This window comes from Mucilaginibacter sp. 21P, assembly GCF_019331605.1.
Classification (GTDB): domain Bacteria; phylum Bacteroidota; class Bacteroidia; order Sphingobacteriales; family Sphingobacteriaceae; genus Mucilaginibacter; species Mucilaginibacter achroorhodeus.
In genome coordinates, this window is the sequence record NZ_CP063061.1 from 3,919,832 (window position 1) to 4,035,174 (window position 115,343).

Here is a 115,343-nt window from a genome sequence, read left to right on the forward strand (position 1 = left end):
GTTTGTGCCGGTAAGTTTAATGATCTCTTCCCCAAATTCCTTGATGGTTATCTCATCCGGGTTACCAATGTTCATGGGCTGTGCATAGTCGCTTAGCAATAAACGGTAAATGCCTTCTATCAGGTCATCAACGTAACAGAACGAACGCGTTTGCGAACCATCGCCGAACATGGTCAGCGGCTCGCCACGCAAAGCCTGGCCGATGAAGGCAGGTAAAACACGGCCATCATTAAGGCGCATACGCGGGCCATAGGTATTAAAAATGCGCACAATGCGGGTTTCCAAACCATGAAAGGTGTGGTAAGCCATGGTGATGGATTCCTGGAAACGTTTTGCCTCATCATACACACCACGCGGACCAACCGTATTTACGTTACCCCAGTATTCTTCAGGCTGTGGGTTAACGGTTGGGTCGCCATAGATCTCTGATGTTGAAGCAATAAGCATACGTGCATTTTTAGCACGAGCCAAACCCAGCAGGTTGTGCGTACCCAATGATCCTACCTTTAAAGTTTGGATGGGTATCTTCAAATAATCGATAGGACTGGCCGGCGAGGCAAAATGCAGGATGTAATGCAGTTCGCCGGGCACATGCACAAATTTGGAAACATCGTGGTTGTAAAACTCAAAGTTCTCGAATTTGAACAGATGCTCAATGTTGCGCAGGTCGCCGGTTATCAAATTATCCATGCCAATAACATGGAAATCCTCTTTTATAAATCTATCGCAAAGATGCGAGCCGAGAAACCCGGCTGCACCTGTTATCAGTACTCTTTTACGCTCGGCAACTGCCATATTGAGGCGGTGAGATATGGAAAGTTTTGACATGCTTATACCTTTTTGCTTAATTCATGTTCAGATTTAAAATACGCGCGTTGTTCCGCTCTAAGTCTGTCAATTGTACGCCCCTCCGGTAGGATAACATCGTCATAGGTCAAAACTGTGTCTTTACTAACATCTCGTTTTAGGATGCAATCTTCGGCTACGCCTATTGGTAACAGGTTTTCCATTTCTGCGGTATCGGCATTTTCGCACAGGCCATAGGTCATGTAATGGCCAATTCCATCAATAACATCTCCTGCCTTAAGATCGATTTTGGCAGCGGCAACAACTTCAACATAAGGCTTGCCCAAAGGGGTTAATGCAGCATCGTGAAACAGAACCGCACGCGCAATGGTCATTGGTACTTCAAAATGGCACAAGTGATAAGGCGTATAAAAAAGATAAAGCGGCCCCTCTCCTAACTTATATAAATTAAGATAATGTTTTTGCCGAGGATGGTCATGCGTACCAATTACAAACACGCCGGGCCCTGGTTCAGCAGCCACCACATAATCAACAATACCAGGACCATTGTTGATCAATTCTTCTATGGGATATAGCGCAATGGCTTCTTTAAGCGGCGTACCGGGTGCTGCTGTTGGGCCAAGCATTCCCCGCTTTGCTACCTGCATACCGGTACCATTTGCAACAATAGCTTGCTCAAACGATATTTTGCTTCCGTCTGCAAATGAAGAGACCATTGCAGGCTTTTGTCCCCATTTTTTTGCAAACGCCTCTTGTGTGGTTGGATTACGATACGGGTCGTGGAGGCCTTTAATGTTACCTATAAGCACCGGCTTTACCCCAAGCGCTTTTACAAAACGATACAAATTCATTTGAACGCCGGGTTGGTCACCATCAACATTGGTATACACTACACCCGCTTCATCGGCATAAGTTTTCAGTATCGGTCCAACCGTTCCATCAACTTCAGCGTTCATTAAAATGATGTGCTTTTGGTTTTCAATAGCTGCAAGTATAAGGTTAGCTCCAAATTCAACAGCGCCGGTAACCTCAACTATTGCGTCTATCCCATTGGCTTTACAAAGCAAAAAGGCATCATCAGTAACACTAACAACGCCTTTTTTAATGTTTATCTCCAGTTGGGCAACGGTATCAACCATGTTTGTATCAAAAATATCTGCTTCGTTATAAGCAACTTTAGCATGTTCAATATTGCGGTTAGCAATTGCAACAAGCTCTATGCCGGGCACATAGTTACATATTTGTATGGCTATGCCCTTGGCCATAAAGCCGGCACCTACCATTGCAACCTTTACAGGATTATTTAGGGCCGCGCGTTTGGCCAAGGCGGTATCAACTATGATCATTTTGTTTAAATTAAGAGTGAAGTATAAATAACTATTACGCCATGATATGCGGCTCAAATGGTGCGTGCGACCGGTCTTTGTCTGAAACTACAACTGGGTCTATGGGCCATTTTATATCAAATGTAGGATCGTCCCACCTGTAGGCTTTTTCAGCTATGGGAACATACATTTGGGTTACCTGGTAGGTAACATCTGTATTATCCTGCATGGTAATAAAGCCATGGGCAAAACCCTCGGGTACATATAGCATCCGGTAAGTAGCGGCAGAAAGTGCTACACCTACCCATTGTGTATAGGTTTCTGAGTTTGGCCTCAGATCGACTATAACATCATATATAGATCCACGGGTACAGCGTACCAGTTTAGTTTCTCCATAAGGCGCAATCTGCATATGCATGCCGCGCAACGTCCCTTTTTTTTTGTTGAAACTAACATTAGACTGCATTACATTTATGTTTAGTCCCTGTATATCAAACTCTTCCATACAGTATGAGCGGCCAAAAAAGCCACGATCGTCCTCAAGGCGCTTTACATCAATTGTAAATGCTCCCTTTAATTTTGTTTCGGTAAATATCATGATGATGGATTATACGGTTTCAAAAGGAGATGAACGTTCGGCAATATATGCTACCTTATCCGTCCACTCCAGGTCGTCATTTATTAAGCAAGTATCCTGTAAACCGGTTAAAACTTTCAAACGCATCATCTTAGAATTTCTAAAATCTGAATCAGTAAAGTTTACAGCGTTTAAACCTTCGGCAAGTTCTTTTATAGTTCCCTCAAGTTTGTAACGGGGCTGATGAGCTGGTGCCAGTTTGGCGAACAGATCAAAGTTTACACAGTAAGATCGTTTATCCGGCGGCGCATCTGTATACAAGGTTATTTGTGTACCGGATATTTCTTTTGCAACGGCAGTTGCCAGTTGGTGTACCTGATAGTTCCAGGAGTTACTACCGGCGTTAACAGCCAAATACTGCCCTCCGTTTTTGCTATCGCGGTTCACAGCCCACTCAATGGCAAGCGCCATATCTTTAACATGAATAAGCGGACGCCATGGGCTGCCATCACTTAAGATACTGATATGACCGGCCGAAACTGCACACGCTACAAAATCGTTTAATACAAGATCTAACCGCAAACGATCGCTCATGCCGCAAGCCGTTGCGAAACGCAGGCATGTGACGGTAAAATTTTCATCTGCAAGCGGTTTAATATCCGCCTCAGTGAAAACCTTTGATCGCGCATAGGCAGTAAGGGGATTCAGCGTAGAATCTTCAGTTTTCGGTGCCCCTTCTGCAGCCCCGTACATGCTGCAGCTTGAAGCAAATACAAATGATCTAACCCCTGCATCTTTAGCCATCTCAGCCAGTCTCACGCTCGATCGGTAATTTACGTCAAGCGTAATATCTTCAAACCGGCTTCCCATAGGGTCGTTAGAAATGGCGGCCAAATGTACAACTGCATCAACACCCTGTAATAACTCTGCAGGAAGATTACGTATATCGCCAAATAATTGTACATCAAGTTTACGCTCCGGCAAAATAGCTGCATTGGTGAGGCACGATCCAAAATAAGCCATATCAAAACCAATAAGCTTAGCATCCGGCAGTACGGCACGCAATTGCGCTACAACGCCCGGGCCAACATAGCCCATGTTTCCTGTGATTAAAATTTTCATGAAATGATAAGTTATTAAGTGTTTTATAGTGCGGTAGTTGTAGCTTTAGGGTACCAAGCAGCTTTGCCCGCCGCCCAAAGCTCTTCGAGGTACATTTTATCGCGCAGTGTATCCATAGGCTGCCAAAAGCCGGTGTGTTTGTAAGCAGAAAGTTCGCCTTGTTTGGCAAGGTACTCCATCGGCTCGCGCTCCCAGGTGGTCTCGTCGTCGGTTATGTAATCTAAAACTTCAGGTTCAAGCACAAAATATCCGCCATTTATCCATGGCATATCACCGCCCGATGGCTTTTCATGAAAATGGTTAATACGGGTATCTTGTTCAGCTAAATTGAACGCTCCAAACCTTCCGGGTTGCTGTACAGCAGTAAGCGTTGCCAATGTACCTTGTGTGCGATGAAAACTAATTAAATCTGTGATGTTCACATCGCTTACACCATCACCGTAGGTCATGCAAAATGTTTCGGAGCCCAGGTATTCTTTTACGCGTTTTATTCGGCCGCCCGTCATCGTATTATAACCGGTATCAACCAGCGTAACCTTCCAGGGTTCGGCGTTTTGCTTGTGCACATCTATGCTATTAGTTGTCATATCAAACGTTACATCTGAATTGTTAAGACAGTAACGGGAGAAATATTCCTTTATAACGTAAGATTTATAGCCACAACAAATCACAAAATCGTTTATGCCGTATGATGAATAGTACTTCATGATATGCCAAAGAATAGGCTTACCGGCAATTTCAACCATTGGCTTAGGGCGTACCCCGCTTTCTTCACTAATACGCGTACCCAGCCCGCCGGCAAGTATTACTGCTTTCATTTCAATTATTTTAATGTGATGACCAATTATTAGGATGAAGAATATGCAGAGGGGATTGCGCTATATTTAATAAGCGATCAAAGCCTTTAGTGGCTGAATAAATACAACCCTGAAAACATACCTCGCATAAGGTATAACGTGCCTTGCCTTTAACGAAAAGGTAATTTCTGACTGGGTTTTGGGTAATCTGAAAATACTTTCAAGCAGATAGGTAAAGATGATTTCCGGAGCGAAAAAATTTTCCCAGGCCTGCCGGCTCAACGCAGCCCGTTCTTCCCATTCATGTTCAGCTTTTTCTAATATGAGGGGAATATTAAATACATCGCGTTCGGCTACAAAAAGTGCAAAATCTTTCCACACTGGGCCTTGAGGCGCAACCCAATCATCCGAGATAATAACCGGCACCCTGCCTGCCTGCATGGTTTCAAATATCCTGAAAGATGATGTACCGGCGCCACGTGGGCACAATACAAACTTACTTTGCCCAATTAGTTCAGCATAATCGATCTTATCACGCCTGTGATCTTTATCGCCAAACATATTTTTTAAGGATGCCTGCAATATCCCTCTCGGATGCTGAAGTCTTAATATCTTACGCCGCGGGGGCGAATTTGAACTACCCACAAAAGTGAACAGATATTTTGGGGCGATGCCTAACTCGTGTTTTATGTAGGGATTTATATTTTCGATATAAGGAGAGGCCGCTATAAAGTTTTTGTTAAAGAAGCGTTTAGGCATTGATGCATACAAACCAGGCAGAACCAGCCAGGGCTTGTCATGAGGGTTATACATAAATACCTTTTGAGGATATTTTTTTACCAGGTGATGCTGTTTAAGTTTTTTGTAAAACCTATCTGCTACATGCCTGGAGTTTTCTACAAATAGAATAATGTCTGCTATATCTGCATTTTTTACAACCTTATATTTCTTAAGCTTATCTAATGCTGCGTATTTAAAAATAGAGGATATTGGCTCATCATCGGTATACGCTGATGTTATGAATACATTTATCCATGCCGAATCTGTTTGTTGGCTGATCATCATTAGGGGTATAGTATTGATCTTGCTTTGTAATTATTTTATATATTGAAGCTGCACATCCGTTCGCTCCATCAGGTTCACCCCTTTTAAAATCTGGTAGCACACGTCCTCATTTCCGTTTTTGTTTTGATTTGCCCGCTGTTTTCCTGCTGCAGTGATAGTGTTACGCATTGTGTGGTTTGCCAGTAATTGCTTGCAAACCAGTATGCATTCGTTGGCATCGCTCCAGAAAATTGCTTCAGCATATTCTTTGTAGAGTTCGGTATGCTCTGAAGTACGCTCGGCGCATAGCAAACCACCCGCGTAAGGCACTTCCATCGAGCGCTGTGTATGCAAATCCCGGTTACCTTTTGATAACAGACCGAGGCAAATCTTTGCACCTTGTATGGCAGCAACATAATCCCTTCCACTTAAACCTTTGCCCCGGTAGTAGTGCTTTAGCTCCTTAAAATACGGCGACTTTTCCCATCGCTCGCCATAAATAGCCAATGGCAAGCCGCTATTGATCAGTTTAAGAATAAACTCGTCCCTTTTTTCGTGGCGCATCCAGGTGCCTATAAACACAACCTCCGATCTGAACGACTGTGGAATATCTGCTGGATCAATAAAAGGCTTATGAATGATCTCGTCATAAGACATCATTACGCGTAGCACTTTTTTTGCTCCTTTTTCTTTAAACTCTTCAACATTTACCTCGCGCATCACAACACATAGGTCATAAAAAGGCAGGGATGCCAGCAGTGAATTGAAGCGGCCGCCGTCTCTGCCGCCTGTAGGATCGTCGTTATTATACAATATAATCGGCACACCTCTTTTCTTAAATTCAGCCATGCATTCAGGGCCAAACTTATCGCCACTGTTTACCCAGATGAGATCAGTCTCAGGGTTTTCTGCTACAACCCTACGGGCCCATTTAACAACTTTTGTTTGCAAAAAGCGGTAACCTGTACGAAAATGTATTGGTTCAAGAAATTTTGAAAACGCAAGCCGACCGGCCATTTCATCTACATCATAAATTTTTACGGTATGCCCTAACCGGCGTAACGCGTTAGCCCGGTGACATGATGTGGTTGACGGGTGGCTATTACCCAAATAAAGTATATTGGCCATAGATCGATACTAAAAATTTAAAGAAATGGGCGGGTGAGTCTTACTGTTGTTGTCAATCATGTCCAACTGCCTTCGGGTTAACGCTTTTGGCTTTGGACTTAGGATATTAAAAACCTTTGTAAGGTGGTAAACAACAAGATAAAGCACCACCAATTGCAGAAAATCGCGTATCAAAAATGTAGCTGTGGCTGTTGCGCTCTCCGCTGGCAAAAACCTAAAAATAGAGTCGAGCAACAACATCCCGCATAAACTAAAACTCAGTTTTGTAGTTGATGAGCCTAGTCTGCTCCCGGGAATGATCTGTTTAGTAAAAAGCAAGTCGAACAAGTAAAATACCGGCATTATACCTATACCTAAAATAGCCAGGTACCACCACCCAAATGTTGCCATACCGATACCTGCCATGCTGCCAGTACGATATCCGCCCAGAGAGGCTTTAGGCCCGCCAGCCCGGTAGTATAAATAATCGCCTATGGAAACGCCGCGGAGCATTTTCTTATCCACATTTATCTTAAGGACATCAAGCAATGGCTGAGGTAAAATAGACAACACATAATCGATATTGAACTTACGCATCAACGGATCCTGCCGGCCTATTCGCTTTGCCTCTATGAGGCTGGCATCATTAAACTTAATATTTGAGAAACGCGCCAAAAAAATATTATTCAAATAATTCTCATCCCAATCCGGCTTGCCGGTTATATCAGATTGGCGGTACTGTTCAATGGTTCTTTTATCCTGATAAGCTTCAAAAGTGAGGCTTATCAATCTGTCATATGGTATATCCATACGCTGCCCGCGCACCAGCACCATGGCTGTTCCTATGTCTGCTATGGGGCCCGTAAATAATAAATAAGCCCCCAATGCTATTACCGCATTTTTAACAGTAAGAAACTTTGCTTTGTAAACACCCAGCAGTAATCCCATAAAATAAGAGAAACCTACCGACGTGAAACCTATCATAAAACCGCCTCTGCTGTTACGCCCTATACTTACCAGGAACAATAAGATGGTAAAGCCTACAAGGTATGCGATAAGCATTTTGGGCAATGGTTGTTTACTGCCGTACAGCCCGGTAAAAGGTATAAAGAATGGTGCGTATGAAAACGGCATTAAAGATTGAATAGCCTTATCACTTGCAGAGCCGGTAACTTCCCACCCTATATTGGGCGAATACAAATACACGTAAAAAGTAGCCCCTATGCCTAATAAACCCATTATCCATAACTGTATATGGGTGGGCGGTGTATACAAGCCAGCTTTGGCCAGCAATGATCGTTCGCGTTTGTGAAGCGTATATGGCAATTGCCTGTATAAATAGTGTGCAATTACCAAAACGGCGAACGTAAGCGTAGAGTGAAGAAATACCTGGTACGGCAGTACAAGGTTAAATACAACAGGCTTCCATTCAGCAAGGGTAAACAGCAGCGGGAAGTAAAACTGTGTTAAAGTAAAGCCTAAGATAAGGAAAGTTGAAAGCGGGTAATCTTTTATCATCCCTATTTTAAGGAACACCGTTTTGGTATAGTACCAGGTAGCCAGCACACAAACAACCGCAACAGCATTTGGCAGTGTGGTGAATACAAAAACTTGCAAAACCGAAGTGAGCACCAATACCCACCACGACCACTTTTGAAGACTTTCGATAAAGCTATACTGGTCACCAGGAAGTGAGATACTGCCGCCCTGTGAGATATTTAAATTCATAAAATAAATGAAGTGTCTGGTTTGAGAGATATGTTACTTCCTGAATGCCTGTATATTACTAAACATAGCCTTTGCGCGGTAACGGGCGAACGAAGGCATGCTTCTCCAGTAATCGTACCCGTTCAAAAGCATCATTGCAAGAATTATTGGCAACAGTATAAAACGGCTGCTTTCAAATAGAATAATGAGTGCCATTCCAACTGCTGCTATCAAAACAGCACGGGTAGCAATTACAGATGCCCGCTTTGGCCACATAAGGCCGTTGTATTTCAACCAGCTTTTAGCTGTGCTGATGTAGCCAACTGTTGTTGCAATCTCTGCAGCAAGCAATATGATGCCCGCACCGGTTAAACCTGCATAGGGCACCATCAATACCATACCTGCTACTACAATAACAGCGGCAACAGCAGATATTTTCAACTGCACTTTTAAAAGATTATTTCCCGTAACTATAGCGATGGCGGGCTGTGCAATGGCATATACCAGAACGCTTAATGATAAAATTGCAAACAACAGGGGATCGAAAATAACTTTGCCCCTCGTCCACATATTGAAGAGCGGTTTGATAAACGTTTGCAACGCAACTACTGCAGGCGCCATCAGCGCAATTATTACCACCCATATAGTACCCAGCGCAATTTCGCTGCGTTCTTGCTCGCGTTTGTTTAAAAAATGCATCAGCTCCGGCAACATAGGGTTTGATATACTGTGCAAGCCCTGCATAGCAAAATTAGCTCCCGTGCGTATAGTTGAAAATGCTACAAGGTTAGCAGCACCGGTTAACGGGGCCAGTATTACCCTTACTCCTACATTTCTTAAATTCTCAAGCATATTTTTGGCTGATACATTTATGGAATGAATAAAATTTCGCCACCCTAATGGTATTGATCCTTTACTAAACACTACTCTTTGCCGATGAATAAGAATAAAGAGATCTATGTATTGAATGGTATAAATAACGCTGCCGGCAACAGTCATTGCTACTGCTGCCTGCCAAAAGCTTGCACCATATAAAACAGCAACAGCCGGCGCAATCGCATTAACAGCCATTGTAGCTGCTGTCCACCAGGCTACACGGGGGTAATAGCCAAATACCGGCAAAGCACGTGTTATAACTCCTAAGCCGCTGTAAAAAACACACCAGGCAATACTTTGCATAATAATTACTATGCCTGCCGTGTGTATAAGCGACGGACTAAGGCCTTTTATCTCATTAAGTATAAGGCCAAACAGGCTGGTCTTAATTAAGAGTATGATCAGAATTACTTCTAAAACGCCTACTCCTAACCCTACCCATACTCCAGACCATAAGTAAAGGCCTATCTTTTTGGGGTTTGCTTTGCCAATACGCAGAAATTCAAAACTGAGGAAACTGTGATGGCCTATGTCAATGGTGGTGAGCAAGGTTGAAAGGGCTTGTATCGCTAACCATAAACCATAAGTTTTTATATCCCAGGATGAGAGATAAACCGGTACTAAAAGCACTTGCGTAAATACGGTTATCAAAATCTGCGACCATGAGGCTAAACTTCCGTTAATTAAGCGCCTGGCTATAGACATAGTTATTTAATAAATACTGATGAGTAATAGATAGGGTGATACTTAAAACCTGGCGGCAAAATCTGTAAATACCGATTGTGGCTCTTCTTTGCTTTTTTTGTCGGCATAGTAATCCCAATCCATTGAGTATCCAAAACGCTCGTCCATTTCTACGCTGTTGAAAACGATCTGCATATTCCTGAGCTTGTTTGACTGGTACACCTCTTCTATATATTCCAGCTCTGCTTTATTAGTGTAATTATGCCTTACAATGTACAGGCATACATCGCACAGCGGGGCCAGTATAGCGGTATCAGTCACCAGGCGCATTGGCGGCGAATCTATCAGGATGTTATCATAATCAAATTTCAATGTATTGATTATTAACTCCATTCGTTCGCTTTCAAGCAGTTCTGATGGGTTATCTGGTATAGCACCTGATTTTATCAGCATCAGATCCGGGTGGATACCTGATGGTTGTATAATTTCTTCAATTGAAGCTTTTCCTTGCAGGTATTCGCTCATGCCCGGCCGGGTATTGCTGATATTGAATAACTTTGAGATCTTGGGCCTGCGCAGATCTAACTCTATCAGGATGGTACGCTTACCGGATACAGCAAGAGATGCGCCCGTGTTACTGGCCACAAAACTTTTACCCTCTCCGGCCTTACTTGATGTAAAAAGTGTAACCCTTGCTTTTGCCGATGGGTTGGTTGCCTGCAAAAGGTTTGTACGCAGCAGCCTCAGCTGTTCGCCTATGGCATAATGTCCCTTGTTTAAAACCACCAGGTTACTTTTATCTCTTGATCTTAAAAGCTCGCAAATTATTGGTGCAGATGTTTTTAGCTCTATTTCATGTTTTGTAAGGATGCGGTTTTTGAACGCTTTGCGTGTAGAAATAAATGCAGCGGGCATAATTAAACCACATAGCAACGCTATAGCTACGGGGAACTTTGCAGAAGAAACCGGCAACTCGTAATACGCATCTTCCACTGTGCGTGCATCATTTAATGTTGATGCGTAGCTTAAGGCAATTTCTTCGCGTTTCTGTAAAAGGTATACATACAGATTTTCTTTGATCCCCTGCTGGCGTTTAACGCTCACATACTGGCGCTCATGCCCGGGTATACTTTTTATTGACGATTCGAAATTTGAGTTATTGGACTCTAATTGACGCTTTGTGGCAATAAGCGAAGATTTGATACTGGAGATCTTATTTTTTATAGCTTCCCTTGTGCTTTTTATCTGGCTTACAACCGGGTCAAAAATCGGGTTCTCAGCAGGTGTGGTGGCCAGCATACGTGTCATCTTCAATTCCAGACCTGCTAATTGGTCTACCAAGCTAACAAGCCCGGGATCAGCAATGCCGATTGTAGCAGGTGCCGAAGTGTGCGATGCTGAATTGACAAACGCTTCTGTCTCGCGTATCACGTTAAGCTGAATGTTTACCTCGTTTAACTTAACATCATTAGACTGTATGTTGTTTAAATACAGCTGCGATTGTGATGATATATCTGTTAATCCGATACTGCTTTTATAATCTTCAACTGTTTTTTCGGCACCTGATAATTCATTGGTCAGTAATGATAGCCTGTCGTCAATAAACTTAAGCGTACGGGCGGTTTCCTGATTTTTAAAATCAATATTGGAATATTTGTAAGCACCGATAAGATGGTTCAGTATTAGTGTGCCTCTCGCAGCTACCTGGTCATTCATCTGAATATCAACCAGCGGGGCGTTCCTGTCTAATATTACATTTAAAGCTTTTTGATAACGGGTTATTGCGGCTTCGGTATCCTGTACATTTATACGCAGGGTTTTGCCTATGTAACCATTTAAATCAGCCCCACTGTTCAACTGCCAACGGCCAAACTTATTCACAAGCGGTTCATTGAACGGAAGCCTCACCGTTTTGCCACCATCTTGTTTTAGCTCAAAATATTTGTTATTTATAATGGTTAGGTCCAGCACTTTGGTCTTGTCGCCTAACTTTAGCGGGCTGTTAATTTTAAAAGTTACCGGGACTGTGTTATAAACATCGCGATAAGTAAGATGATAGGGCACCTGGTAATTAATTTCCAATTGCAGTTCATTAACTACTCTGCGTATCAAAGGTCTTGATTTTATAATAGCTACTTCGCTTTCAGCCAACTTGGGAGATTGCAAAATATCCAATTTTTCAAGCGCTGTTTTAGTCTCTGTCTGGTCTTTTCCGGCATCGTTAATGGCTATTTTTGCCATTATCAGATACTGCGGCACATTATTCTGGATATAAAAGTAAGCTCCTGTTAAACATAGCGCTACGCTTATCAAAAACAAGGGCCAATGGTAAGAGTAAGTACTCCAAATCCTTTTTACATTCTGCGAGTTGTTGTTGCTTGCAGATTCTTTATACAAATATTGTTGATCTTGCATTTTCATCTTCGTGGTTTTAATTTCTTAAAACATTAGCCAGTACTATTGCCACAATTGACAGGCCCGATAACAATAAGCTAAGTGTACGATATCCCCTGTCAACTTCGGCAAATTTTGTTTTATCGGGTTGTACATACAAAATATCGTTATTGCGCAGGTAATAACTATCTGCCCGTAAAGTGCTTGTTTTGGTGAGGTCGATATTGATGTAAGACCGCTTGCCCTCAACCTCTCTTATTAGTAATACATTGGTTCGCAGGGCGGTGATATTCAGATCGCCGGCAAGGCTGAGTGCATCTAATACGCTTACTTTGGAGTTGGCTATTTTGAACACATCAGGCCGTAAAACATCGCCCAATACCGATATTTTAAAATTGGTGATCTTAACGTTCACCGTTGGGTTTCTTAGATATTTGCTAAGTGATGTTTTAAGCTTTGTTTGAAGATCATCTGCCGTTGAGCCGGCCACCAAAACCTCGCCTAATAAAGGCAATTGTATAGTGCCACGCTGACTTACCTGGTATTCGGCTTTGCCGGTTGAGTCTTGCCAGGCGCTTGCGTTAGCACTGGTTACATTTACGCTGAGAATATCCTGCGGTTGAATAATAAGCGGCGAATAGTTTGTGATCTCTTCCTGCGGAGAAGGCGATCTTTTTACATCCTGAAAGTAAGGTACGTTTTTGTAAGAACTGCAGGACGATAACCAAACCATAACTGCTATGGCCTGAAAAAATAGACTTTTTTTCATTAGTAAGTGATTGATTAAATTTATTTGGATTAAGGCAACAGCAATAAACTATGCCGAGGAATGCGGATTGCAGGCGATTGGCCAAAGCTTCGCCATTTGTCTTACAACGCCGTTATTATGTTTATTAAATTCGCCCCTATCAGGAGATTAATTTTAATTTCCCTGGCGTTTAATACCTTAAATTTAATCACAAAAAATGGTTTAAACAGTAGTTTTAGATTGTGGGTACTATATTGAGTAAAAAGAGAAATACTGTGAACAGATTGCCTGGCAGGATTTTGAATTAGTTTCAACTTTTTGTTAGAACTTGTTTTTATCAATTAATTCATCTTAAATTAAACCTTGATCAAATCTTAAATAAGGCTTAATTTATACAGCCAGGAGGTTTTCATAGCGCACCAAAAAAATCCAAATATGCTTTTTCTAACCCTTCGGTAAGGTCCGTTTTCGCTGTCCATCCCATTTGCGTTAATTTTGAAACATCAAGTACTTTACGTGGCGTACCATCAGGCTTAGAGAGGTCGTTCTCTATACCGCCTTCATAGCCGACAACGTTTTTAACCAAATGTGCAAGTTCTGCAATGCTTTCCTCCTTACCTGTTCCTATGTTTACTGCCTCAGCCCCATTGTAGTTTTGCATCAGAAAATAGCAGGCATCGGCCATATCATCCACGTATAAAAACTCGCGTTTAGGAGAGCCAGTACCCCACATGGTAATAAATGGCAACTGCTGCATTTTGGCTTCATGAAAACGGCGGATAAGGGCTGGCAACACATGAGAATTTTGCGGATGGTAGTTGTCATTGATGCCATACAAACTGGCAGGTAAAGCGCAAATAAAGTTACATTGGTATTGATGCCTGTAGGCCTGGCACATTCTTATCCCGGCAAGTTTGGCAATCGCATAAGGCTCATTAGTTGGTTCCAATGCCCCCGTAAGCAGGCTGTCCTCCTGTAAAGGTTGTGGTGCCATTTTTGGATAAATACAACTTGAACCCAGAAACAACAACTTGCTAACACCTGTTTTACAGGCATAGTGTATAAGGTTGTTCTGTATCTGTAAATTATGATACAAAAAATCGGCTTTATAAGTATTGTTGGCCATTATTCCCCCTACTTTGGCCGCCGCCACAAAAACGTATTCTATTTGTTGCTCTTCAAAAAAAAGGGCAACCTTTTGCTGATCTCTCAGATCGAGCTGTGCCGATGTGCGGACGACTATATTGGTATAACCTTCCTTATGCAGCTTCCGCAAAATTGCAGAGCCTACCATACCGGTATGGCCGGCCACATATATTTTTGACGACTTTTCCATTTTAGTACTCGTTTTGGTGAATTATTATAAAACCAGACTCTTACAGTATTTTGTTAAATAGAAATAATTAAAGGTCACCCTTGCCTTTCTTAAGCCAAACTATCATGTTGTCGCCGCGGTTACATTCACACTGCACAAGATAATACGGCTTGCATTTTAGAAACTGGTGTCGAAGTTTTTGGCCGTATGGATAGTTGAATAAAGGATATTGAAAAAATAAAAGTCATACAAAGGTCATCTATCGCAACCTTAATAGGCCATCTGACGATTATTTAATGTTTTTATAAGTTAAAAAAAAATTCGCAAAATTTAATAATAGGTTAATTTTAAATAATAGGATAAATTTATACATAGGTAGTTATATAAATTCGGAGTAAAAACAAATTAACTCTTAATTACAAAAAATCCCAATCAGTAGTTATAAGTCTTTCATTACTATCGATTTAAATAAAAACCGCGGTAAACAATTTATCGTAAAATCGATTATCTTTATTATAAATACCCTAACCCGAATCACTGCTTAGCTGGCCTTAAAGACAAAAGCCGAGCCTTCATCTTATAAATATGGAAATAGACGTACACTACGGTCAAATTGTAGAAAAAATTGTAAGGCGCAATAGTTATAGTATAACTGAACTTGCTGCCCTTACTAAAGTAAACCGCCGATCAGTCTATAACTGGTTTAATCAAAAACGTTTAAGCCCGGGAATCATCTACAAGATTGGGATAGCTTTAGATTACGATTTTTCGATAGAGATGCCAGAGCTTTTTTCTTCTGATGATTTTAAAAAGCGATCACACGATGATAAACCGCCGCCATTATTTTATAACGGGTTGGCAAACCGTGATGATGATATCATTTGGAAAAACAAGTACATTGATCTGTTAGAAGAGTTTCAGGCATTATTAGCATTACAGCTTAAAACTGCCCAGGAGGATAAGGATAGGAAAATGCAGACCATAGTAGAATAAAGCGTTGCCAGTCTACTTTTGAACCATACCTGCCTTATCATCCATCATATCTGAGCGGACACCCTTTACAAGGCGACCCACACCGCGCAGGTAAACACTCCATTTGGTTTTATTCAAATTCACCTGGTAAAATTTATTTTTAAGCGCTGCAATGCTGCCGCCATCAATAATAATTGTACCAATGGCTTTTCCTTCCCCCCCACCAAAAGCCCTTATCATTTTTTCGGTATAGGGGGTTTGATTACCAATATTGCAGCCATCAATTTTCAGAGAACAAGGCATATCCAGAAAAAACAAACAGCCGTTCATCAGGTCAGATGTTTCCGCTGGGTTGTAATTGCTTATTTCAATACTTCTGAAGATAATAGCCGGTGCAACATTGCCATTATGCACCACCAGCATATGTTTGCCAAGTTCAAAACGGCCTCCGTTTATTAAATATGTTTGCGCGTTTGATATTTCAAACTCGAGGTTATTGTGTGATGTTCCGGTACCATAAAAGTAAAATGCACCGTTACCCGTGTTCTTAGTGTCTGTTGACGTATTGCTAAAAAACTTGTCGAGATACGCGCCAAAACAAGTGTTTAAAACATTATTTAGAGAATTTGGGCCTTCGTTATGCCAGCCAATTTGCCCATTTATTACTTTGCCATAGTTGCCATATACAGAACAGTTATTCCAATTTATGATACTGATATCAGCACCACCACCAGATACTGCACCCATGCGCCAGCCCCGCTGCCCTATACCCTTACCCAAGCTTACATGACATGTTGTAAAATTAATATTCGAGGTGGAATGAGCAGTTCCATCAGTATCCAGATCAATACCGACAATATTTGGAGCGTTTAACAACTTTATTTTCACACCTTTCCATGTAGAAAAACGAAGCCCTACGATACGCAGGCATGCGCCTGTTGAGCCTCCGTACAAAAATATATTGTCCCCATTAGCCTCTACATCCAGCCTAAACTCATTAGAGCCGGCTGGAGGCACAATGCTTATAGTTCTGGTAATTTTGTAAGTTTTTGCAGGGATTACAACTTTTAGCTTTTTTAATATCGCGCTGCTAAACATGCTTTGAATAGCACGTGTGTCATCTTTTATTCCATCTCCGGCAGCGCCGTAATCTTCAGGTGAAACATATTGGGCAGCGGTTTTGGGATTGTTTACGTTAACTGCCTTCACCTGCTGCACAAATCCCGTCAGCACAAATAACGTTGTTAACGCTTTTGCTGAAAACCCTAACATAAAAGCAGTTTTTTATAAACGGCAGCAAGTACCATGCAACCGTTTAATTCCTGAAATAAACTGATCATTATTTTTATAAAGAACTTGATACTCATTGTCAAAATACGTTCGCAGATCAAACGTTTATCATTTTTCCCATAATGGATAAGAGCAGCACACGATCTTCTTTCGCTTCATCAAAACTCTCGCGAAGCATAGCCCTTACCGCTTTTAACTTAAGCCTGGTTGCTATTAATTGCAAAACCTGAAACGCTGCTATTTCCATATTTTCGATACTTTGCATGTAAAAAAGAATATTCAGGTCCCTTATCTGTGTATCAATACTGTTTTTTTGAATCTTGTAAAATGCTTCCTCGGCCATATTAACAAATGCATCACATGCACCCATGTCGGGGTCACGTTCTATAATAATGTAGATAGCCTCAATTCGCATTATCTGGTTTCTGATATCGTACACATTCTCATCGATAGCAGCCTTTAAATCGTTAAAGTTTGCACTATCAGATACTTCTGAAAAACGCTCAACAAAGTGAGTTTTGGCCAGGTAAACTATATCGAGATAATCAACAAAAACCGACAGGAGTTTCTCCTGGCTTATACTGCTTAGGCGTGTTATCATATAATGTCAATTATGCACTTGTGTACAAACCGTTGTTCAACATTTCACCTTGTTTTTCAACAAGTTGGATCCGCTTAAAATTTGTAGGATTTACCTTGCCAATTATGGTTTTACCTACAATTTTTAAAGGATTACCATATGCAATGGAATTAGATGGAATTGACTTAGTTACTACAGTGCCTGCGCCAATGGTTACGTTGTTGCCGATTGATATGCCGCCTGTTATTACACAGTTTGCGCCAATATTAACGTGGTTACCAATTACGGGCGAATTTATATGGGCGCCCTTGTTACCTATAGTTGTACCCTGGCGGACCGATACATGGTTTCCTAACTTAGTTGCACTATCTATCACAACTTTGCTGCCATGTGCTAAATTAAAGCCGACACCAATTTCGGTTTCGCTGGGAATATCAATATCCCAAAACCAAACTATTAATAACTGATATATTGCGAGCACCGGAAAGCCTAATAACCTCGCCAATAAATATTTACGCGTTTTTACAGAATGAGCTACTCTAAACATTACAACCGCTATCGTGGCTTTTCTGCTGCAACTATTTATTTTAATATCAAGTTTTATGGTGTCTAACAATCGCATAATCAATAATATTAAACTGTGTAACCGTATTCTCTTATACATGGCAGCCAAAACTCACGATTGTGTTGTATCCAGCCATGAATACCAAATGGTAGTGTTGCACTTTTTTTATTGCTGAAAGGAAGTTCGCTTTCGATAAAATCCTCATATGCGGCACCAAACCAACGCGCCATTTCTAATGGTGCTATGGTAAATGACGGTGAAAGTTTAGGAAAATGCTGTGTAAAAAACAGATCGTCGTAAAATGGATTCTTGCGAAGCTTCCGTATAAAATGATATAGATCAATATATATTTTAAACTTCAAAGTGATGTTGTAATAGGTATTCACTTTTTTTAAACCGAAACCTCCATTGCCAAAATACTCGGGCCGGGTAAAGCCCGTTAGTTTTCTGATGGTTGTGTTTTTAAAATTGAATACAGGGTTGTAAATCACAGAGCCTATATAATCGTACCCCTTGGCGCACCATTTCTCCAATTGATCGGTAAATACGAAGGCATCTAAATGGCATATAAGTATGAACTGAAAGGGTAAAAAACGCTTGTAAAAGACAGGGCTGCTTTGTAGAACACTAAATTGCTCGTACCCTTTCCAGGCAAACCTTTCAAATACTATCTCGCCTTTACCCGCGCAAAAATTTTCATACCAATTAACATTAAGATCAACCGGTGTCATGAATGTTATAGGATATTTACCAAGAATTTTTAGCGTTTGTGCCAATGAAACTTGTTCAAGCGCTGTGGGCTTCTCCATATAAATTGGTATTACTACGGTTACCAACTGCTTGATCATGATTAACGGATATTGATATGAAAATTAATGACTGTTTTGCACCAGGCTGTAGCGATATCGTCTTCCGTCCTTGATCGTGGCCAACAAGTTTTTAGATTTCAGATCAGACAATACAGTAGAAAGATGCTTGATCAGCGGTTCTAATTGCAACTCGGGCTGTAGCAACATTAAATGGCTGGCTATTTCATCTTTAACGCCTGCATTTATCTTACTAAGTACAAAAGCTATTTTTAAACTCAATGACAATTGCGGCCTGTAACTTTCCGGTATAACAAGTGGTTTATATCTTCCCGGAGTCTTGGCTACCTGCCTTTGATGCCCGATTGCAAGCAGTTCTGACGAAAGCCCCTCAAGCATGCTGCTGGTTGCCTCCATACTCTCGAGATAGTTATCATTAATGGCAGATATTATTTCTTTTATGCGATGTATCTCGCGGACGTGATACGTTATCTTGTTTTCTAAAAAACCGAGGACGTCTTTTTCCGTAACATGGGTCATACTTAATTGGATTAGCAAAATTTAATGAGGGGGCATTATGAAACTGTCATTTAAAGGATGCGACAGTTTTCAATCTATTTCATTCAGTATATATCTGCCAATTGCTAAAGATGACGTAGCCGCCGGCGACGGTGAATTAAGAACGTGAATTATAGAGCGTTTATTTAAAATCTTAAAATCATCAACCAGGCTACCATCCCTGTGGCAGGCTTGCGCGCGCACTCCGGCCCCGCCTTTTACCATATCGGCTTCAGTAATTTCGGGCACTAAAACTTGCAGTGCTTTTGTGAAAGCTGATTTTGACAACGAACGATGTATCTCGCCAATACTTGTTTTACCATATTTGCCCATCACTTTCCAAAAGCCCGGCCAGCTTAGGGTTTCCCAAGAATCGCGTGCGTTAAAATCGCTGAACTTGTAGCCCTCGCGTTTAAAAGCTAAAACTGCATTTGGCCCTGCTTCAACCCCGCCACCTATCATACGAGTAAAGTGTACGCCCAAAAAAGGAAGATTGGGATCAGGCACCGGGTAAATAAGATTTTTAACTAAATATTGCTTTTCTTTTTTCAGTTCGTAATACTCGCCCCTAAAAGGAATGATCCTCAGATCATTTTCCGTCTCTGTATAATTAGCGATCCGGTCAGAAAACAACCCCGCGCAGCTTACCAACTTTTTAGTTGTATAACTACCGGCCGTTGTGACCACTTCATTGGTATCACTTTTCGATTCAACCTTTATAACACTTTCACCAAAGCGAGATTCTCCATCCAGTTTATGATAAAGATCAAGCAGGGTCAAAGCCATAGCAGGGTAATCAATAATACCTGTTTGCGGTACGTGTAATGCTTTTATGCCTGCGCAATGCGGTTCAATTTCTTTTATTTCTTCTTTTGAGATATACTTAACTCCTGTTAAACCATTCGCTATACCGCGCTCGTAAATGGAATGTAACCGATCAATTTCCTGCTCTTTGGTGGCTACGATGATTTTCCCGCATATGTCAAATGGGACACCGTATTCTTTGGCAAATTCTAAAAGACTTTTGTAACCCGCAATGCAGTTTTGCGCTTTTAAACTCCCGGGCTTATAATAGATGCCGCTATGGACAACACCACTGTTATGACCTGATTGATGCTGTGCTACTGTAGATTCTTTTTCGATGACAAGTACTTTAGCACTACGTTTTTTTAATTTAAGTTGATATGCAACCGATAAGCCCACCAAACCAGCGCCAATAATTATATAGTCGTATTTAACAGAGTTTACGATATTCATCTGGATAGAACTACTGGGTTTGCCCACAGCAGGATCGCACATTACGGGACGGACGCAAGTGCAATCGCTATGCTATGAACTTTGGGGTTATATATTGGTTGTTGGTTACGAAAATTAGTAAGCTTTACTTTCGCCTTTAAAAATATTGAAACAGGTTTTGTATATGATCTGCACATCAAGTTTGGTAGACCAGTTTTCGATATACCAGATGTCGTGTTCTACTCGTTGTTCCATCAGATCCAGCGTTTGGGTTTCGCCCCTAAACCCGTTTACCTGTGCCCAGCCTGTTATACCTGGTTTTAAGTAATGCCTAACCATGTAATTATTAATAAGCGCGCGGTACTCTTCTGTGTGTTTAAGCATATGGGGCCTTGGGCCAACAATGCTCATGTTACCAATCAAAACATTCCAAAACTGCGGTAACTCGTCAATACTGGTTTTGCGTAAAAATTTACCTATGGTAGTGATACGGCTATCGTTTTCTCGGGCTTGCAGAATATCGCCAAAGCTGTTTATCCGCATACTCCTGAATTTGTAACATTGAAATTGCTTTCCGTTCAAACCATTACGCATCTGCTTGAAGAACACATCACCTTTGCTTTCACAGATTATTAGCAAAGCAATGATGGGAAACAGCCAACTGAGAATAAGTACTATAACCAACAAGCTAAAGACAATATCGAACAGGCGTTTTACTACTATGTTGTTGATATCCTCTAAAGGTTCTTTCCGAAGACTTAGAACTGGTATGTTACCTATATTTGTCAAAAATGGTGACTGAATGAACCTGTTATAATTATAGATCAGCTTTAGCCTTATACCATACCGATCTGCTTCTTTTTGTAACTGAGCAGTAATTTCGGCATTAACGGTTGGTAATGATACGTACACCTCACTTAACCCCTTTTCTGCTGATTCTTTAAAAAAGTGACGGTAAGCAGATGCTTCATTTTCGTTTTCCCAATCTTTATGTCCGTCAATGGTTACCGCCTCAAACTGGTGATGCATGGCATAACTATTTAAGTAAGGTGCCAATTGCCTGTTTGATGAATAGAGCTCAAACAATGAAATCGTTTTTTTGGGCCCAAAAAACTTATTTACAAAAGGCTCGGTTATCATGAAGAGGTAGCGGCTTACAATAAACGCCGAAAATAAAACTGTGATAAAGATCAACAGGAAATACCAAATATGTTCGGTACCTACAAAATTGGCATATGCAAGAAATATAAATATCTGCATAAGCGTGCTTTGCACGGTTGCCCATACAACTCCCTTGAAATTATTAATCGGGTTTAATTGATACAGTTTAAACACTGTTGAGGTCATAACCCAAATAAGTATGATAACAAAATATGAATACTTCCAGTCATTAAAACTGTTGGCACGTTGAATATCCGCGATATTTGAAGCAGTAAAAAAAGCCAGATTAAGTGCGATACAATCAGACACAAACAAAGCCAAACGAAGAAAATACAGGTACTTGTTTTGCATAAATTTAGCTTTAAGAATTATTGGTAGCAGATTAATTTTATGCAGATATATCTGCTTTAGCAGGCAAGCGGTAACTTCTGTATTTTACCAGCCATTTAATAGTTTCTGTGGTACCTTCGGCACGGGTGTAAGGCCCATCGCCGGTTATTGCGTAAAGGTCTTTCAAAGAAAAGATGTTATCTGTCATCATATTTTGAAGCCTGAAACTTGTAAGAGGAAAACTGATTTTAAGTTTTGATAAAGCATCACCAAACAATGCTGCTGCTTTTACGATAATAAAAGGGACTGATTTTACCCGGCCTTTACCAAGTTTCTCAGAGATCTCGTTTGCCCACTCTGATATTGGTGTTGGTTGCATGTCTCCCAGGTAAAATGTTTTACTATAGACATCATCGGCGGCCATTAGTAACCGTATTTGGAAAACCGTATTACCTACGTAGCCGTAAGTTTTGTGCATATTTTATTAAAATTTACAAATTTACCTTTGTAAACCACATCAAAAAATCAACGTAGGGTATCTTAAACCATGGGCCCCATATGGATGTGGGCCTAATGATTACCCATTTGTAATTAGCATCTTTAATTTCATTCACCAGGCGTTCCCCTTCTACCTTACTTTCGCCATATAATGTGTGAGGATTGAAGGTTTTATAATCTGCCGGTACATCACCGGGTTTACAAACGTACATTGAAGAGGCAAATACTATCTTTTTTAAGCGCGGTAATTTTTCGGCTACCTTGATCACATTTTGAGTACCTTCAACATTAGTGTGGTAATAATTTGATGTTTTACCATTAAGATCAGTTACCGCCGCGAGGTGTACAATAAAATGAGGATCAAATGCAAGAGCTGTTTTTTCCAACTCCCGATAATTTAAAATATCCAGCATTTCCCATTTAGATAAGTGATCATGATTTGCCGGTAGGGCAATATCAACACTAAGCACTTGAAAATTATCTTTGAGCAAATTGGTGATAAGGTTGGTGCCAATAAACCCCGAACCACCGGTTACTAATACCTTAAACATTCAACAGATCTTTAGCGTTATTAAATTCATTTGATGGGACAGGTATGCGGTCTTTTACCGGGCGGGCCGGGCATCCTACACATATTTTATTTGATGGAAGACTATGCAGTACTGTACTACGCGCGCCAACAATGGTTCCCTTACCTATGGATATCCCCGATGCAACAAAAACATCATTAGTGATCCAGCATTCGTCTTCGATAATGATAGGTTCGCAGAAAATATCAAAAGTTGGCTTTGTATAAATGTGGCCGCCGGTGTTTAAGTAAACACGGTGCGCTATGGCAACATTGTTCCCTATGATGATCTCTCCTAAGGTATAAAGCGTTGTAGCATCGCCTATCCAGGTATTAGCACCAACGGTTAACTTCCACGGATAAGTAATTTTAACCGATGGCCTGATAGATGTATTATTGCCAATTTTGGCCCCAAACAGTCGCAGCAAAAACCGGCGCCAGCCAAAAAAAACCTGCGGTGATAATGCAAAAAACGTGCTCTGCACTAACCACCAAAGCTGTACTACTACTTTTGACCTACCGCGAAAATTTGACGGCACAGTAAATGAACTTAAATCTTGGTACTGCATGGTTTATATAAATAATTCTTGATTAATTACAGGTTGAGGTCGTTTGTGCAGCATGCGGTCATAAAATGCGGCATATTGGGGCATTAGGTTTTCCTGGTTAAATTTATTACCTACCGCAACCGGGTCTTTATCTTCAATTTCTCTGCTTAAAAAAGCTTTATGTATCTCAATTATTTGTGCATAGATTGATTCTATTTGATTCTTGCATACCCATCCGCCATCAGGTACAATATCTTCCCATATGTATACATTATCTGATATCAGCACCGGCAAACCGGATTGCAACGATTCGATAACCGCAATGCCGTAATTCTCATTCATTGATGGCAGCACAAAGCAATCTGCGCCTGCGTAGGCGTCGGCTTTATCCTGCCCGCTTAAAAAGCCACCGAAAATCACGTATTTCTCGATCTGGAAATCTTTGACCAGAAATTTGATATAGGTTTCATAGCTTTCGCTGCCCTTTCCGGCTATTAATATCCGCGTATTATAAGTCCATGATCGGTCTATAAACATCTGCACGGCTTTTAGCAACAGGTCAAGTCCCTTCTTATAGTCAACCCTTGACAAGAACAGCAACACAAAGTCTTTCTTACCTATCTTATGGCGTTCTCTGAATGCCTGCCTGTTCCCTTTGCCTTCGTAATTGATGGGTAATGGCAGTGTGTAAATGTTATCATTGGGCTCGTTGTAAGTTTGCAATAAATTGCCTTCGAGTTTTGAAGTACAGCAAATAGCAGCTGCGTTGCGTATTACTGACTTTACAAACTTGCTGGCGAGGTGCTTTTTCAGTAACCGTTTCTTTTGCAAATCAAACGGATCAAGCGAACCGTGCGGCCAAATCACATAGGGTATATTATTTCTATGTGCTTTATGAGCTGCTTTTATGGCTGTAGCTCCCCACACTTCATGTATTATAACCAGGCTAAAGCGGTTAATATTTTTTGTCATCCAGTTATCTGCCCGCAACGAGTTACTGAACATATAAGGAAAAGATGGCGGAAACAAGTGCACCAGTTCATCAAGTTCACTATCATACTCCTGGCCGTTTGAAACAAGCGAAAGCACCTCATTATCAAAGCCCAAGGCTTTTTCAATCCTTATGATAGAAAGTATAGCGGAATAAGTGCCTCCGAGCTTTTTATCAAATGCCCCGATAACATGCAGTATTTTCATAAATATTAAATGGTTTTGTTATAGGTCCTGATAAATCTTATGGTAAGCTTTTGCAACGGCATCCTTAGAAAACCTCCGGACATTGATAAGGCCGCTTGATATCAGTTTTGCGGTTAATTGTTTATCATTGGCAACTTGTTCAATACCGTTTCTTATTGATGCGATATCGTACGGATCAACGTAACAAGCACCGTCTCCCGCTATTTCGGGCATTGATGAGCAGTTTGAACACACAACGGGGGTCCCGGTTGCCTGTGCTTCTAAAACGGGCATACCAAAACCTTCAAGGGTAGAGACGTAACACAGTAAGTCGGCCTGCTGATATTCGAGATACAGATCATCAATACTCAGATCAGTTAAATTCCTGTATGTTATGTGTTTCTCTTTTAACTGTTTTTTCAGGTTATCAGTTAGTTTACCTATTATGGTTAGTACACAATCAAGCCCCTCTAAAGCATCCAGCAAACGGCTTATGTTTTTATTAAAAGCAGTACCAATCTGCAGCAATTGAATGGTTGATGAATTACATTTTGGTTTAACAACAGGTTTGTAAATGGCATCAATAAAATTGCTTATTACCGTAACCTTTGAATTTTCTACATTGATGTACTTTAACAGATCTCGTTTAGTGTTTTCTGACACTACAGTAACCTTGTGCGAAAATTTTACCGGCAGGTAGATCCAAAAAAGCCAGTACGTGAATTTGGCCGCCGGGCCTTTATTTAACATAAAACCCAGATCGTGTATGGTAAGAATTCTTTTGCTAAACCAAGCGCCCAGTATCGTGTAATGCACATCACCGGTAACATGAATTATTTTTTTGTGATAATGCGTTATTGTGAACACGTTGCGCAAACGGTTAAGCAAGCCCTTGCTGTAATGCGACAGCTGCCTGTTTATGATACTGACGTTTTGTTTCTTCAGATAAGAAGACAAGCTGTAGAATAAATACTCAATGCTTACCTGCCCTTCAAACGGTTTCCTGAAAACTAATACCACTTGTTTCATACCACTACCTTAGCTAAGTACCGGTTTAACCATAGAAGGATTCGCATCTGCGTTTACGGAATCGCCACTTACTGTTGCTAACAATGCTTTTAGTATACTGGTACGGGCGAGATGCCGTTCCACATAAATACGGCCGTTCCTTTTTTGAGGGGTGAAGTCATCAGCACAACACCTTACAATTGCATCTTGTAAAGCTTTGTCGTCCTCCGCAGGTATCAGTACGCCAATATTGTGCTCGGTTACTACCTCATGCAAATTAGTGCCTGGGTCGGCAGTTATTAATGCAAGCCCGCCCACAGCATGTACGTTAGTTAGTTTAGATGGCATCATTAAATCACCTGCTTTTCTTTTTTGAATGATGAGGTGCACATCGGCCATATTTAAGAAGCGATTAAACACATCCATCTCCTGAAGTGGCAAAAAGACGATGTTATCCAGGTTCTTCTCTTCTGTCATTTGCATCAGGCGCTCCTTGTATGGCCCTGTGCCGCATATGGCAATTTTAATATGGTGTTCATTTTTCAGATTTTCAGCTACGGTTATAAGCGATTCGAGCCCCTGCTTTTCTCCTATCGCACCCGAGTAGAGGGCAATTTTATCGGTTTCCTTAAAGCCCCAATGCTGTTTTGCAGATGTGTCGTTTGTAAGGGGCCAAAAGTTTTCAATAGCCACCCAATTGGCAAAATGTATAACGTTATGCCTGGTTTTAAGCTCAATTTTCTTTTTCATTCCCACGGCAACAGTGGTTACATAGTCACTGCTGTTTAGAATATATTTCTCTATTCTAAATAGAAATCTGAACAATGCGTCAGACTTCAGGATGTTTAAATCACGGGCTGCTTCTATCTGCATATCGTGGATGTGATAAACCAATTTACCGCCTTTAAAAAAACGGTAGAATAGGCCTAAAAAGCCAAGCAAAAAAGGTGGAGCCATACAAAAGACGATATCGTTTGATGGTTTAAAAAACAACCTCAGCAAAACAAAAAATGCGGTGAAGCAAAACGTTAGTTCATGTAAAATGCGCTTAATACCTGTTGGCGAAGCAGGTACATACAAAGGGCACCGGTAAACACACAAATTGCCATCTGCCGATACTTCTTTTTTATACCATTTTCCCGTGTAAGGTTTCTGCATTTTCCATTGCGGATAGTACGGGAATGACGTTACCACAGTACAATCGAAACCGCTGCCGGCAAGCCATTCGGCCATTTCGCCGGTGTATTTTCCTATGCCAGTGAGCTCGGGAGAAAAATTAATCCCAAGCAGCAGCACGCGCTTTTTGCTCATAATAGACCGTATTGTTTAAGATTGATTATGCTTTTACAAAAAGAAAGACTGCGGCATTCTCGGGTTAAAGTATAGCTTCGCCATTTCGCTTACATAAAGCGCTTTCTTTTTAAAGAGAATATTTATGCGGATATCGAATAAATATTATGATGTTAAATTACGGAAGCCAAGGCAAGAAAATGGCTGATTTAAGGGGTTGTATCACCAATCGTGAATTTTAGAGAAATGTGTGTACCTGTAGTGGTGAATTACCAACTTAGCTGTGCAAAAGTTGCACAGCTTTAAGCATTGCCAATATGAAAATGAGGTTTATTTAAGTCTGGATTTACCCAAATAAAAGAAGGTTATTCCGCGCATTGCCGGTTTAAAGTGGATTATTCTAAAAAAATTTTCTTTACATCCGATCTATTGGATCGGTATTTTTGGAATTTGATCATATGCTGATGGCTTAGAATTTTTTCTCAGGGCATTATCGAAACTATGGGGCTTTATATCAATATTACAATAGTATATTTAGTCTTTCTTAATAGCTACTCATCAAAAAGCCGCGGCAAAAGGATGAATACACTAAAGCCATTACCAACTTGCCAAGATATCTCGTTTATATTGTAATGTTTTGCGCAGCTTGCGTAACTATAGCTACTGTGGCTCTGATGAGAAAGCAACCTGAATTATTAAAATTAGGCAACAGTAAAGTTATGGCAAATGGTGGATCTGGCGTAGGAACAAGCACCTTACATCAAATAACTTCCAATACTTGGAGAGCGCCGAAAGATGAAACTACACCTACCGGAAAGGAAGGCGAAATGATCAGATATGGCCGGGACCTAATTACTCATACGAGCAAGTATTTAGGCCCTAAGGGAACAATAGCAAAAATCACAAACGGCATGAACTGTCAAAATTGTCATTTAGATGCAGGCACTCGTCTATATGGCAATAATTTTAGCGGCTTTATCAACGCTTATCCTAAAATGAGCCGAAGAGCCGGAAAGATCGAATCGCCGGCTGAAAGATTGGTAGAATGTTTTGAACGCAGTTTAAATGGAAAAGCGCCGGATACCTCTGGCCGCGAAATTCAATCTATATTAGCTTATATGCGTTGGGTCGGTAAGGATGGTAAACATGGCGTCAACCTGATCGGAGCAAGTACTGAGAAAATGCCTTATTTAAAATTCGCAGCAGATACTGCAAAAGGCAATGCCGTATACTCGCTTAAATGTCAAAATTGCCATGGGCAAAATGGCGAAGGAGTTCTGTCGCACGATGGTACCGATTACACCTACCCGCCATTATGGGGCAATCATAGCTACAATGATGGAGCCGGGATGTACCGCCTTGGCAGTCTGGCAGGCTTCGTGAAAAACAACATGCCACTCGGAGCCACTTACCAAAATCCGCAACTAACAAATGAGGAGGCCTGGGATGTAGCTGCATTTATAGAATCAAAGCCCCGTGCTCATCAAAACCAGCATAGCGATTGGAAAGATTTAAATAAAAAACCGATCGATTTTCCATTTGGACCATATCCAGACAGTTTTAGCGAAAAACAGCATAAGTATGGGCCGTTTGCGCCAATCAAAGCCGCACATAACGGCCGATCGAAGAGTTCAGTTACTAACCCACAAAAATAAAAACTCATGAAAAAACTATTCCGATTACTGGTACTTGCCGCAGGCATTTTTGTTATGAAACCAGCGGTAGCCCAAACCACCGATCCTGCCGCCTTTACAGGTGCACAACCTAAAATAAATCATTATGATGCACTTTACATCATAAATTCAAGTGATGAAAAAAAGATAGGTGCTACGATCAGAAACATCAATAACGCCCTTGAAGACCCACGTTTAAAAAGCAAATTGAACATAGAGCTCATAGCTTTCGGCGATGGCGTAGCTACCTATCAAAAAAGCGGACCCTTTGAGCAAGCGCTAAAAGGTTTACAAGCCAAAGGAGTAATTTTGGCACAATGCAGCAACACAGTAAGAGAAAGACATATAGATAAAAATACACTCTTTGATTTTATCTCTTACGTGCCGAGTGGTAACGGCGAAATTATCCTGCGCCAATACGAAGGATGGGCAACCGTACATCCTTAGGAATATTTTTACGTTTTTACATGGTTTGTGTTATTCTGTTTCAGCATAAAAAATGACAGGATAAACGTTAAAAACAAGACAACCCATATATGGTCATCCAGTGGAACTGGACAGGGACTGGTAAATGGCGTAGAAACAGTTGGGTAGTAAGTTCCTGTTTGTGTGATACCTTGTACTGTGCAGCTACCATTTGGGCTGCTTGTTGTTGCAACATAAGTATGCGGCCCACAGACACCCTGCCACAATACAAAGTTCCGGCCGTTACCTGCCAGAAACGTTCTTGCGCCGGTTGAGGTGGGTACGTTAAATACTTTATTATAAGGGTCGTAATTCGGGATTAAGCAACCCTGTGCATAAACTTTGTTGCTTACAAAAAAACACAGAATAGCTATAGCAATTGTAAAATATCTCATAACATCACATCATTGAGGAATTTCTCGAATGTGTGTGTGTTTAGGTAAAGCGGATTGATTTGTTAACAATTTCATGATTATGGGGGATAGACATGCTCACTATGTCAATTATGTTTTCTCAAAGAGAAACATAATTAACGCTACTAACCCTTAAACGGGTAGCGCAATCTTTTTGTTAACTTTAAGTACAATAAAAAAATATTATTAATTAATAAAGCACTAAGAGTTAGCTATTTAAATTTCATCTTCGAAAATAGGTATAACGTAAAAAAGCGAGACAAGTAGCTCGCTTAGGGTTGATTGGGCACTTTAATGATCTTTAAATCTATATAATGAGCCCTCGTGGACTTAGTAACAGAAATATCAATTTATTTCGGTCAAGTTACACTCTACCGAAAGTTAAAACTCCCAGATAAAGCCAATGGTTGGCAATGTGCCGGCCGAAGTATTCTTTAGCAAAAGAGGTACAGCGTTAGAGCCATCTTGCCGTATAGGTTTGCCGTCGGTTGTTAAAAAGGCGGTGTTATCAGTTGTACGGGCAAACGTATAATCCGGATAAGCCGGGAAGATGGCACCATACCAATCAGTTACATCAATGTACAGATCAAAACTGGTTTTCCGGAAGTTCCAACGTTTATCTATCCTAATATCCGATGAGTTGAACGGTCCGAGCCTTAACGTATTTGCCTGGCTGTAATTATAAACGCCCGCCCCGGTGGTCAGATAATTGGCCCTTGAGGCAGCATCATCAAACGGCGTATAGGGCACACCGCCTGCATACCTGAACTTGAGCCCGATCTCGTAATTTTTTGGCAATTTATATCCCAAAGTAAGCGATACCAATCTACGGCTGTCAAAAGCAGATGGCACATACTTGCCGTTAAGACCTGTAAACTTACTCCTGAAGACACTGGCAGACAGTACACCAAAAAACCGGCTTGTCAGTTTTTGCTGGGCAAAAAACTCGATACCATAAGCCTGCCCGCTGCCGACTGTTGCTACGGCTTCGTTGCCCACCACGTTGTAGTCGCCACCTTCGTTTGCCAGCGAAATACCATCGCGTACAGATACAGGATAGTTCCTGTATTGCTTGTTATAAACCTCGAGGGTAAAACGTGTTGACGCCCGCGGCAAAAACTCTACTCCCGCTACATAATGCGTGCTGCGCGTATAAAGGGCAGATTTATTCAGGTAATTACCATTTGCGTCGGTAAAGCCTAAAATTGTATTTTCAGGTAATTTATAGTAAATACCTGCAGATGCGTTCAGGTTCCATTGTTCGGCAAGTGCATATGTGAACGATATGCGAGGCGAAAGCGTGCGTCCGGCATTCATACCGTCTGAAGTAAAGGAGTTCATATCGGTGCGTACACCCAGGTTTACACCAAGCCTGCTATCTAAGAAACGTTTGCCTGCTTGTGCAAAGGCACCAAACTTGAAATAATTTAATGTCGCCTTCGATTGAAATATTTGTGCCGGCTGCGTCACATTGCCATTTTCATCATTTAATTGGGCGCGATAGCGCTGGTAATAATCGTTGTTGAACTGAATGTACTGGGCAGTAGCGCCGTACGACCATTGCCAACCATCTTTACTAAAGTTGAAATCCGCACGTAACCTATTCCCTATCTCGCGCGAGCCAATATCCAATCTCAATTTAGAAGGATCGTTTTGATCGTTATCATCGTATTTTTCGATACGGTTATTCAGCAGGTCTCTACTCAATGCCAGGTTCAAAAAACCGTTCCTCAAAGATCTTTTAAGCGTAGCGCCAATGGTATAGTTATATTGATTGATACTGGGCGAATTGGCAAGACTATAAAGTTTTTCGGGCGTGGCGTTTTTGATTGTTCCAAATTTGAACTCATCTATAGCCCCAACTCCAATAAATGTAAGTGTTGTTTTTGGATTGAGTTTATGCGTTATCTTGGTTTGGAAATCATAATAATTTGGCCGTACAGGTATATCTAAAAGCGAAAAAAGCAATTGCAGATATGAGCGCCTTACCGAGGCAAGAAACGCAGTTTTGGGTGAGATGGGCCCCTCAGTGGTCAATGCAAGCTCAGATGCGCTAAGCCTTACATTGCCCTGGTACCTATCGGTACTGCCGTTCTTTTGGGTGAACTGTAACACGGAACTCAATGCATTATCGTAACGTGCATCAAAGGCAGAACTACTTAGCTTAACATCCTGTAAAAAAGATACGTTTAAAATACCGGCCGGGCCGCCGCTGCTTCCCTGGGTTGAAAAGTGGTTGATCACCGGCATCTCTATCCCGTCCAGGTAAAAGACATTTTCGTTGGGTGCGCCGCCTCGTATAATGATATCGTTTCGAAAACTACCGCTGCTGCCATCTGTACCTGTAACGCCGGGCAGGGCTTGTATTACGCGTGACACGTCAAAATTACCGCCCGGATTGCTCCTGATCTCTTCGGCAGTGAGGCGCTGAACAGATAGGGGTGTCGCCAGTGTTGCTGCCGTTGCAGATCTTGCGGCAACAATTTTAACTTCATTGAGGGTATCAATCCTATCCAACTCTACGTTAAAGGTTTGCTCGTTGCCGGATGAGATGACAATGTTATAAACCGTTTCGCTTTTGTACCCTAAACGCGAAATACGAAAAGTGTACGTCCCCACCGGTATGCCCTCTATCTTAAACCGCCCAAGCGAATCGCTAATGGCAGAGAAGCTACCAGACGGTGATACCACAATGTTAACATCAGCCAGCCCAAGTGAGGTTGTGCGGTCGGTAACAGAGCCGGTAAGGTTACCCTTGGATTGGGCATAGGATGTTAAACTTATAATTGCGAAAAAGAGAAATAGATAAAGGTTTTTTTGCATAGGTTTGATGGGCAAAGGTAGCAATGAATTTCAATAAGTGTAAGTTGCTATTTGCTGCAAACAAAATCTCTGTTTCAGAATTTACAGTTACATTTACGTCCAAACTTACAGTAATTGAATATCACACAGGTTAAAGATCCCCAGGGCCTGCTGGCAATCATCAAAAATTTGCCCGGTAATTACCTCGTGGTTTTGCCAAATTATCCAACCTTTACCATTGTAGAAATTACCGAGGCTTACAATGAAGCCACTTACACTACCCGCGATGAGATCATCGGTAAGGGTATATTTGAGGTATTTCCTAATGTACCGGGTGACGAGTTAGCCGACGGTGAACAAAACTTGACGGCATCTTTTCAAAGAGTGATTGCAACGCTCTGCAAGGATGAAATGCCGGTGCAGCGCTACCCTGTAAGACTTCCTGATGATGGTGAATTTGTAGAACGTTTCTGGGTACCGGTGAACACACCGGTTGTGCTTGATGGTAAACTTGAATACATCATCCATTCCATAACTGATGTTACTGAAAGTAAACTCCTCAAATCACGAGAGCGGTATTTTAAGGCTCTGGCAGATGAATCGCCGTACATGATATGGCGTTCTGCAGGTGTATCTTGTATTTATGTTAACGATGCCTGGATGAAACTTACAGGCACCTCTCACGATGAAAATTTAGGGGCAGGCACCTTCAAGGCCATCCATCCTGATGATACTGATGAACAACGCAAATTATTTCATGATGCCGTTAAGAACAGTGGCTCGTACGAGACCAAGTTCCGTGTTATAGATAAGGCAAATGGCTTACATTGGCTATCCATGAAGGTGGTGCCGCTGCATATAGACGGTTCTCTGGTTGAGTTTGTTGCCAGCATGATCGACATTACCGAACAGGAAATTGCTGATCAACGAATAAGACAAAGTGAGATGCTATTGCGGCAGATGGCTGATGCCATTATTCAAATGGTTTGGGTAACAGATGCCAATGGTATGCACGAATATTATAACCAGCGCTGGTACGATTTTACTGGGACATCTTACGAGGAAAGCGAAGGTGAGGGCTGGAACCAGGTTTTTCACCCGGACGACCAGCAACGCGCCTGGAATACCTGGAGGCATTCGTTACAAACCGGGACGCCTTACGAGATTGAGTACCGCTTAAGAAAATACACCGGCGAATATATTTGGGTTTTAGGCAGGGCAGCACCTTATTTTGATGAGCATGGCAAGATCATTAAATGGTTTGGCACATGTACCGACATTAACGACCAGAAATTGCTGCAACAACAAAAAGACGATTTTATAAATATTGCCAGCCACGAGCTGAAAACGCCGCTAACAAGTTTATCTGCAAACATACAGGTTATAGAACGTGCGCTGTTGAAGGGGCAGTCTGACAATAGTTCACTTATCAAACTGGTAAATTCCTGCTTTAAAAACGTAAAGAAACTAAATAAGATCATCGCCGACCTGCTGGAAGCTAACAGCATTGGATTAGGACAATTATCCATCAATGCCTCTACTTTTGATGTCGTGCAATTGATACATGAGACGGCAGGCAACTTAAACATAGCAAACACCAAGGTAAATATCACCGGCGAAAGTGCCGCAATTGTTTATGCTGATACCGGCAAAATAGAACAAGTGATGATAAACCTTATCAATAATGCGCTTAAATATGCCAGCGAATCAAAAATGCTTACCATTGATGTAAACCGATCATTAACCGAAATGATCAAAGTGAGCATCACTGACCAGGGCAAGGGCATAGAAGAAGAGAAACTCAAGTTTTTATTTGACCGCTACTACCGAGCAGATGTAAGGAGTGCGCAATACTCAGGCATGGGCTTGGGTTTATATGTTTGCGCCAAAATTATCCACGGCCATGGCGGTGAAATTGGAGTTGATAGTAAGGTTGGCAAAGGCAGTACCTTTTGGTTTACGCTTCCACCGGGCCAAAGCAAAGCATTAATAAACTAAACGTTCAGCCGTCAATTTGATATCCTCAGAAATTAAAGGTTTGCGATCAGCTACAAATTTACTTTTATTAGTTCGGTAACGGTCTGTAAACCGACTGCTTGGCCCGCTAAGTAAATAGATATGCAATTGCGATGCACTGGCACAATCGTCTGTAATACCGTTAAATCTTGTAACCGCGTCAGCATACGAAGAAACTATCTTCAAGTTCTCCTGCGAGATATAGATGATTCGTGGAGGCAACGTAATTGGCGACCACTGCGCAAAGCTGTTTGCATCGGCTACCAGAATTAACGGCTTTTTACTGTAATAACAGATGGCACCTGCGGCGGCATAACTTTCTGTGTACACCACCGGAATACTTTCATGCCCGCCGCTCCGTCTTGCTGCTTTAATTACCTTAGTTGCCATATCCTGCCAGCTTAACATATCTGAAAAGTATTGCGGCAAAGGATGTATCCTACCATCCTCCCATACTAAGGGCTGGGTTATAGGGGTATAATTTTTCATCAAACCGATGTATTGTTTAGTCATTGGTAAAGGCAAGATCGGCAACACAACCGGTAAAGCTATCAAAGTAACAAGTGCCAGGCTACTTACCAATGAAATCTTTACAGCATTGGCGGCTTTCACCAGCATTTTCTCCCAACAAACCCCTCCTATCGCCATTAAGAAAGGGAACGCACCCATGATATAATAAAGTTTGCCATTAAGCAGATACAGCACAGGCAGCATAATTAAAAAACCATATCCCGCTACGCGATACTGTTTAATGCAATCTTTAGTAGTGAGCAGATACGCTACTCCGGCCAACCACACAGCCATTGCAGCGCCATGAAAAAATACCAGTTGGAAGATAAAATCGCCCAGGCTACTATAAATATGCCGATGTGTTACCACATTTAGATAATTAAATACCGGGAAGCCATGATTGATCTGCCAGGTAACATTTGGTAAAATGATAATGGTGATGATAGCTAAGCATACAAAAAAGTTTACCGGTTTTCTTAATTGTTTGATGCTTAAAATTAAAGGCAGAACAAAGAAGGCCAGATACAGCAATATTGAATACTTGTTTAACAAACCCAGGCCGGTACAAGCAGCAGCTAAATACAGGTACTTAGTATGTTTAGTTGCGTTGTAGCTTATAATGCAATAGGCAATAGCCGTCCAGAAAAACTGATCAAAAATGACAGGTTGCAGCAGATAAGTAGTTGCTGTGAAGGCTGGCGAACAAAGCACTGCCATACAGGCTGCTACAACTGCCGGCTTGCCGCCTCCAAGGCGTTCAGCCATTTTACCGGTTAGGATTAAAATTGCCGTGCCCGCCAGGCTCGGCAGTAATCGCCAGGCAAATAAGCTTTCGCCGAATAAGAAACCGGATAGCTTGACCATCCACACGATGAACGGACCGTTGTCGATGTACCCCCACTGCGGCTTGTTGCTGAGGGCCAGGTAATAAAGTTCATCAGCATGTAAGCCATAGTTACCGTTAGCCGCAAAATGCATTAACAGCTTCGCTAAGGCAAAGCAGATTATAACGAAGTTGATAGAATTGCGTTTGGTACCCATTACTTACAAATAAGTAACCAGCACAACATTTGATAGTTTTAAAGAACTTTTACTTAATCGTTAAAAATTTTGCATATATACCTTACCAGATCCTTACGCGGTCAGCAACCGGCTTGTAGTTTTTATCGCCCGGCTTTACATCAAAAGCTTTGTAAAACGGTTCAAAGTTCATCAGCGGACCATTTACACGCCACATGGCCGGGGAGTGTGGATTGGTATTAACGTAAGTGCGCAAGAAAGCATCCCTTGTTTTAACACGCCATATTCGGGCAATAGAGAGGAAAAAACGCTGATCTGGCGTAAAGCCGTCAATCTTTTCGTTACCCTTACCTTGCTCCGTCATTTTAAAGGCATCATAAGCTATGGCAACGCCGCCGTTATCCGCAGTATTTTCGCCCAAGGTTAGCAATCCTTTTACATGCACGGTATCCAACACTGTAAATGTGCTGTAAAGCTTGGCCAGTTGGCTGGTCTTCTCTTTAAATTTGCTTAGATCTTCTGCAGTCCACCAGTTCTTAACGTTGCCATCTTTGTCATATTGGGCACCCTGATCATCAAAGGCGTGGGTCATTTCATGGCCTATAACCATCCCTATGCCGCCATAATTAATGGCATCATCGGCAGCAAAATCAAAGTAAGGGTACTGTAGTATTCCTGCAGGGAAAACGATCTCATTAACCGGCGGATTGTAGTAAGCTGTTACAGTAGATGGCGTGGTTCCCCATTCGGTTTTATCAACAGGCTTGTTAAGCTTAGCCAATTCATATTGGTAATCGTTTTTGTTGAGCGACAGAAGATTTTCGAAAAACTTGTTCCTGCTGATCTGCACAGCATCATAATTGCGCCATTTATCAGGATAGCCTATCTTTTTGATAATAGTGTAAAGCTTCTCCTTGGCTTTTTGCTTGGTGCTGTCGCTCATCCAATCGAGATGATTAATGCGGTTCTCAAAAGATTTTTGGAGATTGTTAACCAGCGCCAGAACTCGTTTTTTCGCGTCTTCGTTAAAATATCGCTTAACATACAACTGTCCTAAAGCCATACCCAGGTGGCCGTCAACGTATGAGGTCATGATCTGCCTGCGTGGCTTTTGCGTGTCCTCACCGGATAGTGCCTTATTAAATGCAAAGGAGGCATCAATAAAAGGTTGGCTCAGACCATCGGCATAATTTTGTAAGGTAGACGATTTTAGGTAAAGCTTCCAATCAGCAAGGCTTACCGACTTAAGCATTGTGTTCAGTTTATCATAATAGCCCGGTTGGGCTACGTCAATTGAATCGACCTGAGAGCCTATGCTGCTTAGCATTGTTTTCCAGCCAATATTAGACTGTTTGCGGTCAATATCCGCCACTGCCATTTTGTTAAAGTTGGCGTTAACATCCCTTAGCTCAATATTGGTTTTGCTGCCTGCAGCTAACTGTTTCTCAATACCGTAAACGATATCCGCATTTTTTTGAGCTGTTGCCTTGCTGCTGCCTGTAAGCTGGAATAAGTTGCTGATGTAATTTTTATAAGCGCGCTGCACTTGCAGAATGGCCGAATCGGTTTTGTAATAGTACGTTTTCTCGGGCAAGCCTGTGCCTGCCTGGTAAACGTGTGCGATGTTAATGGAGCTGTTCTTGTTATCCGGCGATATGCCAAAACTTATTATCGATCTGTTGCCGTTGGTAAGTTCAGTAGCCAAAAATTTAAGCAAAGCTGAGGTGCTGTTAATGGCATTGATACGATTTAAAATAGGCTTCACCGGTTCATAACCTCTGCGGTTGATGGTAGCCATATCCATACCGGAAGCGTAAAAATCTCCCACTTTTTGCTCGATGCTTCCGGGTGTGTTCTTTGATTTTGATACGCTATCTAAAATATTCTGCAGTAAACGCTTCTGCGGAATATTCAGGAATGAATACGACCCTACCCCTGCCTGGTCTTTATCTATCTTAACGGTATCATACCATCGCCCATTTACATAGCGGAAAAAATTATCGCCCGGTTTAGTTGCAGGGTCTAATCCTGCCAGGTCAACATATTGCCTTTTTTGGGCATTGGTTAAGGTTGAGCAAGCTAAAAGCGATAGCGTGAAGCAAAGGGTATATAGTTTTTTCATAAAATGTAAGCGAATGCCTAAAGGTAGCAAATGCATAGGAACTGCAAAACACCATCGGGATTGCTTAGCTAAATTTAAAAGATGGTGACCGGCAGCACCAACTCTACCCTGTCCCTTCCGCTGCCGCCAAAGAAATCAGGATCGAGCAAACGACTGTACCTGATACCAAATGACACGGAACCCTGATTAAATATTTTTGTATCGAAGAACAACGCACCACCTACCGAACGGAAGTTACCTTCAAATCCGGCCCCGTTGGCAAATATATTGGCGGCACTGGCGTGGGTGTAATCAAAAAATACATTTCCGCGCAGACGCATCAGGTAAATAAGGTTACCAAAACCACCATCAGGATAAGCGATTGGGAAATGATAATTGACAGCCATGCGGTACATGTCATCAAGGCTCTCCGCAGAATATCCGTACGAGAAAGGAAAATCATTAGAAAAACCAACCGCATTATTTTGGCCTTTATGCTGGTAAGCGCCATTAAACACCAAGCTGTGATTTGTAGATATGCCGGGGAAATACAATGCGCCAACAGCAAGAAACTGTTTGGCATCCCTGCCAAAAACAGTCGTTTTATAATTAAGGTTGATGCTTTGCGCAAAGTGCGGATTTATTTGCTGCCTTGCCTGCTGTGTTTGGTTGCTAAAACCGATGCTGTTGCTTAGGTAAGTATAATAAGTGTCCTTAAACATGCTGCGAAATGCTTCGTGGAAAGTGTTACGACTGTAATTAACGCTGCTACCTACAGATAAACGGGTAAAGTGCCTGCCCTCGCTAAAATTGAAGGGCAAAGTAACCCCACCATTTAGTGATGTTTCGTTGTAATAAATGCTGTTGCCTTTATAAAACCCACGCCTGTCAACCGTGTAACTTCCACCTGCAGATAAGTATGGGAACAACCCGCCGTAAGTAGCCTGGTAACCAAATTGCTTATAGCCCTCATCCCGGTTGTAATTAAACAGAATGCTTGATTGAAAAGTGTTAAGAATATTTTGCCCGGCCAGCTCCAGCGAGTAATTAGGATCATTAAGCGTTGGGAAGATGCTGTGAAAGTTGAAAAGGTTATGCGCTTTGCTGTACTTTTTCTCTTCGAACTGCTGCGGTTTGGCATTGTCAACGAAATGACTTGCGCTATCCTGTTCAAGCGCCGCTATGCTCATATCAGATGGCTTAGTACTCAATTCTGCAGACTCAAGTTTAATGCTATCCAACCTAACCTGCTTTAGCTGATATCCGTTAGCCGTAAACGTGGTAAATGCGAGCTTAGAAGTAGATAAATTAGGCTGATAATATCCTATCAAACCTTTTGGCACACCGCTAATACTAAACGCTTGCCTGGTTTTGATATCAACGGCGAAAAGCTCATCATTTTTACCGTTGGTTCTGCTAAAATAAACGGTATCGCCTTTTACCTGCGGAAACGCAATGGGCCCGTAGCTGAATGGTAAAAGATAGGTATTGCTGCCTGTTTTAGTATCTATCAGCGCCAGGCTCATTTCGCCTTTGGTATTTCGCACTGCAGCGATGAGTTGATCTGTGCTGTAAAATTTAGGATAAGTATAAAACAGATGATCAGGATTTGGAATGGTGTTCAACAACCTCCCGCTTTGCGCATCGAGTACATGCAGTCTGCTCAATCCGGTTGCAGGGACATCTACCGCAACTATGGATTTATTATCGAAGCTGAATGATGGCGCAAAGTATTTGGTTTTTCGTGTGAGTAAGCGCTCCCTGCCCGTTGCTATATCCAAAACGCGGAGCTCGCCATAATTTCGGCAACCCCACCGCAGATCGGGCCGATAAGAGCTGTATATAATTTTACCGCCACTGTAATTGAAATAGCTATCATTGGTGACACTCTGTACAGCGATAGACCTTTCTTTACTACCCTCGCGGATAACAAATTTTGGCACATGGCTGTATGTATTACGCAGATAGATCAGCGTGGTATCGTTTACGTAAGCAGGATATTCCTCATCTGCAACAAAGTGTTTGCTTTTTAGCTTTACTCGTGCGTCATCTTTAAACTCCTCTTTAAAATAATCCAGCGCGCTGTTGCGATACACCGTATAATTTTGCCCCGAGTATTTTTTGATAGCTCCCTGCAAAGGATAAAAGACACCTTTAAAAGCTGCCGCATCATGCGTAACATTTTTCCAGAACACATCGCCATATTTTTCACGCCCATAAGCTACCATCATGTATCCTAAAGGATAATGGTTTGGCGTAAAATCCAGGTATGACCCATTGCGCAGCTTCATCCAACTGTAATCCTTCCCGGCAGCCCACAGCGACCGATAGCCGTTAAAGAAATAAGGCAACCTGCCCCTTCCCTGGTTGCTCACCAAGGTTTCGTTAAATACCGCATCACCTTCAAAAAACCAGTCGGGCACGGTCATGGCGTTACCTAAGGCCTGTCCTCCCTCACCAAACACAATCCTCAGCGCCCGCGAAAAACCTACATTAAAATTATTGTACTGCTGCACGTGTCTAAATTCATGTATGGCCAGTTGCTGCCACCAGGGCAAGCTGCCCACATCAAAACTATTTTGCGATGGCGTTAGGTAAAATTCGCTGCGGAAAGGCGCTAAGCCAACATAAGCGTTTGAAACAGTGGTTTGATTTTGCAGCACAATATTTACCTGCCTTTGTTTAAACCCGATGGTTGGTTTAATAAGGCTATTCATCTGTACAACTGTGGCCGCCACTTGCTGCGCGATGCTGTCCATACCCTGCGAAAATATGACCCTTGCGGCGGGTGTATTGATCTGTTTCCATTTGATTGATGGCGGGTTGCCGCCAAATTGCTGCGCTCTGGCAAACGTAGCAGTCAATATCAACAGGAGTATGAGCAAGCGCTTCATTGCCCTGAAAGTATGAAAATTGTTGGAATGGAAATTATCATAATCAAAAGAATTAATAGAAATCTAATAGCCGCAATATGTACGTCCCTTTTATCACCGCCGATATCATGAAAGTCTTACAAGCTTTTCCTCTTAGATTGCTTCGTTCCTCGTGATGACAATCTGAGTTTATTTATTCCTTAATTCTTTCAATTCGAGTTCAGACATCTTCAGACAATTAAATCCAAATGACACTCCTTGCCTTAAAACTAAGTACATTTGCCCAGTAAAATTTTACCATGGCTAAAGTTTCTATTAACCTGGCAACGGGTTCTATACAAAAAGAAGATATTATTGTAGGCATAGATCTGGGCACCACCAATTCGTTGGTGGCTTTTATTGATCCGGATAAAAACCCTCGCGTTATAAATGATGCCGGCAAGGGCGTGCTGGTACCATCGGTAGTCCATTTTGGCCCTACCGGTGATATAACTGTTGGCAACGAAGCCAAAGAGTTTTTGATCAGCGATCCGCAGAACACCATCTTCTCTGTTAAACGTTTACTTGGCCGTTCTTATGCCGATGTAAAGGACTACCAAAGCTTTTTTAGCTACAAGGTTATTGATGACGACACCGAGAGCCTGGTAAAGATAAAGGTAGGTGATAAATTTTATACACCTATCGAGCTATCCGGCCTGATACTTAAAGAACTGAAAGAACGTGCCGAGCACGCACTTAAAACAAACGTTACACGTGCGGTAATCACCGTTCCTGCATACTTTAACGATTCGCAGCGACAGGCTACCCGCGATGCAGGTAAACTGGCCGGACTTGACGTGTTACGCATTGTTAATGAACCTACTGCAGCAAGTTTAGCCTACGGTTTAGGCTTAAACCCCGAAGAAACTAAAACCATTGCCGTGTATGACCTTGGTGGCGGAACTTTCGATGTTTCTATCTTACAGATACAGAATGGCATTTTCGAGGTATTATCTACCAACGGTGATACTTTTTTGGGCGGGGATGATTTTGACCGTGCCATTGCCGATTACTGGATAGAGAAAAACAACATCGATAAAACTGAACTGGCAAACAACCGCGAATTAACACAAGCCCTTCGCTTAAAGGCTGAGGAAGCTAAAAAAGCGTTGTCGCACCAAAGCCTCTTTAACGAAAAGCTGGGCGAGATCTGGTGCACGCTTGACCGTGACACTTTTGAGAAACTCATACTACCTAAAGTACAACAGACCATTACCAGCTGCCAAAATGCGCTTAAAGATGCTAAACTCACCGTTGCTGATATTGACGAGGTGGTGATGGTAGGCGGCAGTACGCGTACGGATCTGGTAAAGAAAATGGTTTCAGATTTTTTTGGTCGTGATGTGCATAATGAGTTAAATCCTGATGAGGTTGTTGCACTTGGTGCGGCCGTACAAGCTGATGTTTTAGCAGGTAATCGCAGTGATATTTTGTTGCTGGATGTTACGCCACTTTCATTAGGAATTGAAACTATGGGCGGTTTGATGGACACCATTATTCCGCGCAACTCCAAGATCCCTACTAAGGCAGGCCGCCAATACACCACATCAAAAGACGGACAGGTGAACATGAAAATTGCCGTTTACCAGGGCGAGCGCGACCTGATCAAAGAGAACCGCAAACTTGCTGAGTTTGAATTGAAAGGTATCCCTGCCATGCCTGCGGGCTTCCCAAAGGTGGATATCAATTTTATCCTTAATGCCGATGGCATACTTAAAATACAGGCCATTGAACTGCGTAGTGGTGTAAAACAGGAAGTGGAAGTTAAACCGGCTTATGGTATTACTGACGATCTGGTTGAGCAAATGCTGATGGACAGCATTACAAATGCTAAAGATGATGTAAGCGCCCGTATGCTTATTGAAGCGAAAACCGAAGCGGATCAAATGATCTACACTGTTGAACGTTTCCTGGAGAAGAACGGGCAGCTTTTATCAGAACAAGAAACCACAGACACTAAACAATATACAGAAGCGCTAAAGGCAGCATTATCATCAGGTGATAAAGACCTTATCCACGCTAAAATTGATGAATTGAATAACCTTACTCGCCCATTTGCAGAGCGTGTTATGGATGTGGCTATTGCTACTGCTATGAAAGGTAAAAGTATTGAGGGTGAGGGAGATAACAATTAGTTTACCGAAGCAGTCTTTTAATATCAGTTCTTTGTTAAGAATGGTTATGCTTCATGATCTTAGGTGGATGTGACTTTTTTTTCTGCTTTCGCTTCTTCTTTCTGGCAAGTATTGCTATGCCTTGCCAACGCACAAGCCACCATTGTTCTGCCCGCTTTCGCGCGAAGCTTTTTTGCTGACAAGGAGAAAATAAAAGTAATGAAGTAGGATATTAATATCGCAACGAACCTAACTCATGCGGCCTTCGCAAAAGGCGGTAAGCACAGGCATTGCTTTAGCAGAAACTTGAAAGAATTTTGCGGCAGCCGCGAGTTTTCTTTTTGGTACTTTTTCTTTTGCGGAAAAAGAAAAAGTACATCCACTGACAATCGATTAAGTACTTCCATCACTAACGAAGAAGTAATTGAAAACGTTTTCTCATAAAGCTTAAACTCCCCAGATTAAAATGCTTTATTTGTAGCAATCTATAAACTAACACACTTGAAAAACACATTAAAATTTGCTTTAGCGATCTGCTGCGCATCATTATCCTTTACAGCATCAGCACAAACCACACAGCCCGATAGCACCCTAAAAGCTGCAAAACTCGACACCGCCCGTTATGATTCATTGATGATGCATTTGGCCAACGGCGATAAAACCGGTAAATGGCCTGTGAAGAACGCACCTTACCCTAAACCGGGGGCAATCCTGCCATTTTACCGGGTGGTTGCTTACTACGGCAATATGTATTCTAAAAATATGGGAGTTTTGGGCCAGTATGAGCCATCAGTAATGCGTGACAAACTCAAAGCCGAGATAAAGAACTGGGAAGCTGCCGATCCTGAAATTCCTGTTAAGCCCGCCCTTCACTATATATGTGTAACCGCCCAGGCTGATGCCGGTTCAAACGGACTGCACAATTTACGTATGCCTTTTAGCCAGATAGACAAGGTTATTGAAATGGCTAAGCCGCTTAATGCTTTGGTTTTTTTGGATATACAGGTAGGATACAGCACCGTGCAAAAAGAACTGCCATTGTTAGAGAAGTATCTCAAAATGCCCAATGTGCATTTCGGCATCGATCCTGAATTTTCAATGAAAGAGGGTAGCGTACCGGGTAAGCGAATAGGCACCTTTGATGCTAATGATATTAACTTTGTAAGCAAATACCTAAGCAAGCTTTGCGACAAGTACAATCTGCCACCTAAAATATTTGTAGTACACCGTTTCACTAAACGTATGGTAACCAACTATAAAGACATCAAATTGGACAAAAACATACAATTTGTAATGGATATGGATGGCTGGGGCGGCCCGGAGCTGAAGAAAGGGACTTACAAATATTACGTTGCAGGCGAACCTGTGCAGTTTACAGGCTTTAAGCTTTTCTATAAGAACGACATTAAGAAAGTCCCTAACAAGATGATGACTCCTAAAGAGGTGCTAAGCTTAAAGCCCTCTCCTATTTACATACAATACCAATAGATGGGTAAACAAAAAATCCCCCGCCGGTTGGCGGGGGATTTTTTATTATATCTGCTTTAACGCTTCTTGTTCTTTTAGCGCCGCGATATTATTTTTGTCGCTAAACTCATCTGTTTGGCTTGCAAAATCATCTAATATGCTTGCGATAGTATCAAGGTTGTCTGAAACACGCTGATGCATATCAGGCAGGTCTTTTTCAAGGCGTTTGTTACCAAGGTCTATATTATCCACCTCTATTTTGGTGATTTTTTGGATCAACGCCTGGTTACTGTTTTTAAGATCTTCTAACTCGTTAACGATCTTCTCCATCAACTCAAATTTTTTCAGCTTATCCATAAGTATCTTAATTTATATAAATTCTTATAGCCAAAACAGTGCCAGTTGAAAATAAATTTGGTTTCAATCTATATAACTAATAAATTAGTTATATGAAATACATCACCGGCCTATCACTCCTTTTATGCTTAAATTTAAGCGCATCAGCACAATCTATTACAAAAGTAGACGATGCCCTACTTTTAGATTACTACCAAAATCAACGCTTCGCCGAAGCTGCCGATTACCTGAAACAAAGTTATGGTGAGCCGGTGCAAAGTGTAAGGGCTTTAGGTCAGTTGGCGTACACTTCAAACATGGCAGGCAGGCTTGCTGATGCAGAAAAATACTACCAGCGTATTTACGATATTGATTCAACCAACACCGGCGTCTTGATCAGCCTGGGCAACATCAATCTTCGCCGAGGCAATAACACCAAAGCGGAGATCTATTACAAACGGATAGTGGCTCGTGATACAAGCAATTTTATGGCTTATAAGCAACTTGCCAAGCTAAGTGGCGACAGGAATGATATACCCGGCCAGATTGCCTACCTGCAAAGGGCAAACCTGCTCAACCCTACCGAACCCGATGTGGCATCAGACCTTACCGATCTTTATATAAGCCTGAAACTTCTCGCCCAGGCAGAGAAGGTATTGACCAAGGCTATCAGCGATGATCCTGAAAATATCATCCTGATGAACAGTTTACTTAAGCTACAGTATAACCAAAAGAAATGGCCTGACGTTATAGCATTGGCAAACAAACTGATAGGAAGTGGCGACAGCAGTGGGCCTGTGTTATCAAAACTGGGGGTTGCTTATTACAATACAAAAAATTACGAATGTGCTTTGTCTGCACTCTTGTCAATAGATAAGATCTCACAAAACGAATCATCATATTACTTTACAGCCCTGGCTTACAAAGCTGTTAAAGACCAGCCAATGGCAATCAAATTCCTCGACCTGGCATTACAGGATGGCATCACCCCTAACGCAGGTGCATACTACGGAGAGATAGCAGATAGTAACGAGAAATTAAAACATTACAAAAAGGCAGTACTTGCATACCAGAAAAGCCTGCAATTTGCAGAAGAGCCAATGATATATTACTCGCTGGCGAACGTATATGACACTTACTTAAAAGACAAAAAAAGCGCTGTAAAATATTATCGTAAATACCTTGCCGGTAAGCCGCCGATAGCCAAACAGCAGGCTTACATCGATTACAGCAAAAGCAGAATCGCAACCTTAGGGCAATAATACTTAGCGCTGCATCAGCCTTGCCACATATTTGCCTATAATATCGAACTCAAGGTTTACCACAGAACCCTCGCGTACGTTGTGCAGGTTGGTATGCTCGTAAGTGTAAGGTATAATGGCAACAGAAAACTCGCGCGGGCCTGAATTGACTACCGTTAAACTAATTCCATTAACGCAGATAGATCCCTTTTCTACGGTTACATTGCCAACGCCGGGGTCATAGCTAAAGGTGTATTCCCAACTGCCATCTAATTCGGTGTAACGGGTACAAACAGCGGTTTGGTCAACATGGCCTTGCACGATGTGCCCATCCAAACGGGCATTCATTTGCATGCAGCGTTCAAGATTTATAGGTTCACCAACTTTTAGGTGAGATAGGTTTGTTTTATTTAAGGTCTCCTCTATAGCAGTAACCGTATGCGTGTTATCAGTTAAAGCCACTACCGTTAAACAAACACCGTTATGCGCAACAGATTGGTCTATCTTAAGCTCATTGGCTATTGATGATTCAACTGTAATGTGAAGATTTCCGCCTTCGGTGCGCAGATCGGCAACCTTTCCTAAAGTCTCAATGATTCCGGTAAACATGTTTCAAAAGTAATGAATTTGCATATCCTGTTTGTAAACCGAGGCTCATAAAAAAAGCGGACTTAAAGGTCCGCTTTCCTATTTTTTAGAAAAATATCTTAGTTGATAGTAATATCTATGCTTTGGCCATTGTAAGTAACCTTTGCTTTATGGTTACCTAAGTAAGTGATAGTACCCGCAAAGCTAAACTCACGGCCTGCATTGTTACCTTTAGATACATACTCAGCCACGCCGGCAGTGATATCAAATGGTCTTGAAGTAGCATCTATAACCAAGCCTTTAAGGTTATAGGTGTTGGTTTGAACCATCACCTCGCCATCCTTACGGGTGGTAAAGTTATAAGTAGAATTTTGTGAACCATCTACCTGCATTTTGGTATATGCATCAGCTAATGATTTAAGGGTATAAAATTCTTTTACGGTGTTTTTGTAATTGCTCAAATATGGGCTAAAACCGCTGTTTACGTATTCGCCGGTGTAGGTATAACCGTTAGGCTGATTGTTTTGGCAGCTGATCACAAATTTATTTGAACCAACCATAACATCCTTAATAGAATCGCCTTTGGTATAAGTGTTGTTGAATGGCTGCTCAATAAACTGGCCACAAGTAAGATCATTTACTTTTTTGCCGTTAACTACGCTGTTGGTTTTTGGTAAGCCGGAATAGTTGTTGCCGCTGGCAACTGTGGCTGCTAAAGAGTTGGTAAGGTTAACAGCAATTTGGGTAGCGATAGCCTTGTTGTTGTCGCTGTCAGTTTTAGTGGTTGTCTCTTTTGTACAAGCTGAATAAAGGAAAACCGTTAGGGCTGTGAAGGTTAAGGTTGCGAGCGATTTGAATTTCATATACTTTAAGTATTTAGGTTTCTTTACTTTAATGCCACAAAAATAATTCATTTTTAAACATTTAGCTTATAAATTTTCACTTTACCGACACTAAATAAATATTGAAGAAAAAGCAAAACGATGCTTTAATTTACATTAAAGCGATTTGAATTATCTTAATAATTAAATCAAAACTGAATAATAAACCCAGCGTTATCAGCTTATAAATTCTGTAAATAAATGAAGCAAAGCGCCGGTCTGCTGCTTTATCGCACTGTTGAAAATAGAACGCAGGTTTTCCTGGTACATCCCGGCGGGCCATTCTTTGCCAAAAAAGATGATGGCTCGTGGTCTATCCCCAAAGGAGAATTTGATGATGACGAAGATGCCCTTGCAGCAGCAAAGCGGGAGTTTGAAGAAGAGACCGGCAAAGCTATTGATGGCAACTTCACGAAACTGCAACCTATCAGGCAAAAAAGCGGCAAAACAGTACACGCATGGGCCGTTGAAGCTGACATTGACCACACCAGCATCGTTAGCAACACTTTTGAAATAGAATGGCCACCCCGGTCAGGTAAGCGCAAAACCTTTCCGGAGATAGACCGTGCCGGGTGGTTTACGATAAACGAGGCTAAAGTGAAACTTATACCTGCACAAGTAAAACTTGTTGAAGAGTTGGCAACTATGCTATTGTTATAGCGCCCTTCTGTTCTTCACCCAGTTACTTTCGGCAACAACAGCAGTTTCTGCAACTACCACTTTTTTGGTGTTTAGCAGGCGTTCCATTAGCAGGGCCGCAATCTCTGCTTCATCGGTATTTTCAGTATCAAGTACCTCTGGGGTGAAAAACTTTTTAACGAAATGTGTATCAAAGTTACCCGAAATAAATGCCTCATGTTGCATTACAAACTTACCGAATGGTAGCGTGGTAGTTATGCCTGTTATGACATACTCGTCAATAGCCCTTACCATACGGTCGATAGCTTCTTTACGGTCTTTACCATAAGTGATCAGTTTGGCTATCATGGGGTCGTAATAGATGGGTATCTCCATACCTTGCTCAAAGCCATCATCTACCCTTACACCGGGGCCCTGAGGCGTAACATAGGTTTGCAAGGTACCAATATCAGGCAGGAAGTTATTTGCCGGGTCTTCGGCATATACGCGGAGTTCCATTGCGTGGCCTTTAATTTCCAGATCTTCCTGTTTAAAGCTGATGGCATGACCGCGGGCAATGTTTATCTGTTCCTTCACCAGGTCGATGCCGGTAATAAACTCTGTTACAGGGTGCTCTACCTGCAGGCGGGTATTCATCTCCAGGAAATAGAAATTGAGCTTATCATCCATAATAAACTCCACTGTGCCGGCGCCGGTGTAATTAACCGACCTTGCAACATCCACCGCGCAACGGCCCATAGCTTCGCGGATCTCCGGCGTTAAAACGGATGACGGGGCCTCTTCTACCACCTTTTGGTGGCGGCGCTGCACAGAGCAATCGCGCTCAAATAAGTGTACAATGTTACCGTGGTTGTCCCCTAATACCTGTATCTCGATGTGGCGCGGAGACGATACATACCTTTCTATAAAAACAGACCCATCGCCGAAGGCTGAGGTAGCCTCCGATACGGCCAGGTTCATTTGTTCTTCAAAATCGGCTGCACTTTCTACAATGCGCATGCCTTTACCGCCACCACCGGCAGCAGCTTTGATGAGGATGGGGAAACCTACCTCCACCGCACGTTGCTTGGCTTCGGCAATATCGGTTATGGCTTCTTCGGTGCCGGGCACCATGGGGATATTGTATTTTAATGCAGCAGCCTTGGCTGACAGCTTGTTACCCATCACTTCCATAGCCTCCGGCGATGGGCCGATGAGGGTTAGACCGGCTTCGCGTACCAGGCGGGCAAAGGCGGCATTTTCGCTCAGGAAACCGTAACCGGGATGTATGCCCTCCGCGCCGGTTTGCTTGCAGGCCTCGATGATCTTGGCGCCTACCAGGTAAGACTGATTGGATGGCGGCGGACCGATACAAACGGCCTCATCTGCGTAACGCACGTGTAGCGCATCACGGTCGGCTTCAGAATAAACAGCTACGGTTTTAATGCCCATTTCACGGGCGGAACGCATTACCCGCAGCGCAATTTCGCCGCGGTTGGCTACCAATATCTTTTGCATACTTAACAAATGTAGTTAAAGTAAATGCAGATAGAAACCTACTTTGTTATTAAATCAATACTGCGCAGTTAGTAGGTACAATGCCCTTACTTTGCCTTACAATGGGGCCGGTTTTTAGAGAGAAACTTTTGGGTGTCCAGCAAAAAGCCGTTATTAATGGGTGTTCACGTTCACGCCATGAACATCTGTGAACACCGTGAACGCTTATGAACGCTGACAAGAAAATGTCAGTAAATTTAAATTGCCGCAGGGCCGGCTACAATATGTTCTTTCTGGATCTTCTTCTGCAGCTCCAGTATGGCGCCGATAAGTGCCTCGGGGCGGGGCGGGCAGCCTTGTACGTAAACATCCACGGGGATCACCTTATCTACGCCTTTTACCACATGGTAACCGTGCTGCCAGTATGGGCCGCCGCAGTTAGAGCATGATCCCATCGATATCACATACTTCGGATCGGGCATTTGCTCGTATAAGCGTTTGATACGCTCGGCCATTTTAAAAGTAACCGTACCGGCAATAATGATCACATCTGATTGCCGTGCTGATGGCCTCGGAAATACCCCAAACCGGTCGAGGTCATAGGTTGATGCCATGGCGCCCATCATTTCTATGGCGCAGCAGGCAATACCAAAACTCATGGGCCATAACGATGATAGCCTTGCCCAATTGAGCAGGTCATCCAGTTTAGTGACCATTATGCCACCGTTCTCGCTTGTGGTATCAGGCATCATTGGCCGGCTTTTTAAAAGTTGGTTTAAACATAGGTTTGCGTGGCTCAGCAGTTGCCGTAGCGGCTGCCGGTTTAGGCTCTGATGCAGTGACAGGCACAAACTCAGCATTAAAATCACGTACCGTGAACCGGCCTTGCAGCGCATTAACCTGCTCGTATAAATTACGCGGTATTTTTGTTGTACTGCGCGGAACGTTCAGTTTCGGTTTTATCCAGTTAAGGTCGCCTTTAACCCACACGTAAGCCAGGCCAAGTATCAAAATGCCCAGGAAGATAAACATCTCTGTAAGCGAGATCCATCCCCAGCGGCTGTCGGCAGCAATCAGTTGCTTATCCCCAAAAACGGTTGCCCACGGGAAAACAAACACCATCTCTACATCAAACAACAGGAAAACCAGGGCAATTACATAAAAGCGGGAATTGAATGGCAGCCAGGCGTTACCTGTTGGCGCCTCGCCACATTCATAGGTACTTAGCTTCTCGGGGTTGGGGTTACGCGGCGCTAATAAGCGGTTTACAAAGAATAAACCACCTATGGCAACGGTACCTGTAATTAAAAAGATAAGTATCTTTCCAAATTCTGATATTTGCGCAACACCACCCATGACGGCAAATTTAACAAAACAAACCCATTTTGAAGCTATAATAATTGGCGGCGGCGCTTGCGGATTGATGTGTGCTGTGCAGGCCGGCTTTTTGGGCAAACGCACACTGGTACTTGAAAAGAACGATCGTGTAGGTGCCAAAATACTTATCAGCGGTGGCGGCAGGTGCAACTACACCAACCTACATACCACGCATAAGCAATTCATATCCAACAATGAGCATTTCAGCAGATCTGCGCTTGCACAATGGACGGTTGACGATACCATTTCATTTTTTGAAACCTATGGCATTGAGGGTAAGGAAAAAACGTTAGGTCAATTATTCCCGGCTACCAATAAGGCTAAAGACATTGTTGAGATGCTCACCGGTTTATGTAACGATCTGGACCAGCAGATACAGTGCAATACCGAGGTTACAGCAGTACGCCAAACATCAGAAGGTTTTGAGGTAGATACTTTGTATCACAATAGGCAGGAAACATTATTCGCCACTAAAGTGGTTATTGCCAGCGGCGGGCTGCCTATCCAGAAATTAGGCGCATCAGATTTTGGATTGCGCGTAGCGCGAGGTTTTGGGATGAAGGTTACAGCAACCTCCCCTGCACTGGTACCGCTCACTATAACCGGCAAAGACCAGCCCTGGTATGAGCAACTATCCGGTAACAGTATATTTTGCCGGGTTTGGAACGATAGGGCAAGTTTTGAGGAGAACATCCTGTTTACCCACTGGGGACTAAGCGGACCGGCTATCCTGCAGATATCATCCTACTGGAAACCCGGCGAGTTGATATACATTGACATGCTGCCCGGACAAGACATTGCCGAACTAATTACGACCGAACGCGAGCAGAACGGCAAAAAAACCCTGCTGAATTACCTGGCAGGGCTGTTCACAAAAAAGTTTGCCGATGCCTTAAGCGGGCATTTACCGGTAAATAAAAACCTGGCTTCGTTATCAAAAACCGATCTGGAGAATATCAGTAACTTGATACATGAGTTTAAGGTTAAACCTGCAGGGACCAAAGGCTATGATAAAGCCGAGGTAATGACGGGCGGGGTTGACACCGATGAGCTATCATCAAAAACGCTTGAGGCAAAAAAAATCCCCGGCCTGTTTTTCGGCGGGGAATGCGTTGATGTTACGGGCTGGCTGGGCGGCTACAACTTTCAATGGGCATGGGCAAGCGGGTTCGTTATTGCGCAGAGCATATAAAGGATCAGGTATCAGTCAATTCTTTCCGGTAGACGGGTGTTATCACTCAGCCAACTCACCCCGACATATCCGCCAGTTGGCGGATTGTCGACCCTCTCTACGCAAGCGTAAAGAGGGTGTTAAAAAAAATCACTTCTTACCCTCTTTGCTGCTTGCAGCAGAGAGGGTGGTCGAGCGTAGCGTAGACCGGGTGAGTCAATATTGTTATCAGCCCAGATCTTCCCAAAGTTCAATGGCGTTGCCTTCAGGGTCAAGTATATGTACAAACTTGCCGTAATCATAAGAAGCTATCTCATCAACCACAGTAACGCCATCTTTTTTTAATTGCTCAACCAACGCTTCCAGGTTCTCTACCCGGTAGTTGATCATAAAATCTTTCTTTGATGGCTCAAAGTATTTAGTATCATCCTTAAAAGGCGACCATACCGTTGTGCCTTCCTTTTCAGGATCATCGGCATCGCGCCATTTAAACATGGTGCCGTACTGCTCCACCGGCAGGCCCAGGTTTTGGGCATACCATTCGTTCATCAATTTTGGGTCGCGGCATTTAAAAAAGATGCCGCCGATACCTGTTACTTTTTTCATGATATTTTAACTGTGATATTAATAAAAAAGCACCTGCAAATGCAGGTGCCCGGTTTATGCTTTTATTTATTTTCCACTTGCTGGTGCGCCCGCAGGTGGCGTTGGTGGCGGCGGCGGAGGTGTTCCTGTCGGTGCTTGGCCTTCGGGGCGTTGTGCCCGTGGCAGTTCTGATGCCCTGATGATCTCCGGGTGCGAAACACCACGGTGGCAACTGTAGCAATTTACATTGCTCTCTACCACCATACCTGTACTATCTTTTTTTGAGTGGAAATATTTTTTGTTGATGGCCTGCGTCATTTTATACATCTCGCGCGCCATTTGCTTTTCGGGCTTGGCATCGCTGGCAAAGTCCATCTTTTTGGTCTCCTCATTACGCTCATGGCAAAAACTGCAACGTGCGCCTAAGGCATGCTCCCACTCTTCCATGGTTTTGTGCATTTCCTCGCCGGTGATATTTTTTGGCAGTACCTTAAGATTTTTAAATTTTGGCTCGTCGGCTTTTTGGGTTGCAGGAGACATTGCCATAAACAATACGCCTGATGAAAGGCCAATCACAGCAAGCAGTTTTTTGTTCAAATTCATGGTTGTGGGTTTAAACGTCTAATTTAATCATTAAAATCACACTGACAATAGTGTGACAATCTTTTTACAACTTAAACCAAATGCGTGCCAACCATTTCCATGCTGATGTCCCATAGTTGTTGCCTGCCCTTTTCATCTACAGCTTTTGCAGATGGATTTACCGGTCGGCTGTCTTTAAAATACTGCCCGCTTTTTGAATCGATGCGCTGGGCTGTTGCCAGGTAGATAGTGGTTAAAGCACCTGTTTCGGCATTGATCATGAACGGCCTTGCAAGCCACAGCAAAAATTTACCAAAACCGCTTATACCAACACCAAATGAGGTGTTAACCAGGCCGGGGTGCAAAGCAAAAGAACTGATGCCCTTAGTGCCATATTTGGTAGCTAAAGAGCGGGTGAAGTATATGTTAAAAAGTTTTGCGTTACCGTAGGCCTTCCAGGGTGAGTAAGGGCGGCTGCGCCATTCCAGATCATTAAACTTCACATCTGTGTACCGATGGGCTTCTGAACTTACGTTGATGATACGTGCCTGCCCCCGTTCTAACAAAGGCATTAAACATTGTACCAACAGAAAATGCCCAAGGTGGTTTACGGCGAAGGTCATCTCGTGGCCATCGGCACTTTCCTCACGTGTGCCGAAGATACCGCCGGCGTTGTTGATCAATATGTTAATTCCAAGCAAACTGCTGCGTAAAACATCAGCAGCATTGCGCACGCTCTCTAAATTTGCCAGATCGCATTCAACTACGTAAATGTTTTTATTTTTTGATGCTGAAATAATTTCATTCTTTACCTCTTCACCTTTTTCGAGGTTGCGTACCAGCATGTAAATAGCGTGGTCTTTTTTTGCAAGTGCAAGAGCAGTTTCGCGACCTATACCTGATGTGGCGCCGGTGATAACAGTGGTAATAAAAGGCATTTTTAATCAAATTAATTAGTAACCAAATATAAGTGTTTCGCTTACATAGGCAAACATAACTACCGCATAATAAGGCAGTGAGGATTATGTGCCTTTGTTAAATATTGTTAAAAAGATTTGCATTATTACGAAGTGGTCGTATATTTACGAAAAACTCGTAGAAATGGAAAAACTATCTCCCCAGGAAGAGGAAGCGATGCAAGCCATCTGGCAAATTGGCAAAGGCTTTATCAAAGATTTTTTAGAGCAGATCAACGACCCTCGTCCGCCATACACCACGTTGGCCTCAACCGTAAAAAACCTGGAGCGTAAAGGTTTTGTGACCGGTGAAAAGTTAGGTAACTCGTACCGCTACTCACCCGCCATTGCCGAAGAAGAATATAAAAAGCGCTTTATGAATGGCTTTGTGAGCGATTACTTTAAAAACTCATATAAAGACCTGGTTACCTTTTTCGCGAAGGATAAAAAAATAAGTGCAAGCGATCTGCAGGAGATAATCAACCTGATTGAAAAACCAAAAAAATAAACCGCCATGCCTGCTTTAATAATATTTCTGTTTAAGGTTAACGTTGCGCTGATTTTGTTTTGCGCCGTTTATTATTTGGTATTGCGCCCGCTAACCTTTTATTCACTTAACCGTGCGTACCTGGTAGCCGCCATCATCTTTGCTTCGGTTTATCCATACATTGATCTTACAGCATTTGCAGAACGCCACAGCAAATTAGCAAAACCTGTGCAGGTGGTAATTTATAACTGGCAAATGCCTGCCCGGGAAATTCTTGATAAGCCTGATTACTGGCAATGGGCTACCGTGCTGTTTTGGGTCGGCGTAGTTATTTTAGGTATACGGTTTATTATGCAGCTTTTTTCGCTGTACATGCTTTACCGCAATTCAATACCGCAGCGAATAAACAACCACGATGTAAGGGTCATCAGCGGCGAAGCTGCGCCCTTCTCTTTCTGGAAAAGCATTTACATCAACCCGGCCAACCACTCCAGCCAGGACCTTGATGCCATTTTGCAGCACGAGCAGATACACGTGAACGGCTGGCATACAGTGGACATTTTACTGGCCGAGATAAGCTGCGTATTCTACTGGTTTAACCCCGGTATATGGCTGATGAAAAAGGCAGTACGCGAGAACATTGAATTTATAACCGACCGCAAAGTATTGAATGATGGTGCAGACAGCAAACGCTATCAGTACAGCCTGGTGAACGTAAGCTTCAATAATACCACGCCCGGCATTGTGAACCACTTTAATCTATCAACCATTAAAAAACGCATAATTATGATGAACGCAAAAAGATCTTCTAAAGCTAACCTAACCCGTTATGCATTTGTAATACCCGTGGTGGTTTGCTCGCTGCTGGTATTTACCATATCAAAAGCTGATGTAGCTAAACCGCTAACCATAAAGCTGACCAATGCCATTAAACCGATGACGACTGCTATAAAAGAAGCTGCGAAAGATGCGGGGATCACTTTTACTGATACAGTGCCTGCCAAAAAGTTTGTTACTAAACTTGATACAGGCAATCGTAAAGTAACGCAAGTTTACCTGATGAAAAGCGATACGGTAAAAAAGGCGAAGTTCACGATCACTCTCGATAATAAGAACAGCCTTGATTCAGCGGACATTATTGTCGATGATAAAAAAATAAGTAAAGAAGAGTTTTCAAAGCTCGATCCTAATTCAATAGCACATGTCACTGTTTTTAAAGGATCAGATGCTAAATTTTACAGTGAAAAATTCGGCTCAGATAGTAAAAAACCAGTTATTGTTATTGATACAAAAAACTCTGAATTCGGCAAACAGATGGCGCAGGGAGTTGGCACGATCACCATCAACGGCGTTGCTAAAGACCCCACAAAATTAACTGTTAAAGAAAAAGAACTTATCGCCAGGATGCCACCAACAAAAGGTGTAGTTTCTAATATTGTTATCACGCAGGCAGGAAGCGCCGCATTAGCTAATAAAGGAGATCAGGTCATTATCGATGGGAAACCTGCAAAAAATACAATTATGATAAGGTTAGATAGCGCCAAATACAAGGCGGAGGGTACTGCAAAAACAAGCGATGTCCTTATATTGAATGATAAACCTTCAACTTTTGGCTTGCAAGGAGCCGTGGGCGTGCAAAATTATCCGGCAACTATCACCCTCCGCAATAGTTTTGATAAAATATCAGATAAGGTGATTGTGATAGATGGTAAAGTTGCCAGTGAAAAGGAAATGAAAAAACTATCGGCTTATGATATTGACAGCATGAGCATATCACGCGGTAACTCTTCAGAAGCGATAGAGAAATATGGCGATAAAGCGAAGAACGGCATCGTTTATATCACTACCAAGAAAGGTAAAAATTAATAGTAAGTTTAGTTAATAGTAACAAAAATGGGCGCCGCAAGGGTGCCCATTTTTGTTAGAGAAGGCTTTGTTTACTTTAAGCCGTAAGAAAGGTAGCCGCCATCAGCCACTATCTCAGTGCCGCTGATAAAGCTTGCTGCATCAGATGATAGGAACAACACCGTATTCGCTATTTCATCGGCAGTGCCTAATCTTTGCAGCGCGGTTAGGGTTGCAATGTGGGCTTTAGCCTCTTCCGGTAGTACACCCTCTAAACCTGGTGTTTGTATAGGGCCGGGGCTAACGATATTTACACGGATCTTTCTTTCAGCTAACTCGTTAGCAGCAATTTGTGCCACTTTGTTCAAAGCGCCTTTGGTTGAAGAATAGATGCTGGTACCAATGTTAGATGCTGTTGCAACTACCGATGATGTGAACACTACAGAAGCACCATCCTTTAAATGCGGGATAAATTTTTGCAGCGTAAAGTACGGGCCTTTAACGTTGGTGTTAAATTGGTAATCAAATTGATCTTCTGTGGCTTGTTCAATTGGCGCAAAGTTGGCTACGCCTGCGTTCAGGAAAAGCACATCTAATTTTTGACCGCTTTGTGCAAAAGCCTGCTCCAGCACAGTAATATCAGCTACTTTTGAAGTATCAGACAATACCGTTTTTAAATTAGGGCTATTTATTTCTGCTGCTGCCTTTTCCAGGTTATCAGCTTTGCGGCCGGTGATCCAAACGTTGGCGCCTGCGTTTATAAATGCTTTTGCGGTGGCAAAACCTATTCCTGTGGTTCCGCCGGTTATTACTACATTTTTGTTTGCGAAATTCATTTTAGTAAATTTTAAATTAACACTGCAAACATATGGTTATTGAATTTATTTTAGTTACTTTGTAACCAAAAGTAACAGTAACATTTGAGTAACCAAGTAACTTATGACTAACGAAGCAATCACCAAAGAAGCAACAGTAATGTCCTGCTGCCCTATCCAAGGCCAAAAGAATATCCGTGCCGTTCATGATGCTATGGATGTATTGAATGGTAAGTGGAAGATCTCCATCATATCTTCTATCTGCTATTTTAACAAGCGCAGGTTCTCTGATATTTTAAATGATGTTGAAGGCATCTCCAATAAGATGTTAAGTAAAGAGCTGAAAGAGCTTGAAGCAAATAAACTGATCACAAGGGAAGTGCTTAACACGCAACCTATAACCGTTGAGTACAGCCTTACCAATTATGGTTTAAGCCTGCGCGACATCATCAATATGCTATCTGACTGGGGTGTAAAACACCGCGAAATGATTGTAGGAAAAAGGAAAAGCGCTTAACTCGCAACGGCCAGTTTTTCGTGCTCCAGCAGATCAAGCAGGGCCTTTTCGGCCAGGTTTAATTCTGATGATTGGATGTCTTTGTTGCCGTCCAGTTTATCGATGTATTTGAAGATGGTCTTCTCTTCATAACTTTTGATAACCGATGGGTGCACGTAGTATTTCTTACAAACCGTACGCGTGTTACCCAGGTTAATGGCCACCTCATCGAGCACGCTAACGATCTTCTTTTTACACTCGCTTAGGGTGTTAAACTCACCCGCTTCTTTAAACGCATAAAGTGCGCTTACGCTACCTGCCCAGGTACGGAAATCTTTTGCAGTAAAATCTTCGCCGGTTATTTTCTTCAGGTAATCGTTAATTTCCCCTGAACCGATGGTGCAGCGCGAGCCGTCATCATTGTAGTATTGAAACAATTCTTTACCGGGTATATCACGGCACTGCTTTACCAACCTTGCGAGTTTTTTGCTTTGCAGCGATATTTTGTGCATCACCCCTTTTTTGCCCCTAAATTCAAACTTCATTTTTGAGCCTTCTATCTTTACATGCTTATCCATTAAAGTGGTTAAGCCAAAAGAGCCGTAAAGTTTTTTATAAGATTCGTTACCTACGCGTATGCTGGTAAGCTCCATCAAGCGCACAACCAGCGCAACAACCTTTTCATGATCCAGGTTGCGGCGGTTAAGATCATGGTCTACCTGTTGGCGTATTGCTGGGAGGTGGGCCGCAAATGTTTGTAGGCGATGATATTTAGATTGATTGCGGATCTGGTTCCAATGCGTATGATAGCGGTATTGCTTGCGCCCCGCAGCATCGGTGCCGGTAAATTGCAGGTGACTGTTATCATAGGGCGAGATCCAAACGTCGGTATAAGCTGGTGGTATCACCAGGCTGTTGAAACGTTTTATCAGTTCCTTGTCCTTAACGGTTTTGCCTTCAGCATCGAGATAGGTCCACCCCTTGCCTGATTTTTTGCGGGTGTAGCCGGGCGTTGAGTCAGAAACGTAACGCAAACCCACGGCCTTGGCAGTGATCTTAGGATCACGGCCGATCTTCTCTAACTTTTGTATCAGGCGGTTCATTTGTTAGAGATAACATGCTTTTAAGTCGAAAGTTTTAAGTTGGAGGCCTTGACTTGTAAGAAACTTTATGAGTCATTTAAAATCGTGTCATTGCGAGCGATAGCGTGGCAATCTCGTCGCTTGTAGATGAACGCGATGAGATTGCCGCGTCTCCCGATATTCATCGGGATCCTCGCAATGACATGTTTTTGACTTTCGGACTTGTCGGACTTCAGACTTTTCAGACTGCAGGCTTCTAATTAAAGACTCTTCAAAACAGATATCACATACTCTACCTGGTCGGCATGCACATCCAGGTGGGTTACAAAACGGATGCGGTGTTTGTCGGTACTTCCGGCTTTGATGCCTTTTGCAGCAAGCTTGGCTAAAACCGCATCTGCCGGTTCAATGGTATCGAACAGCACAATATTGGTTTCTACCGGAATAATGTTGCTCACCCAGGTACAACCGGCCAGCTCATCAGCCAGGATACGAGCGTGCGCATGGTCGATGTGTAAACGTTCTACATGATGATCCAGGGCAAAAATACCTGCAGCTGCTAAAAAGCCTGCCTGTCGCATTCCACCACCCAATACTTTGCGGATACGTCGTGCATATTTGATAGTTGCCTTGTCGGCAAGCAGTACCGAACCTACCGGCGCACCTAAGCCCTTCGACAAACAAACCGAAATACCATCAAAATAATTACCATAGTTAACGGCCTTGTCGCCGGTATGCGCAAGCGCATTAAAAACCCGGGCACCATCCAGGTGTAGCTTCAATCCGCGCTCTTTGCACAATGCGGCAATAGGTACTATCTGGTTAAGGGTGTAACATGCGCCCCCACCCTTATTTACCGTATTCTCTAATACTACCAAACTGGTATGCGGGTAGTGAATATTGTCTGCATTTATTTCAGGCGCTATCATCTCGGCAGTAAGGATGCCCCTGTAACCATTCAATAACCTGGTAGATACTGCCGAGTTAAATGCAATTCCTCCACCCTCGTAACGGTACACATGCGCCGTTTGGTCGGCTATCAGTTCATCAAGTGGCTGCGTGAAACACTTAATGGCTATCTGGTTGGTCATGGTGCCCGATGGGCAAAATATGGCAGCTTCCATCCCGAACATCGCGGCAGCTTTTTCTTCAAGCGCATTCACTGTCTCATCTTCGCCAAAAACATCGTCGCCTACTTTGGCGCTCCACATGGCCTCAAGCATCAAAGGGGTAGGTTTGGTAACCGTATCGCTGCGCAGATCAACGTTCATCATGTCAGATAATATTTTATATTTGGTCTTCAAATCTAAACCATTATGCGAAAATTATTACTCCTGCTTTGTATCTTAAGTATTACAATCAGCGCTAAGGCGCAACTATTCGGAAAACATTGGGATGAGGGCTCTTATTATGACCTGCAGGGCGTAAAACATCAGGGCTTTATATCGTGGACCGCACCCCAAAAATCTCTTTTTAACGGTGACGGTGATGAAATCTTTTACAAAACACAGAAGGATGCGGATATGGTAAAAATCAAATCGAGCGAATTGAGATCGTTTATCATCGGTGTTGATAGCTTTGTGGTATCTAAAAACGAAATATTTAAGCGGAAGCCGTTTTTAAATGTGTTAGTAAATACAAATGATACTTTAAAGATCTATCGCTCTATGGAAAAACGTTCATCCCCGGGCATTGGTTTCGGTGTAGGTAGCATTGGTGCAGTTACCGCTATGGTAGGTGCAAGTTTTAACTACACTAAAAAAGCTTACTACTATGGTAAAAATCCTAATAATGTGATCAAAATTGATAATAAGAATTTTACAGAAGTTACAAGCAAGATATTAGCCAATATACCGTTAATTGTCAAGGAAATTGAAAGCAAGAGTTTACGTGATATGGAAGACGTGGAGGTTGCTTTACAACAATGGGCATATAGCCAAAAAAAAGCAGCGCAAGCTGCTGACAATCAAAATTAACGCAATGCGCAAAATCTTATTCGTTCTTTTCATTCTTATCTGTTCGTTTACCGCTAACGCCCAAGCTCCTGCCCAACAGTGGGACGAGGGTACGGTGTACCACACTACCGGCGAGGTTTTTACCGGCCTGGTATCATGGGCACCACCCATGAAGGGACAATATCCTGATGGTGACCAGATATTTTTTAAAAACTCCGGCTCGCCGGATATTTTCCCGATACCCTATTTCAAGATCAAGGCCTTTACCATGGGGCGCGATAGTTTTGTGGTATCAACCAACATCAACCTAAAAAACAATCCTATTTTATTGGTGGAGGTTGATGGGCCGGTTTGCCTTTATGCTGCTAAAATATTTAAACAAGGCTTTCCGCTGCTTATCGGCTCGGGCGGCGGTGGCGGCAATTTTGGGATGGGGTTAGAAGTAGGTACTGCCATTGGCCGAGGCGTAAAAACCAGCTATTATTTTGGTAAAACGCCAAATACCACCACTAAACTTGATAAGAAAAATTTTGTTGAGACCATGAGCACCATTTTAGCTGACAAACCCGAAGTGGTAGCTAAAATTAAAGACAAAACTCTCCGTTATGGTGACATGGATGCCCTGCTCAAATATTATTACACCGGTAAACTTCCTGTTAACAATGAGCAACAATAGATCATTTAAAATCAGTCGTATTTTAATAGCTATCATTTGTATGATGGCAGGCCAAAATGCTTTTGCGCAAAAGTGGTTACCGGGCTATTTTATTGATGTTAAAGGCAATAAAACAGATGGTTTTATTTACCCTAATCCGGGCGGCAAAGGGCCAATACAGGGCGAGGGGTTTATCAATTTTAAAGAGAGTGAAAAGGCCGAGCCTTACTCATTGGCAACCAGCGATCTGCAATCTTTCGTTGCCGGTAAGGATAGCTTTGTTGTAGCACATGCTCCCGGTAATGAAAGGTGGAACAAGCAGGAGTTCGATTTTGTACGCGTTGCGCTTAACGAAGAAATAAAGATCTATGCTACCCGCGGCGCAGGCAGCGGCGGTGGCGGCGGCAAAAAAATACATGTATCGCCGGGTGTTGGCATTGGCGCAGGCAGCTATGGTGCAGCCTATGGCGGTGGCCTGGGTATATCATTAGGCGATAGCGGCGGCGGCAACAGAACCAAACTTACCTATTATTACGGTGGCAACACGGCTACCATGCGCCACCTTACCGATGAAAACTTTAGGGACATTATGAGCGAAGCCATGGGTGATGAGCCTGAAGTAGTTGCACAGATACAGGCTGGCAAATACAATTTGCGGAGCATTGAGAAACTGATACAATACTTTAATAAAGTAAAGGCGTCCGACAAGCGCTAAACCGCAATGGAAAAATTCTTTTAAAACTTTTAAGTGTAAAAGATTGTCATTATGAGCAAAGGAACTGCACATAATGCCGCCAAAAGACCATCCCGAAAAACCCCACGCAACTAAAGAGCTCACTTTTAACGAAAAAGTGTGGCATACCGTATCCATTGTAGCACTGTTAGTAGTAGCTATTTTGATTGCCCGTGTGGCCTTCAACGTATTGCTGATGATATTGGCTGGATCGCTCATTTCGGTTTATTTCCACGGGCTGGGCGATATGATTGAACGCAGCACCAAGTGGAATCGCAAGGTATGTATGACCATCTCTGTTGCGGGATCATTCCTGATATTACTTACCCTGCTTTGGTTTATGGGTACTACTATACAGAAGCAAGTTGCAGCCTTAAGCGATAGCCTGCCCGAAACCATCAATAACTTTAAAGCCAGATTAGGATCAACCCCGGTAGGAGCAAAAGTGCTGGAATACTTTACCCAGGGAGATAACAATGATAAAATGATGTCGACCGCGAAGAGTTTCTTCAACACCAGTTTCGGTGTATTGGGCGATATTTATATCATCATGTTCCTGGGGATCTTCTTTTCAACACATCCTTCATTGTATAAAGATGGTATCGTAAAGCTGTTCCCGGTGCAAAATAAGCCCCTGGCCCGTAAAGTGATCGACCGCACCAGCCAGGCGCTTAAGGGCTGGTTAAAAGGTATGATGCTATCTATGGTGCTCATATTTGTAATGATAACCACCGGCTTATGGATCATAGGCATCCCCGTAGCCCTTGTGTTAGCTTTACTTACAGCACTTTTAAAACTGGTGCCAAACTTTGGTTCATTGGCTGCCATGATACCTGGTGTTTTACTGGCGCTTACCAAAGATCTTAATACGGCTATCATTACCGCGCTGCTTTACATGGTATCGCAAACCATCGTAAGCAATATTGTTACGCCGCTTATCCAAAAGAAGATGATCAACATCCCTCCTGCCCTAACCATCATTAGCCAGGTGATAATGGGTGTGGTATCGGGTGTTTTAGGGATCATACTTGCTGTACCGCTGCTCTCTATCATTATTATCCTGGTAGATGAGATCTATGTAAAGAAAATAAACCCCGGCGAGCCGGATGATAACGAAGTTGGCATGTCTACCCCCAACTCCGATTAAGAATAATAATTGTTTTGCAAAACAATTTAAAGGTTTGTAAATTATCCTAATTATAAACCCATTATCTTGTTAAGAAAATTACCCGTTTTAAAGGAAAGCGCACGCCTGCGTTACTTTACGTTTTTGTACCTGTATATCATGCAGGGCATCCCGTCGGGCTTTGCTTTAACTGCAGTTGCCAACTATTTAACAGGTAAGGGGCTATCGTCGCAAAGTGTAGGCACGTTTGTCGCCATTGTTGGCATTCCCTGGATCATTCAGTTTATATGGGGACCAATTATAGATAGGTATCAGTTCTCTGTTATCGGGCATCGCAAGCAATGGATAGTGCTCACCCAGTTTATGGCTTTTATAGCCTCGTTAAGTTTGCTTTTTATAAACGACCCGGTTAAGCAACTGGGCATGGTTTCGCTGGCATTTTTTATACACAGCAACTTTGCCAGCGTGCAGGATGCAAGTGTTGATGCCATGGCTATATCTATAGTGCCCGAAAGCGAGCGCGGGCGGGTAAATGCCTTTATGCGTGGCGGTTATCTACTGGGTATTGCGTTGGGCTCGGCAGGGCTCTCAACCATACTTTATCACAGCGGTTTCTTTTACGCGGCGTTAACACAGTCAGGCCTGCTGCTTGTATTTACTATTATAACCTACCTCATCAAGCTTGACCAGGCCGATAGCTATATCCCCGCTTTTAACATTCGTAATAAGGCAAGAGTTGTAAAGGAGAAACTTAATAATCCGCAACTAAAATGGCTTTTTAAGCAACTTTATATCGGCATCATAACACCAAAAAGCTTGCGGACGTTTGGGGTTATAGCACTGGTGTATACCTGTAATAGCGTTTTCATCAGGTCATACTCTTATCATCTCATCCATACGCTGCACTGGCAATACAACTCCGTATCGGTACTGCAGGGCGGCTGGGGAACTTTAGCTACGCTGCTGGTAACCCTTGGCGGTGGTGTATTGGCAGATAGAATAGGCGCGCCAAAGCTGCAGACCAAAGTGATGCTGGCCATTTGCCTTTTCCTCATCGTTTTCAATTGTATGGGTGGTTTGTGGCTGCACAAATCACTGAGTGTATCGGGCCTTATCTTATGGAATTTTGCCGACCCTATGTTCAGCGTAGCTGCAATGCCTGTGCTAATGGCCTTATGCCGCGACAAAGTTGAAGGTTCGCAGTTTACGGCCTACATGGCGCTGGTAAATTTCTGCGATGTAATGGGCGCCTACATCTCCGGCTGGGCCATGACGTACGTTGGTGCGCCGGTTATTGGTGCCACATGCGGCGCGTTGGTTCTGTTGGTTTTAATACTGCGTTACATCAATCGCCCAACGGTAGAACCTATGCTTTTGAAGCCGCAATTGGATGTTTGATGAAAACAAAAGGCCCATCTGAAACCAGACAGGCCCTTTTTGATTTTGAATTTTAACTTTTGACTTAACCGAAGGTTATTGTCCCTGCGCCAGGGTATAACCAATTTTTCCGTCAAATTTCATCAGGAACTCAACCGAACAGATCTTAAAATCTTCAGATAGTTCGCCGGCGATGTGAAGGATCTCTTTTTGTGAGATCTCTCCACCATCTTTTTTCTCAACGCGGATACGGTATTCGTTTACCAGCTCGGTGTAGATAGAGCCTGTCGGCCAAACCTGTGTTCCACGGTTTGATATCATTACAAGTTGGGTATTCTCGTTCAGTTTTTTCTGCGCTATTTCGGCAAGCTCGTTAGGTTGTTTGTTCGATTCAACAAATACGTCTACACCAACAATTTCTTCCTTGCTGTCTTTTTTAACAACGGTAAGCTTATTTTTTGTAGGATGATCGTGGTTAGCTTTCACCTCCATATCGGGCTGGGCAACAACGGCACCTTTAACAGGCACCTGGCCAAGGTTAGCGATAACGGCATCAGCAAAAGCTTCGGTATTTGCAGACGGAGTTGATTTGTCGCCAAAATCACCGGTATGTATGCCCTGCTCAAGCGTGTAAAGCAATGAGTTTTCAATAGCAGCAGCAGCAGTGGTGTATCCCAAATAACGCAGCATCAGGATACCCGATAACAATAATGCAGTTGGGTTAGCGATGCCCTTACCCTGGATATCAGGTGCGGTGCCGTGCACTGCTTCAAAAATGGAAATGTTATCACCAATATTGGCAGACGGCGCAAAACCTAAACCACCAACTAAACCTGCACAAAGGTCTGACACGATATCGCCTTGCAGGTTGGTTAAAACAATTGCCTGGAAAATCTCCGGCCGCGATACCAGTTTCATACAAAGGTCATCAACAATAATGTCTGATGATTCGATATCCGGAAACTCTTTAGCAATTTCGTAAAAGGTCTCCAGGAACATACCATCGGTAAGTTTCATAATGTTAGCCTTGTGGCCGCAAGCCAGTTTGGTATAACCTTTACGGCGGGCCATTTCAAAAGCATAACGGATAACCTGGGCGCTGCCCGGGCGGGTAATGATACGGCGGCCAACTGCTACGTCGTTGGTAAGCAAGTGCTCTATACCACCGTAAGTATCTTCAATATTTTCGCGAACGATAGTTAAATTGATAGGGATACCGGCTTTTGAAAAAACGGTATCAACACCATTTAGCGAGCGGAAATCGCGCTGATTGGCGTAGGTATTCCAAACCTTGCGGGCAGTAACGTTTATACTTTTAACGCCTTTGCCTTTTGGGGTTTCCATTGGCCCCTTAAATAGCAGGCCTAAACGTTCAATGGTTTCTTTTGCGGCAGGTGTCATCCCGGTAGAGTGCCCTGCGTCAAAATAAGACTTCCCCATTTCAACGTATTCGTACTCGAGAGGAACATTAGCGGCTTCGAAAATGCGAAGGACGGCGGCCATAATTTCCGGCCCGATACCGTCACCTTTAGCTACAGCGATCTTTGTGCTCATAGTAGTGTGTATGTGGAGTAAAAACGCTGCAAAGGTATGCTTTTTAAGCCGTTTTTTAAGCGCATAATTAGTTTTAGTGTCTGCTTTTAAAAGATTTAGGTTAAATTTGCCGCTTAACTTATGAAAGCATTTTACGGCGATTTAAGATTAGGAATTTTAGGCGGCGGCCAGTTGGGACGCATGCTTATACAGCAATCCATCAACTACAACGTTACCGTTAAGGTACTCGACCCCGACCGCGAGGCACCTTGCCGCAGGCTGTGCAGCGAGTTTGTTGTAGGATCATTAAGCGATTACGAAACCGTTTACAACTTCGGTAAAAAGGTTGACCTGCTTACCATCGAAATAGAGAAGGTGAATGTTGATGCACTGGAACAACTGGAACGCGAAGGCGTAATGGTTTACCCGCAATCGCGCATCATCAGGTTAATACAGGATAAGGGCCTGCAGAAACAGTTCTTTAAAGAGAACGACATCCCTACTGCCGAATTTCAGATCATTGCAACGCCTGATCAATTGAAAAATAACAGCATCCCTTTCCCATATATTCAAAAGCTGCGACGCGATGGTTATGATGGCAAAGGCGTTTACAAGGTGATAGACGAAAGTTACCTCGCCAAAGCCTTTACCGAACCAAGCCTGATAGAGCGCTGGATAGATTTTGAAAAAGAGATAGCCGTTATAGTGGCCCGCAACGAGAATGGCGAGGTAAAAACCTTCCCAATGGTGGAGATGGAATTTAATCCTGAAGCCAACCTGGTTGAGTTTTTAATACAGCCCTCTACCCTCCCGTTCGAGATACACCAGGAAGCTGAGAATATTGCCAAAAAGATTGCCGACACGCTAAAGATAGTAGGTATACTGGCTGTTGAAATGTTCCTGACCAAAGACGGCAAAGTATTGGTTAACGAATTGGCACCGCGCCCGCACAACAGCGGCCATCAAAGTATTGAAGGCAACGTAGTGTCACAGTTTGAGCAGCACCTGCGTGCGATATTCAATCAGCCCTTGGGCGATACAACCTGTTTGAGCAACGCCATTATGGTGAATGTTTTAGGCGAAGCCGGTCACGAAGGCCCGGCAGTTTACGAAGGCATTGAAAAGATCTTAAAATGCGAAGGCGTTTATGTACACCTTTACGGCAAGGCGTTGACAAAACCCTTCCGCAAGATGGGCCACGTTACAATTGTTGATGCTGATAGGGAGAAAGCGATTGAAAAAGCGCGATACGTGCAGCAGACGTTGAAGGTGATAAGTTAGTTCATAGTTTCATAGTTCATAGTTTCATAGTTCATAGTTCATAGTAAAAAAACACAAACTATTGCAAATGGCTTTTAGATTTGAAGAACTTCAGGTGTGGCAGAAAGCCATGTTTATGAACGAAAAAATCAATGAACTTGCTAAGACGTTTCCAAAAGATGAAATATTCATCTTAACATCTCAACTAAAAAGAGCTGCAGATTCTGTGGTGTTAAATATCGCAGAAGGGTCAACGGGACAAACTAAGCCTGTTTTTAAAACCTTTTTAAGCTATTCGCTTAGATCTGCTATAGAAGTTGTAAGTTGCTTATTTATCGCCAAAAGCAGAGGTTATATACAGAACGATAACTTTGCAACATTATATACCGAGTACGAAGTATTAGTAAAGATGATTACATCGCTACGAAATTCACTTTAATTACAGCCATGGACCATCACCTATGAACCATGAACTAAAAACTATGAACCCGAAAGAACCAAAAGTAGCCATTATAATGGGTAGCAAATCAGACCTGCATGTGATGCAGGATGCTGCCGACGTATTGAAAGAATTAGGTGTTGATTACGAGATAACTGTGGTATCTGCCCACCGCACTCCTGATAGGATGTTCAGCTATGCGCGTGCCGCGGCAGATCGTGGTATAAAGGTGATCATAGCCGGTGCAGGTGGTGCTGCGCATTTGCCGGGCATGGTGGCTTCATTAACACACTTGCCGGTTATCGGCGTACCGGTAAAATCAAGCAACTCTATCGATGGGTGGGACTCTATCCTGTCTATCCTGCAGATGCCAAATGGCATCCCGGTGGCTACAGTTGCCTTAAATGCAGCCAAAAACGCTGGTATTTTAGCGGCGCAGATACTATCCACTGCAGATGAATACCTGACCCGCAACCTCATCGCATTTAAGGAAGATTTGAAGAAAAAGGTAGAAGATTCTGCCAGGGAAATGGAAAGTAATTAATTTGAGGTTTAAAAACCATGTAAGCTGATACTTCGTTTATCTAAAAAGTTATCAGTACATTTACATATAATCATTAAATAAAAAGTTATGGGTTTAGGTGCACCAGAGATCATTTTGATCATCATCGCAATATTATTACTGTTTGGCGGCAAAAAAATTCCTCAATTGATGCGTGGCCTTGGCCAGGGCATGAAAGAGTTTAAAACTGCCCAGGAAGATACTAAAACAGCAGTAAAAGAAGACTAAAAATAAAGGGCTCCCAGATTGGGAGCCCTTTATTTTTTATGAAGGTTTGCTGTTAGAAATTATAACCAACACGGAAACCTATTTGGCTGAAAGTACCGTTCTTAGACCATCCTTCATACCGAACGCCAAGATCAAAACCGCCATCAATGGTGTAGCCGATGCCTGGTGAGTAAGCAAACGCAGTACCGCCACCGCTTTCAGTGCTGATAGCAGCGCCTAACTGGCCTTCACCATAAAAACCGGCGCCGTTAAAGTAATACTTGATACCAGCTTTCAACGGAACATAACCTAATGAACCACCACCGAAAACATCTTTTACTTTAAGTGAACTGTAACCGGCTGAAACTGTGAAGTAAGTTGCCGACGCTATTGGCTGCTCATATTTCAAGTTACCGCCTAATACCACACTGTAAACATCGCTTGAACTGCCTACCGGAAAGCCGCCATCAAAACCGATGCTAAAATGACCTGTTGAACTTGATTGTGCTGATGCCGTAAAGGCCGTACCGGCGATAATAGCCAGTACAAAAAGTAATTTTTTCATAGAGTTTTTTGCTATAAGATTAATGTTGTTTGTGAATAATAACCACATAACAAAAAAATAACATCCCGGTTTTAAAAATGTAATGGGCTAAGCGCTATAGCTTAAGGCTTTATGGAATTTAACAGTTGTTGTTTGAGCTGAGCAGCTGGGGGCCAAACGCAAATATCCTGTACGCTGATCGCTGGTTTTAGTTACGCCGCATCCAACGTTCAGATTTGTAATATCAGGTGGATTTACTTAAGCATTGGTGAGTTTGATAAAAATGCTTTCGAGCGAAGCATTGGCATTTTTGTCCCTCACATTAGCAAGGGTATCATTAGCTACGATATTACCTTTATTGATGATGATAACGTTGTTGCAAACAGCTTCAACTTCCTGCATGATATGGGTAGAAAGGATAACCGTTTTTGATCTGCCCAACTCGCTGATCAATTGCCGTATGCCAATGAGCTGGTTTGGATCAAGCCCGGATGTTGGCTCGTCGAGTATAAGCACCTGCGGGTCGTGCAGGATAGCTTGGGCCAACCCTACCCTCTGGCGGTAACCTTTAGATAATTGCCCTATCTTTTTATGCTGCTCGGGCCCAAGTCCGGTTTGTTCTATCACTTCTGCTATACGTTTATTAGGATCGTGCAATTGGTGTATGCCGGCGATAAAGTCCAGCGCCTCCTTAACATACATATCCGTATAAAGCGGGTTGCTCTCAGGCAGGTAGCCGATGCTGCGTTTCACCTCAAGCGGTTGTTTAATAATGTCGAACCCGTTTACTGTAGCAGTACCATCTGTAGGCGGTATGTAACCGGTAAGCATTTTCATGGTGGTACTTTTGCCGGCACCATTAGGGCCTAAAAAACCAAGCACTCCGGTTTTAGCCTCAAAGCTAATGGCGTTAACAGCCTTTTGTACTCCGTAAACTTTACTTAAAGCGGCTACCTGTATGCTCATGGGGCAAAGTTATTGGATAGATATGAGATTTGGGATAAGAGATTTCAGATTCGTTATGGAGTTACAAAGGAAAACTTCTCATCAAACAACTGCACCTTGTCTTTTTTTGAGTTGGTGCCGCTTAAGGCGAGAGCAATAATTCCTTGTTTGCCATTGGCGTATTTGTAGGTAAACTTAAAGGGAGCGTTGTTATCAGGTGTAAGCTTAACATCGGTTACGGTAACTTTCTTTTTATCTGATTTAAGCCAGACCTGTTTGTTTACAAAAGATTTTGCCTTTTCATAATCGGCGGCGGGTGCGAAGAACGACATGGTGCCATCATCTCCAGGTTTAAAATACTGGTAGTAAAGCACGCCCCATTCGGCTTCAAATTTAGCATGCGTGTCTTCTACAATATCACTAAGTACCATAATTCTTCCCGCATCTGTTGCAGGAGTTGCCTTCAACTCCTCACCATCTACCCATTTATGGAGGTAAAAATTGTAATTCATCTTACTGCTATCAGCGGGCAAAAGAACATATTTCTCACCGATGGTCTGCTCTATTTTGCGGGGTGCGTGAAAACTGCCTGCCGGTTGTTGCTGGCTGTAGGCTATCGACGAAATAAATAAGCTTAGTAATGCAATCAGAAATTTATTCATGTTAACAAGATAGCAAAGGCTCACGATTGTTGCCAATTTTAATATTAGTCTCAGTAAAACCCACAAGCATTCTCCAAAGTTACAGAGCCCCCGTACTCATAATTAAACATTAACACCTTTAATATTAGCCTCTAAAATATATCTTTGCCACATTATGAGTACGCAAACCGACGATCTTTTTAAAAACGTAATATCACACGCTAAGGAATACGGCTTCGTTTTCCAGAGCAGCGAGATCTATGATGGATTAAGCGCTGTCTACGATTACGGCCAAAATGGTTCTGAACTAAAGAACAACATTAAAACCTACTGGTGGAAGGCCATGGTGCAGATGAATGAGAACATTGTAGGTATCGACTCTGCCATTTTCATGCACCCTACCATCTGGAAAGCCAGCGGCCACGTTGATGGCTTCAGCGACCCGATGATTGATAACAAGGACAGCAAAAAACGCTACCGTGCCGATCAGTTACTGGAAGACCGCATTGCCCAGTTAGATGAGGAAGGCAAAACCAGCGAAGCTGAAGAATTGCAAATTGAGATGGACAACGCGCTTAAGGCAGAGAACCTGCCACGCCTGCGCGAACTGATCATCGAGCAAAATATAAAATGCCCTGTAAGCGGCACTGCTAACTGGACGGATGTACGCCAATTTAACCTGATGTTCAGCACCCAGGTTGGCGCCATTGCTGATGAGTCTGATACCATTTACCTGCGCCCGGAGACGGCCCAGGGTATATTTGTGAACTACCTGAACGTGCAAAAATCCGGCAGGATGAAAATCCCATTCGGTATTGCCCAAATTGGTAAAGCTTTCCGTAACGAGGTGATTGCACGCCAGTTCATCATCCGCATGCGCGAGTTTGAGCAAATGGAGATGCAATTCTTTGTTCGCCCGGGCACACAGCGCGAATGGTTTGATAAATGGAAACAAACCCGCTTAAACTGGCACCTTGCATTGGGTACTGCGCCGGAGAAATACCGTTACCACGAGCACACAAAACTGGCACATTATGCAGATGCCGCTTTTGATATTGAGTATAACTTTCCGTTCGGCTTTAAAGAGGTTGAGGGTATACACAGCCGTACAGATTTTGACTTGAGTCAGCACGAGAAATTCTCACGCAAGAAAATGCAGTATTTTGACCCTGAGGTTGACCCTGAAACAGGAAAACCTTACGGCAACTATATCCCTTACGTAATTGAGACGTCTATAGGTTTAGACAGGATGTTCCTGCTTACGCTGATAAACGCTTACGAAGAGGAAGACCTGAGCACGGAAGAGAAACAGGATAGCCGCACCGTGTTACGCCTGCACCCTGCCCTTGCGCCGGTTAAAGCAGCAATTTTCCCGCTTACTAAAAAAGACGGTTTGCCGGAGAAAGCACGCGAGATAATGGACAAGCTAAAGCTAAATTTTAACCTGCAATATGAGGAGAAAGATGCTATTGGTAAACGCTATCGCCGCCAGGATGCTATTGGTACACCTTTCTGTATCACAGTAGATCATCAGTCATTAGAAGATAATACCGTAACCATACGCCACCGCGATACGATGGAGCAGGAACGTGTAAACGCAGATGACCTGGAACGCATTATAGGCGACCTGGTTAGCTGGAAAAATGTTTTGTAAACCGCAAACATTACAACAAACTTTAAGTTAATGATTTCGTAAAAGCCTGCTTAGTGCAGGCTTTTACATTTGCCAGCAAAACATTTGCTATATTTCACCTGACAATATCTGCGGCTTGAAAAATCTTTCACTGTTTATTGTGTTTTGTTTGATCAGCGGGCATTGCTTTGCCGGCAAGCACGACGGTGAAATAGATAGTTTGCGGTTATTATTGCGGCAGTCCACAAAACCGGCTGGGCTGTCAGATTCTGTTAACATAAATCGCACAATTGAACTGGCCGATGAGTTTTATGAGTCTGCGCCTGATAGCAGCACCTTTTACGCTAAGGTAGCCTTGGCCAATTCTCAAAAGATCAACTATATTAAAGGGATAGCAGCGGGTAACCGCGTGCTTGGCTTGGTAAACTCCTTTAAAGGCAATTACAGCGTTGCGAAGCTTAACTATCAACAGTCATTAGCATACTATACGAAAGCTAAAGATGAACTTGGTGTTAGCGACGCATTGATAGGCTTGGGCCGTGTTGAAGACTTTTTAGGAAATTACGATAGCGCTATAAAATATTATAATCAGTCTCTTGCGATACGCAAAAAACTTAACAACCAGATAAAGATAGCTGATAGCTACGCTATGCTGGGCATCACTTACGATAATAAAGGTGACCTCACGAAAGCGCTTGAAAATTACTTCGAGTCTCTGAGTATCGATCTAAAGCTTGATAACCAACTCTCGGCTGCAGATAATTACTGCAACATTGGCGTGGTAATGCAGCACCTTGAGCTTTACCCCAAAGCCCTTGAGTACTTCAACAAGGCTAACAAGCTTTGGCTGCGGTTAGATGATAAGCAGGGCATCAGCACGGCTTATCAAAACATTGGCGAGGTGTTGCTGGCGCAGAAGAAATACACAGAGGCTTATCCTTATTTTGCAAAGGCGTCGGCCTTATACCACCAGTTGGGCGATGAAGAAGGTATCGGCCTTATCTACTATAATATTGGCATTTATAACTATTACACCGGCAAGCCTGATTCTGCAGCGTTTTACCTTAACAAGTCTATTGTATCATCAAAAAAAAGCGGAATAACCTACAACCTTGCTAACGCTTACATCAGCATGGCACTGGTGAAAAACCTGGAGAAGAATTTCGCTGATGCTTATAAATACGCCTTGCTTGCAAAACAAAGTGCTGACAAAATTAAAAGCCTTAACCTACGCGCCGATGCTACCCTCCAGCTAAGCAATGCCTTAGCAGGCCTAAACAGATTTAAAGAAGCCTACGAAACGCATAGCAGTTACCTGTTGATGCACGATAGCCTTAAAAACGATGAAAGTGTGCAAAAGCTTGCCTCTTATAACCAGGCTATGCAATTTGAGGATAGTCAGCGTAAGATGGCACGTAAAGAAGCGATGCTGATAGATAAACTTTCGCAGCAGCAGCGCACCAATATTATCTATGGTATCATCATCGTGGTGATGACAACCGTGCTTGTGTTCTATTACAATGCCAAGCGCAAACAACTCAAAGCCAATGCGCTTTTAGCGGAGAAAAACAAAGAGGTACTTGAGCAGGCAGATAAACTGAATGATCTGAATCATCTTAAAGACAGGCTGATAGCGATATTGGCGCATGACCTGCGGGCGCCTTTAAGCACCCTGCGATCAGCGTTTTCCTTACTCATCTCCAAAGATGTTAGTGATGAAGAATTTGTGCAGATGGTGCCGGTTGTTTTTAAGAAACTGGAGCACACATCCGACTTTTTAGATACGCTGCTATTCTGGATAAATAGCCAGGTTGATGATATTAATGAAACCGTTAGGAGTTTCTGCCTTTGCGAAGTGATTAAAGAAGAGCTTGAGCTACTGGATGATCAGTTCAGAAAGAAGAACATCACCTATGTAAATGCAGTTGATAAAGGCCACGTGGTGTTAGCAGACCCAAAATCTATCCGTATAGTTGTGCATAACCTGCTTACTAACGCCATCAAGTTCTCTCACCCCGATAGCGCTATAGAGATCAACGCCAAGCAGGTTCCTGATTGTATTGAGCTAATTATCAAGGACCACGGTGTTGGCATGAGTACCGAGCAGCTGAACAGGCTTTTTGCCGGCAAGGTAAGCAGCCAGGCAGGCACCCTAAACGAAGTTGGCACCGGCATGGGGCTCATATTCTGTAAAGACCTGGTAGAAAAATATCGCGGATCTATAAAAGCCACCAGCATTGCCGGCCAGGGCAGTGAGTTTAGCTTTACATTACCTAAGGACAACGAGATAAAGCTACAAGCCTAATTCAACGTTGGGTTCTCCGGGAAGTTGGCAATATGTGCATAGCGCTGGCCAAGGCCTATAACCACCTCCCGCCAAAGGTTTTGTTCGTTGTTACTAAATACGTTATCCACCCCAAAATTATCGGTAACTATCCATGAATCTTCGCGAAGCTCCTGATCTAACTGGTCGGGGGTCCAGCCGCTATAGCCGGTGAAAAATTTGATCTCGTCTTCGGTAAGCTGGTAGTTGGTTATCAGTTCCTTTATCTGTTCAAAATCTCCACCCCAGTAGATCCCGCTGGCTATTTCAATACCATTTTCAATTTTCTCAGGTACGCGATGTATGTAGTGCAATGTGTTTGCCGCTACAGGCCCGCCGGCGTAAACAGGTATTTCGGAATAAGACAGATCAGGCAGTATATCGCCCAGCATATATTCCGTTTGGTGGTTAAGTACAAAACCCATTGCACCGCCCTCAGAATATTCCGTAAGCACAATAACCGACCGCTTAAAATTAGGGTCGGCCATAAAAGGTTCAGATATCAGTAAACGGCCTGCAGCAGGTGCAATAGTACTTAGCATAAGGTTAACATTTTATAAATTAACGCCAAATGTAAAAATATGTTCATTACCGGTTAAAAAGCAACGGTTGCTTAACATACGGCTCAATTAATTTGTAAGTTTGCAATGATGGAGCAAAAAGATATAGAAAATTTAAGGCAGGATTACGCAGCCGCTTCGCTTAGCGAAAAAGATGTAGATGCCAACCCGGTAAGGCAGTTTGATAAGTGGTTTAACGAGGCTATAAACGCTAAAGTTTACGAACCAAACGCCATGACACTGGCTACCGCCACACCCGATGGCCGCCCATCTGCAAGAGTAGTGTTGTTAAAAGGCTTTAGCGATGACGGGTTTAAATTTTACACAAACTACTTAAGCCGCAAAGGCCGCGAGTTGGCAAAAAATCCAAACGCTGCCTTGGTATTTCTTTGGGGCGATATGGAGCGCCAGATACGCATTGAGGGCACCATCGAAAAACTGGATAAGTGGTATTCAGAAAAATATTTTCACTCGCGCCCCAAAAAGAGCCAGATAGGTGCTGTTGCCTCGCCGCAAAGCCAGGAAATAGATGGCCGCGAGCAACTTGAGGCCCGCATGCAGGAATTGGAAGCACAATATGCAGACAGTGAAGTACCAAAACCTGCTCATTGGGGTGGTTATATTTTAAAACCGCGAATGATAGAGTTTTGGCAGGGACGCCGAAGCCGACTGCACGATAGGATAGTTTATAAAAAAACAGATAATAAAAACTGGAAAATAGTACGCCTGGCTCCATGAGTTTTGATGATATTAAAGACCTGTTGACAGCCAAATTTGGCAACGAAGTAATTGTTGGCGAAGAGCGTACCGGCCTGCAGCCTGCCCTGCTTATACAGCCTAACCGCATTGCCGACGTTTGCCTGGAGCTGCGCGACAATCCTAAAACCTACTTTGATCTGCTTAATTGTTTAAGCGGCGTAGATTACGGTGTTGCAGCCAACCGTTTTGGTGTTGTTTATCAGCTTACATCTATTCCATACAACCTGCACATTACCCTCAAAGTAAGTGAAGAGAACGACAGGAACGAATATCAGTTACCCACCTTTCCTACCCTTTCGCATGTTTACGCTACTGCCGACTGGCACGAGCGTGAGGCATACGACCTGGTAGGTATTTTTTTTGAGGGACATCCCGATCTGAGGCGCATTTTGTTACCTGATGATTGGGAAGGCTACCCTTTGCGTAAGGATTACGTAGCTACCGAATATTATAAAGGTATCCCTATCGAATATCCGGTACAGCCAAAGGATACTGTAGAAAAGGTAAGCTATAAAGTTGCTGAAGATAAAAATCCTAAATACCAGGAAGCTTTAAAACGCTATGAGCAAAAAATAGTCGATGCTTCGGTTGAGGACATGATCCTGAACATGGGCCCGCAGCACCCATCTACACACGGAGTTTTGCGTTTGGAGTTGATAACCGATGGAGAGATCGTAAAAGAGGTTATCCCGCATGTGGGTTACCTGCACCGTTGCTTTGAAAAACATGCAGAATCGCTAACCTATCAGCAAACCATCCCTTTTACCGACAGGATGGATTACCTGGCATCTATGAACAACGCCCATGCCTGGGTAATGGGTGCCGAACGCATGCTGGGTATAGATAAAGATATCCCGAAACGTATAGAATACATCCGCGTGCTGGTTTGCGAATTGAACCGTATTGCATCACATTTGATAGCCATAGGCACCTACGGTATCGATATAGGCGCATTTACGCCTTTCCTGTGGTGTTTCCGCGACAGGGAACACATAATGGGGATGCTGGAATGGGCTTCGGGCTCACGAATGCTGTATAATTACATTTGGGTTGGCGGTTTATTTTACGACCTGCCGGTAGGCTTTGAGGAGCGTTGCCGCGAGTTTGTAGATTATTTTAAGCCCAAAATGGTTGAGTTGAACCAACTGTTAACCGATAACCAGATATTCATTAGCCGCACCGCAAACGTGGGTATACTGCCCCTTGATGTTGCTATAAACTACGGCTGTACCGGCCCTGTATTACGAGGATCGGGCTTGCGGTATGACCTGCGCCGTGTAGATGGTTACTCGGTTTACCCCGAGCTTGATTTTGAAGTACCGATAGGTACTGGCAAAATGGGCACCACAGGCGATTGCTGGGACCGTTATAAGGTGCGTGTCGATGAGATAGACCAGTCGCTGAGAATTATTGAACAATGCCTGGACAGATTACAAAAAGAGCTTAAGCGCACACCAGATTTTGACCCGCGGGCAAAACTGCCCCGCAAACTTACCCCTAAAGCTCAGGATTTTTATTTGCGTGCCGAGGGTGCTAAAGGCGAATTAGGTTTTTATTTTATCCACGATAACGAACGCTCTGAAATACCTTTTCGCGTTAAAGCCCGCGGACCAAGCTATAACAACTTATCAGTTGTGCCGGCTATAAGCAAAAATGTGATGATAGCTGATGTAATTGCCATCATCGGTTCTATAGATTTTGTATTAGGAGAAGTAGATAGGTAACACCAAACATGCTCGTAAATAAAAAACGCCTGATAGTATCGTTAATATTATCAGGCGTTTAAGCTTTTTATAAGTGCAGGTTAGTAATCTATCACCTGTTCTTCAATCTCAGCAGGCATATCTCTCCAATCATATTTTTGCGTGCGTAACTGCGGTTCAAAGCCGGCTTCTCGGATAGAGTCCTGGATACCTTTTGCTGTAAAGCGGTGGGGTGCTCCAGCAGCAGATACCACGTTCTCCTCGATCATTATCGAACCAAAATCATTTGCACCTGCGTGTAAACATATTTGTGCAACCTGCTTACCTACCGTTAACCATGATGCCTGTATATTTTTAACGTTTGGCAGCATAATGCGGCTTAAGGCTATCATGCGGATATACTCATCGCCGGTTACGTTATTGGTAATGCCGCGTACTTTTCTAAGCAGTGTACCATCATCCTGGAACGGCCAAGGGATAAATGCAATAAAGCCATGGTTACCTTCAGGTTTTTCTGATTGTACCTCGCGGATCCAAACCAGGTGCTCAAAACGCTCCTCAATGGTTTCAATGTGGCCGAACATCATGGTTGCCGATGTTGGCAAATTTATCTGATGCGCTGCGCGCATTACATCCAGCCATTCTTTACCACCACATTTACCTTTTGATATCAGGCGGCGTACGCGGTCGTTCAATATCTCGGCACCTGCACCGGGCAGCGAATCTAAACCCGCTTCCTTCATGGCGCTGAGCACATCAATATGGCTCATTCCTTCCAGTTTCGCCACGTGCGCAATCTCCGGTGGGCCCAAAGAGTGCAGTTTCAGTTTAGGATACAGCTCTTTTAACTGGCGAAATAGCGTAGTATAAAACTCCAGGCCAAGATCAGGGTGGTGGCCGCCTTGCAATAGTAACTGGTCGCCGCCGTAGCGGAAGGTTTCTTCTATCTTGCGTTTGTAGGTTTCAATATCCGTAATGTAGCTATCCTCGTGCCCCGGGCGACGGAAGAAATTACAGAACTTACAATTGGCAATACATACGTTGGTTGTGTTAACGTTACGGTCTATCTGCCAGGTAACCTTACCATGCGGCACCTGTATCTTACGCAGTTGATTGGCCACGTTCATCAGGTCGGCAGTTGGGGCATTATGATAAAGGTAAACACCTTCCTCAATGCTTAAAAAATCAAATGCTAAAGCACGCTGCAACAGATCCGCTGTATTCATATTACAAATATACGCTGTGCGAGGTGAAAGGCGAAAGGTAGAGGGTGAAAGGTTACATTAAGCTGTCGGAATCAGAATTTTCATAATAAAAGAATTCTCAGAATTTTTCTCAGTAACATAAAGGTTTTAAGATGCACTTTTTATTCTGCTAATTCTAAAATCCTTGAAATCCTGATCTCAGACAACCTTCCCCTTATCCAGTTTCAAAACCTTACTCACACTATCTGGAATTTCGTGCTGGTAGTGGGTTACGTAAATGAGCGTAACATTGCTATTGTCGCAAATAGCGTCTACCACCGCTTTAAAATGTCTTTGCTGATGCTCGTCTAAACCCTGGCAGGGTTCATCGAAGATCAAAAGTGCAGGGTTCTTTATAAGCGCCCGGGCCAGCAGGCAAAGGCGTTGTGCGCTGGCCGGTATATTCTTTAGCAGGCTTCGGCTATATTTTTCTATCTCCAGCGCTTTCATCCATTCAAGCACCAGATCAGCGCGCGATTTGATGCTGGGCCTGAATAATCCCAGCGTATCATAAAAGCCACTCTCTATTACCTTCAGGCACGAACTGTCTGCAGGGAAGTATTGGTAAAGTTCGGGCGATACAAATCCTATCTTGCTTTTTATATCCCATATGCTTTCCCCGGTTCCCCGTTTACGGTCAAAAAGCACAATGTCGTTAGCGTAAGCCTGGGGGTTATCGCCGTTTATCAAACTCAACAACGTAGATTTCCCGGCTCCGTTAGCCCCGAGCAGCGCCCAGCGATCGGCGGTTTTGATCTGCCAGTTAATGTTATCCAATATTACTTTATCGCCATAGCTGATATGTATATTTTTCATATCAACCACCTTATCGTATTGATGAATGTCCTTAAAAAGGCTGATAAGATCAGTAAGCGCTTTGGTTTGAACCTCAGGTTCGAGTTCAACTCCAACATATTCTGCTTCAAAAGCCTTTTTTGTCATTTGCTGTTCTGCAATTCCATCGGCCATTATCAGCACGTTGGTGATAACAGATGGGATCTCTTTTGGCGAGGTAGCCATTATCAAATGAATACCGGACGCTACTATTTCTTCGAATAAACGGTTAAAATACGCCCGGGTATCAACGTCTAAACCCGTTAACGGATTATCAAGCAATAATATTAGCGGGTTCTTCACCAAGGCTGCAGCGATCATCAGGCGTTTGGTTTCGCCATTAGATAGTTTAATGATCTCCTTATCGGCCAGGTGGTTTAAATTAAGTTCGTGGATAGTTTTATCGATATCCCAGTAAGTTGGTTTATGATCGTTCACCTTAATGGCCTGCAAGTACTTCCTGGCAGTTAGCGTATCTTCAGAATCAGACGAATTATACCGCTGCTGATAATAAAGGTCATTGGTGTTTGATAAATTTTTGAAGTGATGTTTGGCACCAGCAAAAGCAATAAACTGCTGCGGATTTGTATAACGATCTTCAGCGGGTAGAAACTTTAAAAAAACATAATCAATGCTGCCGCTGCTTAAGCCGATGTTGCCTGCAAGCGTTTGTAATAAAACGCTCTTACCAGAACCACTTTTCCCTACAATGGCCCAGTGCTGGGCGTTATCTAATGTAAAATTGAGTCCGTTGAAAAGCCTGTTGCCTGCTAATGTTAGCGAAATGTTGCAGGCACTCAACAAAGTGTTTTCCATGCCGCCCAAATTACTATTAACTTTTATAGCTACATTAAAAACTTTGATATGAGTGAATCAGGCAATGATTTTTTCACTTCATCCACTTTTTTAAAAAGTTATCAACATTTCTTGTTATTTAACTTAAACTATTAATAGATTAGTAAATCTCTATGATCTACTGCCAATTTGAGAGGTTAACCAATTAAATATTAGTTTTGTAATTAACCCCCCTAAATTATTTTTGCTATGGAACTTTTGTTATCAGCTTTAGAAGTACTTGTTCCGATGAGCCTGGCTGCCATTGCGGTTGTATTAATTGCCGTACAATTTTTACCGGTTGAACGTGCAGAGATTGAAGATTAACCTAACCTGAACCATTTTTGCTGCATGGTCTGATTATTGTATTGTTGGATTATCATAAATCTTTACAATCCTCTACCATGAAAAAGTTAAATTTATTAGCGCTTGCCCTATTGGTTTTTGCCTTTAGCGGATGCGAGGTTATTGGCGGAATTTTCAAAGCCGGCGCTGCAGTGGGCATCATTGCGGTCATCGTAGTAATAGTTATCATCATCTGGATCATTTCGGCATTCAGAGGAAGATCATAAATATTACATAAAAAAGCCTCTTAATTTCTTAAGAGGCTTTTTTGTATACTATCGGGCAGGTTTTCCATCTATTGTAATTGCCTTAACAAGCCAACTTCGGTTATCTGCCCAGTCCCCGCCCTGGTAAGACATATCTGTTTGCCAACTCATCTTTACAGTTTTACCGCTACTATCTTGTGTGCTAACGTTTGACATGATAACGTAACTGTTTTTAGCAGTATCAATATTTGAGGTAAAATCACTTTTAGGGAAAACAGATGTTTGCGGCAGCAGCAATTTGTTGTTGACAAAACGCTTAGCCACTTCATAAGCTTCCTTTTCGTTTGGCTTAAGGTTTACATGCACCCTTTTGTTCTGAAAAACACGTAACATAAATAACGCAAATATCATCGCCCCAACTATGCTAAAAATAGTTGCTGTGCGTATATGCGGGTGTTTGCGCCAATGGATGGCTTTTTTTTCTTCATCAGTAAGTTTTTTCCAGTCGGCGTATCTCATAATCTCAAGCTTAAGCAATAAACAATTCTACAAGCCATTGTTTTAAAAATAGAGACATAAAAAAAGCCCCCTGGCAAACCCAGGGAGCTTTTTTGTTTTGCTAAAAGCGATATTACATTTTTTTAGTAGTATCTTTTTTAGTAGTGTCCATCTTAGTGGTATCCATTTTAGTGGTGTCCATTTTAGCAGCAGTGTCCATTTTGGTAGTATCAGCAGCAGAATCAGCTGAAGATGATGAACCAGAACCTTTACAAGCAGCTGCAGAAACAGCGATAGCTAATGCTAAGAAAGCAACTTTGAATGAATTTTTCATTGTTTTGTTTTTTAAGTGATTTAACAGTTTTTCAAGTGTTAATACCCAAAAACAAAAAAGGTAACCCATAAGAGTTACCTTTTTTTTAAAACTTAAAAAACTTAAAAATTAACAATGTAATTTTTAGGTATTTAACCTACCGGTTAAATTATTTTTTAGTTGTGTCTTTCTTAGTTGTATCAACTTTAGCAGTAGTATCAACTTTAACGGTAGAATCAACTTTAACAGTTGAGTCAACTTTAACTACTGTATCAGCAGTTGAGTCAGCTTTTGAACCTGAACCTGAACCTTTACAAGCAGCAGCAGAAACAGCGATAGCTAAAGCTAAAAAAGCAACTTTGAATGAATTTTTCATTTTTATGTTTTTAATTAGTTGTGAAGTATCTTATTCTTTGTAAGGCTTAATACCGCCAACTAAAAAAGGTAACCCAACAAATAATTATTTTTTTACTGAATCTTTTTTGGTGGTATCTGTCATGCCTGAATCAACCTTTGCAGCGCTATCTCTTTTTGCAGAATCAACTGCAGCGGTAGAGTCAACAGAGTCGCCTGAGGTTTTCTTAGCCGGATCGCATGCAACAGCGCTGATAGCTATCCCTGCAGCCACAAACGCTAATTTTAATGTCTTTTTCATTTTTAGTTTTGTTTTGTTGTTTAGCATTAATGGTCGGTTAATGAAAAAGGTAACCCATTCAGATATAAAAAGTCAAAAAATCAAAAACCAAAATTGAATATCAGAAACAAAAAAGCCGGAGGCATTGCTTCCGGTTTTTTATTGATGTTTTACATTTTCTTTTTGGTTGTGTCAGTGGCCTTTACAGTATCTGTTCCGCCTGAGCCGCTGTTATCTGCACTGCTATCTATCCCTGCGCCAGATCCGTTCCTGCCAACGGTTTTGCCTACGGCGGCGGTATCATCTGTGCGGGTACTATCCGGTACGTGGGTTGAATTGTTACCTTTGCAGGCGGCAAATGAAATTGCCATCGCAGTTGCAAGGAGACCTGTCCTCAAAAAAATTTTCATAAGTTAAAGTTTTAGTTTAGCAGGAAGCGTTCAAAATTGATGCCGTTTAAGGATTCCAAGAGCCGAAACTAACAATGGCATAAAAGCGTTAGCCCATAGCCGTAATTATTTTTGATTTTATTGGGTTACTATTCAATATAAAAAGTATTAAAGAGTGAATAATCAGTTAAATGTGGAAATACCGTCAGACAGTGAAGTGATCATCGGGATACTGAACAACTCTGATAGTGTTTTAAAAAAGCTTTACCTGGCCTATTTTCCAATGGTTCTGCAGCTTATCGTCAACAACAACGGCGATGAAGATGAGGCCAAGGATATTTACCAGGAAGCCATTATAGTTCTTTACAATAAAATAAAGCGTGGCGATTTTGAACTGAGCAGCAAGCTTAAAACGTATATCTATTCGGTATGCAGGCGTTTGTGGCTCAAGCGGCTTAAACAAATGAACCGCTACGCCGGTGGCGACATCAAAGACTTTGAAGAGTTTTTACCTGTTGAGGAAGAAGTTGAACGCCATGAGGAACGCGACTTACAGATTAGTAAAATGGGCGAAGCCCTTAAATTATTGGGCGAACCTTGTAAAACTATAATGGAAGATTTTTATATGCACAACCGCAGCATGCAGGATATATGCGAAAGGTTTGGCTATACTAATGCTGATAATGCAAAAACGCAGAAATATAAATGTCTGCAAAGGCTGAAAAAACTGTTTTTTCAGCAATAAAATAAGTGATGACCATGAGGGATAATCAACTTTTAGAAATGATAGAACGTTACCTTGGGGGAGAAATGACCCTGCAGGAGCGTGAAGAATTTGAGGCGCTGCGTAAAAAAGATGCTTCCATCGATGTTAAGATGGCTGAGCATAAAGATTTTACGTCGCTGATAAAACAATACAATGAGCGTAAAAAACTGGAGACACGCCTGAACGCCATCCACCAGGAGATAGATGTGCACACACTGAAAGAAGACCTGATGGCACATCCATCATGGATAGTTCAAATGTGGCGTAACCACCATTCAAAAATATCTGTAGCAGCTTCGGTAGCTATCCTGGCTATTCTGCTTACACTGTTCATCACCGGTGACCTGAGTAATAAAGATCCACGTTATATTCAATTAAAGCGTGAGGTTGATAAGATTAAAGGCCGCACAGAGCAGCTTAACACTAAAACCGATAAGATCATTAAAGATGGTAAAGCCAACGGCCCTACTATTAATGCTAAGTTTAAAGGCACCGGTTTCGCTATAACCGGCAATGGTTACATCGTAACCAACTTCCACGTGGTTAATGGCGGCGACAGTGTTTATGTACAAAACGATGCAGGCGAATCATTCCATACAAAAGTTATCTATACCGATCCGGATAACGACCTTGCATTTTTACAGATCACCGATCCTGCATTTAAAAACTTAGGCCCTATACCCTACACCTTCAAAAAATCTAAAAGCGATTTAGGTGAAGATGTTTATACTTTGGGCTATCCTGCTAACGATGTTAAACTTTCGCCGGGTGCAGTAACAGGCTCTACAGGCTTTAAGGGCGATAGCACAGAGTACGAACTTTATATCCCGATAAACCCAGGCAACAGCGGCGGCCCGTTATTGGATAGCAAAGGCAATATCATAGGTGTAATCAACGGCAAACAGACCGAAACAACCGGCGTGGGCTTCGCTAAAAAATCAAACTATCTGCTTAAAGCTATTGAAAGTATCCCCGGCGATTCACTTTCAAAAGCGCTTAGCCTTAACACCAAAAATACAATGGCTAATTTGAGCCGTACACAGCAAATTAAAAAGCTGCGTAACTATGTGTTTATGGTGAAAGTATACAACCAGTAAAAATCAACAATCATCTATATTAAGGGTGAAGCATTAATTTGCGTCACCCTTTTTTGTTTTAGCGCCAATTTAAAGTCGTTTTACTATTTTCGGGCTTAGTTTAATCGTGTGGAAAACATAGAACAATATATAGAGGCTTTAATATTTGCATCAGAACAGGGTATCCGCACAGAGGAGATCATGTACTGCCTGCAAGCCAGCTTTGAGCGCGATTTCACCAGTGATGAAATTGAAGCAAGTGTTGCAGCTATCGCCAAAAAATATAGTAGTAACGATTTTGCCATTGAGGTTGTGAAGATCAACAACGGCTATCAATTCCTCACTAAAAAAAGCTACCATACCGTTGTGAGTTTATTGCAGATACAGCGCTCAAAGAAAAAACTAAGCCAGGCTGCTTTAGAGACCCTGGCAATAATTGCCTACAAGCAACCGGTTACCAAAACAGATGTAGAACAGATACGCGGCGTTAACTGCGATTATTCTATACAAAAACTATTGGAAAAGGAGTTAATTGCAATTACGGGCAAGTCTGATGCTATTGGTAAACCTATTTTATACGGTACCAGCAACATGTTTATGGATTACTTCGGCATTAACAACATCAGCGAACTACCTCAACTTAAAGATGTTAGCTCAGAAGAATCAAGTATTGGGGAGCAAGCAGAATAAATTGAAAAATGATTTTTATTAAATCGGTTTTTACTTATTTTTACTCCTGTAAACGCTGCGGGTTGGCAGCTTTTTAGCAAAACAATAAACAACAGATCAATTTAGAAAAGTTTTAAAACGTAAAACATTTTAAGATGGCAACTCCGAAAAAACCTTCTACAAAAAAAATTAGCGACGAGGATGATGATGACTTTGATGATGAGCCAGCATCAGGTAAAAAAGCTGTCGATGAGGACGACGACTTTGATGAGGATACGCCATTAGACGATGATCTGGGTGGTTTTGATTCTTATGACCCTTATGATGACGAAGACGACGATTAATTATCGTTGCCATCTTATAAGCGAAGCACTTTGAAATTCTCAGGGTGCTTTTTTTGTATCTTACCATCCAGCTCCTATGAACATTACCGAAGTAAAAAGTAAAGCCGATAAAACGGCATTTTTAAACGTTGCACGCATTATTTACAAGGATGATCCAAATTGGGTTTGCCCCTTGGACAACGATGTTGAGGCCGTATTTGATCCGCAGCGAAATAACTTTCATAGCCATGGATGCGCTACCCGGTGGGTACTGCGTAATAATAAAGGTGATCTGATAGGACGCATTGCGGCATTTGTTAATAACGAGAAAGCCTATAAAAACGAGCAACCAACCGGTGGCTGCGGTTTTTTTGAATGCATTGATGATCAGGACGCTGCTTTTTTGCTATTTAATACCGCAAAAGCCTGGTTACAGCAACAGGGCATGCAAGCCATGGATGGACCCATCAACTTTGGCGAGAACGATAATTTTTGGGGACTGTTGGTTGAAGGGTTTATCCCTCCTTCTTACGGGATGAACTACCATCTCCCGTATTATAACGCCTTATTTAAGGCTTATGGCTTTGATACTTTATACGAGCAGATCACTAACCATTTAGATGTTCATAAGCCGTTTTCAGAAAGGTTCACTAAAATTGCTAACTGGGTAATGGCCAAACCAGGCTATACGTTTGAGCATTTCAAATTATCCCAACTTGAAAAATTTGCTGCCGACTTTATAGAGATATACAATGATGGCTGGCAAGACTTTGATGGTTTTGTGCCTATAACGCATCAAACCATTATGGAAAGCCTTAAGCAGATGAAGCCCATAATGGACGAAAAGCTGATCTGGTTTGCCTATGTAGACGGTGAACCCGCCTCGTTCATCGTGATACTGCCTGATGCCAATCAAATGATAAAGCCATTGAATGGCAAGCTTAACCTTTGGGGCAAGCTAACATTTATTTACCGCAAATGGCGCGGTGTAACGCGGATGCGGGCAATAGTTATGGGCACAAAGCAAAAGTTCCAGAAACATGGGCTGGAATCGTGCCTGTTTATTAAGCTTAAAGAATACGTTTTGCCGCTGAAGCAGTATGACGAACTTGAGCTATCATGGGTGGGCGACTTTAATGATAAGATGATCGCTATTCATCAGGCGGTGGGCGCAACCTTCGCAAAAAAGCACTTAACCATGCGGTATAAATTTTAACCGCCCCGGGGAAAGGGGCATTAAAACTTATGCAGTAACTTTCTTGTGCCTTAATTCTTCAAAAAGTTCGATAACTTTCTTTTGCAGATCAATAACTTCGGTTTCGCGATCCATCAACTTCTTGTTAACACTTTCTAACTCGCTGGCCATTTTTTGATCTTGCTCTGTTTCGTTGTAAGTAAGCAACTGCACAACAGACATTTCAAACAATACTGCTATTTGCTCTAAACGAGATAGATTGATATCAGTTATACCAGTTTCAATTTTTGAAAAGGCAGGGATAGAAATGTCTAAACGTTTAGCTACTTCTTCCTGGCTCCAGCCTCTTTGGTGGCGCAATAAGCGAATTTTTTTTCCGAGTGTCTTCATATAAAGTTAATTAGTTAAGGTTTCTCAATAGTTAATAAAGTTACAATTTTTTTATTAACAAACTAATAACCAATAAATTTATAATAAATTATTTTTTAACAATAATAAATCAATACCACCAAAATTACCACTACTCATCATCAATAAGTTAGCATTATTAATATCTAACTGTTGTAAATGATACAGCAGATCTGATGGGTTATTAAAAAATAATAAGTTATTATTTGCAAAGGCATTCTTAACCGTTTCTGCCGGGTAAGGTTCCATTTTCTTTTGTTCAAATGTTTTGCGGTCTATGAAAACAATAGCTTCATCGGCTTTATCCAATGTACCTGCATATTCATTTAAAAAATCCTTGTTTAAGCTGCTAAAGGTGTGCAGTTCAATACAGGCGATCAGTTTCCGATCAGGAAACTGCTTTTTTACCGCATCAATAGTAGCCGTAAGCTTAGATGGAGAATGTGCAAAATCCTTAAAAATAGTGCTGTTGTTGTTACTGCCAATAACCTCTAACCTGCGCGCTGCTCCTTTAAAGGAACTGATGTGCGTGTAAAACTCATCTGCATTGATATCCAATGCCTCGCATACTAAGCGGGCAGCCTGCATATTTAACAGGTTATGCTCGCCAAATACCTGCAGCTCATAGCTTTTGCCATTAACGTTTACACTTGTAACACCGTTGTTTATAGAATAATCGGGCAGGTTATAAGGTAGCTTCTCAGCACCATCTGTTAAGCTGCCAACCATTTTATTTAGCACATCATCCGCCTGGCAATAAATAAGTTTGCCATTTGGCTCTATGATATCGGCAAATATTTTGAACTGATCTATGTAATTCTCAAATGTTGGGAATACGTTGATATGATCCCAGGCAATACCGCTGATAACACCAATGTTAGCTTTATAAATATGAAACTTTGGCCTCCTGTCAATCGGCGAAGCAAGGTACTCATCACCTTCTATCACCATCACAGGTGCATCGTGGCTTAAGCCAACCATGGTTTCAAAACCTTCTAACTGTGCACCAACCAGGTAGTCAAACTTTTTACCAGCCTGCTGCAGCACATGTAATATCATGCTGGTGATAGTAGTTTTACCATGGCTGCCGCCAATAACCACACGCAGCTTATCTTTAGATTGCTCGTAAATGTAATCAGGGTAAGAGTAAATTTTAAGTCCTAATTCCTGCGCCTTTAGCAGTTCAGGATTATCGGCACGGGCATGCATCCCTAAGATAACAGCATCCAGATCATTGGTGATCTTTTCGGGATCCCAGCCTTCCTGTGCAGGCAGTATATCATATTTTTTTAAGCGTGAGGCCGATGGCTCAAACAAAACGTCATCAGACCCGGTAACAATAAAGCCCTTTTTATGAAGGGCAATTGCCAAATTGTGCATGGCACTGCCACCAATAGCTATAAAGTGTACTCTCATTTGTAATAAGGCTGCAAATAAACACAAAAAGGTTTATCATAGCAATTAAATTTATTAACCCGTTAAGCTATTTTAATAACAATACCGGCACCGGTGAACTGGAGGCCAATTGTTGCGATATACTACTGTGGATAATTGACCTGAAGAAGCTGTATTTGTGCGGTAATGCTATCACAATTTCGGCATGTTTTTCTTCTGCAAAGTTTAGCAAACCCTTTATCACATCCGGCGAGTTTATAAAGTGGTAAGTAGGCTTGTAAGTTTGCAGCATACCCTTTAATGTAGTCTCTTCGGCCAATTGTTCGGCATCGTTACTGTCATGCTTATTATCAGCATCAATGTTCACTACCAGCAACTCGAAATTTTGCTTACCCAATAACTTATGCAGCACATCAACCGGTACGTTCTCCTTAACCTTTTTGAAATCACAGGCAATAATGGCGCGCTCAACCTTGCGGTATTTAAATGCAGGCGGTATAACCATAACAGGCACCGGACTGGCTTTTGATATGCCTATAACATGGCTTCCTAAACCTTCCCCTTCTGCACTACTGTTACCTACGCTGCCAATGATAACCAGATCGGCATTATAAGCCTCTACCCTATCAACCACCGCGCGCACCAAATGCGAACGATTTACCCACACATCTATCTGCACGCCTGCCCTTACTAACTTTTCTAACTTGTGCTTAAGCTTGTTAAGGTTAGCGTGGCGCTCATCCAGGCTCTCCAATATCTCCTGCTCGCGCAGCATTACCATATCAGCATTAGGTAATAGCTCTTCGTAAGGCGAGATATAATAAGCATTTAGCAAAATGATACGTTCCACGTTAGTTTGGTTACTTAACCTGGCAGCAAAGTCGGCGGCATTGAAAGCGGCCTCAGAAAAATCAACTGGTACGAGGTAGGTTTTCATAATGGAATATTTAGCGCCGGTTCTTGCAACCGGCAGTCAATGTGTCAAACATACGCTTTGTAACATCAAGGTTTGTCAAAACGATTTCATAAAATATAACGCATAAATTTAGCTATTGCTTTTTCAATTTAACACACTACATTTGTACTGTAATAATTTTTATTACATATAAATATGAACGGACGATTCTCCATAGCTATGCATATCATGACGCTGCTTTGCGCGGACGATAACCTGCAATCGTCTGATTATTTGGCGGGCAGCATCAATATAAACCCGGTGCTGGTTCGTAAGGAGCTTAGCAACTTGCTTAAACATGGGCTTATCAACAGTCAGTTAGGTAAAAATGGTGGTTACAGCCTGGCTAAGCCTATTAACGAAATTACCATAGCAAGCATTTATAAAGCGGTTAAGCCCAATGCTATTTTGGGGCAGGCCAAAAATGAGCCTAACCCGGCTTGCCTAATCGGTAAACAGATCAACAGCCATTTAAAGGCCTTGGATGCAGAAATTGAGCAGGTGATGGTTAATAAGCTGGGCAACACCACCCTTGCCGAATTTTATAAAAAATTCGACTAAAAAAATTTAAAAAAATCTGTAACAAAATAAATTACAATTAAAACAACAAACATGAAAGTAGCAATTATTGGGGCCACTGGCTTTGTAGGCCCGGAGTTAGTAAAAGAAGGTATTTTACGTGGATACGAGGTAACTGCCATTGCCCGCAATACCGATAAAGTTGAGAAACAGGCCGGCGTAACCGCTGTATCGGCAGATGTTAATGATGTAGATGCATTGGCTTCTGCATTATCTGGCCATGATGCTGTGATCAATTCCTTTAACGCAGGCTGGACCAACCCTAACCTTTATAACGATTTTCTGCAAGGTTCAAAAAACATACAGCAGGCGGTTAAAAAAGCAGGCGTTAAACGTTTTATAACCATTGGTGGTGCCGGCAGTTTATTTATAGATGGCAAGCAATTGGTAGATTCTCCGGAATTTCCGAAAGAATATTATCCTGGTGCTTCTGCTGCCCGCGACTACCTTACCGAACTGCGCAACGAACAGGAGTTAGATTGGACCTTTCTTAGCCCCGCTATCAACCTGCACCCAGGTAAACGTACCGCTGAGTTTCGCATAGGCACGGAAAGCCCTGTGTTTAATGCTGAAGGTAAATCGGATATATCAACTGCCGACCTTGCCGTTGCCATATTTAACGAGCTGGAAAATAACCAGTTTATAAAACAGCGTTTTACCGTAGGTTATTAACAAAATCGTCATGCTGAATTTATTTCAGCATCTCATCAGCCGAGCGGATATGAATGTCAACTTAGCAAGTGAGATGCCGAAATAAATTCGGCATGACGCATGTAGTTATTTCTAAAGCACAAACTTTGCTGCCACCCAGTCTTTGTCTTTTTTGTGGGTGATGTACTTAAGGTCGTATTTACGGGCTTCTTCAGTGATGATGTCCAGATCGGGCGACTCATAAAAACCGCTGAAGTAGATCTCGCCGCCTGGCTTTAATACCCGTGCATAGCTATCCATTTGATCAAGCAGGATGTTGCGGTTAATATTGGCCAGTATAATATCGTATTGTTCGGCAGGGATAACTTCCTTTGAACCACAAATTGCCTTGATATTGTTTACGTGGTTTAGCGCCGCGTTTTCAATGGTGCTTTCATAACAAACCGGATCGTAATCGATAGCTGTAAGATCCGCTGCGCCTAATTTTGCGGCCAGGATAGCCAATATGCCGGTTCCGCAGCCCATATCCAACACCTTTTTGCCAGCAAAATCGTTCTCCAGCATCAGCTGCATCACCATGGCAGTAGTTTGATGATGCCCGGTACCAAACGCCATCTTAGGGTCGATGACTATCTCGTATGGAAACTCGGGCTTAGCTTCATGAAAGGTAGCACGCACGAATACCTGGTCGCCTATTTGTATGGGTTCAAAATTGCTTTCCCACACCTCGTTCCAATTTTTTTGAGGAATCAGGGTAACCTCGTAACTAAAAGTGAACATCTCACGATAAGGCTCCAATGCCTCATCTAATACCTGCTGGTCAAAATCATCCACAGGAATGTAAGCCTTAAAGCCGAGGTCGAGTTCCTCAAAAGTATCAAAACCTATTTCCCCCAAGGCAGCTATCAGCAAATCTTGCTGATAATCCTCAGTAGTAATGGTTGTGAAAAGCAGCTCGTAGTAATTCATTATTGAAGTATCAAGTACACAGTATCAAGTAGCAAGACAAATATCGCCTTTGTACCCGATTAGAATTCATTTAAAACATCAAGTAGCAAAATATCACAGCATCTTGATACCTGATACTTGCTACTTGATACCAAAAGAATTAATTAAACGCTTTTACGATGTCTGTAAAGTCGCGTGATTTAAGTGAGGCGCCACCGATAAGGCCGCCATCAATATCCGGCTGAGCGAAAAGTTCAGGGGCGTTTTTAGCATTACAGCTACCACCGTACAGTATGGTGGTATCGTCAGCAACCTGCTGACCGTATTTTGCGGCCAGTTCCTGGCGGATAAAGGCATGTATCTCCTGCGCTTGTTCTGATGTTGCAGTAACACCGGTACCGATAGCCCAAACCGGCTCATAAGCTAAAACTATCTGAGCAAATTTGTCGGCATCTAAATGATAAACGCCCTCTTCAAGCTGTGTTTTGATGATATTGAAGTGTTGGCCAGCTTCGCGCTCCTGTAAGGTCTCACCGATACAAAAAATGGGCTTTAAGCCGTTAGCTAATGCTGTATCTGTTTTTTGAGCAAGCAACTGGTTGGTTTCGCCAAAGTACTGGCGGCGCTCGGAGTGGCCCAAAATAACATAAGTTGCACCAACCGATTTGATCTGTTTTGCAGATACTTCGCCGGTGTAAGCGCCGCTTTCAGCCTGGTGGGCATTTTGTGCGCCTATTGACACACGGCCATTACCCTTTGCTAATTTCGCAAGGCTATGTAAATGAATAAACGGACTGCAAACCACCACTTCCTGAGCACCGGTTGCTTCGTCTTTAACCATATTTAGCACTTCAGAGAAAAGCGATAAACCTTCGTTATAATCAAGGTTCATTTTCCAGTTTCCGGCTACAATGTTTTTTCTCATGTTGTTTTTAGTTCATAGACTATGGTTGATAGTTCATAGCCTTTAGTTAATAAATATTTAGGTAGCTACGTTAATTATTAACGCAACCGTTTAGTTCTCTAAGTTCTTTGGTCAGGTTAAAAACCTCGGTAAGTATTTGCTTCTCAGCATCGTTAAAAGCACGATGTTCTCTGCGAGCGAAAACTCTTTCCGTAGTTTCCATCATTTTATTGTAGGCATACTCCTCTAAACCTTCGGCACCGCCCCATGAAAAATCAGGGATAAAGTTTGGCGGATATCCGCCACCAAAGACATTGCTACCTACGCCCACCACCGTACCGGTGTTAAACATGGTATTAATACCGCATTTAGCATGATCGCCCATTACCAGGCCGCAAAACTGCAAACCGGTTTTACGCATGCTTTGCGATGCATAATCCCATAACTTTACTTCTGCGTAGTTATTTTTAAGGTTAGAGTTATTGGTATCTGCACCTATGTTACACCACTCGCCCACTATAGAATTACCGAGGTAGCCTTCGTGGCCTTTATTTGAGTATCCCCATAGCACAGCGTTATTAACCTCGCCGCCCACACGGCAATACGGACCAACCGTGGTGGCGCCGTATATTTTAGTACCCATTTTAATCTGCGAATTTTCGCACAATGCAAACGGGCCACGGATGTTGGTACCTTCCCAAACCTCTGTTTTAGCAGAAAGATAAATAGGGCCGTTGAGGGTGCTGAACGTACAACATTCGGCAATGGCACCTTCTTCGGCAAAAAAATCGTTACCTATGATGGTATTGGTACTGCTCATAACCGCGCTTGTACGGCCTTTGGTAAGCAGGGTAAAATCTTTACGTAGCTCTATATCGTTCTTCTTGAAAATATCCTCAGGAAACTTTATCGTAACCGGGATACGCTCATGAATAATTGGATCCGGATAAACCTGTTGCGCTCCAAACCCTTTGGCATCATCTGCATTTAAGCGTACTGCTACCAGCTGATTACGGTAAGTTATGGATTGGCCTGTCTCTAATTTGCTCACCTCTTCAATCAAAGCTTCATCAGGGCAGTATGATCCGTTAATAAACAGGTTGTCATCGGTTATAGTAACCGGAAATTTGGCCTGTAAATATTCTTCGGTAAGGAATGAGGATGTCTGATCAAGATGTTTTTCCCATTTTTCGGCTATAGTTAATATACCAATGCGCAGATCGGCAACCGGGCGGGTGTATGTTAAAGGTAAAAGTGTGTTGCGGGCGTTATCGTCAAAAAGAATAATGGCCATGGGTCAAAAATAAAAAAAGTCCCCTGCTTTTGGCGGGGGACCATTGAATATTTTGTTAAGATACCAATTACTTTTTGTTGTAACGGCTGCGGAATTTGTCGATACGACCCGCAGTGTCAACCAACTTCATTTTACCAGTATAGAACGGGTGTGAAGTGTGTGATATCTCTAATTTTACCAAAGGGTATTCGTTACCATCTTCCCATGTAGTTGATTCACGGGTATCGATGCATGATTTAGTGATGAAAGAATAGTCGTTAGACATATCTTTAAATACAACTAATCTATAGTTTGATGGATGCAGATCTTTTTTCATGTTCTTATATTCTTTCCTCTCAAAAGAGGCGCAAATGTAATCAAAAATATTAAATGTAAAAAGCTGTTAGCAAAAAAATATCAACATTTGCATTCAGTTAAATTTACAATCTTACTTAAAGGTAGTTGCACCAATATCAAAAGCACCGGCAATTGCACGCTTAACGCCGTAGTAATCATACGATACACCATAGGCATAAGCGTTTGCACCAGCCTTTGATAATGGCGACCCAGCCTGTAAATGGTAATTACCGCCTGCAAAGTTTACGAATTTGCAGGTATTTACATCGTCATTAACATAATTGTTGGATGCGGTAAGCTTTACATCGCTATTCATGCGATGGATGGCCTGCCCCGATCCTGGCCTTATAATTACATTGTTCACCACCACATTCATCGGGATAGTGGTAGAATTTAACTTAACACCATCACCTTTAGGTTGAACGATTGTATTATTTAAAAACCTGAAATACGGCCCAGGCGTGTATCTCGAATCGGCAAATATGCCATGTTCACCGGCATTGATGACGTAATTGTTATATACGGTATTATCGCCCAAGCCCAAAACGATGATACCATTACCCGGTGCATCTTTAACCAAATTATTAAAACATTTACCGCCCGTGCCCTCGCCTATTTGTATGCCGTTATTTTGCCCGCTTGCAAAAGGCGACCTGCCCGGAGAAAGAACCGTATTATAGTACACTTCACATCCCGAGGTTGCACTGCCTATCTGTATCCCCTCGCACCCTGAAGAGAAGATCGTGTTTTTATACACTTTCAAATTTTTAACATCGTGTGGTATTACCTTGCCGCAAGACGTAGACACACCATCCTGGTAGAACGAGTTGCCTATGTAAATCCCTTCACCCCCGGTATCATGGATGTAATTGTGATGGATTTTAACGTTGGCCATTGTAAAATTACCGCGCCAGGTTGCCTTATCACAAGATGGGTCTGTTTTAGCCATGATGCCTGCAAAACCGCTATTTTTCACTTCTATGTTCGATATCTCGAAATCAGATGAGAGATCATCCATAGTTACGCTGATATTGCCACCATCCATTACAAAGCCATAATAAGTGCTGCTTACGCCTGTACCAAGCACCTTGAAATTTTTACAATTTTGGGTCTTGAAAACATAGGAGGCCGTCTTGGCTGCAGAAAACCTCACCTGCCCACCTTTATTTACGATAATCACCGGCTGAGACGCTGTCCCTTTGATGTTCTTAAGCAGCAACGCACCGCGGGTACCGGCTGGTATATAAATTATAGCTCCGGCAGGTAAAGTAGAACCATCTATCATCCATTGCGATGGCTGTACGGTTATGGTAGTAGTTATGGCATTTATAGCACGCAGGCCGGCGGTTGTATCGGGCAGGTCGAGATCTGTAGAAGGATCAATAACTGCTTCACCAGCGCCGGGTGCTGTAGTATCTGCTTTAGTAGTACCTTCTTGTACTACACTTAGTGGCTTATCAAATTTAATGTTGGGTTTAGCGCACATCATTAACGAAAAGGCCAGCAACGGTGCAGCCAGTGCAGTTAACATTTTCTCAGGAAGTTTCATCGCTCAAGTAGATTAATAGGGGATTTTATAATCTGTTCCAGTCCACAAGACCTTATACGTAAAACTTTACGAGAAGTTGCCTACGCGATAATTATTGATAATATTTTGCTGCTTTTTAAACGAGAGTTTGGATCTGGCAAAATCAGATCGACTGGCAAAGTTCGACCAAGACACCGTTTGCACTTTTAGGATGCACAAAACAAACCAGCTTGTTATCTGCGCCGCGCTTGGGCTCATCGTTCAATAAAATAAATCCTTCGGCTTTAAGGCGTTCCATTTCGGCTTTGATATCGGTGACATCAAAGGCAATGTGATGTATACCCTCACCTTTTTTGGCAATGAATTTTGCAATAGGGCTATCCGCGTTGGTAGTTTCAAGCAGCTCTATCTTATTGGGGCCGCTTTGCAAAAAAGCTGTTTTAACGCCTTCGCTTATAACTTCCTCAATCTTGTAAACACCTGTATTCAATAGTTTAGCATAAACGTCGCCGGCAACCTCAATACTGTTTACGGCTATGCCGATGTGCTCTATCTTGTTCATTTTACCGAAGGGCGATTTAGTGAATTATTGAGTGTGTGAATGGTTTTTTAATGTTTAGCTTTATGCTTTTAGCTTTAGCCTTTCACCTCTTGTACTGCCATGTCCAAATATTGTAAATAAATGGCATCTTAAAGCAATTTATAGCTGGCAAAAGATGCAAAAGTAAAACTTTGCGTATATTTGTATTGTTTAAAAATTACTGCATGAACATCCCAATTTATTTAGATAACAACGCAACTACGCCAATGGACCCAAGGGTTCTTGACGCTATGCTGCCTTACTTTACCAACAAATTTGGTAATGCTGCAAGCCGTAACCACCATTTTGGATGGGTGGCCGAAGAAGGCGTTGATTATGCTCGCGAGCAGGTTGCAAAGTTGATAGGTGCAAGCGAAAAAGAGATCATCTTTACTTCGGGCGCTACCGAATCTGATAACCTTGCCATCAAAGGCGTGTTTGAAATGTATAAAGATAAAGGCAACCACATCATAACAGCGGTTACCGAACATAAGGCTGTTTTGGATGCCTGCAAACACGTAGAGAAATTGGGTGGAAGAGTAACTTACCTGCCTGTTAAGGAAGATGGTTTAGTTGACCTTGCCGTGCTTGAAGCTGCCATGACACCTGAGACCATTCTGGTATCTATTATGTATGGTAACAACGAGATCGGTGTTATACAACCGGTTAAAGAAATTGCCGCAATTGCCCACAGACATGGTGCTTTGTTCATGACAGATGCTACCCAGGCAGTTGGCAAAATACCAGTTGATGTAAACGCAGATGGTATCGACCTTTTAGCTTTATCAGCACATAAAATGTATGGCCCTAAAGGTGTAGGTGCTTTATACGTACGCCGTAAAGGACCACGTGTTAAAGTTACTGCCCAAATGGACGGTGGTGGCCACGAGCGCGGTATGCGTTCCGGTACCCTAAACGTTCCGGGTATTGTTGGTTTGGGCAAAGCATGTGAAATTGCCGGCCAGGAAATGGAATCAGAGGCAAAACGCCTTTCGGGCTTGCGCGATAAATTGCAAAATGCATTAACCGTGCTGGAAGAAAGTTATGTTAACGGTAACGTTGACCACCGCTTGCCACATGTAGCCAACATATCATTTAAATATGTTGAGGGCGAAGGTTTGATGATGGCCATGAAAGATCTTGCAGTATCATCTGGCTCTGCCTGTACTTCGGCTTCTTTAGAACCATCATACGTGTTAAAAAGCCTGGGCTTAAGCGATGATCTGGCACACTCTTCAATCCGTTTCGGTTTAGGCCGTTTCACAACTGAAGAAGAAGTTGACTACGCCATTGAGGTAACTAAAAAAGCGGTTACCCACCTGCGCGAACTTTCACCACTTTGGGAAATGTTTAAAGAAGGTATCGACCTTAACTCAATTGAGTGGGCAGAACACTAAGATAGATTGGTAAATATGCAAATGTGCTAATGTGCAGATGCTTTGAAATATTATGTACGATTAAGTAAGATGTCTTTTGACTTTTTACTTTTGACTTTAAACTTAAGAAAATGGCTTATTCAGATAAAGTAATTGATCATTACACTAACCCGCGTAACGTGGGTACGTTAGATAAAAGCAGCCACAAGGTTGGTACCGGCCTTGTAGGTGCCCCTGAGTGTGGCGACGTAATGCGCCTGCAAATTCAGGTTGATGATAACAACATCATCACCGATGCAAAATTTAAAACCTTTGGTTGCGGTTCGGCTATCGCTTCTTCGTCTTTAGCTACAGAGTGGCTTAAAGGTAAAAGCGTTGACGATGCAATGAAAATAGACAATATGGATATTGTTGAAGAGCTTGCATTGCCACCGGTTAAAATTCACTGCTCTGTTTTGGCAGAAGACGCCATCAAAGCTGCCATTAACGATTTCCGCGTTAAAAATGGCATGGAGCCGATTGAATTAGAAAAATCACATCACTAATTAATCTTAGTGATTAGAGATTGGTTGATCAGAGATTAGTTTTTAAATCTGGTTAACCAATCATATTGATAACATTATTCAGAGAAAGATTTAATCTGAAAACTAATCTCTAATCTCTGGTTAACTAATCAACTAAAATGGTAACTGTAACTGATAAAGCAAAGTCAAAAATTGAACACCTGATGCAGGATAGCGGGCTTGATGCCTCCTATTTTCTGCGTGTGAGTGTACAGGGTGGCGGCTGCTCGGGCTTGTCATACAATTTGGATTTTGACAACGAAGAGAAAAAGGGCGACCAGTTTTTTGAAGACAAAGGCGTTCGCATGGCTTTAGATATGAAGTCTTTTTTATACCTGGCCGGCACTGAACTTGATTTTAGCGATGGCCTTAACGGTAAAGGCTTTAACTTCCATAACCCCAATGCTACCCGTACATGCGGTTGCGGGGAGAGTTTTTCTGTTTAAGCCTCATCCCACCCCCCTCCACCGAAGAAGGAGGAAGTATAAAGCGTTAAATTTTAACGGTTTATTAATAAATATTTCGAAAAAGGTTGACTATATTTAGATAGTCAACCTTTTTTGTTTGCTATGGAAACCAAACCCCTCGTTATACTGGGCAGCAACCGTAAAAACAGCCTTACCGAATCTATCACCCGTAAAGCATTAGGTGATGCGGATTTCGACCTGATAGACCTGCTTGACCATACCATTGTCCATTATAATTACGATGGCAACTACCCGGCTGCCGATGAGTTTGATAATATCATCAACAGCATACTCCCGTACGATAAAATTATTTTTGCAACGCCGGTATATTGGTATAGTATGAGCGGCGTGATGAAAGTTTTCTTTGACCGTCTTACGGATCTTATCACCATAAAAAAAGAGCTTGGCCGCAGCCTTAAAGGTAAGCATGCATCTATGATAGCCGTTGGCGCCGATCCTACCATCCCGGATGGTTTTGAAGTTCCATTTAAACACACCGCCGCTTATTTAGGCATTCAGTATGACGGTTGCATTTACTATGCAACTGAGCCGAAAACGGTTTAAGGTTTACTATTAACCTTTCAATTTAATATTGTTACGTTAACAGCTTACATATTCATTCCGAATTATTTAGATTTGTTATTACGAATAACCAATTTTAAACTGAATGAGTAGCGTAGCTGAGCAATCAACTATACCCGGCCTTATCCGAAATATAGTAGCTAATATCCACCCCGAAACGCAAACTTTCCTGATATATAAGGTAAAAGATGCCTGGGTTGAGATCTCCTATAAGGAAGCATTTGAAAAAATAGATGCTATATCAGCGTGGTTCTTAAGCATTGGCATCAATAAAGGCGACCGCCTGGCACTTATCATAGAGAACGGCCCTGATTATGTTTATTACGATCAGGCTTTGCAGCAAGTGGGTGCCATCAACACGTCCATCTACCCTACGTTATCTGAAGCAGAGATAAAATATATATTAAACGATTCGGAAGCTAAAACCATTATCACTGGCAACCCATTCCTATGCCGTAAAGTGCTTAAGATCGCCAATAATTGTTCGGCGTTACAGTACATATTACCTGCTTTTGATGATTATCAAAAATTCACCGATAAGCTGGAATTAAAAGCAAAGGTTGTTGGTTTTAAGGATGTGATCGAGCAAGGTAAATCGTTGATCAGTAATTACGGCCAGGCTATTAAAGATGCCCGCGCTGCTGTAGAGCCGGCAGACCTTTCCTGCCTCATTTATACATCGGGCACTACAGGCACACCGAAAGGCGTTATGCTGAGCCATTACAACCTGGTGGAGAATTGCCGTACCAGTTTACTGCAACTACCCATCATTGAGAAAACGGATATGTTCTTGTCATTCCTGCCGTTATCGCACGTATTTGAGCGTACAGCAACTTACTACATCTGTTTAACAATGGGCTGCCAGATAGCCTTCGCCCAAAGTCTTGATCTGTTGGCTCGCAACATGGCCGAAGTGAGGCCTACGGTAATGTGCTGTGTACCGCGTCTTTTAGAGCGGATACATGACCGCGCCATGAAGAACGGTTTATCTGCCGGAGGTGTAAAAACAAAGATATTTAAATGGGCATTATCAACGGGCCGCAAACGCCGCTTGCTAAGCGAGGCCAACAAAAAACCCGGACTGCTGTTAGGCCTGCAACTAAAGCTGGCCGAAAAGTTAGTTTTCAGCAAGATCAAAGAAAAAACCGGTGGCCGGTTAAAAGTATTGTTATCCGGCGGTGGCGCTTTACCTAAAAACATTGGCGAGTTCTTTGGCGATATTGGCATCAAGCTGCTTGAGGGTTTCGGCTTAACCGAAACCTCACCTGTGATGGCGGTAACGGAAAATGACCGTATCATTTACGGTACTGTTGGCCGCATTATACCGGGTATTGAGGTGGCTATACAACATGTAGATACCAAAGAGATCTACACTATACAAACACATGATAACTTTAATCCTGATTTTACCAGTGAGGAGGGCGAGATCATCGTGCGCGGCCATTGCGTAATGCAGGGCTACTGGAAAAAGCCTGAGGAAACTGCCAATGTGATAGATCCTGACGGTTGGTTTCACACAGGTGATATCGGTCGCTTCTTCCGCGGTAACCTGCAGATCACCGACAGGCTTAAAAATATGCTGGTGAACGCTTACGGTAAAAACGTATACCCTACACCCGTAGAAAACAATTATTTAAAAAGCCCTAAAATAGAGCAGATATTTTTGATTGGCGATAAACGTGAATACATTACCGCTATTGTAGTTCCATCGCGTGAAGCGCTGCAGGAAACCTTTAAGATGAAGGATGATTACTTTGAGAAACCAGAGTTATTCATTGACGAAAAAGAAATAAACGATTGGATAGGCCAGGACATCAAACGCCTATCCACAGACCTGGCTAAATTTGAGCGTATCAAAAACTTCAAGGTGAAGCGCACACCTTTCAGCATGGACGCAGGTGAGATTACTCCTACTCTAAAAGCAAAACGCAAAGTGATTGAAAAGAAATACGCCGATGCAATAGACGAGCTTTATCTGCAGGAAACGGAGGAAGATTAATATGAAAGCCCCGCAGTAGTGGGGCTTTCATATTATAAGCACTATGCGTTAAGCAACTCCTGAAATAACGCTACAAAATCTCCAACATGTTTACCATCAACTAAACCATGGTGCACAGTGACTGAAACAGGCATGGTTTTGATACCATCTTTTTCGGTCATTTTGCCGTAGGATACTTTGGGCATACTATCTTCAAACTGGAATCCGCGGGCATGGGTTAGTCCAGTGAAATTAAGCCATGGTATGGCCGAGATATGCATCACGTTAGTCACCGGGCGCAGCTCAATACCAGTGCCTGCAGCAACTCTTTCCATTTCTTTTTTAGCATGTTTGGCAAACTCGTTTAGGTCGGGATAATAATCTATGTATGAAAATCCGAAAGTATCATTCGGCCGGCCAACAGTTGCCGAAGCACCTATGATATCGTATAAATAAACATCTCCGTTTTCAACCCGGTACCGGAAATGCTTTAATTTGTTTGCCGCTGTTAATGTGCAGTGCAGGTAATACAAAAAGAAGGAAATACCCAGCTCTTTAGCCTTAGCATAAGCTTTCGTGCAATCAACATTTACCGTTGCGCCAAAAAACGATTCCTCAAAGCTGTTGAAGAATTTAAAATGGTCGGTACGCTCCCAGGTAGCAAAATCAATTTTCGTTTTCATTACAGGTAGTTCAATATTTCGGTGATACGCTCAACGCTGCGGAAACGTTCGTTATCGATGCTTTCTTCAATTTGCTCGTGTGCCCAAGTAATGTGGTAAGGCACATGCACACCGTGCCCGCCAATGTTGAGCACAGGCAAAATATCACTCTTTAACGAGTTGCCAATCATCAGGAATTCTTCCGGTTTGATATCAAGATGCTTCAATAATTTCAGGTAGTTGGCATCATCCTTTTCGCTCATGATCTCTATGTGGTGAAAATAGTCACCTAAACCAGAACGTTTTAATTTCCGCTCCTGATCCAGCAAATCGCCTTTAGTTGCAACAACAATGCGGTATTTATCTTTTACAGCCTGCAAAACCTGTTCAACACCATCCAATATTTCAATGGGTTGGTTCAGCATCTGCTTGCCCAAGTCGGTTATCTTCTCAATAATATCCGGACTAATAGTATTACCGCTTACTTTAAGGGCTGTCTCTATCATGGATAACACAAAGCCTTTTATCCCGTAGCCATAAAGGGCAAGGTTTTCTATTTCAATCTTAAATAATTCGCGTTCCAGTTCGTGCCGCGAGGCATACTCGCCCAATAGCTCACAAAACTTCTCTTCCGACGCTCGGAAATAAGGTTCATTTACCCAAAGCGTATCGTCAGCGTCAAAAGCAATTACTTTGATATTCATGAGGGCAAAGGTATCTATTTATGCTAAGGACGAGAATAGTTGATTGGATGTGATAGACTTTTTAAGAAGCCTCTCCCCAACCCCTCTCCGAGGGAGAGAGGCTTTTAGATATCATACTGTGTCATTGCGAGGAGCGCCAGCGACGCGGCAATGACACACGCTGTATGGTTACTTCTTTTAAAAATCTCCCCTTTTGGGCTATATTATTATAATCGGTGTTCATGAATGCTCCGCAATTTAGAGGGGTCCATATTCTCATATCTCACCAAAAAAACCTATTTTTGCACGCTTATTTAATACGTTTTCTACAATGAGTATTGCGCTATCCGAACAGGAAATTTTTCGCCGTAAATCGTTAAGTGATCTGCGCGAGTTGGGCATCAACCCGTACCCTGCCGAAGCTTACCCGGTAAACGCCTGGGCTAAGGAAATTACTGGAAATTTTGAAGCTGAACCAGAGAAGTATAAACAGGTAGTTGTTGCCGGCCGCATCATGACGCGCCGCATTATGGGTAGTGCATCTTTCTTTGAGTTACAAGATAGCACCGGCCGCATACAGGTCTACATTAAACGCGATGATATCTGTCCGGAAGAAGACAAAACGCTTTACAATACCGTATTTAAAAAGCTTTTAGATATTGGCGATTATGTGGGTATTAAAGGTTACGCCTTTGTTACTCAAACCGGCGAATTATCTATCCATACACAGGAACTAACCATCCTTTCAAAATCGCTAAAACCGCTACCGGTGGTGAAACGCGAGGATGACGGTACCGTCCATGATGGCTTTACCGATCCCGAACTACGTTACCGCCAGCGTTATGTAGACCTGACCGTAAATCCTGATTTTAAGCAGATCTTCATCAACCGTTCAAAGGTAATTACGGCAATGCGTAATTATTTTAACGCACAGGGATGGATGGAAGTAGAAACCCCTATCCTGCAATCTATACATGGTGGTGCGGCGGCGCGTCCGTTTACTACGCACCACAATACGCTGGATATGCCTTTATTCCTGCGTATTGCCAACGAGCTTTACCTGAAACGCTTGATAGTTGCTGGTTTTGATGGCGTGTACGAGTTTGGCAAGATGTTCCGTAACGAAGGTATGGACCGCACCCATAACCCGGAGTATACAGCCATGGAGATCTACGTAGCCTACAAAGACTACGTGTGGATGATGGCCATGGTTGAGGAATGTTTAGAAACCGTTGCCCGCGCCGTACACGGCGTACCTGTTGTACAGGTTGGCCAAAATGATATAAATTTTGCTGGTCCGTACGAGAAATTATCCATGTACGAGTCTATACAAAAATATACCGGTATTGATGTTTCAGCTATGGATGAGGCCGGCTTGCGCAAAACCTGCGGCGAGCTGGGCATTGAGGTTGATGACAGCATGGGTAAAGGCAAACTGGTTGATGAGATCTTCAGCGCTAAAGTTGAGGCTAACCTTATCCAGCCTACCTATATTACCGACTACCCTATCGAGATGACGCCGCTTGCCAAAAAGCACCGCAGCAAAGAAGGTTTGGTAGAGCGTTTCGAGTTATTTGTGAACGGTAAAGAGATAGGTAATGCCTACTCCGAGCTGAACGACCCGATTGATCAGCGCGAACGCTTTGAGGAGCAGTTAGTACTGGCCGGCCGTGGCGACGAAGAAGCAATGGCGATGGATGACGACTTCCTGCGTGCATTGGAATACGGTATGCCGCCTACATCGGGCCTTGGTATCGGTATAGACCGTTTGGTGATGCTGATGACCAACCAGAGCACTATACAGGAAGTACTGTTCTTCCCGCAGATGCGCCCTGAGAAAAAGGTAAAAGCACCAACTATTGAAGATTTTACTGCAATTGGCATCCCTGGAGAATGGGTACCCGTGCTAAATAAGATGGGCTTTAATAGTGTTGAAGAACTAAAAGCAGGCAACCCAAACAAGGTATTTAACGATCTTGGCGGTATGCGCAAAAAGCTGAAGCTTGAAATTGCCATGCCTGCTAAAGATGACGTGATGGCTTGGTTTGCATAAGCATCTCAATTCACAAAATATAAAAGGACGTTGTAGTGAGATAACGTCCTTTTTTTGTGTGAAAACAATCTGTCTTAAAATCAGCCGGTAAAACCTTAGTTGATAAGTTGACCCTTAATAACTGGTCAAATCGTAGTATTTTAGCAATGGATTATGGCGTACAAGTTTATTGATAATTACCGCGAGCAAGGAGCACGAAAACGACTGGTTGAGCTGTTACGAAAAAAAGGCATCGAAGACGAAAAAGTTTTAACCGCCATTGGTAAGGTGCCGCGCCATTATTTCTTCGACGAAACTTTTTGGAACCAGGCATACAAAGACATCGCCTTCCCCATAGGTGAAGGGCAAACCATTTCCCAACCCTACACGGTTGCTTACCAAACGGAACTACTACACATCAGCAAGGGCGATAAGGTGCTGGAAATAGGTACCGGCTGCGGTTACCAAACCTGCATTTTATTGGAACTTGGCGCAAAGGTTTTCACCATAGAGCGCCAGGAGAAGCTCTACGAACGCACCATCCAGGTATTACCGTACATGGGCTATAAACCAAAATTCTTTTTAGGTGATGGCTCAATAGGTATCGCATCAGATGCACCATACGATAAGATCATTGTTACCGCAGGCGCCCCAACAGTTCCGGAAATTCTATTGAAACAACTCAAAATTGGAGGTATCCTTGTAATCCCGGTAGGCGACGAAAAATCACAAAAAATGGTAACCATCCTAAAAACCAGCGACAATGATTACGAACGCCATGTGTTAGATACCTTCAGGTTTGTGCCGTTGGTGGGTGATAGGGCGTGGTAAATTCAGTTGGCAGTGTCGAGTTTGCGGTAGGCAGTCTCACTTACGAGACCGTTAATTTATTATACTGCAAACTGCCGACTAAAAACTGCAAACTACCTTTTCATCGCCCTATCCATCTCCAGCTTAGTATCGCGCTCTTTTAGGGTTTCGCGTTTGTCATATGTCTTTTTACCTTGGGCAAGGCCTATTTCCAGTTTGGCAAATCCACGTTCGCTGATGAATAAAGCCAAGGGGACAATGGTTAAGCCCTTTTCTTCGCCGCGGGTTTGAAGTTTTTTCAATTCTTTCTTGTGCAGTAGAAGCACACGGTCGCGCTTGGCCTCGTGGTTGTAGAATGATCCGTAAGAGTATTCAGAGATATGCAGGTTACGCACATAAAGCTGGCCATCAATAAATGTACAGAAAGCATCGTTAATGTTTGCCTTACCGTTACGGATAGATTTGATCTCGGTACCCAAAAGCTGGATGCCTGCCACATACTTATCCAGTATGCTGTACTCAAAGTAGGCTTTTTTATTTTTGATATATACGTTCTGCTCCATGCTTAACTTTCTGGGATTGCAAATATGCGATTATTTAAGGGAATCAAAATTAAAAGAGAGGCGGGAATCAGGATATCAAGAAACAGGACATTTTAAAGCCCTGCTTCCTAAATGCCTTCTTTCTCGATTCTTAACTTCTAATTCTCAACTTCACTTTTGACTTCTGACTCTTGACTTAAAAAGGTCTTTGTTTACTTCCGTTGCGGTTTAACTACCAGCACTGGCACATTTACCTTATGCCTTACAGCATCAACCGTTGTGCCAAATATCAGATCTTTTAAAACCTTGTGCCCGTGAGACCCCATCACCAGGAAATCTATCTGCATTTCTTTGGTGATCTGCGAGATTGCACCGGCCGCCCCACCGAAACCAATTTTTGCTTCAGCCTTATAACCCAGTTCGGTGAGTGTTTTCACATACTTGTCAAGGTTATCTACATCGCTTTGGGTCTCGCTGTCCATTACCTGTTTGCCATAATAGCGTGCACCTGCGGTTTCTACCACGTGGATAAGACTGTAATGCGCCCGTTTACCACCCTGCATTAAAGCATGGCGGATGGTGTCCTGGTCGTTCTTAGAAAAATCTATCGTAATACCTATCTGCTTGTAATGCACAGCCTCAAGGTTATCAAGCGTTGATGCCAAACCATGCGGCACTTTTATGGGCTCGTTGGCATGTTTGTATAGCAACGGCCTCAGGAAAACGTACAACATTAACAAGCCTATGCCAACAGCTATTGGGCTGATCACAAAATGAACCAGGTTTGCAGCACCAGGCCCTTCAGAAGCCCACGTATCAATCTCCTGTATCACCAAACGTACGTTAAGCCCAACAATAATTACGGCAAAGAACCAAGCCGCAATTTTCATGGGTACGCTGTTGGCAAACTCGCCCATACGCTTTTTGTCTGATGTAAAGTGTATCAGCGGTATCACCGCAAAGCCTAATTGCAAGCTTAACACTACCTGGCTTAATATCAGGAGCTTCCCTAAACCTTCATCACCTGCATGCAAAATGGTGAAGAAAGCCGGTATAATAGCCAGTAACCTGGTAAGCAAACGGCGCAGCCATGGCGCAATTCGCAGGTTAAGATGTCCCTCCATGATGATCTGTCCGGCCAAAGTGCCTGTCACCGTTGAGCTTTGCCCGGCAGCTATTAAAGCTATGGCAAACAGGGCAGGTGCCAATTTGCCGAAAATATTGGTGAGTAATTTATGCGCATCCTGTATCTCCGCAACTTCATGAAAACCGCGGTAATAAAAGGCAGCTGCAGCCAATATTAGGATCGCCGCATTGACAAAGAAAGCCAGGTTCAAGGCAATAGTAGTATCCCAAAAGTTATAAGTGATGGCTTTTTTTATACCATCCGCAGACCGGTCAATCTTGCGGGTTTGCACCAATGAAGAGTGCAGATACAAATTATGTGGCATCACCGTAGCACCAATGATACCAATGGCAATATACAGTGCCTGACTATTCAATTGCGTTGGGATAAAACCTTTGGCAACATCCATCATGTGAGGTTTTACAATAAACATCTGCGCCAAAAAAGCCACGCCTACGATAAATATCAGGGATATAATGAAACCCTCCAACTTACGCATACCCTTATTTAGCAGCAATAAAAGCAGCAATGTATCAAGTAAAGTGATAGATACTCCCCATATCAGCGGCAAACCGAATAGCAAGTTCAAACCTATTGCCATACCAATGATCTCTGCCAGATCGCAGGCTATAATGGCTATTTGTGCCATTACGTAAAGGCAAAAGTTTACGAAAGGCGGGTAGCTGTTTTTAGAAGCCTGCGCTAAGTCTAACCCGCGAACGATGCCCAACCTTACGCAAAGGTTTTGCAGTAGTAAGGCAATAAGATTAGATAGCAGCAATACCCATATCAACTTATATCCAAACTGACTACCGGCTGCCAGGTCAGTGGCCCAGTTGCCCGGGTCCATATAGCCCACGCTAACCAGGTAAGCCGGGCCGAGAAATGATAACACCTTACGCCAGCCGGTTTTATTTTCGGTAGTAACCGTGTTATGTACATTACCTAACGAATGCGAGTCGTGCTGCGTCATATTGCTATTAATATATTGTTGGCCACATCGCGGCTTATATGTAATTGTTTATTATCCATTTCCAGTATCACGGTGTTATCATAACCGATGATTTCCCTGATCATTACCCGTTTCCCTATTGTGAGCTTTTGCTGCTCCAGGTATTGTAAAAACGGAGTCGAGTGATCGCCCACGCCTGATATAACGCCTGAAGTATTGGCCTTAACAGCCGACACAGGCTTTAAAGCCGAAGCTTTTATATTACCATCACAATCCGGTATCGGGTCGCCGTGAGGGTCACGAGTAGGGCATCCCATAAAGGCGTCGAGGCGGTTTATTAATTCGGTTGATGAAATATGTTCCATCTCCTCGGCCATATCATGCACTTCATCCCACTTAAAATGGAGCTTCTCAACCAAAAAATACTCCCACAGCCTATGCCTTCTAACAATATTCAGGGCAATCTTTTCTCCTGTATCTGTTAAACTTACCCCCTGATAACGAGCATAATTTACCAGTGCTTTATCGGCCAGTTTGCGTACCATATCCGTAACAGATGATGCCTTGGTAGCCAATTCTGTTGCAATTTGATTGGTGCTTACATTGCCCTCAGCACACGATAACTTATAAATAGCTTTTAAATAATTCTCCTCGGCTAACGTATTCATTTAAGTAAATCTAATTATTTTTTTAGACTTGCCTAAAAATTACAATTGTCAAGTAGAATTGTTTTGTTGTGAGATATTTAAAAAAAATTATATTTTGTGAGATTGAGAATAGTATATATTTGCATTTACCATGGCGTCAGAATTAGATAAAATAGACCTACAGATACTCAAGATATTACAGGAAAACGGCCGCATCACCAACTTGCAGCTGTCTAATGAAATTGGGTTATCTCCGGCCCCTACCCTTGAGCGGGTGCGGAAACTGGAAAATGCACAGTTCATAAAAAGCTACCATGCGTTGGTGGATGAAGAAAAGCTGGGCCTTGGTATCAAAACTTTTATACAGATCTCACTGGATTTTCATCAGAAAAATACCATTCAAACTTTCTTAGATGAAATAAAAACCATTAAAGAAGTAACAGAATGCCACCACGTTACCGGCCAGTGTGATTTCCTGCTGAAGGTTTACGTGCGTGATATCAAATCATACGAACAATTGATCATGGAGAAGATCAGCCGGATATCGGTTGTTAAAACCTTCCAAACCATGATGATCATGAGCACCAGCAAAAAAGAACCGATTGTTCCATTGGAATACTAACAAGAGAGCCAAGACTTTTGGAATCAAGAGCCAAGACTCGCTTTAAATGGAAAAGCCCTTTTGTATAACTAAGGGCTTTTCCATTTTTTTTATTATCTTACTTCCTGACTCTTAGTGTCTTGCCTCTCTTCTATATCTGCCAATCTATCGGCTTTTTTCCTTGCTTCTCTAAAAAATCATTTGCTTTTGAAAACGGCTTTGAACGGAAGAACCCCCCATGGCTTACTGCTAATGGCGAAGGATGGGTTGATTTGATAATAAGATGATGATTATTGGGGTTTATCAAAGCTGCTTTTGATTGCGCGTATGCCCCCCATAGGATAAACACGAGGCCTTTCTTTTCGTCAGACAGCGTTTTGATAGCCGCATCCGTAAACTTTTCCCAGCCTTTTTTTTGGTGTGAGCCTGCAGTTGCCGCACGTACGGTTAAGGTTGCATTTAAAAGCAATACACCTTGTTGCGCCCATTTGGTGAGGTCGCCGGTGTTGGGTGTCACAAATCCCAGAATATCAGTAGATAGCTCCTTGTAAATATTCTTTAACGACGGCGGAACAGCCACACCCCTTTGTACCGAAAATGATAGGCCGTGTGCCTGGCCCGGCCCGTGATAAGGATCTTGTCCTAAGATCACCACCTTTACATCATCAAAGGGTGTAATATTAAAGGCATTAAAAATATCGGCATTGCGGGGGTAAATTGTATAGCCTGCGTCCTTCTCCTCCTTTAAAAAAGTTCTGAGCTGCTGCATGTATGGTTTATCAAATTCCGCACTTAAATGCTGCTTCCACGAAGGGTCTAATTCTCCTGCCATAAATATTAAATACTGATGTTTAATTAGCGTACAAATAACGATATTTGCCCACTGTTTTTATAGTAATACAAATTATGTCGAATATAGTTAGGTTAGTTATTGCCTGTGTTATAATGGGTGCCGGTGTAACGCTTTGTGCCTTTGGTTTTTGGGGCTGGGGAATAACCGTTTTTTTATTAGGTGGCATCACACTGCTTACCTTCTTCTTTAACGAAAACATGATATTAGCGCAGTTTTATCTGCGTAAAGAAAATACTATTAAAGCTGAACAATTCTTATACCGTATCAAAAACTACGAGAAAGAGTTGAATAAAAATCAGTGGGGTTATTACAATATGCTTATCGGCTTGATAGAATCGCGCACTGCGCCTTTAAAGGCCGAAAAATATTTTAAGAAAGCATTGCAGTTGGGTATGAGCATGTCGCACAACAACGCGTTAGCGAAACTTAGCCTGGCGGGTATCTCAATGGCTAAACGCAATAAGCGCGAGGCAGAAATGTATATCAAAGAGGCTGCTAAGGACGACAAGAACAAGTTACTTGCCGACCAGATAAAAATGATGAAGGGACAAATGGCGCAGATGGACAAACAACAGGTTGTTCGCAACTACCGCCCTAAGTTCTAAAGAAAAAGTAAAGACTATTTCTCGTCGAGCTTGCTGAAATAATCAGGCTCGGCAGAATTGTTCTGATTTGGCTCAATGTGCCTGTCAACCAAAGGTGCCGGTGCAAAAGAAAAGCTTTCAAAACTCTCCTCTTTAACCTCCTTTTCGGCTTTTACCGGTTCAGATACTTCAACCATTTTCAGCAGGCTGCGAATAAATGAAAGATCAAAACTTCTTCTGTTTAATTTGATCAGATATTCGTTTTCGTTTATTTCAAGAATAGAGTTTGTCATAACGATTTATCTATAGTGTGTCGATATAAAAATCAACAACGTACATTAAATGAAAGTTTTACACACTTTATCTTTTTGTTAAGAATTGTTGATTTTTTAGCGCGGTGGTTATCAGATCGTTGTTAAAAACTTTTTGCGGAAGCTAAAACATACTTTACCGGTCTTTTTAGTACGGATCAACATCCGCCTGTACAATGCTGCCTTTACTTAGTTTGGTGGTTTGAAACTGGGTTATAGTCTCCCTGATAATAGCTTTTGCCTTTAGAATAGAGATGCTATCGCGCTCAAATTTGAGCATGATAGATTTGATGTAATAATTCCTTATCCGGTTGATCAGAGGCGCTTCCGGACCGATCACTCTATCGCCAAAATGTTTACGTAGCTCCCCTGCCAGGTATTCGGCCTGGTTGTACAGCACTTCAGGGTCTTTATGCTTTACATCCAGGTTAATGATGCGGTAATATGGCGGGTACTTAAAGCTTTTACGCTCCTCCATTTCGGTGAAATACAGGTCGCTGTAATCATTAGCAATTACTTGCCGTATTACGCGGTGGTTTGGGTCATATGTTTGTATCACAACTTTACCCTGTTTATCGCGCCTGCCTGCGCGGCCGCTTACCTGGGCCAGCATCTGGTAACTGCGTTCGTTAGCACGATAATCAGGGTACTTAAGCAGGCTATCAGCATTGATGATGCCTATAACGGTTACATCTGCAAAATCTAAACCCTTGGCAACCATTTGGGTACCTATCAATACGTCAATCTTTTTTTCTTCGAGGCTGTTTAGGATATTCTGTAAGGAGTTTCTTGACCGTGTGGTATCCAGATCCATGCGGGCCAGCCGCACTTCGGGCATCAGCACCGATAGCTCATCCTCTACTTTCTCTGTTCCAAAGCCTTTGTATTCTAAATGCGTTGAGCCGCATGCCGGGCATACGGATGGCGAATCCTCCTTATAGCCGCAATAATGGCAATGCAGTTTATGTGTGTGCTTGTGGTAGGTTAAACTTACATCACAGTTTATACATTTTGGTGTGTAGGCGCATACCTTGCATATCAGCACCGGCGCATATCCCCTGCGGTTTTGGAACAGTATTACCTGCTCTTTGGCATCAAGCGCCTGGTAAATATCCTGCACCAATACGCTGCTAAAGTGCGACTGCATGGTTTTGCGCTTGGTTTCTTCTGTAATGCTTACTACCTGTATCAACGGTAACTGAACACCTCCGTATCTTTCGGAGAGTTCTACCAGACCGTACTTGCCGGTACGTGCGTTGTAGTAAGATTCAAAAGACGGCGTGGCCGAACCAAGCAATACCTTACTACCGAACATATTGCCAAGGTAAATGGCAGCATCTCGGGCGTTGTAACGCGGGGCAGGGTCAAACTGCTTGTATGAAGTTTCATGCTCCTCATCAACTATAATAAGTCCAAGATCATTAAACGGTAGAAAAACAGATGAACGGGCACCCAAAACCACCTTATACTCGCCGTTTAAAACCTTCTGCCAAACCTCTACCCTTTCATTATCATTAAAGCGGGAATGGTAAACGCCTATGGCGTTTCCGAAGTAGATACGCAGGCGTTCTATCACATGGGTTGTTAAAGCTATTTCGGGCAACAGGTATAACACCTGTTTACCTGCAGCCATAACACGCTCTATCTCCTTAATGTATATCTGCGTTTTGCCTGATGAGGTTACCCCGTGTAACAACACCACATCTTTTTCAGTGAAATGCTGCCTTATCTCATTTAATGCCGCTTGCTGAGCGTCGCTTAAAACGAAATTGGTTATTTCGTCCTCGTCTTCGTCATAGCCAAGCCGCGATACGTTTTTTTCCTCAACAAAGAACACTTCTTTTTCTACAAGCGATTTAATGCTCGATTCGCCGGCACCGCTTGCCTCAAGTAATTCAGTTTTTGAGACAACTTTTTGTTGCCGCGACAATTTGATATAAGCCAGCACCGCATCCGCCTGTTTAGGCGCCCTCTTCTCCAGGATAATAAATAATTCCTGCAGGTTGTCCTGGTTGTGATAAGCCGGGTTTAATGTTAAGTAAGCCCGTTTGCGGGGCTTGTAACGCTCGGCAACTTCCTCAGAGATATTGATAATGTTTTTCTCAAACAATGATTTTAAGATCGGCATCACCGTTTTTTGGCCCAGCAGTTTGGCTATGTCGCTTATTGTAAGTTCGGGTTGGATGTCAAGCGCCTCAGTGATCAAATACTCCTTATCATTAAGAGCGGCCTTATCATACTCGAAACCCTTGTTGAGCATTACCTTGGTTTCACTGGCGAGCTTAAGAGCTGTTGGCAGGGCGGCATTCATCACCTCGCCTTCGTTACACATATAATAGTCGGCGAGCCAGCGCCAGAATTGTAGTTGTCTGGTGGTAACAACCGGTTGCTCGTCTAAAATATCGAGTATGTATTTTGCTTCGTATTTCCCGGGCGCTGTTTCTGTTATCGCGCTCACTATTGCTGTATAAAGTTTGCTTTTACCAAACTGCACCACCACGCGTTTGCCTGTAGCAACGGCATCATTAAGCTCAAACGGCACGCGGTAAGTGTAATTAATGCTGATGGCTAAGGGCAATATCACTTCAACAAAAAGCGTTTTGCGGTTAGTTGCAGCACCTTCGGCAAACTCTAACATTATTTTTATTTATTGCGGAAAGCAGCTATTGCTAAAACTATCCATGCTATAATAAACAACAGGCCACCTAATGGCGTTACGGGGCCAAGGGCTATAAGGCCGGGCGCACGTAACAGATCTCGGCACGATAGCAAATAAAGCGAACCTGAAAAAAACAAAATACCCAGTGTAAACATATAATAGGCAACACTGATAAGTTTGTTCTTAAAACGCCCAAAGGTGGATAAAAACAATAGGGCAAACACATGGTAGAAATTGTACTGAACTGCTGTGTGCCAGGTATCTAACTGTTTAGCCGTAAGCACATCTTTTAAAGCGTGTGCGCCAAAAGCCCCGGCAATAACAGCTACGGCACCGAAAAACGAAGCCGTTACGATGATTTGTTTATTCATGCAGATAAAAAGGCTAAGTTAACCAAATGAAAGTATTACTTTATTGTGGTACAGTAAAATTCTAAATTGCAACCGTAACACCGTAAATGAAGAGACTGATAGCCATTACCTTAATTTTGATTGCCGCAGTTGCGTGGGTAACCGTTAAATATTTTAACAGCTTAGGCACGGCCGGTATGCATGCAGGTAATGTTATCCGCACCATACCCGATAACGCTGCACTGGTGTTTGAGTTTACCAACGAGAACAGCCTGTACGATATTTATAAAGGCAACACGCTATTGGGCAACCTGGTTGGCGAAGAAAAACTAATCGACCTGGATACTATTAAAAACCGGCTCATCAATAACCCTGCTCTTAATAAAGCGTTTGATAATAGAAATATTTTCATCTCCATACATCCGGCTAAAGATGGCGAAGTAAGGATGCTGCTAACCACGTCTGTTAAGGATGTACCGTTAAGGGCATTTGAGGAGTTAGCAAAGCAACGCAATACCGGTATGCTGATAACGCCACTTAGGATAGGCGAAAAAAGTGGTTATAATA

General features: G+C 42.6%; 115 protein-coding genes and 1 pseudogene (2 of these 116 running past the window's edge). 44 read left to right on the top strand and 72 right to left on the bottom strand.

The features are described 5' to 3' along the window. The 12 genes from INP83_RS17435 to INP83_RS17490 all read right to left on the bottom strand — a co-directional run. A protein-coding gene (locus INP83_RS17435) for a UDP-glucuronic acid decarboxylase family protein (RefSeq protein ID WP_255563182.1) crosses the window boundary here: on the bottom strand, positions 1 to 828 show its 5' portion. The gene continues 201 nt to the left of window position 1, outside the view; 828 of the gene's 1,029 nt are visible here — the first part of the coding sequence; the start codon lies at positions 826 to 828; the stop codon falls past the left edge of the window. Between the two features lie 2 nt (positions 829 to 830). Then, the gene (locus tag INP83_RS17440) at positions 831 to 2,153 is read right to left on the bottom strand and encodes an NAD(P)H-dependent oxidoreductase (RefSeq protein ID WP_219125276.1); all 1,323 of its coding nucleotides are present in this window, start codon (positions 2,151 to 2,153) and stop codon (positions 831 to 833) included. Between the two features lie 34 nt (positions 2,154 to 2,187). Then, positions 2,188 to 2,730: a dTDP-4-dehydrorhamnose 3,5-epimerase gene (gene rfbC, locus INP83_RS17445; protein ID WP_219125277.1), complete on the bottom strand. Its 543-nt coding sequence runs from the start codon at positions 2,728 to 2,730 to the stop codon at positions 2,188 to 2,190. 9 nt (positions 2,731 to 2,739) lie between these two features. Continuing rightward, positions 2,740 to 3,831 carry an NAD(P)-dependent oxidoreductase gene (locus INP83_RS17450; RefSeq protein WP_219125278.1) on the bottom strand — a complete coding sequence of 364 codons (1,092 nt, stop codon included), beginning with the start codon at positions 3,829 to 3,831 and terminating at the stop codon, positions 2,740 to 2,742. A 23-nt stretch (positions 3,832 to 3,854) separates the two neighbouring features. Then, positions 3,855 to 4,649 (bottom strand): glucose-1-phosphate cytidylyltransferase, encoded by a 795-nt coding sequence (gene rfbF / locus INP83_RS17455; RefSeq protein ID WP_219125279.1) that lies wholly within the window; start codon positions 4,647 to 4,649, stop codon positions 3,855 to 3,857. A gap of 66 nt (positions 4,650 to 4,715) precedes the next feature. Then, on the bottom strand, positions 4,716 to 5,693 hold the full coding sequence (locus tag INP83_RS17460) for an exostosin family protein (RefSeq protein WP_219125280.1): 978 nt from the start codon (positions 5,691 to 5,693) through the stop codon (positions 4,716 to 4,718). Positions 5,694 to 5,723: 30 nt separating this feature from the next. Next, positions 5,724 to 6,800 carry a glycosyltransferase gene (locus tag INP83_RS17465; protein ID WP_219125281.1) on the bottom strand — a complete coding sequence of 359 codons (1,077 nt, stop codon included), beginning with the start codon at positions 6,798 to 6,800 and terminating at the stop codon, positions 5,724 to 5,726. 9 nt (positions 6,801 to 6,809) lie between these two features. Next, the gene (locus INP83_RS17470; RefSeq protein ID WP_219125282.1) at positions 6,810 to 8,507 is read right to left on the bottom strand and encodes a hypothetical protein; all 1,698 of its coding nucleotides are present in this window, start codon (positions 8,505 to 8,507) and stop codon (positions 6,810 to 6,812) included. Positions 8,508 to 8,540: 33 nt separating this feature from the next. Next, a complete protein-coding gene (locus INP83_RS17475; protein ID WP_219125283.1) occupies positions 8,541 to 10,067 on the bottom strand; it encodes a hypothetical protein in 1,527 nt (508 codons plus the stop codon). Between the two features lie 42 nt (positions 10,068 to 10,109). Continuing rightward, entirely contained in the window at positions 10,110 to 12,467 is a 2,358-nt protein-coding gene (locus INP83_RS17480; protein ID WP_146270195.1) for a tyrosine-protein kinase, read from the bottom strand. 10 nt (positions 12,468 to 12,477) lie between these two features. Continuing rightward, positions 12,478 to 13,209, bottom strand: coding sequence for a polysaccharide biosynthesis/export family protein (locus tag INP83_RS17485; protein ID WP_146270197.1), 732 nt, complete (start codon positions 13,207 to 13,209; stop codon positions 12,478 to 12,480). A gap of 388 nt (positions 13,210 to 13,597) precedes the next feature. Next, entirely contained in the window at positions 13,598 to 14,524 is a 927-nt protein-coding gene (locus INP83_RS17490; RefSeq protein ID WP_219125284.1) for a GDP-L-fucose synthase, read from the bottom strand. A 564-nt stretch (positions 14,525 to 15,088) separates the two neighbouring features. Here INP83_RS17490 and INP83_RS17495 point away from each other — a divergent pair. Continuing rightward, complete coding sequence (locus INP83_RS17495) at positions 15,089 to 15,496, top strand: helix-turn-helix domain-containing protein (RefSeq protein WP_146270201.1); 408 nt, start codon at positions 15,089 to 15,091, stop codon at positions 15,494 to 15,496. A gap of 12 nt (positions 15,497 to 15,508) precedes the next feature. On the opposite strand, the gene INP83_RS17500 is transcribed toward INP83_RS17495, so the two are convergent. The 13 genes from INP83_RS17500 to INP83_RS17560 all read right to left on the bottom strand — a co-directional run bounded on the left by INP83_RS17500 (position 15,509) and on the right by INP83_RS17560 (position 27,110). Beyond that, positions 15,509 to 16,747, bottom strand: coding sequence for a glycoside hydrolase family 55 protein (locus INP83_RS17500; protein ID WP_219125285.1), 1,239 nt, complete (start codon positions 16,745 to 16,747; stop codon positions 15,509 to 15,511). 115 nt (positions 16,748 to 16,862) lie between these two features. Then, positions 16,863 to 17,366 (bottom strand): DUF892 family protein, encoded by a 504-nt coding sequence (locus INP83_RS17505; protein WP_146270205.1) that lies wholly within the window; start codon positions 17,364 to 17,366, stop codon positions 16,863 to 16,865. Between the two features lie 10 nt (positions 17,367 to 17,376). Beyond that, positions 17,377 to 17,967 (bottom strand): serine O-acetyltransferase, encoded by a 591-nt coding sequence (locus INP83_RS17510; RefSeq protein WP_304610777.1) that lies wholly within the window; start codon positions 17,965 to 17,967, stop codon positions 17,377 to 17,379. An 11-nt stretch (positions 17,968 to 17,978) separates the two neighbouring features. Then, positions 17,979 to 18,758 carry a DUF5672 family protein gene (locus tag INP83_RS17515; protein WP_219125287.1) on the bottom strand — a complete coding sequence of 260 codons (780 nt, stop codon included), beginning with the start codon at positions 18,756 to 18,758 and terminating at the stop codon, positions 17,979 to 17,981. A 24-nt stretch (positions 18,759 to 18,782) separates the two neighbouring features. Further along, a complete protein-coding gene (locus INP83_RS17520; protein WP_219125288.1) occupies positions 18,783 to 19,256 on the bottom strand; it encodes a hypothetical protein in 474 nt (157 codons plus the stop codon). Between the two features lie 69 nt (positions 19,257 to 19,325). Then, on the bottom strand, positions 19,326 to 20,573 hold the full coding sequence (lhgO, locus tag INP83_RS17525; RefSeq protein ID WP_219125289.1) for an L-2-hydroxyglutarate oxidase: 1,248 nt from the start codon (positions 20,571 to 20,573) through the stop codon (positions 19,326 to 19,328). Between the two features lie 72 nt (positions 20,574 to 20,645). Then, positions 20,646 to 22,022 (bottom strand): exopolysaccharide biosynthesis polyprenyl glycosylphosphotransferase, encoded by a 1,377-nt coding sequence (locus INP83_RS17530; protein ID WP_219125290.1) that lies wholly within the window; start codon positions 22,020 to 22,022, stop codon positions 20,646 to 20,648. 37 nt (positions 22,023 to 22,059) lie between these two features. After that, complete coding sequence (locus tag INP83_RS17535; protein WP_219125291.1) at positions 22,060 to 22,479, bottom strand: hypothetical protein; 420 nt, start codon at positions 22,477 to 22,479, stop codon at positions 22,060 to 22,062. A gap of 13 nt (positions 22,480 to 22,492) precedes the next feature. After that, positions 22,493 to 23,050: an NAD(P)-dependent oxidoreductase gene (locus tag INP83_RS17540; RefSeq protein WP_219125292.1), complete on the bottom strand. Its 558-nt coding sequence runs from the start codon at positions 23,048 to 23,050 to the stop codon at positions 22,493 to 22,495. Continuing rightward, positions 23,043 to 23,636 carry a WcaF family extracellular polysaccharide biosynthesis acetyltransferase gene (locus INP83_RS17545; protein ID WP_219125293.1) on the bottom strand — a complete coding sequence of 198 codons (594 nt, stop codon included), beginning with the start codon at positions 23,634 to 23,636 and terminating at the stop codon, positions 23,043 to 23,045. Before INP83_RS17545 ends, INP83_RS17540 begins: the two co-directional genes overlap by 8 nt. A 3-nt stretch (positions 23,637 to 23,639) precedes the next feature. Then, positions 23,640 to 24,812 carry a glycosyltransferase gene (locus tag INP83_RS17550; RefSeq protein ID WP_219125294.1) on the bottom strand — a complete coding sequence of 391 codons (1,173 nt, stop codon included), beginning with the start codon at positions 24,810 to 24,812 and terminating at the stop codon, positions 23,640 to 23,642. An 18-nt stretch (positions 24,813 to 24,830) separates the two neighbouring features. After that, the gene (locus INP83_RS17555) at positions 24,831 to 25,820 is read right to left on the bottom strand and encodes a glycosyltransferase family 1 protein (protein WP_219125295.1); all 990 of its coding nucleotides are present in this window, start codon (positions 25,818 to 25,820) and stop codon (positions 24,831 to 24,833) included. Positions 25,821 to 25,829: 9 nt separating this feature from the next. Next, positions 25,830 to 27,110, bottom strand: coding sequence for a WcaI family glycosyltransferase (locus tag INP83_RS17560; protein ID WP_219125296.1), 1,281 nt, complete (start codon positions 27,108 to 27,110; stop codon positions 25,830 to 25,832). A 653-nt stretch (positions 27,111 to 27,763) separates the two neighbouring features. Between INP83_RS17560 and INP83_RS17565 the strand changes: the two genes are divergently transcribed. Both INP83_RS17565 and INP83_RS17570 read left to right on the top strand, forming a co-directional pair. Further along, complete coding sequence (locus INP83_RS17565) at positions 27,764 to 28,744, top strand: c-type cytochrome (RefSeq protein WP_255563183.1); 981 nt, start codon at positions 27,764 to 27,766, stop codon at positions 28,742 to 28,744. Between the two features lie 6 nt (positions 28,745 to 28,750). Next, a complete protein-coding gene (locus INP83_RS17570; RefSeq protein ID WP_255563184.1) occupies positions 28,751 to 29,209 on the top strand; it encodes a DsrE family protein in 459 nt (152 codons plus the stop codon). Positions 29,210 to 29,217: 8 nt separating this feature from the next. Here the strand turns inward: INP83_RS17570 and INP83_RS17575 are convergent, their stop codons facing one another. Both INP83_RS17575 and INP83_RS17580 read right to left on the bottom strand, forming a co-directional pair. Beyond that, positions 29,218 to 29,622, bottom strand: coding sequence for a hypothetical protein (locus INP83_RS17575; RefSeq protein WP_219125297.1), 405 nt, complete (start codon positions 29,620 to 29,622; stop codon positions 29,218 to 29,220). Between the two features lie 399 nt (positions 29,623 to 30,021). Further along, a complete protein-coding gene (locus tag INP83_RS17580; RefSeq protein ID WP_219125298.1) occupies positions 30,022 to 32,463 on the bottom strand; it encodes a TonB-dependent receptor domain-containing protein in 2,442 nt (813 codons plus the stop codon). A gap of 114 nt (positions 32,464 to 32,577) precedes the next feature. On the opposite strand from INP83_RS17580, the gene INP83_RS17585 reads away from it, so the two are divergent. After that, positions 32,578 to 34,440, top strand: coding sequence for a PAS domain-containing sensor histidine kinase (locus INP83_RS17585; RefSeq protein ID WP_146270232.1), 1,863 nt, complete (start codon positions 32,578 to 32,580; stop codon positions 34,438 to 34,440). Here INP83_RS17585 and INP83_RS17590 read toward each other — a convergent pair. The 3 genes from INP83_RS17590 to INP83_RS17600 all read right to left on the bottom strand — a co-directional run bounded on the left by INP83_RS17590 (position 34,429) and on the right by INP83_RS17600 (position 40,983). After that, the gene (locus INP83_RS17590; RefSeq protein WP_219125299.1) at positions 34,429 to 36,009 is read right to left on the bottom strand and encodes a glycosyltransferase family 39 protein; all 1,581 of its coding nucleotides are present in this window, start codon (positions 36,007 to 36,009) and stop codon (positions 34,429 to 34,431) included. The two genes, INP83_RS17585 and INP83_RS17590, sit on opposite strands and share 12 nt — an antisense overlap. A gap of 82 nt (positions 36,010 to 36,091) precedes the next feature. Then, on the bottom strand, positions 36,092 to 38,110 hold the full coding sequence (locus INP83_RS17595; RefSeq protein WP_219125300.1) for a M13 family metallopeptidase: 2,019 nt from the start codon (positions 38,108 to 38,110) through the stop codon (positions 36,092 to 36,094). 74 nt (positions 38,111 to 38,184) lie between these two features. Continuing rightward, a complete protein-coding gene (locus tag INP83_RS17600; RefSeq protein ID WP_219125301.1) occupies positions 38,185 to 40,983 on the bottom strand; it encodes a hypothetical protein in 2,799 nt (932 codons plus the stop codon). A 278-nt stretch (positions 40,984 to 41,261) separates the two neighbouring features. Here INP83_RS17600 and hscA point away from each other — a divergent pair, with 278 nt between their 5' ends. Both hscA and INP83_RS17610 read left to right on the top strand, forming a co-directional pair. Then, positions 41,262 to 43,136: a Fe-S protein assembly chaperone HscA gene (gene hscA, locus INP83_RS17605; RefSeq protein ID WP_219125302.1), complete on the top strand. Its 1,875-nt coding sequence runs from the start codon at positions 41,262 to 41,264 to the stop codon at positions 43,134 to 43,136. 480 nt (positions 43,137 to 43,616) lie between these two features. Continuing rightward, positions 43,617 to 44,603 carry a hypothetical protein gene (locus INP83_RS17610; RefSeq protein ID WP_219125303.1) on the top strand — a complete coding sequence of 329 codons (987 nt, stop codon included), beginning with the start codon at positions 43,617 to 43,619 and terminating at the stop codon, positions 44,601 to 44,603. Positions 44,604 to 44,648: 45 nt separating this feature from the next. Here INP83_RS17610 and INP83_RS17615 read toward each other — a convergent pair whose 3' ends face one another. After that, positions 44,649 to 44,939, bottom strand: a complete 291-nt coding sequence (locus INP83_RS17615; RefSeq protein WP_146270244.1) for a hypothetical protein — start codon at positions 44,937 to 44,939, stop codon at positions 44,649 to 44,651. Between the two features lie 92 nt (positions 44,940 to 45,031). On the opposite strand from INP83_RS17615, the gene INP83_RS17620 reads away from it, so the two are divergent. Then, the gene (locus INP83_RS17620; RefSeq protein WP_219125304.1) at positions 45,032 to 46,180 is read left to right on the top strand and encodes a lipopolysaccharide assembly protein LapB; all 1,149 of its coding nucleotides are present in this window, start codon (positions 45,032 to 45,034) and stop codon (positions 46,178 to 46,180) included. Between the two features lie 3 nt (positions 46,181 to 46,183). Here the strand turns inward: INP83_RS17620 and INP83_RS17625 are convergent, their stop codons facing one another. Then, positions 46,184 to 46,768, bottom strand: a complete 585-nt coding sequence (locus INP83_RS17625; RefSeq protein ID WP_219125305.1) for a riboflavin synthase — start codon at positions 46,766 to 46,768, stop codon at positions 46,184 to 46,186. A 98-nt stretch (positions 46,769 to 46,866) separates the two neighbouring features. Then, on the bottom strand, positions 46,867 to 47,610 hold the full coding sequence (locus INP83_RS17630; protein ID WP_219125306.1) for a hypothetical protein: 744 nt from the start codon (positions 47,608 to 47,610) through the stop codon (positions 46,867 to 46,869). 219 nt (positions 47,611 to 47,829) lie between these two features. On the opposite strand from INP83_RS17630, the gene INP83_RS17635 reads away from it, so the two are divergent. Continuing rightward, positions 47,830 to 48,288 carry an NUDIX domain-containing protein gene (locus tag INP83_RS17635; RefSeq protein WP_219125307.1) on the top strand — a complete coding sequence of 153 codons (459 nt, stop codon included), beginning with the start codon at positions 47,830 to 47,832 and terminating at the stop codon, positions 48,286 to 48,288. Here INP83_RS17635 and accC read toward each other — a convergent pair. The 3 genes from accC to INP83_RS17650 all read right to left on the bottom strand — a co-directional run bounded on the left by accC (position 48,283) and on the right by INP83_RS17650 (position 51,099). Next, entirely contained in the window at positions 48,283 to 49,764 is a 1,482-nt protein-coding gene (gene accC / locus INP83_RS17640; protein WP_219125308.1) for an acetyl-CoA carboxylase biotin carboxylase subunit, read from the bottom strand. The two genes, INP83_RS17635 and accC, sit on opposite strands and share 6 nt — an antisense overlap. Positions 49,765 to 50,000: 236 nt before the next feature. Next, complete coding sequence (locus INP83_RS17645) at positions 50,001 to 50,495, bottom strand: NADH-quinone oxidoreductase subunit B (RefSeq protein WP_146270256.1); 495 nt, start codon at positions 50,493 to 50,495, stop codon at positions 50,001 to 50,003. Next, positions 50,485 to 51,099, bottom strand: a complete 615-nt coding sequence (locus INP83_RS17650; protein WP_219125309.1) for an NADH-quinone oxidoreductase subunit A — start codon at positions 51,097 to 51,099, stop codon at positions 50,485 to 50,487. Before INP83_RS17650 ends, INP83_RS17645 begins: the two co-directional genes overlap by 11 nt. On the opposite strand from INP83_RS17650, the gene INP83_RS17655 reads away from it, so the two are divergent. Next, positions 51,098 to 52,312, top strand: a complete 1,215-nt coding sequence (locus INP83_RS17655; protein ID WP_219125310.1) for an NAD(P)/FAD-dependent oxidoreductase — start codon at positions 51,098 to 51,100, stop codon at positions 52,310 to 52,312. The two genes, INP83_RS17650 and INP83_RS17655, sit on opposite strands and share 2 nt — an antisense overlap. 207 nt (positions 52,313 to 52,519) lie before the next feature. Here INP83_RS17655 and INP83_RS17660 read toward each other — a convergent pair whose 3' ends face one another. The 3 genes from INP83_RS17660 to INP83_RS17670 form a co-directional block, all read right to left on the bottom strand. Then, positions 52,520 to 52,897 carry a VOC family protein gene (locus INP83_RS17660; protein WP_219125311.1) on the bottom strand — a complete coding sequence of 126 codons (378 nt, stop codon included), beginning with the start codon at positions 52,895 to 52,897 and terminating at the stop codon, positions 52,520 to 52,522. Between the two features lie 66 nt (positions 52,898 to 52,963). Then, positions 52,964 to 53,479, bottom strand: coding sequence for a c-type cytochrome (locus tag INP83_RS17665; RefSeq protein WP_146270264.1), 516 nt, complete (start codon positions 53,477 to 53,479; stop codon positions 52,964 to 52,966). A gap of 71 nt (positions 53,480 to 53,550) precedes the next feature. After that, entirely contained in the window at positions 53,551 to 54,396 is an 846-nt protein-coding gene (locus INP83_RS17670) for an SDR family oxidoreductase (protein ID WP_146270266.1), read from the bottom strand. Between the two features lie 163 nt (positions 54,397 to 54,559). Between INP83_RS17670 and INP83_RS17675 the strand changes: the two genes are divergently transcribed. Together INP83_RS17675 and INP83_RS17680 are read left to right on the top strand one after the other, a co-directional pair. Then, positions 54,560 to 54,922 (top strand): BlaI/MecI/CopY family transcriptional regulator, encoded by a 363-nt coding sequence (locus INP83_RS17675; protein WP_219125312.1) that lies wholly within the window; start codon positions 54,560 to 54,562, stop codon positions 54,920 to 54,922. 6 nt (positions 54,923 to 54,928) lie between these two features. Continuing rightward, positions 54,929 to 56,767, top strand: coding sequence for a M56 family metallopeptidase (locus INP83_RS17680; protein ID WP_219125313.1), 1,839 nt, complete (start codon positions 54,929 to 54,931; stop codon positions 56,765 to 56,767). Positions 56,768 to 56,838: 71 nt separating this feature from the next. Here the strand turns inward: INP83_RS17680 and INP83_RS17685 are convergent, their stop codons facing one another. Next, positions 56,839 to 57,582, bottom strand: coding sequence for an SDR family oxidoreductase (locus tag INP83_RS17685; protein ID WP_146270272.1), 744 nt, complete (start codon positions 57,580 to 57,582; stop codon positions 56,839 to 56,841). A gap of 103 nt (positions 57,583 to 57,685) precedes the next feature. Between INP83_RS17685 and INP83_RS17690 the strand changes: the two genes are divergently transcribed. After that, complete coding sequence (locus tag INP83_RS17690) at positions 57,686 to 58,078, top strand: helix-turn-helix domain-containing protein (protein ID WP_255563186.1); 393 nt, start codon at positions 57,686 to 57,688, stop codon at positions 58,076 to 58,078. Here the strand turns inward: INP83_RS17690 and INP83_RS17695 are convergent. Together INP83_RS17695 and INP83_RS17700 are read right to left on the bottom strand one after the other, a co-directional pair. Continuing rightward, positions 58,075 to 59,160, bottom strand: coding sequence for a DNA topoisomerase IB (locus INP83_RS17695; protein ID WP_146270276.1), 1,086 nt, complete (start codon positions 59,158 to 59,160; stop codon positions 58,075 to 58,077). The genes INP83_RS17690 and INP83_RS17695 overlap by 4 nt on opposite strands. A 239-nt stretch (positions 59,161 to 59,399) precedes the next feature. Beyond that, positions 59,400 to 60,413, bottom strand: coding sequence for a low specificity L-threonine aldolase (locus tag INP83_RS17700; RefSeq protein WP_370630576.1), 1,014 nt, complete (start codon positions 60,411 to 60,413; stop codon positions 59,400 to 59,402). Between the two features lie 42 nt (positions 60,414 to 60,455). On the opposite strand from INP83_RS17700, the gene INP83_RS17705 reads away from it, so the two are divergent. From INP83_RS17705 to INP83_RS17725, 5 genes are all read left to right on the top strand, one after another. Then, positions 60,456 to 61,115 (top strand): hypothetical protein, encoded by a 660-nt coding sequence (locus tag INP83_RS17705; protein WP_219125314.1) that lies wholly within the window; start codon positions 60,456 to 60,458, stop codon positions 61,113 to 61,115. Positions 61,116 to 61,119: 4 nt separating this feature from the next. Then, the gene (locus INP83_RS17710) at positions 61,120 to 61,770 is read left to right on the top strand and encodes a hypothetical protein (RefSeq protein ID WP_219125315.1); all 651 of its coding nucleotides are present in this window, start codon (positions 61,120 to 61,122) and stop codon (positions 61,768 to 61,770) included. Continuing rightward, positions 61,757 to 62,464 carry a hypothetical protein gene (locus INP83_RS17715; RefSeq protein WP_219125316.1) on the top strand — a complete coding sequence of 236 codons (708 nt, stop codon included), beginning with the start codon at positions 61,757 to 61,759 and terminating at the stop codon, positions 62,462 to 62,464. The genes INP83_RS17710 and INP83_RS17715 overlap by 14 nt, the downstream gene beginning before the upstream one ends. Before the next feature lie 73 nt (positions 62,465 to 62,537). Further along, on the top strand, positions 62,538 to 63,629 hold the full coding sequence (locus INP83_RS17720) for an AI-2E family transporter (RefSeq protein ID WP_219125317.1): 1,092 nt from the start codon (positions 62,538 to 62,540) through the stop codon (positions 63,627 to 63,629). A 66-nt stretch (positions 63,630 to 63,695) separates the two neighbouring features. Beyond that, positions 63,696 to 65,006, top strand: coding sequence for an MFS transporter (locus INP83_RS17725; RefSeq protein ID WP_219125318.1), 1,311 nt, complete (start codon positions 63,696 to 63,698; stop codon positions 65,004 to 65,006). 75 nt (positions 65,007 to 65,081) lie between these two features. Here INP83_RS17725 and INP83_RS17730 read toward each other — a convergent pair whose 3' ends face one another. Then, on the bottom strand, positions 65,082 to 66,539 hold the full coding sequence (locus tag INP83_RS17730) for an NADP-dependent isocitrate dehydrogenase (protein ID WP_146270288.1): 1,458 nt from the start codon (positions 66,537 to 66,539) through the stop codon (positions 65,082 to 65,084). Between the two features lie 120 nt (positions 66,540 to 66,659). On the opposite strand from INP83_RS17730, the gene INP83_RS17735 reads away from it, so the two are divergent. From INP83_RS17735 to INP83_RS17750, 4 genes are all read left to right on the top strand, one after another. Then, a complete protein-coding gene (locus INP83_RS17735; protein WP_146270290.1) occupies positions 66,660 to 67,799 on the top strand; it encodes a 5-(carboxyamino)imidazole ribonucleotide synthase in 1,140 nt (379 codons plus the stop codon). 67 nt (positions 67,800 to 67,866) lie between these two features. Further along, positions 67,867 to 68,217, top strand: a complete 351-nt coding sequence (locus INP83_RS17740) for a four helix bundle protein (RefSeq protein WP_219125319.1) — start codon at positions 67,867 to 67,869, stop codon at positions 68,215 to 68,217. Between the two features lie 43 nt (positions 68,218 to 68,260). Next, positions 68,261 to 68,761: a 5-(carboxyamino)imidazole ribonucleotide mutase gene (gene purE / locus INP83_RS17745; protein ID WP_146270294.1), complete on the top strand. Its 501-nt coding sequence runs from the start codon at positions 68,261 to 68,263 to the stop codon at positions 68,759 to 68,761. Positions 68,762 to 68,848: 87 nt separating this feature from the next. Further along, on the top strand, positions 68,849 to 69,007 hold the full coding sequence (locus INP83_RS17750; protein WP_146270296.1) for a twin-arginine translocase TatA/TatE family subunit: 159 nt from the start codon (positions 68,849 to 68,851) through the stop codon (positions 69,005 to 69,007). Positions 69,008 to 69,059: 52 nt separating this feature from the next. Here INP83_RS17750 and INP83_RS17755 read toward each other — a convergent pair whose 3' ends face one another. The 3 genes from INP83_RS17755 to INP83_RS17765 all read right to left on the bottom strand — a co-directional run bounded on the left by INP83_RS17755 (position 69,060) and on the right by INP83_RS17765 (position 71,137). Next, positions 69,060 to 69,551, bottom strand: a complete 492-nt coding sequence (locus INP83_RS17755; protein ID WP_219125320.1) for a hypothetical protein — start codon at positions 69,549 to 69,551, stop codon at positions 69,060 to 69,062. 237 nt (positions 69,552 to 69,788) lie between these two features. Next, positions 69,789 to 70,496, bottom strand: a complete 708-nt coding sequence (locus INP83_RS17760; RefSeq protein WP_219125321.1) for an ATP-binding cassette domain-containing protein — start codon at positions 70,494 to 70,496, stop codon at positions 69,789 to 69,791. A 53-nt stretch (positions 70,497 to 70,549) separates the two neighbouring features. Further along, complete coding sequence (locus INP83_RS17765; protein WP_219125322.1) at positions 70,550 to 71,137, bottom strand: hypothetical protein; 588 nt, start codon at positions 71,135 to 71,137, stop codon at positions 70,550 to 70,552. A gap of 154 nt (positions 71,138 to 71,291) precedes the next feature. Here INP83_RS17765 and INP83_RS17770 point away from each other — a divergent pair, with 154 nt between their 5' ends. Beyond that, positions 71,292 to 72,770 (top strand): glycine--tRNA ligase, encoded by a 1,479-nt coding sequence (locus INP83_RS17770; protein ID WP_146270303.1) that lies wholly within the window; start codon positions 71,292 to 71,294, stop codon positions 72,768 to 72,770. A gap of 115 nt (positions 72,771 to 72,885) precedes the next feature. Further along, the gene (locus INP83_RS17775; RefSeq protein WP_219125323.1) at positions 72,886 to 75,054 is read left to right on the top strand and encodes a tetratricopeptide repeat-containing sensor histidine kinase; all 2,169 of its coding nucleotides are present in this window, start codon (positions 72,886 to 72,888) and stop codon (positions 75,052 to 75,054) included. On the opposite strand, the gene INP83_RS17780 is transcribed toward INP83_RS17775, so the two are convergent. Continuing rightward, on the bottom strand, positions 75,051 to 75,614 hold the full coding sequence (locus INP83_RS17780; protein ID WP_219125324.1) for a YqgE/AlgH family protein: 564 nt from the start codon (positions 75,612 to 75,614) through the stop codon (positions 75,051 to 75,053). The two genes, INP83_RS17775 and INP83_RS17780, sit on opposite strands and share 4 nt — an antisense overlap. 105 nt (positions 75,615 to 75,719) lie before the next feature. Here INP83_RS17780 and pdxH point away from each other — a divergent pair, with 105 nt between their 5' ends. The 3 genes and pseudogenes from pdxH (at position 75,720) to INP83_RS17795 (ending at position 78,115) form a co-directional block, all read left to right on the top strand. Then, complete coding sequence (pdxH, locus tag INP83_RS17785; RefSeq protein ID WP_219125325.1) at positions 75,720 to 76,370, top strand: pyridoxamine 5'-phosphate oxidase; 651 nt, start codon at positions 75,720 to 75,722, stop codon at positions 76,368 to 76,370. Then, positions 76,367 to 76,828, top strand: a pseudogene (locus INP83_RS17790) (NADH-quinone oxidoreductase subunit C); the annotation flags it as partial. The gene pdxH and the pseudogene INP83_RS17790, both read left to right, overlap by 4 nt. A gap of 159 nt (positions 76,829 to 76,987) precedes the next feature. Further along, positions 76,988 to 78,115: an NADH-quinone oxidoreductase subunit D gene (locus INP83_RS17795; protein WP_255563320.1), complete on the top strand. Its 1,128-nt coding sequence runs from the start codon at positions 76,988 to 76,990 to the stop codon at positions 78,113 to 78,115. 80 nt (positions 78,116 to 78,195) lie between these two features. Here the strand turns inward: INP83_RS17795 and mqnC are convergent, their stop codons facing one another. After that, positions 78,196 to 79,320, bottom strand: a complete 1,125-nt coding sequence (gene mqnC / locus INP83_RS17800) for a cyclic dehypoxanthinyl futalosine synthase (RefSeq protein ID WP_146270311.1) — start codon at positions 79,318 to 79,320, stop codon at positions 78,196 to 78,198. Between the two features lie 177 nt (positions 79,321 to 79,497). Further along, complete coding sequence (locus INP83_RS17805) at positions 79,498 to 80,988, bottom strand: ATP-binding cassette domain-containing protein (RefSeq protein WP_219125326.1); 1,491 nt, start codon at positions 80,986 to 80,988, stop codon at positions 79,498 to 79,500. A 422-nt stretch (positions 80,989 to 81,410) separates the two neighbouring features. On the opposite strand from INP83_RS17805, the gene INP83_RS17810 reads away from it, so the two are divergent. Then, the gene (locus INP83_RS17810) at positions 81,411 to 81,578 is read left to right on the top strand and encodes a phosphatidate cytidylyltransferase (protein WP_146270315.1); all 168 of its coding nucleotides are present in this window, start codon (positions 81,411 to 81,413) and stop codon (positions 81,576 to 81,578) included. Between the two features lie 48 nt (positions 81,579 to 81,626). Here the strand turns inward: INP83_RS17810 and INP83_RS17815 are convergent, their stop codons facing one another. The 5 genes from INP83_RS17815 to INP83_RS17835 form a co-directional block, all read right to left on the bottom strand. Further along, positions 81,627 to 82,076, bottom strand: a complete 450-nt coding sequence (locus INP83_RS17815; protein ID WP_219125327.1) for a hypothetical protein — start codon at positions 82,074 to 82,076, stop codon at positions 81,627 to 81,629. A 112-nt stretch (positions 82,077 to 82,188) separates the two neighbouring features. Beyond that, on the bottom strand, positions 82,189 to 82,389 hold the full coding sequence (locus INP83_RS17820) for a hypothetical protein (RefSeq protein WP_219125328.1): 201 nt from the start codon (positions 82,387 to 82,389) through the stop codon (positions 82,189 to 82,191). A 148-nt stretch (positions 82,390 to 82,537) separates the two neighbouring features. Then, positions 82,538 to 82,744: a hypothetical protein gene (locus INP83_RS17825; protein WP_219125329.1), complete on the bottom strand. Its 207-nt coding sequence runs from the start codon at positions 82,742 to 82,744 to the stop codon at positions 82,538 to 82,540. An 84-nt stretch (positions 82,745 to 82,828) separates the two neighbouring features. Beyond that, positions 82,829 to 83,023, bottom strand: coding sequence for a hypothetical protein (locus INP83_RS17830; protein ID WP_219125330.1), 195 nt, complete (start codon positions 83,021 to 83,023; stop codon positions 82,829 to 82,831). A 149-nt stretch (positions 83,024 to 83,172) separates the two neighbouring features. Next, on the bottom strand, positions 83,173 to 83,412 hold the full coding sequence (locus INP83_RS17835; RefSeq protein WP_219125331.1) for a hypothetical protein: 240 nt from the start codon (positions 83,410 to 83,412) through the stop codon (positions 83,173 to 83,175). Positions 83,413 to 83,566: 154 nt separating this feature from the next. On the opposite strand from INP83_RS17835, the gene INP83_RS17840 reads away from it, so the two are divergent. From INP83_RS17840 to INP83_RS17860, 5 genes are all read left to right on the top strand, one after another. Next, the gene (locus INP83_RS17840; RefSeq protein ID WP_146270327.1) at positions 83,567 to 84,136 is read left to right on the top strand and encodes an RNA polymerase sigma factor; all 570 of its coding nucleotides are present in this window, start codon (positions 83,567 to 83,569) and stop codon (positions 84,134 to 84,136) included. Between the two features lie 14 nt (positions 84,137 to 84,150). Beyond that, on the top strand, positions 84,151 to 85,254 hold the full coding sequence (locus tag INP83_RS17845; RefSeq protein ID WP_219125332.1) for a S1C family serine protease: 1,104 nt from the start codon (positions 84,151 to 84,153) through the stop codon (positions 85,252 to 85,254). Positions 85,255 to 85,362: 108 nt separating this feature from the next. Then, a complete protein-coding gene (gene scpB / locus INP83_RS17850) occupies positions 85,363 to 85,923 on the top strand; it encodes an SMC-Scp complex subunit ScpB (RefSeq protein ID WP_219125333.1) in 561 nt (186 codons plus the stop codon). Between the two features lie 134 nt (positions 85,924 to 86,057). Beyond that, positions 86,058 to 86,246 (top strand): hypothetical protein, encoded by a 189-nt coding sequence (locus tag INP83_RS17855; RefSeq protein ID WP_146270333.1) that lies wholly within the window; start codon positions 86,058 to 86,060, stop codon positions 86,244 to 86,246. Between the two features lie 76 nt (positions 86,247 to 86,322). Further along, positions 86,323 to 87,441: a GNAT family N-acetyltransferase gene (locus INP83_RS17860; protein ID WP_219125334.1), complete on the top strand. Its 1,119-nt coding sequence runs from the start codon at positions 86,323 to 86,325 to the stop codon at positions 87,439 to 87,441. A 27-nt stretch (positions 87,442 to 87,468) separates the two neighbouring features. Here INP83_RS17860 and INP83_RS17865 read toward each other — a convergent pair whose 3' ends face one another. From INP83_RS17865 to INP83_RS17875, 3 genes are all read right to left on the bottom strand, one after another. Then, positions 87,469 to 87,810, bottom strand: coding sequence for a helix-turn-helix domain-containing protein (locus tag INP83_RS17865; protein WP_219125335.1), 342 nt, complete (start codon positions 87,808 to 87,810; stop codon positions 87,469 to 87,471). A gap of 78 nt (positions 87,811 to 87,888) precedes the next feature. After that, complete coding sequence (gene murC, locus INP83_RS17870) at positions 87,889 to 89,244, bottom strand: UDP-N-acetylmuramate--L-alanine ligase (RefSeq protein WP_219125336.1); 1,356 nt, start codon at positions 89,242 to 89,244, stop codon at positions 87,889 to 87,891. Between the two features lie 67 nt (positions 89,245 to 89,311). Beyond that, positions 89,312 to 90,160 carry a universal stress protein gene (locus INP83_RS17875; protein ID WP_219125337.1) on the bottom strand — a complete coding sequence of 283 codons (849 nt, stop codon included), beginning with the start codon at positions 90,158 to 90,160 and terminating at the stop codon, positions 89,312 to 89,314. A 174-nt stretch (positions 90,161 to 90,334) separates the two neighbouring features. On the opposite strand from INP83_RS17875, the gene INP83_RS17880 reads away from it, so the two are divergent. Then, complete coding sequence (locus INP83_RS17880; RefSeq protein ID WP_219125338.1) at positions 90,335 to 90,739, top strand: Rrf2 family transcriptional regulator; 405 nt, start codon at positions 90,335 to 90,337, stop codon at positions 90,737 to 90,739. 51 nt (positions 90,740 to 90,790) lie between these two features. After that, a complete protein-coding gene (locus INP83_RS17885; protein ID WP_219125339.1) occupies positions 90,791 to 91,429 on the top strand; it encodes an NAD(P)-dependent oxidoreductase in 639 nt (212 codons plus the stop codon). Positions 91,430 to 91,540: 111 nt separating this feature from the next. On the opposite strand, the gene prmA is transcribed toward INP83_RS17885, so the two are convergent. The 6 genes from prmA to mce form a co-directional block, all read right to left on the bottom strand. Further along, positions 91,541 to 92,377: a 50S ribosomal protein L11 methyltransferase gene (gene prmA, locus INP83_RS17890; protein ID WP_146270345.1), complete on the bottom strand. Its 837-nt coding sequence runs from the start codon at positions 92,375 to 92,377 to the stop codon at positions 91,541 to 91,543. A 139-nt stretch (positions 92,378 to 92,516) separates the two neighbouring features. After that, positions 92,517 to 93,281, bottom strand: coding sequence for a triose-phosphate isomerase (tpiA, locus tag INP83_RS17895; RefSeq protein WP_219125340.1), 765 nt, complete (start codon positions 93,279 to 93,281; stop codon positions 92,517 to 92,519). A gap of 70 nt (positions 93,282 to 93,351) precedes the next feature. Further along, complete coding sequence (locus INP83_RS17900) at positions 93,352 to 94,554, bottom strand: GlmU family protein (RefSeq protein WP_219125341.1); 1,203 nt, start codon at positions 94,552 to 94,554, stop codon at positions 93,352 to 93,354. 67 nt (positions 94,555 to 94,621) lie between these two features. Beyond that, the gene (locus INP83_RS17905) at positions 94,622 to 94,870 is read right to left on the bottom strand and encodes a type B 50S ribosomal protein L31 (protein ID WP_117393014.1); all 249 of its coding nucleotides are present in this window, start codon (positions 94,868 to 94,870) and stop codon (positions 94,622 to 94,624) included. A gap of 111 nt (positions 94,871 to 94,981) precedes the next feature. Then, the gene (locus INP83_RS17910; protein WP_219125342.1) at positions 94,982 to 96,439 is read right to left on the bottom strand and encodes a right-handed parallel beta-helix repeat-containing protein; all 1,458 of its coding nucleotides are present in this window, start codon (positions 96,437 to 96,439) and stop codon (positions 94,982 to 94,984) included. Between the two features lie 142 nt (positions 96,440 to 96,581). After that, entirely contained in the window at positions 96,582 to 96,980 is a 399-nt protein-coding gene (mce, locus tag INP83_RS17915; RefSeq protein WP_219125343.1) for a methylmalonyl-CoA epimerase, read from the bottom strand. 203 nt (positions 96,981 to 97,183) lie between these two features. Here mce and INP83_RS17920 point away from each other — a divergent pair, with 203 nt between their 5' ends. The 5 genes from INP83_RS17920 (at position 97,184) to INP83_RS17940 (ending at position 101,985) form a co-directional block, all read left to right on the top strand. Next, complete coding sequence (locus tag INP83_RS17920) at positions 97,184 to 98,395, top strand: IscS subfamily cysteine desulfurase (protein ID WP_146270357.1); 1,212 nt, start codon at positions 97,184 to 97,186, stop codon at positions 98,393 to 98,395. Positions 98,396 to 98,505: 110 nt separating this feature from the next. Further along, positions 98,506 to 98,919: a Fe-S cluster assembly scaffold IscU gene (iscU, locus tag INP83_RS17925; protein WP_146270359.1), complete on the top strand. Its 414-nt coding sequence runs from the start codon at positions 98,506 to 98,508 to the stop codon at positions 98,917 to 98,919. Between the two features lie 137 nt (positions 98,920 to 99,056). After that, the gene (locus tag INP83_RS17930) at positions 99,057 to 99,383 is read left to right on the top strand and encodes an iron-sulfur cluster assembly accessory protein (protein ID WP_065999069.1); all 327 of its coding nucleotides are present in this window, start codon (positions 99,057 to 99,059) and stop codon (positions 99,381 to 99,383) included. A 123-nt stretch (positions 99,384 to 99,506) separates the two neighbouring features. Further along, positions 99,507 to 99,968, top strand: a complete 462-nt coding sequence (locus INP83_RS17935) for a flavodoxin family protein (RefSeq protein ID WP_146270361.1) — start codon at positions 99,507 to 99,509, stop codon at positions 99,966 to 99,968. A 103-nt stretch (positions 99,969 to 100,071) separates the two neighbouring features. Further along, positions 100,072 to 101,985: a long-chain fatty acid--CoA ligase gene (locus INP83_RS17940; RefSeq protein WP_219125344.1), complete on the top strand. Its 1,914-nt coding sequence runs from the start codon at positions 100,072 to 100,074 to the stop codon at positions 101,983 to 101,985. A 41-nt stretch (positions 101,986 to 102,026) separates the two neighbouring features. On the opposite strand, the gene INP83_RS17945 is transcribed toward INP83_RS17940, so the two are convergent. Together INP83_RS17945 and INP83_RS17950 are read right to left on the bottom strand one after the other, a co-directional pair. Beyond that, a complete protein-coding gene (locus tag INP83_RS17945; RefSeq protein ID WP_146270365.1) occupies positions 102,027 to 102,647 on the bottom strand; it encodes a CatA-like O-acetyltransferase in 621 nt (206 codons plus the stop codon). Further along, positions 102,647 to 103,330: an HAD family hydrolase gene (locus INP83_RS17950; RefSeq protein ID WP_219125345.1), complete on the bottom strand. Its 684-nt coding sequence runs from the start codon at positions 103,328 to 103,330 to the stop codon at positions 102,647 to 102,649. The genes INP83_RS17945 and INP83_RS17950 overlap by 1 nt, the downstream gene beginning before the upstream one ends. A 310-nt stretch (positions 103,331 to 103,640) precedes the next feature. Here INP83_RS17950 and lysS point away from each other — a divergent pair, with 310 nt between their 5' ends. Together lysS and INP83_RS17960 are read left to right on the top strand one after the other, a co-directional pair. Beyond that, positions 103,641 to 105,362 (top strand): lysine--tRNA ligase, encoded by a 1,722-nt coding sequence (gene lysS, locus INP83_RS17955; protein ID WP_219125346.1) that lies wholly within the window; start codon positions 103,641 to 103,643, stop codon positions 105,360 to 105,362. A 153-nt stretch (positions 105,363 to 105,515) separates the two neighbouring features. Continuing rightward, positions 105,516 to 106,172: a protein-L-isoaspartate(D-aspartate) O-methyltransferase gene (locus INP83_RS17960; protein WP_146270371.1), complete on the top strand. Its 657-nt coding sequence runs from the start codon at positions 105,516 to 105,518 to the stop codon at positions 106,170 to 106,172. A 92-nt stretch (positions 106,173 to 106,264) separates the two neighbouring features. Here the strand turns inward: INP83_RS17960 and smpB are convergent, their stop codons facing one another. From smpB to INP83_RS17975, 3 genes are all read right to left on the bottom strand, one after another. Then, positions 106,265 to 106,714: an SsrA-binding protein SmpB gene (gene smpB / locus INP83_RS17965; RefSeq protein ID WP_095704510.1), complete on the bottom strand. Its 450-nt coding sequence runs from the start codon at positions 106,712 to 106,714 to the stop codon at positions 106,265 to 106,267. 191 nt (positions 106,715 to 106,905) lie between these two features. Next, on the bottom strand, positions 106,906 to 108,792 hold the full coding sequence (locus tag INP83_RS17970) for an Nramp family divalent metal transporter (protein ID WP_219125347.1): 1,887 nt from the start codon (positions 108,790 to 108,792) through the stop codon (positions 106,906 to 106,908). Further along, the gene (locus tag INP83_RS17975; protein ID WP_219125348.1) at positions 108,789 to 109,439 is read right to left on the bottom strand and encodes a metal-dependent transcriptional regulator; all 651 of its coding nucleotides are present in this window, start codon (positions 109,437 to 109,439) and stop codon (positions 108,789 to 108,791) included. The genes INP83_RS17970 and INP83_RS17975 overlap by 4 nt, the downstream gene beginning before the upstream one ends. A gap of 130 nt (positions 109,440 to 109,569) precedes the next feature. Here INP83_RS17975 and INP83_RS17980 point away from each other — a divergent pair, with 130 nt between their 5' ends. Next, complete coding sequence (locus INP83_RS17980; RefSeq protein WP_146270380.1) at positions 109,570 to 110,040, top strand: Lrp/AsnC family transcriptional regulator; 471 nt, start codon at positions 109,570 to 109,572, stop codon at positions 110,038 to 110,040. Between the two features lie 130 nt (positions 110,041 to 110,170). On the opposite strand, the gene ung is transcribed toward INP83_RS17980, so the two are convergent. Further along, complete coding sequence (gene ung / locus INP83_RS17985) at positions 110,171 to 110,851, bottom strand: uracil-DNA glycosylase (protein ID WP_219125349.1); 681 nt, start codon at positions 110,849 to 110,851, stop codon at positions 110,171 to 110,173. A gap of 74 nt (positions 110,852 to 110,925) precedes the next feature. Here ung and INP83_RS17990 point away from each other — a divergent pair, with 74 nt between their 5' ends. Continuing rightward, positions 110,926 to 111,477, top strand: coding sequence for a DUF2892 domain-containing protein (locus INP83_RS17990; protein ID WP_219125350.1), 552 nt, complete (start codon positions 110,926 to 110,928; stop codon positions 111,475 to 111,477). Positions 111,478 to 111,491: 14 nt separating this feature from the next. On the opposite strand, the gene INP83_RS17995 is transcribed toward INP83_RS17990, so the two are convergent. The 3 genes from INP83_RS17995 to INP83_RS18005 form a co-directional block, all read right to left on the bottom strand. Continuing rightward, positions 111,492 to 111,749, bottom strand: a complete 258-nt coding sequence (locus INP83_RS17995) for a hypothetical protein (RefSeq protein WP_146270386.1) — start codon at positions 111,747 to 111,749, stop codon at positions 111,492 to 111,494. 166 nt (positions 111,750 to 111,915) lie between these two features. Further along, on the bottom strand, positions 111,916 to 114,405 hold the full coding sequence (priA, locus tag INP83_RS18000; protein WP_219125351.1) for a primosomal protein N': 2,490 nt from the start codon (positions 114,403 to 114,405) through the stop codon (positions 111,916 to 111,918). A 5-nt stretch (positions 114,406 to 114,410) separates the two neighbouring features. Next, positions 114,411 to 114,797, bottom strand: coding sequence for a DUF423 domain-containing protein (locus INP83_RS18005; RefSeq protein WP_219125352.1), 387 nt, complete (start codon positions 114,795 to 114,797; stop codon positions 114,411 to 114,413). A gap of 86 nt (positions 114,798 to 114,883) precedes the next feature. Between INP83_RS18005 and INP83_RS18010 the strand changes: the two genes are divergently transcribed. Continuing rightward, positions 114,884 to 115,343, top strand: partial view of a hypothetical protein gene (locus INP83_RS18010; RefSeq protein WP_219125353.1) — the beginning only. 1,133 nt of this gene lie beyond the right edge of the window; 460 of the gene's 1,593 nt are visible here — the first part of the coding sequence; it begins with the start codon at positions 114,884 to 114,886; the stop codon falls past the right edge of the window.

Bases quoted from the DNA above. Each gene is read 5' to 3' on its own strand.
- INP83_RS17865 (WP_219125335.1), bottom strand. From the start codon at position 87,810: ATGAAGACACTCGGAAAAAAAATTCGCTTATTGCGCCACCAAAGAGGC.
- INP83_RS17990 (WP_219125350.1), top strand. From the start codon at position 110,926: ATGTCGAATATAGTTAGGTTAGTTATTGCCTGTGTTATAATGGGTGCC.
- INP83_RS17600 (WP_219125301.1), bottom strand. From the start codon at position 40,983: ATGAAGCGCTTGCTCATACTCCTGTTGATATTGACTGCTACGTTTGCC.
- INP83_RS17635 (WP_219125307.1), top strand. From the start codon at position 47,830: ATGAAGCAAAGCGCCGGTCTGCTGCTTTATCGCACTGTTGAAAATAGA.
- INP83_RS17700 (WP_370630576.1), bottom strand. From the start codon at position 60,413: ATGATGAACGTTGATCTGCGCAGCGATACGGTTACCAAACCTACCCCT.
- INP83_RS17475 (WP_219125283.1), bottom strand. From the start codon at position 10,067: ATGTCTATAGCCAGGCGCTTAATTAACGGAAGTTTAGCCTCATGGTCG.
- INP83_RS17460 (WP_219125280.1), bottom strand. From the start codon at position 5,693: ATGATGATCAGCCAACAAACAGATTCGGCATGGATAAATGTATTCATA.
- smpB (WP_095704510.1), bottom strand. From the start codon at position 106,714: ATGGAGCAGAACGTATATATCAAAAATAAAAAAGCCTACTTTGAGTAC.
- INP83_RS17510 (WP_304610777.1), bottom strand. From the start codon at position 17,967: ATGCGATTGTTAGACACCATAAAACTTGATATTAAAATAAATAGTTGC.
- INP83_RS17755 (WP_219125320.1), bottom strand. From the start codon at position 69,551: ATGAAAAAATTACTTTTTGTACTGGCTATTATCGCCGGTACGGCCTTT.
- mce (WP_219125343.1), bottom strand. From the start codon at position 96,980: ATGAACAAGATAGAGCACATCGGCATAGCCGTAAACAGTATTGAGGTT.
- INP83_RS17730 (WP_146270288.1), bottom strand. From the start codon at position 66,539: ATGAGCACAAAGATCGCTGTAGCTAAAGGTGACGGTATCGGGCCGGAA.
- INP83_RS17560 (WP_219125296.1), bottom strand. From the start codon at position 27,110: ATGAGCAAAAAGCGCGTGCTGCTGCTTGGGATTAATTTTTCTCCCGAG.
- INP83_RS17970 (WP_219125347.1), bottom strand. From the start codon at position 108,792: ATGACGCAGCACGACTCGCATTCGTTAGGTAATGTACATAACACGGTT.
- INP83_RS17905 (WP_117393014.1), bottom strand. From the start codon at position 94,870: ATGAAAAAAGATCTGCATCCATCAAACTATAGATTAGTTGTATTTAAA.
- INP83_RS17660 (WP_219125311.1), bottom strand. From the start codon at position 52,897: ATGAAAAAAGTAACAGGTATCGGCGGCATCTTTTTTAAATGCCGCGAC.
- INP83_RS17590 (WP_219125299.1), bottom strand. From the start codon at position 36,009: ATGGGTACCAAACGCAATTCTATCAACTTCGTTATAATCTGCTTTGCC.
- INP83_RS17740 (WP_219125319.1), top strand. From the start codon at position 67,867: ATGGCTTTTAGATTTGAAGAACTTCAGGTGTGGCAGAAAGCCATGTTT.
- INP83_RS17975 (WP_219125348.1), bottom strand. From the start codon at position 109,439: ATGAATACGTTAGCCGAGGAGAATTATTTAAAAGCTATTTATAAGTTA.
- murC (WP_219125336.1), bottom strand. From the start codon at position 89,244: ATGAGAGTACACTTTATAGCTATTGGTGGCAGTGCCATGCACAATTTG.
- INP83_RS17550 (WP_219125294.1), bottom strand. From the start codon at position 24,812: ATGAAAATACTGCATGTTATCGGGGCATTTGATAAAAAGCTCGGAGGC.
- INP83_RS17540 (WP_219125292.1), bottom strand. From the start codon at position 23,050: ATGTTTAAGGTATTAGTAACCGGTGGTTCGGGGTTTATTGGCACCAAC.
- INP83_RS17780 (WP_219125324.1), bottom strand. From the start codon at position 75,614: ATGCTAAGTACTATTGCACCTGCTGCAGGCCGTTTACTGATATCTGAA.
- rfbC (WP_219125277.1), bottom strand. From the start codon at position 2,730: ATGATATTTACCGAAACAAAATTAAAGGGAGCATTTACAATTGATGTA.
- INP83_RS17495 (WP_146270201.1), top strand. From the start codon at position 15,089: ATGGAAATAGACGTACACTACGGTCAAATTGTAGAAAAAATTGTAAGG.
- INP83_RS17555 (WP_219125295.1), bottom strand. From the start codon at position 25,820: ATGAAACAAGTGGTATTAGTTTTCAGGAAACCGTTTGAAGGGCAGGTA.
- INP83_RS17505 (WP_146270205.1), bottom strand. From the start codon at position 17,366: ATGATAACACGCCTAAGCAGTATAAGCCAGGAGAAACTCCTGTCGGTT.
- INP83_RS17675 (WP_219125312.1), top strand. From the start codon at position 54,560: ATGGAAAAACTATCTCCCCAGGAAGAGGAAGCGATGCAAGCCATCTGG.
- priA (WP_219125351.1), bottom strand. From the start codon at position 114,405: ATGTTAGAGTTTGCCGAAGGTGCTGCAACTAACCGCAAAACGCTTTTT.
- INP83_RS17545 (WP_219125293.1), bottom strand. From the start codon at position 23,636: ATGCAGTACCAAGATTTAAGTTCATTTACTGTGCCGTCAAATTTTCGC.
- INP83_RS17950 (WP_219125345.1), bottom strand. From the start codon at position 103,330: ATGAATATCAAAGTAATTGCTTTTGACGCTGACGATACGCTTTGGGTA.
- INP83_RS17695 (WP_146270276.1), bottom strand. From the start codon at position 59,160: ATGAACCGCCTGATACAAAAGTTAGAGAAGATCGGCCGTGATCCTAAG.
- INP83_RS17620 (WP_219125304.1), top strand. From the start codon at position 45,032: ATGAAATACATCACCGGCCTATCACTCCTTTTATGCTTAAATTTAAGC.
- prmA (WP_146270345.1), bottom strand. From the start codon at position 92,377: ATGAATTACTACGAGCTGCTTTTCACAACCATTACTACTGAGGATTAT.
- INP83_RS17810 (WP_146270315.1), top strand. From the start codon at position 81,411: ATGAAAAAGTTAAATTTATTAGCGCTTGCCCTATTGGTTTTTGCCTTT.
- INP83_RS17670 (WP_146270266.1), bottom strand. From the start codon at position 54,396: ATGCCTTTTATTACCACTGTTATCACCGGCGCCACATCAGGTATAGGT.
- tpiA (WP_219125340.1), bottom strand. From the start codon at position 93,281: ATGAGAAAAAACATTGTAGCCGGAAACTGGAAAATGAACCTTGATTAT.
- INP83_RS17680 (WP_219125313.1), top strand. From the start codon at position 54,929: ATGCCTGCTTTAATAATATTTCTGTTTAAGGTTAACGTTGCGCTGATT.
- INP83_RS17885 (WP_219125339.1), top strand. From the start codon at position 90,791: ATGAAAGTAGCAATTATTGGGGCCACTGGCTTTGTAGGCCCGGAGTTA.
- INP83_RS17595 (WP_219125300.1), bottom strand. From the start codon at position 38,110: ATGAAAAAACTATATACCCTTTGCTTCACGCTATCGCTTTTAGCTTGC.
- INP83_RS17570 (WP_255563184.1), top strand. From the start codon at position 28,751: ATGAAAAAACTATTCCGATTACTGGTACTTGCCGCAGGCATTTTTGTT.
- INP83_RS17450 (WP_219125278.1), bottom strand. From the start codon at position 3,831: ATGAAAATTTTAATCACAGGAAACATGGGCTATGTTGGCCCGGGCGTT.
- INP83_RS17765 (WP_219125322.1), bottom strand. From the start codon at position 71,137: ATGAATAAATTTCTGATTGCATTACTAAGCTTATTTATTTCGTCGATA.
- INP83_RS17825 (WP_219125329.1), bottom strand. From the start codon at position 82,744: ATGAAAAATTCATTCAAAGTTGCTTTTTTAGCTTTAGCTATCGCTGTT.
- INP83_RS17655 (WP_219125310.1), top strand. From the start codon at position 51,098: ATGACGGCAAATTTAACAAAACAAACCCATTTTGAAGCTATAATAATT.
- INP83_RS17930 (WP_065999069.1), top strand. From the start codon at position 99,057: ATGGTAACTGTAACTGATAAAGCAAAGTCAAAAATTGAACACCTGATG.
- INP83_RS17770 (WP_146270303.1), top strand. From the start codon at position 71,292: ATGAGTACGCAAACCGACGATCTTTTTAAAAACGTAATATCACACGCT.
- INP83_RS17805 (WP_219125326.1), bottom strand. From the start codon at position 80,988: ATGGAAAACACTTTGTTGAGTGCCTGCAACATTTCGCTAACATTAGCA.
- INP83_RS17880 (WP_219125338.1), top strand. From the start codon at position 90,335: ATGAACGGACGATTCTCCATAGCTATGCATATCATGACGCTGCTTTGC.
- INP83_RS17580 (WP_219125298.1), bottom strand. From the start codon at position 32,463: ATGCAAAAAAACCTTTATCTATTTCTCTTTTTCGCAATTATAAGTTTA.
- INP83_RS17750 (WP_146270296.1), top strand. From the start codon at position 68,849: ATGGGTTTAGGTGCACCAGAGATCATTTTGATCATCATCGCAATATTA.
- INP83_RS17630 (WP_219125306.1), bottom strand. From the start codon at position 47,610: ATGAAATTCAAATCGCTCGCAACCTTAACCTTCACAGCCCTAACGGTT.
- INP83_RS17855 (WP_146270333.1), top strand. From the start codon at position 86,058: ATGGCAACTCCGAAAAAACCTTCTACAAAAAAAATTAGCGACGAGGAT.
- INP83_RS18005 (WP_219125352.1), bottom strand. From the start codon at position 114,797: ATGAATAAACAAATCATCGTAACGGCTTCGTTTTTCGGTGCCGTAGCT.
- INP83_RS17665 (WP_146270264.1), bottom strand. From the start codon at position 53,479: ATGAATTTGAACAAAAAACTGCTTGCTGTGATTGGCCTTTCATCAGGC.
- INP83_RS17830 (WP_219125330.1), bottom strand. From the start codon at position 83,023: ATGAAAAAGACATTAAAATTAGCGTTTGTGGCTGCAGGGATAGCTATC.
- INP83_RS17645 (WP_146270256.1), bottom strand. From the start codon at position 50,495: ATGATGCCTGATACCACAAGCGAGAACGGTGGCATAATGGTCACTAAA.
- INP83_RS17515 (WP_219125287.1), bottom strand. From the start codon at position 18,758: ATGATCAAGCAGTTGGTAACCGTAGTAATACCAATTTATATGGAGAAG.
- INP83_RS17485 (WP_146270197.1), bottom strand. From the start codon at position 13,209: ATGAAAAAAAGTCTATTTTTTCAGGCCATAGCAGTTATGGTTTGGTTA.
- INP83_RS17650 (WP_219125309.1), bottom strand. From the start codon at position 51,099: ATGGGTGGTGTTGCGCAAATATCAGAATTTGGAAAGATACTTATCTTT.
- INP83_RS17940 (WP_219125344.1), top strand. From the start codon at position 100,072: ATGAGTAGCGTAGCTGAGCAATCAACTATACCCGGCCTTATCCGAAAT.
- INP83_RS17710 (WP_219125315.1), top strand. From the start codon at position 61,120: ATGCGCAAAATCTTATTCGTTCTTTTCATTCTTATCTGTTCGTTTACC.
- INP83_RS17960 (WP_146270371.1), top strand. From the start codon at position 105,516: ATGGCGTACAAGTTTATTGATAATTACCGCGAGCAAGGAGCACGAAAA.
- INP83_RS17845 (WP_219125332.1), top strand. From the start codon at position 84,151: ATGAGGGATAATCAACTTTTAGAAATGATAGAACGTTACCTTGGGGGA.
- INP83_RS17835 (WP_219125331.1), bottom strand. From the start codon at position 83,412: ATGAAAATTTTTTTGAGGACAGGTCTCCTTGCAACTGCGATGGCAATT.
- hscA (WP_219125302.1), top strand. From the start codon at position 41,262: ATGGCTAAAGTTTCTATTAACCTGGCAACGGGTTCTATACAAAAAGAA.
- lysS (WP_219125346.1), top strand. From the start codon at position 103,641: ATGAGTATTGCGCTATCCGAACAGGAAATTTTTCGCCGTAAATCGTTA.
- INP83_RS17440 (WP_219125276.1), bottom strand. From the start codon at position 2,153: ATGATCATAGTTGATACCGCCTTGGCCAAACGCGCGGCCCTAAATAAT.
- INP83_RS17575 (WP_219125297.1), bottom strand. From the start codon at position 29,622: ATGAGATATTTTACAATTGCTATAGCTATTCTGTGTTTTTTTGTAAGC.
- INP83_RS17875 (WP_219125337.1), bottom strand. From the start codon at position 90,160: ATGAAAACCTACCTCGTACCAGTTGATTTTTCTGAGGCCGCTTTCAAT.
- INP83_RS17520 (WP_219125288.1), bottom strand. From the start codon at position 19,256: ATGACCCATGTTACGGAAAAAGACGTCCTCGGTTTTTTAGAAAACAAG.
- INP83_RS17860 (WP_219125334.1), top strand. From the start codon at position 86,323: ATGAACATTACCGAAGTAAAAAGTAAAGCCGATAAAACGGCATTTTTA.
- ung (WP_219125349.1), bottom strand. From the start codon at position 110,851: ATGGCAGGAGAATTAGACCCTTCGTGGAAGCAGCATTTAAGTGCGGAA.
- INP83_RS17910 (WP_219125342.1), bottom strand. From the start codon at position 96,439: ATGAAACTTCCTGAGAAAATGTTAACTGCACTGGCTGCACCGTTGCTG.
- lhgO (WP_219125289.1), bottom strand. From the start codon at position 20,573: ATGTGCGATCCTGCTGTGGGCAAACCCAGTAGTTCTATCCAGATGAAT.
- INP83_RS17470 (WP_219125282.1), bottom strand. From the start codon at position 8,507: ATGAATTTAAATATCTCACAGGGCGGCAGTATCTCACTTCCTGGTGAC.
- INP83_RS17715 (WP_219125316.1), top strand. From the start codon at position 61,757: ATGAGCAACAATAGATCATTTAAAATCAGTCGTATTTTAATAGCTATC.
- INP83_RS17705 (WP_219125314.1), top strand. From the start codon at position 60,456: ATGCGAAAATTATTACTCCTGCTTTGTATCTTAAGTATTACAATCAGC.
- INP83_RS17735 (WP_146270290.1), top strand. From the start codon at position 66,660: ATGAAAGCATTTTACGGCGATTTAAGATTAGGAATTTTAGGCGGCGGC.
- mqnC (WP_146270311.1), bottom strand. From the start codon at position 79,320: ATGAATACAGCGGATCTGTTGCAGCGTGCTTTAGCATTTGATTTTTTA.
- accC (WP_219125308.1), bottom strand. From the start codon at position 49,764: ATGCAAAAGATATTGGTAGCCAACCGCGGCGAAATTGCGCTGCGGGTA.
- iscU (WP_146270359.1), top strand. From the start codon at position 98,506: ATGGCTTATTCAGATAAAGTAATTGATCATTACACTAACCCGCGTAAC.
- INP83_RS17625 (WP_219125305.1), bottom strand. From the start codon at position 46,768: ATGTTTACCGGAATCATTGAGACTTTAGGAAAGGTTGCCGATCTGCGC.
- INP83_RS17995 (WP_146270386.1), bottom strand. From the start codon at position 111,749: ATGACAAACTCTATTCTTGAAATAAACGAAAACGAATATCTGATCAAA.
- INP83_RS17615 (WP_146270244.1), bottom strand. From the start codon at position 44,939: ATGGATAAGCTGAAAAAATTTGAGTTGATGGAGAAGATCGTTAACGAG.
- INP83_RS17465 (WP_219125281.1), bottom strand. From the start codon at position 6,800: ATGGCCAATATACTTTATTTGGGTAATAGCCACCCGTCAACCACATCA.
- INP83_RS17815 (WP_219125327.1), bottom strand. From the start codon at position 82,076: ATGAGATACGCCGACTGGAAAAAACTTACTGATGAAGAAAAAAAAGCC.
- INP83_RS17530 (WP_219125290.1), bottom strand. From the start codon at position 22,022: ATGCAAAACAAGTACCTGTATTTTCTTCGTTTGGCTTTGTTTGTGTCT.
- INP83_RS17920 (WP_146270357.1), top strand. From the start codon at position 97,184: ATGAACATCCCAATTTATTTAGATAACAACGCAACTACGCCAATGGAC.
- INP83_RS17795 (WP_255563320.1), top strand. From the start codon at position 76,988: ATGATCCTGAACATGGGCCCGCAGCACCCATCTACACACGGAGTTTTG.
- INP83_RS17935 (WP_146270361.1), top strand. From the start codon at position 99,507: ATGGAAACCAAACCCCTCGTTATACTGGGCAGCAACCGTAAAAACAGC.
- INP83_RS17760 (WP_219125321.1), bottom strand. From the start codon at position 70,496: ATGAGCATACAGGTAGCCGCTTTAAGTAAAGTTTACGGAGTACAAAAG.
- INP83_RS17980 (WP_146270380.1), top strand. From the start codon at position 109,570: ATGGCGTCAGAATTAGATAAAATAGACCTACAGATACTCAAGATATTA.
- INP83_RS17480 (WP_146270195.1), bottom strand. From the start codon at position 12,467: ATGAAAATGCAAGATCAACAATATTTGTATAAAGAATCTGCAAGCAAC.
- purE (WP_146270294.1), top strand. From the start codon at position 68,261: ATGAACCCGAAAGAACCAAAAGTAGCCATTATAATGGGTAGCAAATCA.
- INP83_RS17900 (WP_219125341.1), bottom strand. From the start codon at position 94,554: ATGGCCATTATTCTTTTTGACGATAACGCCCGCAACACACTTTTACCT.
- INP83_RS17820 (WP_219125328.1), bottom strand. From the start codon at position 82,389: ATGAAAAATTCATTCAAAGTTGCTTTCTTAGCATTAGCTATCGCTGTT.
- INP83_RS17565 (WP_255563183.1), top strand. From the start codon at position 27,764: ATGAGAAAGCAACCTGAATTATTAAAATTAGGCAACAGTAAAGTTATG.
- INP83_RS17500 (WP_219125285.1), bottom strand. From the start codon at position 16,747: ATGTTAGGGTTTTCAGCAAAAGCGTTAACAACGTTATTTGTGCTGACG.
- INP83_RS17690 (WP_255563186.1), top strand. From the start codon at position 57,686: ATGACTAACGAAGCAATCACCAAAGAAGCAACAGTAATGTCCTGCTGC.
- INP83_RS17720 (WP_219125317.1), top strand. From the start codon at position 62,538: ATGCCGCCAAAAGACCATCCCGAAAAACCCCACGCAACTAAAGAGCTC.
- INP83_RS17490 (WP_219125284.1), bottom strand. From the start codon at position 14,524: ATGGAAAAGTCGTCAAAAATATATGTGGCCGGCCATACCGGTATGGTA.
- INP83_RS17685 (WP_146270272.1), bottom strand. From the start codon at position 57,582: ATGAATTTCGCAAACAAAAATGTAGTAATAACCGGCGGAACCACAGGA.
- rfbF (WP_219125279.1), bottom strand. From the start codon at position 4,649: ATGAAAGCAGTAATACTTGCCGGCGGGCTGGGTACGCGTATTAGTGAA.
- INP83_RS17945 (WP_146270365.1), bottom strand. From the start codon at position 102,647: ATGAAAACGAAAATTGATTTTGCTACCTGGGAGCGTACCGACCATTTT.
- INP83_RS17535 (WP_219125291.1), bottom strand. From the start codon at position 22,479: ATGCACAAAACTTACGGCTACGTAGGTAATACGGTTTTCCAAATACGG.
- pdxH (WP_219125325.1), top strand. From the start codon at position 75,720: ATGATGGAGCAAAAAGATATAGAAAATTTAAGGCAGGATTACGCAGCC.